Origin of the sequence: Bacillus altitudinis 41KF2b, from assembly GCF_000691145.1 — a bacterium.
Classification (GTDB): domain Bacteria; phylum Bacillota; class Bacilli; order Bacillales; family Bacillaceae; genus Bacillus; species Bacillus altitudinis.
This window is the reverse complement of record NZ_ASJC01000009.1, coordinates 1-115,343: the sequence shown is the minus strand read 5'-3', so window position 1 is coordinate 115,343 and position 115,343 is coordinate 1. Positions and strand designations below refer to the sequence as shown.

Genomic DNA, 115,343 nt, shown 5'->3' with positions numbered 1-115,343 from the left:
ACATTACAAAAAACAGACCGAAAAGACGGAAAAACAGTCAAGCTGACCATTGATGCATCTTTACAGAAAAAAGCCTATCAACAGCTGAAAGGTGAAAAAGGGGCTGTCACCATTATGAACCCATCATCAGGTGATTTATTAGCGCTTGTTAGCACCCCTTCTTACGATGTCAATTTAATGACCAACGGGATCACGCCTAAACAATATCAAGCATACAGTGAAAATCCCGATCTTCCATTCCAAGCTCGATATGCGAGCAGATATGCACCAGGATCTACTTTCAAAACCATTACAGCAGCCATTGGACTGGAAACAGGTGTCACAAAACCTAATAAAGTACGCACCATTCATGGACTGAAATGGCAGAAGGATCAATCATGGGGAAATTATCGCATTACACGGGTTCATGACAAAGAACAAGTCAATATGGTCGATGCCCTCGTGTACTCAGATAATATTTATTTTGGACAGGAAGCCCTTGAAATCGGCAAAGATACTTACGAGAAAAAAGTGAAAACATTTGGATTTGGTGATGATTTAAACATGCCGTTTACAATGAAACCGGCACAAGTGTCTAACGACGGAATCAAATCAGACATCTTACTTGCCGACTCAGCATATGGCCAAGGAGAATTACTTATGTCTCCAATTGAACAAGTACATGCTTATTCTCCATTTGCAACAGGAGGAAAGCTTGTGTACCCTCGAGTCATTCAGGATGAAAAAACAGCATCACCAAAACAGATCATCAAAGAAGATACAGCAAATACGGTGAAGGACGCACTCACTCAAGTCGTCACCAATTCAAACGGAACCGCTCACTCGTTGCAAATAAAAGGGGCTGATATAGCCGCTAAAACGGGAACAGCGGAACTAAAGAGCAAACAAGGTGCGACAGACGGTACTGAAAATGGATTTTTACTTGCGTTTAATCCTAAAAAAGAAGATTACGTCCTCGTCGGCATGATTGAAGGTGTGAAAAACCGTGGAGGCAGTGGACTTGTCATTCAAAAAATGAAGCCTGTCATCGCTTCTTTCTATAAATAACCCTTTAGAGACACACGCTCCAGCAAGCGCATGTGTCTCTTTTTTTCTAAATCATGACAATTTGCTATTGTTTTATAGTTCACCTTATGAATAAAATGAGGAGAATGAAAAAAGAAACAAGTTGAATGAAAGGAGGAAGTCTCATTGGCTATTGCTGCTCAAACAAAGGATAAACCTCAAAAAGCGATCACCGGTTCAACGGTTTATCCTATTTTATTGATTATTGGTATTTGCCATATGCTCAACGACACATTGCAAGCCGTGATTCCTGCCATGTTCCCTATTTTAGAACGCTCAATGGGGCTGACCTTTACTCAATTAGGGCTAATCGCCTTTACATTAAATATGGTCTCCTCCGTCATGCAGCCTGCGATCGGGTGGTACACAGATAAACGGCCGATGCCCTATGCACTGCCTATCGCATTATTTTCAAGTGCTGTCGGCATTTTCGGCCTTGCGTTTGCGCCGTCATTTGCGACCATCCTACTGTGCGTCGTCTTTATTGGACTTGGCTCTGCGATTTTCCATCCAGAAGGCTCACGGGTTGCCAACATGGCAGCTGGTCCTAGACGGGGTCTTGCTCAATCCATCTATCAAGTCGGTGGAAATACAGGTCAAGCCTTTGCTCCGCTAATCGCTGCATTCATGCTCGTCCCTCTCGGTCAGCCAGGTGTGGCTTGGTTTACGATTGTTGGAATGATTGCTGTCGGTTTCCTTCTTTATATTTCGAGATGGTACGCAGGAAGACTTCAAACCATTCGAGCACAAGCGAAAAAAGCGCCTGCAAAAGCAGCAAGATCTGAACTTCACCGCAAGTCAGCGCTCACAGCACTTGGCATTATCGTCTTTCTTATTTTCGCGCGTTCTTGGTATGGAAATGCGATCTCGAATTTCTATGCGTTTTATGCGATTGAGCAATATGGTTTGACGATTAAAGAATCACAAACTTATATTTTCTTATTTCTTATATTGGGTGCGATTGGGACATTTTTAGGCGGGCCGCTTGCAGACCGCTTCGGCAAGAAAACCGTCATTTTAATTTCTTTATTGGCATCCTTTCCGCTTGCCCTACTTCTCCCATTTGCCGGACCGGTTGTTGCTTATGTTTTACTTGGACTCATTGGGATCATTCTGACCTCAAGCTTCTCTGTCACCGTGGTCTATGCCCAAGAACTATTTCCCGGGAAAATTGGCACAATGTCTGGTTTAACTGTTGGACTTGCGTTTGGTATGGGAGCGATTGGATCCGTTGCCCTCGGCTCATTAATTGATGCAGTCGGTTTAACGCCTACCATGATCGGTGTCGCCTTTTTACCGATATTAGGCATCCTAGCCTTCTTACTGCCAAGCGATCAGACCATAGCGAAATGGAATGAATCATAAAAGGTAAAAACCGCTCAATAAATGAGCGGTTTTTTCATAACTTATAAAAATGCGTGTCCGGAACATGCTTCTTTGCAATAAACCCCTGCTGAAAGTCTGGAAAGACCTTTTGCACCTGTTTAATTTTCAGATGAATCAAATCCGCATACGGAATATACAAATGATCCACAAGAGTGTGTTCTGTCATATAGTAATACCAGTTCAGATTAAAGGTATTTTCATCAATGATCGTAAAGGCAGAAAAATGATAGAACAGCAGTGGACATTCGTCGAGATACATATCTCCTTTCACAACGGAGAGCTTATAGTTTTCAATATTCCAAATCGCTGCATTGGCACCTTTAGATGCCACCACATGGACACCCTCAAAATCATCGACCCACCTTTCAACATACCGCTGATCACCATATGTCTTTTTTTCTGTATCCATTTCTACTGTACAGTGCGCAATGCAGTTCTCTTTCCACTGCGTCACAGCCCGTTTGGCCACATCTGTGTTTCGACAGCCTACAAACCCAGTATTAAAACGGCCGGATAATTCATAAAAGTGATAGAATCGCTTGGAATTCATATGATCTGTCAAAAATACATGAGCGAGTGGATTTTCTGCAAATATCGCCTCTGGATCATGATAAAAATACAAATCCGTATCCAAATGAGCGAGATAATCTGCATCAGAGGACTCAAGAATTTTGAGTAGAAACGCAGGCTTAAGCGTCCAGCAATACTCGTGGAACGTACGATCCGCCTTTGCTTTTCGCAGCGAATCATCTTCCACATCTTCAAGCTCTTCATATTGGACATGTGGATGAGGAAATTGACTTAACACCTTGTAAGCCAAAGGATCAGCACATAAGACAGAAAGTTTGTATGATTGAGCCGTCTGCTCAAGTGAATGAATCAGCGCCAGCAGTTTAAATACATGGGTATTCGACACAATGGTTGTGAAATGATAGGATGCCATCTACAACACATCCACTTGGAACAAGTCAACATGCAGCAGCTCTTTTGTGAGCCCTTGAATGGCTTCTGCCAGCACCGTGCATCCATGTTCCTGCTTGGCACGCTGGACCGCCTCTGACAGCTTTTTCAAAGGGAAATGCTTTGCCGTCAGCACGTCCTTTTGATCACGTTTAATGCCCACATTCCGCTCTGTGATCATATGAAGCAGCTCCAAAAAATAAGCGAGCAGATCATCATATGCTTCATTCTTACGCAGCTGGCGAATGTCTTTCACGATATCATTTGTCACGGTATGAGAAAATGGTCCAGAGAAAGCCAGATGGACATCAATCGAATCAATATTGTTGTACTTCTCGCACATATACAAAATGTTATATTTGATGTCATCGAATGATGTTAAATTACTTGGATGTTCCTGATGCACACTTAAAATATCCTCACGCAGCTCAAATGAGAGGCCAAGCTGATGCAGACGAATGCCTAAATCATAATCCTCAAACCCGTATCGAACGATTTTTTCATCAAACATCCCTAGTTCCATGACATGCTTTCGCTTGACGGAAGAGTTATTTGTGATAAAAAATCGCCACGGCAATTGATAAGAACTTAAATCATAGTCGTACGTGTTTAAAATGTCTTTCAGGATATCAATAAATTCGGACTGCAAGTCGAAGCTTCTCTCTAGAAATGCGCCGCTTTTCACTTCCTCCATCGACACAAGAGACGTTTTGTCTTTCATTTTCCGCTGATACAGCCCTTGTTTTTTTAATCGTTTCACATGATCTTTATCAAAACCGGTGTAAAAATAACGGTAGATTCGCTTCCAGCATACACCGCAAATGACACGGTCCTCATGATCAGCATGTGCCTCTGCGTGCTTTTGAATAAATTGCGGCTCTGCCAGCATATCGCTGTCATGGAATATTAAGAGGTCTCCCTCTGCCTCACGAATGGCATGATTGCGCCCCTTGGCAATTCCTTGATTGACAGGAATACGCACTTTTTTGAATGGAAAGTTCACCTCAATGTGTTCGAGCATTTCCATCGTGCCGTCCGTTGACCCATTATCAGCGACAATGACCTCAAATGGAATATCGGTTTCCTGAAGCGTTAAGGAAAAAAGGCTCCCTTCTAAACGCTCTTTCGCATTATAACTCGGAATAATGACGCTGACCTTCGGCTTTTCATTCATGCGCCATCCTCCTCCAGTTTGGCATAGCCGTTAAACATCGGATTGACTTGTTCTACCGATTCAATCACATGACGCAGCACTTCCCGATAGGCTTCTTGGAAAAATGGCAAGTCATCTCTTCCTTTTTCATGGATTTGCTGCATATCATCTTTGCTTAAGATCCTAAAACCACTGAAATGATAGCAAATGAGTGGGCTTCCATCCTCAAGCAAAATACGTCCATTCTCTTCCTGATAAGAATGCTGGCCATAATTCCAGTGACCAATATTCACACCCTTTGTTTGAATATCTTCTACTTTTTCAAACAGCACCGGCATATGATCCAAATACCCTTGATCCCCAAATTTCCCTTCTCCAGGCGCATTTTTGCATTCCATTAGACATTCTTCTTGCCACCAGCTCAGGCACTTTCGGCCGGCTTCATCTCCTTTAAAATGGAGGAAGCCTGAATTGTAGCGCCCTAAAAGTTTTTGAAGCATCTTCACTTCCTCTGGATCAAAGCTTGGAATGACAATATCCCCTCTTGATAGAAGCACAGACGCATCAGGCTGGTTTTGAAAAATCACTTGCGGACTCTCATAAAAGAACAAATCCGCATCAAGATACGTCACTTCCTCCGCCTGGTCCTGCTTAAATAGCCACTCAATCCAAATCGGTTTTAATGTCCAGCAATATTCCGAATCATTTCGTTCCTTTTTGATCTCTAGAAGCTCCGGCGTTTCAAGCTCACGCACATGAACAAGATCGACATGCGGGAAATTCATTTGATGAAGCAAATCAAATGCAGCATCATCCATACATAACGTCTTGATGACAGCATCATCTTCTACTTGCTTCAACGATAAGAAAAACGCAATAGCTTGATAAAGTCTTCCACTTGATAGAACCGTACAATATATGCTGTTCATCTGTATACACCTCTATTTTTGAAAGAATTCACGATACCATTCAATTGTCTTTTCTAACCCTTCATCAATGGAGTAATCAGGCTTCCAATCAAGCAGCTTTCTCGCCTTTTCTGCTGATAAATATTGATGCTTAATCTCATGCGTTCCTTGATTCAAAATACGAGGTTTTAGTTCACTGCCCATCGCCTTTAAGATTTTATCAACGAGCTCAAGCACGGTCAGCTGAATTTCATTACTAAAGTTAAATGCTTCTCCTGCAAGCCCTTTTTCCTCCATTTTTTCAGCTAGCAGTAAATAAGCCTTGACCGCATCTTCAATATAGAAATAATCACGGATAAAGGTACCGTCACTTCTAATTTCTGGCGCCTTTCCCTCTAATACCAGCTGGATGGTTTGCGGAATGATTCGGTTAAAATTCAAATCCCCGCCTCCATATAAATTACCGCAGCGCGTAATACAAACCGGAAGACCATATGTGTTGTAGTACGTGTGAGAAATTAAATCTGCACAGCTTTTTGACACATCATATGGGTGCTTGCCGTTAAGCGGCATGTCTTCATCATAAGGAAGCTGCTCTTGATCCCCGTATGCTTTATCACTCGATGCCACAATCACTCGTTTGATAAGCGGCTGTCTTCTGCATGCCTCCAGCACATTCCATGTTCCTAAAATATTGGCTTCAAATGTAGAGACCGGGTGACGATTTGCGACTCCAACAATCGCTTGGGCGGCCAAATGAAAGACTGTATCAATCTCATATTCTCCTAACGCACGTTCTATCGTTTGCATGTCCTCAAGTGCGCCTTGGACGACATTCATCTTTTCAAATTGACTGCCTTGATATAAGTTCGATCTTGGCACCTGATCACGTACAAGCCCTGTTACGTTTGCTCCTTGATCTATCAATTCCTTGACGAGGTAACTCCCTAACAATCCCGTACACCCAGTCACAAATACGTTTTTCCCATTCCAAAATCCGCTCATGCTGTCACCAAACCTTCCATGGTTGTTTTCCATCTGCCCACATGCCGTTGATTTCTTTCAAGTTTTTATACGTATCAATTGCTGTCCAAAATCCGTGGTGCTCATAGACTGCTAGCTCTCCATCATTCGCCAAGTTCTGAAGAGGCTCTGCTTCGAACACACATTGATCATCATCTGTTAAATAATCAAAAACCTTTGGAGACAACACAAAAAATCCTCCATTGATCATCCCGATACTGTCTGTCTTCTCAGAGAAGGATTGTGCCATCCCGTTATACACCTTCAGCGTGCCGTACTGTGATTTCTTTTCAATTCCTGTGACAGTGGCAGCTGCTCCAAGCTCTTGATGGCGCTTGAGCAAATGAAACATATTGATATTGGCAAGTCCGTCACCGTACGTCATCATAAATGTCTCATCACCAATATAATCCTGTACCTGCTTTAACCGCCCGCCTGTCATCGTATTCTCACCCGTATCTAAAAAAGTGATTTTCCAATTCTCCGAATTCCCTAAAAGCTTCATTTCCCCTGTCGACATATCCAGCTGCATGCTGTGATGCCGCCAGTCGTAGTTGAGAAAATACTCTTTGATTTTCTCTCCTTTATATCCAAGCAATAAGATAAACTCGTCTACACCGTAATACTGATAGATTTTCATAATATGCCATAGAATAGGCCGATCTCCGATCATAGCAAGTGGTTTAGGAAGCGCTTGTGTGACCTCACTCATTCTCGTTCCCTTTCCTCCGCAGAGAATGACTGCTTTCATCTTCTCCCCTCATCTCTCTATGAAAATTTTTGATTGAAAACCCTATCTTCATGCGGAAAATCAGTACATGTACCCTTATACTTTGTCCGACATCAGGTTTTGAATCTACTCTATTCATATGTTGGATTAAGAGAGGGTGCCACCTAGCATTTAACTATTTTTACAAACAAAAAAGAGCGAGATTTGCATTCTCGCTCTTTCAAAGTTTAAATTGTATATTTTCAGGGTAGATGGTATGATAAACATGTGCATAAACAGCACAAACAGCCTCTTTCGATAAAGAGACTACTAGATTGGATGAACTCAAGTGGCAGCTTGCTTCATTCTTAATATGAATCACGGAGGTGAATTCCCATGGCACAAAATGTACTTTGTGAAGTGAACTCTTGCCGTTTTTGGGCTGACAACAGCTGTACAGCCTCTACCATTAAAATTGGTAAAAGCACAATGACTGACGTGACTCGCAATGCTGAAACGGATTGCGAAACATTTGAAACAAAATAATACATGATTTTCTGAGATGAAGGAACTGGCAGGTTCCTTCTTTTCTTTTATCATTCTATCAAGAATGATAATTATTATCAAGCGTTTTTCACTAAACATTTCTCGGGAAATAATGACACGAAATTTCTCCATTCGTTGACGATTTTCACTCCTTTTTCTATACTCAACATATCCGAAGAAGAAAAAGTGGTGACCAATCAGTGGATTTTACGATACGATTTCTATCATTCTATGTCGTTGAAATAGAAGGCAAAGAGGAACAAGCAAATAAACGGTTTAAACATTACCAAACATTAGACCAAGAAGAATTTGAACAAAGTGAACTGAAGGACTTTCTAGACGGTGAGCTTAAAAAAATCGTCAAACGAAAAGTGGACAGACACCCTAAGTCTGAGCAAGTACCAACTAAAATTGGCCGATTTATTGTCGAACCTGGGCATGAACTCGATTCAAATCCAAACTACAATTTATTTCATCAGACGAGATTTGCAGATACAAAAGAAGTATTTAACGAATGCAGTGAACAATTTGTTCGCACCTATTTAGATACAAGTGCTGTCAGAGGCGGCGTGTTTTTGGTTGCATCTGCGGTTCCTAAAAAGTATTTCGATGACTCTTTTGTCTTTATCATGAAATGCGATTTTGAACAGAAAGTCGCTTCTATTGCTGATACATCTACCTTGATCAAAAAAGTAGAAATGGCGATTACAACAAAAAACATGAAATCGATTCAATACCCGTTTATGCCAGAAGAGGGCATGACAGAGGAAGCCGAAGTGAAAATTCATCAATCCTCACACGCTCGTTATTTTGAAGACTTTCTGAAATTCGTCGAATACGGAGAATCGATGCCTGAAATCATGAAATCACAGGTCATGAATATGGTGCAGGAACATGTATTTGAAACATTTCAGGATGAAAGTGAAGAATTAAAACAATTTGAAGAGGACCTTGAAATATGGGAAGCAAGTGAAAAGCGAGAGATTAGGGAGCGCCTCGATACAGAGCAGGTCACATTAGCGGCCTCACACATTGTGGAACAAACCCCTGATATCACGATGAAGATGCGTCTAGGCGAAACAGAAATTAAAGGACTTTTAGCCGACTTCGGCCACTCGATTCATATCGCAAAGGTCAACAATCGATATGTCGTGCTCGTTGAAGCAGATCAAATTGTATTTGAAAAAGGAAGCACACCTGTTGAATTCCATAAACCCAATGGATTGAAAGAGGTCGTCAGCCAACTCACGCAAAAAGCCTATGATTCAGACTTAGAATAAGAGAATATGACTGCCTCCTGCGATCAGCTGCATGAGGCAGTTTTTTATATAACGCTTTATTTTTTACACTGCACTAGAAGAAACATGCTGCCCGCTTCTTATCCACATGCTGACGAGCATTAAGCTTATGATAAGCATCAGCCAAAAGACGCTGTTTGTTCCGAAAAACTGGATCAACGTATACCCACACAAAGGTCCTAAAGCAGCCCCCATATCTTGAACAAAAGAATAGCTGGCGAGAAAGCGGTTCTTATCTGTTTGAGCAGAAGCTTTTTGAAAGGCAAGTGTATCGGTGAACGTTGTGACTATTGTTGCCATCAGTTGCATCAAAAGCAGCATCAATAGGAACCAGCCGCTTACCTTCAGCATGATCACAAGAAAACTGAGCCCTCCAAATGAAAGAAACATCCAGCATAACATTCGTTCCTTCATCACAAGACGATCAAACCATTTACCCGTTCTCGGTGCGAGAAATGGTTCCCATCCCCACCTGAGCGCTTGAATAACACCGCTTAAAGCCGAAGCTCCGATGACAAAGCCAAACAAAGTCAATTCATCTTGGTCAATCTTTGCTTCAATGACATGACTCAGCGTGGATGCGAATAAACCTTGGATGATCAGTGCGATCAGCATGCCTGTTATCAGTACTTTTACCACATCTCGTGTCAACCACTTCTGTTTGATGCCGTGATACACCTGCGTGCCTTCTCTCTTTTCAATTTCATCCAACGATACATAAAAAATGCAGCCCATTAATGTGAGTAAGCCAAAGACAAGCGTCATGGACTGAAAACCGATCAAGCTGGCAAGGATTCCACCAAATAACATGCCAAATAAACTGCCAAGCCGGTAAAGCCCATTATAAAGACCCGTCAAATGTCCTTGTGAGCCTTCGTCCATTTCAGCCAAGACCCTCATCCCACTCATACGGAGTAACGTCCAAGCGAGACCCCATGCACAGCGGCAAATCAATAGCAGCCAAAATCCACTCATACCATATAATATTGTGGTCACTGACGCGATCATAATTGCGATCAGTACACCGGTCTTCATTGGAATATATCGATAAAGCCACCATACGACAGGTGCTAGCGGGATACGAATGAATCGGTTGATAGACAGCAGTAACCCCACCTCCCAAATGGATGATAAACCAATCTCTTTCCAATAGACCGGGAGAACAATATAGAGCATTGAATCCCCAATAAGGGCAAATGCTGTGATGAGCGCAATTGACACCACTTGCTTTTGACGACGATCCATTTTTTTCTTCCCCCTTCGCTACCTTTACGATAAGGGATACCTTATAATAAATCTAATGAATGTTTTTGATTGAATCATCAAAATAATTGATAGGCGGTGCAAAAATGAATTTACATGCCCTCCGTATTTTTGCAAAGGTAGCCGAAACAAAAAGTGTCACACAAACGGCAGACGTGCTGTCTTTGACGCAGCCGGCTGTGACGGCACAATTACGAAGCATTGAACGAGAGATCGGCTTTCGTCTTTTCAAACGAAACGGCCGGGGGATTACACTGACTGAGATGGGAAAGATCCTGTATCCATATGCCCGGCAAGTATTCGAGGCGGAAAAAGAAGTAGAATATCAGATTACCCTTCTGCAAAACGGAAAAAAAGGAAGACTCAGAATTGCTTCTACCTACGTACCACTTAACTTTTTGCTGCCTGATTGGCTTGCCTCTTTTAAAACATCATCGCCACAGACAGACATTGAATTAAAAAGTGGAAACTCCGCTCAAGTGATCGAAAGCCTGCTTCAATATCAATCAGATGTGGCGATCGCCGTAATAGAGGATCTGCACCACGAAGATCTTCACACCTCTCACTTAACTGATTTAAGTTATGACTTTATCGTGCCTATGGATCACCCGTTAAATGGACAAACCGTCCCCCTAGAACGCCTAAGCCATGAACCTTTTTTAATGCGAGAAGAAGGCAGTTCGACGAGAGACAAGCTTTTTTCCCTTTTTACCGCTAAAGGAATTAAAAAACCGACCGTTGATTTGCAATTCAGTGGTGTCCACGAAGCCATTCAAATGATCAAAGCTGGCTATGGCATTACCCTTGTTCCTCGTGACGCCGTTCAGCGAAGCTTAGAACGCGGAGAACTTGGGCGCGTGTATATCGAAGGAATAGACATTATCAGACCTGTTGTGGTCTGCAAACGGGCGAATGACCTTGAGGAAAATAGGACGGTGAATGCTTTTTTGCAAATGAAAGACATCGGACCCTTTACACCACCTGCCTCCAATTAAAAAAGTGCCTGCTTCAGCAACAGGCACTTTTTCTATTCGGTTGGCTGAACAAGATCAAATGGGACCGCTTTTGAGGCTATCACTAATTGTTCTGGTGTGATGAGGATTTCATTTCCCCATTCTCCTGCTCCAACGCCTAATATCTCTTCTTCTAATAGCGATGCTTCGATAATCGTGCGGAACCCTTCAGGCTGCCAGCAAAATGGCGGAATCGAGCCAATCCGATAGCCCGTCACTTCAAGCACCGTGTCAGGTGAAGCCATTTTAATATTACGAGAGCCTGCGGCTTTCTTTAGTTTCCCTGATTTGATGTGCTGGTCAGCACCCACCATTACAAGCAGCTGCTCCCCTTCCCCTGTTTCAAAGATCAATGTTTTGATCATTTGTCTTTCTCTAAAACCAAGAGCAGCCGCTACATTTGCTGCGCCTTTCTCTGTTTCAGCAGAAAATGTTTTGATGTCATACGGGATGCCATGCTTGTCCAAAAAGTCATGTGCTGGTAATTTTTTCAATGAATTGAACCCCTTTCCTTACAATGTCCTTTCATTTAGCTTATCACAATCCTCTCATCCTTAAGATGTATTTTTCAATGGAAAACCTCTGCACACTTCGCCAACATGCTATACTGAACTTGTTTTTGAAAAGGAGTCGGTTGGATATGGGAAATAAGTTTTGGTGTTATACAGGCAGTAAAAGCCTTCTCATGCTAAGTGATATTCTATTTTTGATGACAGTCACATTGGTTATTTATCAAGATACACAATCTGTCGCCTATGCGGCTGTATTTCCGCTCATAAGAACACTATGTCAGCTATTGGCTGGGCTCCTCTCTCCTGTTTTGACAGAACTCTTTCAAGCCAAGCGTCTATTGAAATGGGTCCCTCTTTTACGTATTGGAATGCTCGTCGTATTCACGACCCAATTTGATTTCTTTCAGCAGCACCTGATCTGGCTGTTTAGTGCGTTCGTTTTGATTTCCATCACAGGCGGGTTCATTAGTCCTTTATTGCAAGCCATCATGCCGATGATTGTGCCTGAAAATCAGCTTGTGAAAGCGAACAGTACAGCCTCCGTTTTTTATCAATCTGTTCAAATCGCCGGCTATTCGTTTACTGGAATGCTCGTCCTGTTGATTGGTCCATCTTATTTAATGTGGGCCTCTTGTTTCATGATTGTGTTGTCCTATCTATTGATCATCCCTGTTTTTTCTCTACTCAAGCAAGAAGACACGGTTCAAAAAGAAAATAAGATGAACGGGTTCAAGGATGGCTGGAAGATCATTTGGACAAACAAAACGGTTCGCATCCTGACTTTCATGGATGTTTGTGAAAATATTGCAGGTGCTTTGTGGGTCGGACCGGTTACGCTTGCCTTTGTCACACTTGTTTTAAAGGAAGGTGCGGAATGGTGGGGATATATCAATGCCGCATATTATATAGGTGCCATTATAGGCGGACTCATGGCCGCATGGCTAAGTCAGTTTATTCAAAAACAACTTCTCCTCTTTATGGCAACGGGCTCTTTTATTTATGCAGTGCTGACGATCCTATTTTCGCTAAACAGCCTGCCATGGCTTGCATTGCTGCTTTGTATTTTAATGGGGCCTGCCTATCAAATTCGAGATGTCTCGCAGCAAACCATTCTCCAAACAGAAACCCCAGTCCATGAGTTATCAAAGGTGTATTCGGCTCAATACGTTCTCTCTTCTATGTCTGTCAGTTTATCTATTTTCTTTGTTGGATTAATTGCGGATACATTCGGAGCGAGATTTGTGTATTTGTTAGGCGGACTGTTTGTACTCATCTGCTCAAGCATTGCCATCACCGCTTTCATGATGCAGAAAAAAAGAGCAGCTGTTTGAGGCAGCGGCTCTTTTACTTTTCTTTTAACATCGCAAACATGTCACGCGCCATTGCCTCTAGGATATACACAACGGGTGTCTGTGTGGTGATGTTGGCTCTATGGACTCGTTCGTCTGTGACGTAATAAGCAATATTTAAGTCAGAAATACGAGAAATTGTACAGTGCTGATTGTTTGTAATACTAATGATCGTGCTGCCTTCTCTTTTTAGTTTGGAAATATGATCAATCGTAATGCGGTTCTCTCCTGATACCGACAGCACAATGGTGACACTATTGTCTAAATACTGCATATTCATCGGGAAAAACGGATCATTGATGTAGAATGAAAATTTCTCAAGACTTGAAAAGTACCTTGCCCCATACTGCGCCAAAATACCAGAACTGCCCGTCCCAATAAACAGCACATTCTTTGCACCCGCAATCAGCTTTGCTGCCTCTTTGATCTTCCCCTCAAAATCTCCTTTAAGTGTCCGTTCGATAAATTCATACAAGAAATGCTGCGTGCTTTTCAAAGAAGGTGTTTGTTCTGCTTCTAAATACATTTTGAGCTTCACCTTAAATTCTGAAAAGCCTTCACAATTCACTTTTCGACAAAAGCGAAGGACAGATGAGGTCGATATATGTGCGGCATCTGCCAAATCACGAATTCTCATATAGACGACTTTTTCACTGTTTTCCATAATGTATCGGTATAAAGCGCTTTCTAGTTCATTAAAGCTGGAAATGACCTCACTTGAAAACATCTGACTTCCCCTTTCTCCAACAACATGGCACAACACGTTTCTTTTATGTAACAAATCTCTAAATAGGGCACCCTTGCCTAAAGACGCTGAAACCGTTTACGCACAAGGTACTCTCACGATAAGCTATAGATGTACAAACAAATGATAAAAGATTGATTCACTCTATTATAACATTGTGCGTTACATTATTCGGAGGTGCAGAACATGGCAAAAGGATTAAAGGTTGTCACAATCGGCGGAGGATCAAGCTATACACCGGAGCTAGTCGAAGGATTCATTAAACGGTACGATGAATTTCCAATTAGCGAACTTTGGCTCGTCGATATCGAAGCAGGTAAAGAAAAGCTTGAGATCGTCGGTAATCTTGCAAAACGCATGGTAAAAAAAGCGGGACTTCCAATCGAGGTTCATTTAACTTTAGATCGCCGGAAAGCACTGGTAGACGCTGATTTCGTCACAACACAATTCCGCGTCGGATTACTGGAAGCACGTATGAAGGATGAACGCATTCCTTTAAAATATGATGTCATTGGTCAAGAAACAAACGGTCCAGGCGGTCTATTCAAGGGTCTGCGTACCATCCCTGTCATTCTTGAGATTGTGAAAGATATTGAAGAATTATGCCCAGATGCTTGGCTTGTGAATTTCACCAATCCTGCTGGTATGGTCACAGAAGCCGTACTTCGCTATTCAAACCATCGCAAAGTCGTTGGCTTATGTAACGTACCAATCGGTATTCGCATGGGCATCGCCAAAGGGCTTGATGTCGATGCAAGCAGAGTCGAAGTCAGCTTTGCTGGATTAAACCATATGGTCTTTGGACTGAACGTGTTCTTAGATGGCAAAAGCATCATGGATCAAGTGATCGAAGACATGGCAGATCCAAACTCCACCATGTCCATGAACAACATTCAAGCGATTCCGTGGGATGCAGATTTCTTAAAAGGGCTTGGTGTGATTCCTTGTCCGTACCACCGCTATTATTACAAGACAAGTGATATGTTGGCTGAAGAGAAGAAAGCAGCAGAAAATGAAGGAACTCGTGCAGAAGTCGTTCGTGCACTAGAAAATGACCTGTTCGAGCTTTACAAAGATCCTGATCTTGATATTAAGCCGCCACAGCTTGAAAAACGAGGCGGTGCTTATTACAGTGATGCAGCATGTAACTTGATCGCATCCATTTATAACGACAAGCATGACATTCAGCCTGTAAACACAATCAACAATGGCGCCATCAGTGACATTCCAAATGATTCTGCCGTTGAACTGAACTGTGTCATCACAAAAGACGGCCCAAAACCAATCGCTGTTGGTGAAATGCCGGTCGCTGTCAAAGGACTTATTTCTCAAATTAAATCCTTTGAACGTGTAGCCGCTGAAGCAGCCGTGACAGGCGACTACAACACAGCACTTGTCGCCATGACCATCAATCCGCTCGTCCCATCAGATGCCATTGCAAAAAGCATCCTAGATGAAATGCTAGAAGCACACAAAGAATATCTGCCACAGTTTTTCAATAAAGTAGAAGCATAAAAAGAAGCCGCACTTGTCAAAAGTGCGGTTTTCTTATTTCCCGGCAAACAACTGATCCATCTGAGCACGGTCATAGTCTAAGAGCCAGTGCTGTAAACCTTCATAAACTGGACGCAGATGTTCTGGATCTGCCGCAATAAGATCACAGCCTCGATCATCATATAAGTGGAAAATCATCTGTTTTGAAAGATTGATAAGATAAATGTCATAACCAAACTTTCCTTTCAAGATTTGATTCGGTTTGTAGAAATCCTCTTGGCATATAGCTTGTAATAGCGTGCGCAATCGAATATCTTGCAGCTGACACTTGAGTGTAAATCTCTCTATTTTCATTGTTTCTTCTAGTTTTGATTGTACATAAGTCAAACGCTCGTGACGCAATCGGTGACACACTTGTCGGTCGGCATATTTTTGATAAACAAGGAGCTTTTGCTTCATTAATTCATGTTCATGCTGCGTATAGACATCTGTGACAAATAGAATATCGTCTTCTGAATCAAAAGCATATCTGACGATTTTCAAAGCACGATCTCCTGCTTTTTCTAATACAACCGATTCTTCTCCTAATGACCAATCTGCCACTTCAAAGCGAAGACCAAAAGGCCACCCATAAAAAAGAGGCGGCGTGAGGACAAGATCAGGAAAATGACTTTTTAAAAAACGATTGGTTTGATCGCTCATGTCATGTCCTTCCAGTGGTTTTATTTCTTATTTTACCGTTGAAACTGATGGAAATTCAATTGGAAATAAACTGTCATTTCTTATATGATAGAAAGAGATGGAGGTGTGACCAATTGAAAAAATGGTTTTTACAGGTGTTCCTCACCGCATTGATCACGATGTGGATACAGACTGGACTTGATCAGGCGAACATCATTCATATCACCAATGTATGGGTCGATGTCAGCAGCTGGATCCTAATCTTCTTTGTCATCTACGCACTTTTTGAATGGACTGCTCACGTCTTAGCAAAACGGAAAATCGCTCATCGCTGAACATCTCTTTTTACAGAGATGTTTTTTGTTGAAACTCTTCCTGCACAAGTTCATGAATCACGCCCATTCCTGCCTGACTTCCAGCTGCTGCTGCAAGAACAAGCTGAGCAGGTCCGCCTAAATTATCACCACATGCAAAAATACCGCTGACGGTTGTACGCCCAAGAATATCTGTTTCAATGCCCCCATTTTTCGTCATTTGACAGCCTAGTTTTTCAGCAAAAGGGGTTGACTGCTTGAAATCACTTGCGACAAATCCGCCTTCTCTTTTCACCGTTTCCCCATTCGCAAGGTGAAGAGAGTGAAGCTGCCCATTGTCATGATTGATCGCTACAATTGGTACATCAATGACTTGAATAGAATGCGCTGATAGCAGTGCTTTCTCCTCTTCAGCTAACACTTGCTGTCCATTTGTAAACACAATCAAATCCTTTGTCCAATTGGAAAGAAGTTTCGCCATATGCAAAGCGCGCTGGTTCTCTGCAATCAGAGCCAGCGGCTTGTCCTTTAGCTCCCAGCCATCACAGAAAGGACAGCTAAACAACGTCTTTCCATACACTTCATGAATCCCCTTCATTTCTGGCAGTATATCCTGAAGTCCTGTTGCCAATATGATTTTCTTCGCTTCGAATCTTTCTCCCTCTTGTGTCAGTAACGCGAAGTTGTCCTCATGATTTTGTATCTCCACAATTCTGCTTCGTTTGATTTGGATATTGGGGTAGTTTTGGAGATCCGCTTCTCCTGCTTGTCTGATCTCAAACGGTGTCATTCCATCGTTTGTAATAAATCCATGTGATTCCTGAGTCACTCGATTTCTTGGCATCTCATCATCGAATACCATGACCTGTTTTCTGCCCCGCCCCACAACAAGAGCTGCATTTAATCCGGCTGGCCCGCCTCCAATAATGGCACAATCTAATAACATATAAATCTCTCCTTTTTATCCAAGACTTTAAAGACTCTTAATATCTATAATTTACTCAAAAAAAATCACATCTTGAAAAATGGATTTTTTTCTGTCTGCTCTATTTGGCTTGCAATATCAACTAACCGCTTTTGACTTAACGTCTCCTGCATTTTCATTTCAACATCCTGCATGACTTGTTCAATCAAACAGCCATCGTGAGGCATGAAAGAATCATGTGCTAAGGAACAACGAAATAAATGGGTTTGTCCTTCTACCGCCTGAATGACGTCTAAAAACGAAATGTCCTCTTTCTTTTTCAGAATGGTGTAACCGCCTTTTGCGCCAGGTGTTGATTCAATCAATCCCGCCTTCACAAGCTTTGTTAAAATTTTGGATAAATAGGTAGGTGAAAGATCCTGCATCTTGGCGAGAGGCTCAACGCCTATTGCTTTCCCCTTTGGTGCAAGGGTTAAAAATACCATCGTATGCAGCGCATAGTTGGTCGCTTTAGAATATTTCATCAAAACATTCCTTTCTATCTATTGTAGACCTTTTATATCTGTAATTGATCATAAAAGATTCAAGAAGAAAAAGCAAGTATTGTCAATCTGCTTCTTTTTTCATTCCACATTTCGCATTTCCTTCCGATAATAGAAGTAAGCACGAATAAAAGCTTGATGAAGACTAGAAGGAGTGAAAAAAATGTCAGATCAACAGCACAATGCAGCACACGAAGAAGAAGAGGAATTTAACGTATACGACATGCTTCCACCCGCAGGAACAATCATTGGCGAAGCAACAGAAGAAGAAATGGAAGCTGCGGCAGCATTAGAAGTGAGACATTACGCCTTTATGCGTCTGCAAGACTCGTACATTCAATTTGATGGATCTTCTTATAAAGAATTGCTTAAAGACTTTCAAGAACTAGAATTTGATTCTGCAAAGTTTTGGAGAGCCATCGCACGACGCCTGCAAGTCCCATACGAATGGCCAATCCGAATCGACCATGCAAACGGTCCTATTTATATTGGTGAAACAGAAGATAGCCGTGATGTTGAGGAGAGTGCGGAGTAAAGGAATTGGTGACCCCCCTTTTGGTGAGGGGGTCTTTTTAATAATTTAAAAGATTTCTATTTCAGATATTTTTCACATGAAATAGATATTCTTATTGCTCTTCTAAATCAAATTCCAACCATAATGATATATTAAAAGCGATTTCATGCATTTCTTCTATTTTTGATTGATTCAATTGCTCCGCAAAACGACGTGCCCTTTGAAAAATATCGTCATTCTGCTTAACCACCACATCATTCAGTGTAAGGATTGTGCTGAGCGCCCAGCCAGCAGTTACTAACATATTTTCGTCTTGAATGGAGTTCATAAAAGTTTCTACTTCTGAAAAAAACCACTTGATATCATCAATTTGGTCTAAATGAAAAAATACAATTTTATGAAGTGCCTCAGGGTCTCGAGTCTTCAATATGTCTTTCACTTCTTCTTTTGATAATGGCGGATGCTGCTTTTCATATTCAGCCTGCCACTCTTCATCTGACATCTCATCTTCTTCGCTATCTTCTGCGGTATAATGCCCCGCAATCAATTCATCAAACGAATCCGCTAATTTAAAATTCGTCTCATATTCTAGATCAAAGTAATGAACTGGCGGATGTTCCTTTGTTTCTCTATAATCCAATGCGATCCACGTATGACCATCCCCACAAATAGGCACAATTCCCTCAGGCAATTCCCATTCTTCTATTAAATAATCACTATCCATAATACCTTCGCCTTTGGCAATTCCTCTTAAATGATCAAATGACACATGATCCTCTGCCCATCCATTCGGCTGGTCTGTTGGAAAAGCATTATGCAAGGTATAACCGCCATTTTGTTCGAGGATAAGCTTCTTATATGTATCAGGCAAGATGACGCCTAGTTTCTTTTCTGCTTTTGCAATGCCTTTTTCATTGATTTTCTTAAATGTCTCTTCACTTTCTCTGTCTGTATCCCAAAATGGTTTCAAATAAAATACCTCCAATTGTTATTTCTATCTCATTTTACCATTCGAGAGAACTAGTTTAATAGTCCTATTCATAAAAAAAGAGAAGGGTTACCCCTCCTCTTTTTGATTATGATTGTTCCTGATTTCTCGCCTCAAATTCATCCAACATCTCACGCACTTCATCTGTTGACGATGTATTCATTAATTGATTTCTTAAGAAACTCGCTCCTCTGAACCCTTTCACATAAATCTTAAAGAAACGATGCAACGCCTTAAATGGACGCAAGCCTAATGAGGAATATTGATCATGAAGATCAAGATGCAATCTTAAAAGACCAAGCAATTCATCACTCGTATGCTCCTTCGGCTCTTTTTCAAAAGCAAATGGGTTATGAAAAATCCCACGTCCAATCATCACTCCGTCCACTCCATACTGCTCAGCGAGCTTTAAGCCCGTTTGACGATCAGGAATATCACCATTGATCGTCAAAAGCGTATCAGGTGCTATTTCATCACGTAGTTTTTTAATTTCAGGAATGAGCTCCCAATGCGCATCTACTTGGCTCATTTCCTTTCTTGTACGAAGATGAATCGATAAATTCACAATGTCTTGCTCCAAAATGTGTCTGAGCCAACTACGCCATTCATCGACCTCTGTAAACCCTAGTCTTGTTTTCACACTAACAGGTAATCCCCCTGCTTTTGCCGCTTGAATCAGCTCTGCCGCAACGTCTGGGCGAAGAATCAATCCACTACCCTTCCCGTTTTGCGTGACATTTGGGACAGGACAGCCCATATTAATATCAAGCCCCTGAAATCCTAACTCCGCCATTCCAATACTCATTTGTCTGAAGTTCTCAGGCTTATCTCCCCAAATATGAGCAACAATCGGCTGCTCATCCTCTGTAAATGTTAAACGGCCTTTCACACTTTGAATGCCATCAGGGTGGCAGTAGCTCTCACTGTTCGTAAACTCTGTGAAAAACACATCCGGTCTCGCCGCCTCACTCACAACATGACGAAACACAACATCTGTCACTTCTTCCATTGGTGCTAATATAAAGAATGGCCGTGGTAAATCACGCCAGAAATTTTTACTCATCTTTCATCCAATTCCTCTCATGACATAGCACCTAAAGGGCATGTCCTTCTATAAAATATCATTATATACTTTAGTAAGAAGCCAACGCAAACGTTCATTCTTGGTGTTAAAAACCTTATTATAACAGGCCTTGATCATAATCAACTATGACCAATAATTGCAAATCATTTTGCAGTTAAAAGTATTCTTTTGGGTAATATTATGTTTTTTTTATAAGCGACAATGCAAAAGAAGCGTAAAACAAACGTTAACAAAATACGATCAGCACTATATAAAATATCAAAAATTTCAGAAGGCGTAAACGTTGTTCAAAAAGGAAACTTTCGGGAATCGTGTTATACAACGTGCTGTCAATAAAGCACATGGCAAGCTTGTGAGAACGTACACCTTTTCAAACTGTTCCACTTGTTATTTGAACAACTAGTCTTTATCACCTAAGCAAATCGGTTCAACTTCATGAAATTAAGTATTTATTCCCCAATCATTCTCCGTATAATGGTAAAATCTCTATTGATTGCGACCAAGCATTAAAGGAGAATACCATGAAAACGTTAGATGTTAAAACTTTGCACCATGCAATTGATCAAACACTGACACAGTTAAAACAACAATCACTACATATCAAATCCCTTGAAAGCCAAATCAATCGAATCATTTCATTGGATGGCGCACTAAAGGGGGAAGCTGGAGAAGCGATTCGAGCGTTTTACTCAGAGTGCCATATCCCTTTCTTGCAATTCTTTCAAGTCACGATTGGAGAATACACCTCCGTACTCCAAAAGGTACAGAATGCACTTCATGCATTTGAATCAAATGAAAATGGCTTTATCTCACAAGCATTTCTCGAGCATGAGCTTGATCAAGGTTTAAAAAATGCCGAAACAGCTGTATCTGATATCATGTCAGATGTGAGCAGTGCCATCGGCAAAGTCAGCCATATTATTCATTTACCAATTGTGGACGAGTCTGCTTTTCAAGTCAGTTACCAAAAAGCCTGGATGAACATCTCAAAAACCATCGGTACGCTCCATGCCTTTGACAGAGAACAAGCCAGTGCTTTGAATGAAACCAAGAACTCCATACAAACAATGAAAGAATACATAGACACTCTAGGCACAATGTTCACTGGTGCAAAAATCGGGATCACCACCTATCAAAAAGGGTCCATTCTCAAAGATAAGGAAGACAAAAAGATCAGCAGTAACCTAAACGAATTGAATAAAAAAATAGACAATCCCGATGGAAATCCAATGGCGATCATGCTGAATAAGCTGAATGATAAAGAGCGATCGAATGTGGATACGGTTGTAAATAGGAAACCCTCTAATAAAATTAATCAAGACGCCGTGTTCGTAAATGGAAAAGTATATAATACAGATGAAAAGATTGACTTCGCAAATGCCAAAATAGTTGACGTTATTCGAGATGGAATGCTCTATCGGTTACGAATAACGGACCAAAACAAAGTGAATATTGAGAGCATCACAAAGATTTCCGACTTAAAACAAACCCCAAAAATCTTAAATACAGCGGTTGAATTTACAGGAATAAATGATGCAATTCGAATCATAACAGGGAGAGACCCTGTATCAGGTGACAAAGTCGCTGACATGGACCGTCTAGTATCAAGCTTGTACATGATACCCGTAGCTAAAATCGCTAAAGTTGGAAAATACGTATTTAAAATCATGAAAGGAGAGAAAGTAGCCAAGAAGATTGTCAAAACACCTTCCTTCGGCAAACACTCCGTACCAAAAGGTCCGTATCGTGAAGTAAATGGGTTCCCGGCAAAAGTAAAACCAGGCGCTCAAGAGAAACATATTCCTGATGCACCTAACTATAAGCAAGAAGTTGCGAATGGTAAAACCAAGAGTATATTCTATGGAGACAATAAAAAGGCACAAGAATTACTAGATAAATTTGCAGGAAAAGGTGATATGTTCACTAAAAATAGAGAAAGAATAAATTTTGGTCAAGTAATAGGAAAATACTATGATCACAAATCCAAAACGTATCTAGAAACTACTAACGGATTGATACATTACGGAAAAGATGGAGCTCACATAGTACCAGCGAGACCATAAAAATCATTATCAGAAGGGGATATACATGGGATACGATTCATTAATTAGAACATTAATAGATTTTGAAAAAAGTGATATGATACTAGAATGGGAAAATGGTTTTAGAATTATCGGTAAACTAGATACTGTTTATGAAACAGACAATGGATTAGAAGATGACGATGTAAATTACACGGAATACCATGCTGCTGGATTTAAAGCGAATAAAATATTAGCTAATCCTACCAATAATTGTGGTATTGTTTATGAATGGCTGAAAGAAGGTAATGCTTTTACTGAAATTTCCCTTTATAACGATCCACCAACAGCAGTATATTTACCGGATGGTCAAAAAATATGGGATTTGGACAATGATAAATAACAGACGGATAACAAAAGAAAGCCCCTCTAATAAAGAAGAGCTTTCTTTTGTTTTAACTGAACATATTTCGTAAACTTTGTTTTATTTGAAGATACCTTTTTAAATCCAACGGCTATTTATCGTAATTCCTTTCGCATGCCCCTCGGCCAACAAATCAAGGAAATATTCTTATTTGATCAGCGCATCATCTCTTTTCGATCAATAAAAAGGTTTTCTGTCAAAATTTCTTGCATTTCCCGCGGTCTGCTGTTTTTTCTTTAATTTTGTTATAAATCGTAACTTGTACACTCTTAAACCCTTATTTATATAAAGACGCCACACACTCCACATGACTCGTATGCGGAAACATATCCACAGGCTGCACTTCCTCCGTCACATACCCACCATCTTCAAGAATACGCAAATCACGAGCAAGCGTCCCTGGATTACAGGACACATACACAACACGGTTCGGTTTCATCTTTAAAATCGTATCAAGCAGTGCTTCGTCACAGCCTTTTCTTGGTGGATCAACGACAAGAGTGTCTGCTTTAATGCCTTCTTTGTACCAGTTTGGGATAACGGTTTCTGCTTCGCCGACTGCGAATTCAACGTTGTTGATTCCGTTTAAGGCAGCGTTGCGTTTTGCATCTTCAATTGCTTCTGGCACAATTTCTACGCCATAGACTCTACCTGCTTTTTGTGCGAGAAATAAGGAAATCGTACCGATTCCGCAATACGCATCGATCACGGTTTCTTCTCCTTGCAGCTCGGCATATTCAAGGGCTTTGTCGTAAAGCACCTTTGTTTGAGTTGGATTCACTTGATAAAACGAGCGGGCTGAAATAGCAAATTTGATGTCGCCAATCGTGTCATAAATGTATTCTTCTCCCCATAAAACGGTCGTTTCGTCTCCGAAAATGACATTTGTCTTCTTTGAATTCACGTTTTGCACAATTGACCGAACGTGTGGGAAGCGTGCTATAATCTGCTCAATCACCTGTTGCTTTTGCGGAAAATCAGACGTTCTTGTGACAAACACAACCATCATTTCACCTGTTGCAATACCGTAGCGAACCATGACATGACGCAACCAGCCTTTATGACGTTCTTCGTTATATGCTTTGATACCGAACGCTTGGCATATTTCTTTGACAGCTTGAACGACTTCGTCATTTTCTGATTGCTGGATCAAACATTTTTCCATATCAATGATTTCATGGGTACGCTGCTGATAAAATCCTGCAACAAGTCCGCCTTCCAGTTCGCCAACTGGTACTTGTGCTTTGTTTCGGTAATTCCAAGGGTCTTCCATGCCGAGTACAGGATGAACTTTTACACGGCTCATATCAAGCTTGCCGATCCGCTCCAATACGTCCTTTACTTGTTTCTGTTTAAAAAGCAGCTGGCCTTCATAGCTCATGTGCTGAATTTGACAGCCTCCGCACTGCTTATAGATAGGACATGGCGCATCTTGCCTGTGCTGACTTTCCTTTGTCAGCTCCATGAGTCGTCCAAAAGCAAATCCTTTTTTGACACGTGTGACTTTGATTTTCCCTTGTTCGTCAGGAAGGGCATTCGGTACAAACACAGGAAAACCCTCGATTTTCGCTACTCCTGCACCTTCGTGCGTTAAATCTTCGAAGGTTACATTGTAGTATTCATTTTTTTGAACAGGCGGTTTCATTTTCACCAATTTTATCACCTCATTTGCAAAGAAAAACTTGGTCGCCATAAGGAACCAAGTTCAATCTTCACCCTATTTTTTCAGCTGTTGCTTTTGGCACAATAAATTCAATATGGCGATACAGGTTTTCAAATTCACCTGGCAGCATGCCGCCGTATTCACCATCTAAATTCAATTGCATTTTATCTTTTACATCTACCTTTACGCGATTCGCTTTTGCGTAGATGACATTGTTATCATGAATATGCTCGCCTCGAAGTGCAAGGCTGACCACTCGAATGGCTTCTGCTAGGTTGACCTTCTTTAAAATTATCAGATCAAACATACCGTCATCTAAAATAGAATCTGGTGCCAGCTTTTCAAAGCCGCCTACTGAGTTTGTTAGTGAAACAAGAAACAGCATGATTTCTCCATGAAACAATTTGCCGTCATATTCAATTTCGACTTCTGTCGGGCGAATGGAAGGAAGCATCTCCATACCTTTCAAATAATACGCAAGTTGTCCTAGCATGGTTTTCAGCTTACTAGGCACTTCATAGGTCAGCTCTGTTAATCGGCCGCCTCCCGCAATATTAATGAAATACTGTCCATTCACTTTACCAATATCAAGCGGCTTTGCTACACCATCAATGATGGCATCTGTCGCTTTTAAAATATCTTCTCTTGGAATGCCAAGTGCTCTTGCGAAGTCATTGGTCGTTCCAACTGGAATGATTCCTAATTTTGGTCTTTTTTCAAGCGGTGCTAATCCATTGACGACTTCATTAATCGTGCCGTCTCCACCAGCTGCTACAATTAAATCAAAATCTCTCTGTGCGGCTTTTTCGGCTGCTTGTGTTGCATCTCCTGCACATGTCGTCGCATGACAAGATGTTTCATAGCCAGCCTGTTCAAATTTTTGCAAAACCTGCGGTAAATTCTTCTTAAAGAGTTCACGTCCAGATGTCGGATTGTATATAATTCGAGCACGTTTCATTCATCATCATCCTATTATCATTATGCAATCTATTTTCACCACTAACAACCTTTAATTATACTATGAGATTTGAAAATGGCAACAGAACAACCCCCTAATATTTGAAATCTCACGGTACGTTTCCCTCAGCAGATCAGCATTCTGATAAGATAAAAGAAAACGATGAAAAGGATGGTATGCCATGAAAAAGCCTGTCTATTTCAACCATGACGGCGGTGTTGATGATCTTGTGTCCTTATTTCTACTTCTTCAAATGGAACACCTGAAAGTGATCGGGATGTCTGTGATTCCTGCTGATTGTTATTTAGAGCCTGCGCTGAGCGCTTCTCAGAAAATTATTGATCGTTTTAGCCCATATGAGATTGAAGTCGCCGCTTCCAATTCTAGAGGTGTCAATCCATTTCCAAAGGAATGGCGTATGCATGCTTTTTATGTAGATGCCCTGCCGATTTTAAATGAAAAAGGCGCTATTGATACAAAAGTATCTAAGCTTCCTGCACATCTTCACCTGATTGAAATGGTGAAAAAGTCAACCGAACCTGTTACGCTGCTCTTTACAGGACCGCTCACAGACCTTGCACGGGCCTTAGAAGAATATCCTTCCATCTCAAATAAAATTGAGAAACTGGTGTGGATGGGCGGCACATTCCTTGAAAAAGGCAATGTCGAAGAACCAGAGCATGATGGAACAGCAGAATGGAATGCTTTTTGGGACCCTTATGCTGTGAGCACCGTATTTCAAGAGCGTTTTCCAATTGAAATGGTCGCACTGGAAAGCACGAATCAAGTCCCGCTCACACTCGATGTCCGTCAACGATGGGCTTCCCTTCGCTCTCACATCGGGATTGACTTTATTGGACAATGTTATGCCTTTTGTCCGCCTCTCATTCATCACGAAACAAACTCGACTTACTACTTATGGGATGTGCTGACAACCATCACTCTTGCTTCTACCTCATTTACCCGTTCAAAAGAAATGAATGCAATTGTTTATACTGAAACACCAAGACAAGGACGTACCGAAGAACATCCAGATGGAAAGACGATTCATGTCATTGACCACGTCGATCGGGAGGCCTTTTTCGAGGCCTTTGAAGAGCTTATGAGAAAAGCGGTTTGTCAGATTTCATCATAAAAAAGCCCCGCTTATTAGCGGGGCTCAGATTGTTGACAAAGGACTAAAATGTACTTTTTTAGCCCTGTGTCTTCTTTTCAGCGTGATAGAAAACCTTTGCATTCTAGGAAGGACGAGTACCGGCGCGGAGCGAATTTGACATTCGTGAGCACCGTCACGCAGGACTGACACCGCATGCGAGGGTTTGTCTACACGCTGAAAGCCCCGCTCATGAGCGGGGCTTCCTCTTACTCTTCTTCAGCGTACTTTTTCTTACGTCTAAACTTGCTTAAGATTTCATACACGATTGGCACGATGACCAATGTGAGAAGTGTAGAACTTGTTAAACCGCCAATAACGGTGACGCCAAGTCCTTTTGATACGATCTGACTTCCGCCTTCAAAACCTAATGCGAGTGGCAGCAATGCACCAATTGTCGCAAGTGCCGTCATTAAGATTGGGCGTAATCTTGTTGTACCTGCTTCAAGTAAAGCTTCTCTTGTTGAAAGACCTTCTTTTTCTTTATGAATCACTCGGTCAATCAAGACAATGGCATTTGTTACAACGATTCCGATTAGCATCAGCAATCCAATCATGGCATTTAAACTGATGGTTTCTTTCGCTACAAACAATCCAACGAGTGCCCCAATAACCGTAAATGGAAGTGAGAACAGAATCGCAAATGGTGCAAGACCTCCGCCAAATGTAATGACGAGAACGAGGTATACAATCGCAATCGCTGCAAGCATTGCGAGTCCTAGCTGTGTAAAGGATTCCTCAATATCCGCACTTACACCGCCTGTATCAATCGTAACGCCAGATTTCAAATCAAGCTTGTCAACTTTCTTCTGAACATCTTGTGTCACACTTGATACGTCGTCTGTTGTCATGTCACCAGATACTTCAGCGTAAATCTTCCCATCACGCTTTGTCACAGTGTTTGCTGTTGTGCCATCTTTCACTTTCACCACATCGCCAATTCGGACTTGTTGTCCTGTTGGTGTTGTGATCTTTTTATTCTCTAGATCTTTTTTACTCTTGTATTCATCTTTTTCCGTTTGAAGCTTCACATCTAGTTCTTTGCCGTCCTCTGTTACTTTCGTCAACGTTGTTTCATTACTTTGAGGAGCGATCGCCTGTGCGATTTGTGAAGCGGTTAAGCCTAGTTTCGCCAGTTTTTCTTGATCTGCATTAAACGTATATTCGTCATATTTCTCAGATAAGCTTGTGCTGACGTTTTTCAAGTTCTTTTCATCTTTTAAAATGTTCTCGACATCTTTGACTGTGCCTTCAATATCACTTGCTTTGTCACCGTACACATAGTACGTCACTGTGTTGCTTGCGCCAGCAGATGAGAAGTCTTGTGATTTCCATTCTCCTTTAGACGTTTTGTCTTGAAGGGCTTTAACCATACGATCTTTTTCTTTATCAAAGTTCGGTGTGTCCTCGTCGTATTGTACGAAGAATAATGCACCGTTAGAGTTTCCGCCAACACTTGCTGTCATTGCATTTGAAGAGCCTAATGAATATTGAACCGTATTGACATGATCACGTTTCATTAAGTAATCTTCTGCCTTTTTCGTTTCAGCAATGGCTTGTTCTCTTGTTTGTCCAGGCTCTGGCGTGTATGTCACCATTGCCGTTTTTTCTGCTTCCTGTGGTAAGAAGCTGACACCGACAAGTGGTGCGAGGAATAAGCTTCCGACCAGCATCAGAATCGCAATTCCTGACGTGATCCATTTATGGTTCAATGTCCAATTGAGTACACGTCTATAACCACCAGCAAGTTTGCTTGGTTTGTGTTCTTTCACCTTTTTCGCTTTGCCATACAGGTTCTTTTTAAATAGGCTGTGAGCCATCATTGGAACGATTGTAATGGCGACAAGTAGTGAAGCCATTAGAGCAAACACAATGGTTAATGCAAATGGGATGAATAGTTCACCAATCATTCCACCCACTAGCGCTAATGGCAAGAATACCGCAATTGTGACAATCGTCGAAGACATAATCGGAATAAACATTTCTTTTGTGGCTTCTCTAACGAGTGCTTTGCCTTTTAACGGTTCATCTTTTAACGCCATTCGTCGATAGATGTTTTCTATGACAACAATCGAGTCATCGACAACACGTCCAATGGCGACTGTCATGGCACCGAGTGTCATGATATTTAATGTGATATCCAGCTGATTTAATAATAAAACAGCAATCAACAGGGATAACGGAATGGAGATGACCGAAATTAATGTTGATTTGATATCTCGAAGGAACAACATGATGATAATGATCGCAAAGATTGCTCCGATGATCGCCTTGTTCAGCATTGTGCTGACAGATTCTTTAATCGGCTCTGCTTGATCATATGTCGTGCTGACTTTGATTCCTTTATTGTCTTTTTTGAATGTTTCAAGTTCTTTTGTGACTGCTTCTGCTACACTCACTGTGTTGGCATCAGAGCCTTTGACAATTTGCAAACCGATACTGTCTTTTCCGTTCGTTCTAGAAATTGATTCTGCATCTTTCACGACTTTAATATCTGCTATCTCAGAAAGTTTGATCGTCGGCAGTTCTACCGATTGACCGCTTGCTGCACCTGCACCTGTTTGTTGCTGAGCTGCTGCTGCTTGCTGCTGACTTGCACTTCCAGCCTGCTGATCGGTACCTTGAGCACCTGCATTTTCTGAGCCGCTAGCAGATGCACCAGCTCCTGCGCTTGCACTTGGTGTGACAGGAATTCGCATGTTTTTCAAATCTTTAACACTTAAAATATTGCCATCCACTACGACTGATTTTTGCTTGTTGCCAAATGTGTATAACCCTAAAGGTACATTGACATCAGAGCCTTTGATCATGTTTTGGACAGTTTCTTCATCTAAACCATATTCCTTCAATTTCTTTTGTTTAAAAGAAAATTCTACTTCTTTGATTTGTTGTCCAGAAGCTTCGACAGACGAGACACCCTCTAAGCTTTGAAGAGAAGGAATAAGGTCATTTTCCACTTTTTGTGTCAGGTCTTGTAATGATTCTTTATCACCGGAGACACTTAGAGCTAAGATTGGAATCGCATTGATGCTAAAACGTGTGATTTTTGGTTTTTCTGCATTTTCTGGAAAATTGATATTGCTAATGGCATCTTCAATTTCCTTCTTTGCTTCATCCATGTCTTTATTGTAATCGTACTCGATTTGAATCGATGAGGCATTTTCAAAAGAATTAGAAGTGACCACATTCACCCCATTGAGATTTTGTATCGACTTCTCAATTGGATCTGTCACCTTATCTGATACTTCGTCCGGCGTTGCGCCAGGATACGTTGTAGAAACCGTAATGACTGGAGTGTTGATATTCGGGATTGATTCTTGTTTCATATTCAACCCGGCATATAGACCAGCAACTGTTACGATAATCGTCATGAGCCATACAGCGAACTTGTTCTTTAATACAAAATTGATGATCGAATTCATTATGTCCTCCATTTTCCTTTATGTATTGACTGACTGGTCATTCTATATCATAATAAACGGTGATATACAATGCCGTCAACCATTTCACTTGCGTTTGACGTAACATTCTAAAGCTGAAGGGGCCTTATTTCATGAACGAAAAAAAAGAAAAAATCATTAAAGCAAGCATTCAGTTGTTTGCGAAAAAAGGTTTTTCTTCTACGACCATTCAGGAAATTGCAGATGAATGCGGAATTTCTAAAGGTGCATTTTATTTGCATTTCAAATCAAAAGAACAGCTTTTCAACAGAGCGTTTGAATATTATATCGACACGTCTATGCAAAGTATTGAAAAGATTCGAAAAGAAAATCAGCATCTTGCGCCTAGAGATATCTTTCAGAAACAAATCGCTGAACAGTTCCAGCACTTTGCTGAGAACAAGGATTTTATCATTTTGATCCTCAGCGAGAACATTATTCCGGAAAACCAGCAAATTAAAAAGTATTCCAAAACGGTTAAAAAGCAGATGAATGATGAAATCCAAATTTCTATTTTGACCACGTATGGACAGGAGATCGAACCATATATAACTGACCTGTCAGTCATGATTCAAGGAATCATCCAATCTTATGTGCAGGTACTGCTTTTACAAGATCAGATGGAATTATCATGTGATGAGCTCTCATCCTTTATTCTCGACCGATTTGATGATTTGGTGCATGGGCTTCTCCGTTCTCATGCGAAGCCGATTCTAAAGCAAAACATTTGGGATGATGAAGCGCCAAATGCCGCTACTCTTCAAGAAGAGCTTCGATTGTTAAAATCTGAGCATCTGCTTTCGGATGATACCCTTGTATCCATTGAAGTTATTGAAGAAGAATTGGCCAAAGATGAGCCTCGCAAGCCGGTCATTCAAGGGATGCTGACAAATTTAGAAACGTGTGAGGACTCCGCTGTCCAAAGAGCTGTGGAACAATTGAAGCTATTCCTCCAATAACAATACGTGGCAATGTTCACTTTAGTTCACCTTTATCCCCTTCGAATATGTGCTAAAGCTTATGCTTCATTATAAAAAAAGAACCAATGAATTGATATACGGCGGTGGTCTGAATCTGTGATAAGACCCTGTCATATCCATCAACAAAAAAACCGCCTCTTCCATGAGGCGGTTTTTGCAATTTATCGTTTTTTGATTTCTTCGAGAAGAATCTTGTTGACCATCGGTGGGTTTGCTTGGCCCTTCGATGCTTTCATAATTTGTCCGACTAAGAAACCAATTGCGCGGTCTTTTCCATTTTTGAAGTCTTCAATGGATTGCGGGTTGTTATCAAGAGCTTCTGTGACAAGTTTGAGCAGTGCACCTTCGTCAGAAATTTGGACAAGTCCTTTTTCTTTGACGATTTTTTCTGCGTCGCCCCCATTTTCGATAAGTTCTTTGAATACCTTTTTGGCAATCTTAGAAGAAATCGTTCCTTTTTCGATAAGTTTGATCATACCAGCCAGTCCTTGCGGCGTTAGCTTCGTATCTTCCAGCTCTTTTTGAGCCGAGTTTAAGTACGCAGATACTTCACCCATGAGCCAGTTTGATGCTTGCTTCGCTTCAGCACCTTCTGAAATGGTCGCTTCAAAGAAATCAGACATTTCTTTTGTCAGCGTCAGTACCATTGCGTCATAGGCTGGAAGTCCAAGTTCATCAATGTAGCGTTTGCGGCGCTCGTCTGGAAGCTCTGGAATCGATGCTCTTACACGTTCTTTCCACTCGTCATCAATATACAGCTCCACCAAATCTGGTTCTGGGAAGTAACGATAATCATCAGAACCTTCTTTGACACGCATGAGGATCGTCTTTTTAGACGCTTCGTCATAGCGGCGAGTTTCTTGTTCGATCAAGCCGCCAGAAAGCAATACTTGCTCTTGACGTTTTTCTTCAAACTCAAGACCTTTTTGGACGAAAGCAAATGAGTTTAAGTTCTTGAGCTCTGTTTTCGTTCCAAACTCTTCACGGCCGATCGGACGAAGAGAAATGTTGGCATCACAGCGCAGTGAGCCTTCTTCCATCTTACAGTCAGAGACGCCTGTATATTGAATAATAGATTTTAATTTTTCTAAGTAAGCATACGCTTCTTCTGGCGTACGAATGTCAGGCTCAGATACGATTTCAACAAGTGGTGTACCTTGACGGTTGAAATCGACGAGTGAATAACCGTCGCCTGTGTGCGTCAGTTTTCCTGCATCCTCTTCCAAATGAAGACGTGTAATACCAATTCGTTTTGTTTTGCCGTCTACTTCAATTTCAATCCAGCCGTTTTCACCGATCGGTTTATCAAATTGAGAAATTTGATACGCCTTTGGGTTATCAGGATAGAAATAGTTTTTACGGTCAAATTTTGTATCAGTTGCAATCTCACAGTTCAGTGCCATTGCTGCTTTCATCGCAAAGTTCACCGCTTCTTTGTTCAGCACAGGCAGTACGCCAGGATAACCAAGATCGATGACACTTGTTTGCGTATTGGCAGCCGCACCAAAAGGCGTCGGTGAGCTTGAGAAAATTTTTGATTGTGTTTTGAGCTCTACGTGGACTTCAAGTCCAATTACCGTTTCAAAGTTCATTCTGATTCACCCCTTACAGTTCAGGTTTTGCTTTATGATGATCTGTTGCTTGTTCGAAAGCGTGAGCCACGCGGTAAACGGTTCCTTCATCAAAGTGTTTACCGATGATTTGCAGTCCTAACGGAAGACCATTTGCAAATCCACAAGGCACACTGATTCCTGGGACGCCTGCAAGGTTAACAGGGATCGTTAAAATGTCGTTTGCATACATCGTCAGTGGATCGCTTGTCTTTTCACCAATGTTAAATGCCGGAGTTGGTGTTGTTGGTCCTACAATGACATCATACTTTTCAAAAACATCTTCAAAGTCTTTTTTGATCAGCGTACGGACTTTTTGTGCCTTTTTATAGTATGCATCGTAATATCCTGAGCTTAGAGCGAATGTGCCCAGCATGATGCGGCGTTTGACTTCGTCTCCAAAGCCTTCAGAACGGGTATTTTTATATAAATCAATCAGGTTGTCTGCATTGTCTGTACGGTAGCCATAGCGAATACCGTCAAAACGAGCAAGGTTTGCAGATGCTTCTGAAGATGAAAGCAAGTAGTAAGTCGCAAGCGCATATTTAGAATGCGGAAGAGACACTTCTTCCCATGTGGCACCAAGTCCTTCTAATACTTTCAACGCTTGAAGAACAGACTCTTTTGCTTCTTCGCCAACACCTTCGCCAAGATATTCTTTTGGCACAGCGATTTTCAAGCCTTTGATGTCGCCAGTTAATGAAGAAAGAAAATCTGGGACATCGACATTTGCACTCGTTGCGTCCATTTGATCAACACCAGAAATCGCTTGAAGAACATATGCGTTGTCCTCAACATTACGCGTAATCGGCCCAATTTGATCTAATGATGAAGCAAATGCGATTAAACCGTATCTGGATACACGGCCATATGTTGGTTTAAGACCAACAACACCACAGAATGACGCCGGCTGGCGAATGGAGCCGCCTGTATCTGATCCAAGAGAGAATGGTACTTCTCCAGCTGCAACAGATGCTGCTGATCCACCACTTGACCCACCTGGAACGGTGTTTAAATTCCACGGGTTTTTCGTTGGTTTGAAGCCCGAGTTCTCCGTAGAAGATCCCATCGCAAATTCGTCCATGTTTAATTTGCCGATTGTGACAGCTTCCGCTTCTCTTAAGCGGTTCACAACGGTTGCATCGTAAATAGGATCGAAGTTTTGCAAGATTTTACTTGACGCCGTTGTACGTAAATCTTTCGTCACGATGTTATCTTTGACACCGATCGGCATACCGAACAATAGACCAAGCTCGTCCTTTTCACCAACGGCCTCGTCCAATTCCTTTGCGTACGCACGTGCTTTCTCTTCGTCCAGCGCTAGGAATGCTTGTACTTTCCCGTCTACTTCATGGATTCGTTTATAAGACTCGTCCACTAAATCAGAAACAGACAGTTCCTTTTTATGTAAAAGCTCTTTTAATTCAGAAATTTTGTGGTCAAACAGTGACATGCCTCAGGCCTCCTTTAGTCCAAAATTGATGGCACACGAATATAGCCGTCTTTATGATCAGGCGCGTTTTTGATGACTGCCTCAATGGAAAGACCTTTATTCGGAACATCTTCTCTCATGACGTTTTTCATTTTTAATACGTGTGTTGTTGGTTCAACGTTTTCCGTATCTACCTCGTTTAACTGCTCTGCAAATGAAATGATGCTATCAAGCTGTTCTGTAAACATCTCAGCTTCTTCTTCTGTAATTGCAAGCCGTGCCAAATGCGCAACATGCTTTACTTCTTCTATTGAAATTCTTGACATGCAGGTTCACCTCCAAAAATGATACGTGTTCGTGGTCATGATCATAAGTCATATACACTTTATCATATCAAATTTTACTGTTCTAAAGCAACTTTACGAGGACGCCTAGAAAGGCTTTGTCCACTCATATGTCATTGTGGTGTAGCCAGTGTCTAAAATATTCATCAAGTTGACTTTTTATTTTTCAGAAAATTTTTTCTTTTACTTAATTTAGTAAGCGCTTACATATAGACGCTTATCACGCATACACGTATTTTTTTTGTCTGATGGGGATGTTTAAGAAGGTTGATCACTTGGGAATACTCTGATAGGTTAAGTAACCATAGCAGTGAGCAGACAATCAATAGGCTGTTCTTTGTATATTTTGATTGAGGTGATGTCAAATTAATACGAAAAAGGTGATATGGAAACATGAGTATTGAAATTGGAATTTCTTTATCTATTTATTTTATTGGAATGCTGGCTATTGGCTGGTATGCATTTAGAAAAACAAATGACTTGAATGACTATATGTTAGGCGGACGCGGATTAGGTCCTTATGTCACCGCACTCTCTGCTGGTGCATCCGATATGAGTGGATGGATGCTGATGGGGCTTCCAGGCGCTATGTATACAACTGGTCTTTCATCTGGATGGCTTGCTGTTGGTTTAATTAGTGGGGCTTACTTAAACTATTTATTCCTTGCGCCACGATTGAGATCGTATACAGAAGTTGCTGATGATGCGATTACCATTCCAGACTTTTTTGACAAACGGTTTAAAGACTCATCTACTTTATTGAAAGCTGTCTCAGCTGTCATCATTATGATTTTCTTTACACTTTACACCTCATCAGGTATGGTATCAGGCGGACGCTTATTTGAATCAGCGTTTGGTGCTGATTATATGTTTGGTTTAATCTTAACTTCTAGTATCGTGATTTTGTACACACTATTCGGCGGCTTTTTGGCAGTTAGTTTAACTGATTTTGTTCAAGGAGCTATTATGTTTTTAGCATTAGTGCTCGTGCCGATCGTTGCCTTTACTCAATTAGGTGGACCTGTTGCCACATTCAATGATATTCAACAGATTGACCCTAAATTGCTTGATATTTTTAGAGGAACGAGCGTCATTGGCATTATTTCCTTCCTCGCTTGGGGACTCGGTTACTTTGGACAGCCGCACATTATTGTTCGCTTTATGGCGATTACGACTGTAAAAGATTTAAAGCCAGCACGTCGTATCGGTATGAGCTGGATGATTGTGTCTGTCATTGGTTCACTATCTGTCGGTTTAGTCGGCGTGGCGTACGTTCATGAAACAAGCACCACTTTGGCAGACCCAGAAACCATCTTTATTGTGTTTTCTAAAGTGTTATTCCATCCATATATTACTGGATTTTTACTTTCTGCCATTTTAGCTGCGATTATGAGTTCAATTTCTTCTCAGCTGCTTGTTACTGCAAGTGCGATGACAGAGGATTTATACCGTACGTTCTTTAGAAGAAAAGCCTCTGACAAAGAGCTTGTCATGATTGGACGTATGTCTGTACTAGTCGTTGCCATTATTGCTCTTTGTCTCTCGCTAAACCCAAGTGATACGATTCTTGACCTTGTCGGATATGCTTGGGCTGGATTTGGATCTTCATTCGGTCCAGTCATCTTGTTATGTCTATACTGGAAGCGAATGAATCATCACGGTGCTTTAGCTGGAATGGTTGTTGGGGCTGTTGTCGTTCTCGTTTGGATTTCAACAGGCTTAAATAACACGACTGGATTGTACGAAATGGTTCCTGGATTTATTTTAAGTGGTTTGACTGCTATTATTGTCAGCCTCTTAACAAATAAACCGTCTAAAGCTTCTAAAAAGCTGTTTAGCAAAATGGAAGACCATCTCGAAGAAGAAACAAAATAACTAGACATGAGGAGTCATCTGCATTATGCGGATGACTCTCTTTATTTTTCAATAAAATGCTTTTCTTTCTCCCGTTTCTGAATAAAATAGAAGTTGTGCAGCCATATGGGCTGTGAGAAGATCATATACATGATGTGAAACGTACATGAAGTGAAAGGAGCGATACGCATGTTTTGGACAATTGAATGGGATACGGTCTTAAAATTAGCCGTTGCCACCTTAATCGGTTTGATCATCGGTCTTGAACGCGAACTTAAGAAAAAGCCGCTTGGGCTGAAAACGTGTATTGTCATTGCTGTCAGCTCCTGCGTATTAACCATCATCAGCATTGATGCAGCCTACAATTTCCCTCGAGTCTCTAAGCTTCAAATGGACCCACTCAGGTTACCGGCGCAAATTATATCTGGTGTTGGTTTTATTGGAGCAGGTGTGATTCTTCGCAAAAGCAATGACGTCATCTCAGGTCTTACGACATCTGCGATGATTTGGGGAGCAGCAGGACTTGGGGTTGCAACAGGTGCAGGTTTTTATAAAGAAGCCTTCCTCAGTCTTTTCTTTATTCTTGTCAGTGTGGAATTTTTACCTTGGCTCTTCCAGCGGATTGGACCCATTCGCTTACAGGAAAAAGAAATCCGCATCAGAATGTCACTTTCTGACCGAAACCGCATGACAGAGATTTTAAAAGAAATGAAAGCACTCAATATTCGGATTCATTCTGTACGTATTGATGATTTAAAGGAAAAAGACTATCCGATCATGGAAGTACGTGTTCGCGTACATAAAGACCGCTATACAACCGATGTGTACTTTGATATTAAAGATTTAGAAGGCGTTGTTGGTGTGAAGTGTGATACGGTGTAGGATAAAAAGCCCCTTGCTATGTCAAACAGCAAGGGGCTTTTTATTTATGTTGTTAGCTGATGAAAGTCAAAAGGCGTAATTGGGGTTTTGTCCTCAATCTCCTTTCGAAAACGCGCCAGCATGGCACTTTCGTCAGCGCTTAGTGTTCGGAGATCAAATGCTTGATGTAAAAGCCCATAAATAAGCATATGACGCAGCATAAGGAAATCTGGTATTGTCGCCAGCCATGCGTCATCAAGCTCATTCTCCTGTCGATAGCCTTTGAGGAAATGGCTCATAAATTCACCCGTAAATTCAGCTTTATCCTCATACGGAATCACCGGATACCAAAGAACGTTGTATAGCAAAATGCTCATATCGTTGATAAACCAGTGATACCCACAATCATCAAAATCAAATGCAATGATTTCTCCCTGATGATAGTGGAAGTTCCCGTGATGTAAATCCGCATGCACCAGTCCATAGACATCCTTGGATATTCGGAGCTGGTGAAGCTTTTGCATCAGTTCATCTTTTCGCTGCAACACAACCGTTTGATCAGAAGGAATATACGTTTCAAGCTTTAATTGCTCCTCCTCATACCACTCTTGACGCTTATAGCGAGGATCTTTCACTTGATATTGTTTAGTCGTTTGATGCATACGCCCAGTATAGGCTCCTAACGCTTGAAACAACTGTCCATTCCAATCTGCTTCGGTCACTTTTCTGCCGGGCGCCTTTTCGTACACTCTCAGCAAAAAAGCGCCTCCTGCTTGATCGGGAATCGCTTCAACATCTTTTCCTCTTGCGGATAAAACCGGTTTAGCTACTGAGCTTCCATGTTGAGATAAATACCGAATCCAGTCCATTTCTCCTAAAATATATGTGCGGGAGCGGCGAATGGTATGGGTAATTTTCAATATATAACTCGACCCTTTTTCATCCGTATATTCATACACATAATTTTCTGCATCGGCTAGAAATGTGACCTGTTCTGGCTGAAAATGATAGAGTAGAGCCGCTTTCTTTAAGACCATTTGTTCATCGTATCGTGCTTTTACTTCTTTATGCATGCTGATTCTCCTTTTATCGTCTTTTTACTTATACATGACGGTAATCAGCATTTATACGAGCATCAACATACCTGCCTTTCCTTTTGATTTCCTCACATACTTTGACAAAAGTTGAAAGATTCCTCTAATTAGAAATAAAAAACCGCCAAAAGGCGGTTTTTATTTAGTCATATATATGGACCGTTGGTTCTTTATCTTCAGCATTTTTTGTGATGAGGGCTTCTTGCTGATCAGAAGAGGTGATGTTGATTTCTATATTGGTGCTCTTATAGTAATCCATGACTTCACCTGTTAAGTATTGCGTGAATGCCACGACTTCTGTTTTTCCGTAGAATTGCATTGGAATTTCTACTTTCATTTTTTGCAAGTTCCCGTTTTTATAGAAACCTTTGCCTACCACACCTGTGTAATTCGGGAAGTAGTCTTCTACCTTTGTCTTGAAGCGGTCAAATCGCTCTGAATCATCTTTGTAGCTGCTCTTGGCATTATCTGAAGGGAAGAAGACATTCTCTTCTTTAATCGTATCCCAACTACCAATATCAGCTGATCCTGCTTTTACATCGGTTTTAGCGATGAAGTTTCCTGGAACAATAGATGATTTTGGTGCTTGTTTATAAAGAGCAATCATGACTGGGACTTTTTGCAGTCCGTCCATTTGACGAAGTCGTTTAATGACTTGTTCCGCAATTTTTTCGCCCTCTGCTAAAAGTTTCTTTGAATTTTTCGATGAATCGATGGTCACCTCTTGCTGAGGATCTCCGATATTTTCGCGATAATAATAGACAGAGTTAAGCGCAAGACCGATGACAACCCCGCCAAGCTGTAAGCTATTTTTATCTTTTCTGATTAAGTAATTATGTTCTAGCATGGAAGCTAAGTAGATTGGACTATTTTCATTTTTTGACTTTGTTGAACCTGAGTTTGGAAGAGCAGGGTTTAAGCCCAAGTTCTTAAAGTCTTTGTCTTCTTTTTCAGCTTTTTTCAGATCACTGCCTGTTTTTTTGCGGGCAAGCCAGCTGAGAACAGTATCTTCATCTAAATGTTGTCCTTCTTGGAACAGATAATCGTTTGTATTGAATGATTCTGTTGCCAGGCGCATGAGTCCTGTTTCAAATTCATCAATGTCTAAGCGTGTATTGAGACGCTCTGCAGTTAGTCCCCTTGCCGCTCCTTGTTTAAACGGCAGCACCATTTTGTAATAGGAATCAGAGATGTTGTACATTGGGATGATCGCTGTTTCTTTCGTTTCATCCGTCTTTTGTGTGACCTCTTCCTCATCCTTTCCCCCAAAAGGTGCACACGCTGACAATACCAGTGTGAGCATTGTCAGCAGCAATAGCAACTTTTTCAATAGAAAACACTCCTCTTATTTCTTTAGCTCCTCGAGCATTTTGGCTTCGTCCCAAATTTCAATATTGAGTTCTTCTGCCTTTGTCAGCTTACTTCCAGCTGCTTCGCCGGCAATGACTAAGTCTGTTTTTTTACTTACGCTACCTGCTAACTTGCCGCCTAATGCTTCGATCGCTGCCTTTGCATCATTTCGCGACATTTCTTCTAATTTTCCCGTCAGCACAATCGTTTTTCCTGCAAAATAGGAATCACTTTCTTCTACTTTCACCGGTTTTGGCCCTGTGTAGGTCATATTGACCCCAAGTTCTTTTAGTTCATTTAGCAGATCTAGTATTTCTTCTTTCTCAAAGTACGTGACGACTGCATCGGCCATTTTTTCACCAATTTCATCTACTTCAAGTAATTGTTCTTTCGTTGCTTGTTTTAACTGATCGATATCCTCAAAGTGCATGGCCAACGTCTTCGCTGCTTTAGAACCAATAAATCGAATACCGAGTCCAAATAATAAACGTTCAAGAGAGTTTTCTTTCGATTGCTCGATCGAGCGCAGTAAATTATCGACTGATTTTTCGCCCATTCGTTCTAGCTGAATCAGCTCTTCTTTAGTTAAACGATAAAGGTCTGATACACGAGAGACAAGCTGTTCTTTGAAAAGTTGTGTAATGACTCGCTCGCCTAGCCCATCAATATTCATCGCATTACGAGACACAAAGTGAATGAGTCCTTCACGTATTTGAGCGGGGCATTGTGGATTGATGCACCGAAGCGCCACTTCTCCTTCAATTCTGACCAGCTCACTATGACACTCTGGACATTCAGTCGGCATGTGAAACGGCTCTTCTTCTCCTGTTCGCTGATCAACAAGAACCCCTGCAACCTCTGGGATAATATCGCCCGCTTTTTTGACAATCACTTGATCAAAAAGGCGGATATCCTTCTCTTTGATCAAATCTTCATTATGAAGAGAAGCACGCTGTACTGTCGTCCCTGCCACTTTTACAGGCTCAAGAATCGCTGTTGGGGTGATGACGCCAGTACGCCCCACACTTAGTTCAATATCAATCAGCTTCGTCACGACTTCTTCGGCCGGAAATTTGTACGCAACAGCCCAGCGTGGACTTTTTGCTGTGAAGCCTAGTTCTTCTTGCTGTGCCAATGAATTGACTTTAATGACAATGCCATCGATTTCGTATGAGAAATCAGCACGCTTTGTTTTCAGTGTTTCAATGAGGTCGATCACTTCTTCAATGGTTTGGCACATCCGTCTTTCTTTGTTCGTTTTAAAGCCAAGCTCATCGAGAAGATCAAGTCCTGCGCTTTGCGTATTAACACCAATTTCATCAAGCTCCGCTATACTGTAGACGAAGATATCAAGGTTTCGTTTCGCTGCAATTTTCGTATCGAGCTGACGAAGTGAGCCAGCAGCCGCATTACGCGGGTTCGCAAACGGCTCTTCTTCGTTTTGTAATCTTTTTTCGTTAAGGGCTTCAAAAGAAGGTTTTGGCATAAATGCCTCTCCTCTCACTTCAATCGACAGAGGCCGATTGATTTTGAGCGGGATGGAACGAATGGTTTTGAGGTTCTCGGTTATATCCTCACCTGTTGTCCCATCACCCCGCGTGGCACCCCGGACAAACACGCCATTTTCATAACGGAGAGAAACAGCGAGTCCGTCAATTTTCAGCTCGACATTGTAAGCGACGTCGTCACCGACTGCTTGACGAACCCGGCGGTCAAAATCAAGAAGGTCCTGTTCATGAAACGCATTGCCGAGACTGAGCATCGGTGTGCCGTGACGTACTTTTTGGAAGGCGTCTAAAACAGCACCTCCTACTCTTTGCGAGGGTGAATCCGCTGCTTTTAAATCAGGGTATTCTTCCTCCAGAGAGATCAGCTCACGCATCCGCGCATCATATTCAGCGTCAGGAACACTTGGACGATCCAGTGTGTGATATTCGTAGTTGTATTGATTCAAAATCTGGTGTAGTTCCTCGATCCGGCGTTTCGCTGCTTCTTTATCCATCTGCTTCTTCCTTTCACTTCATCCGTTTTGTCAGTCCTATCAGTTTATTGCTTTTCGATTGGCGCAAATGCGGCAAGGAGACGCTTAATGCCTGTAGGGCTTGGGAAGGCAATATCAAGCTCTGTACTATCTCCACTACCTTTTACACTCACAACCGTGCCAACGCCCCATTTTTTATGAGCGGCTTTATCACCGACAGCCCAGCCAATGCTGCCGCCGCCTGTGTTTTGAATGGTTTGCGTTTGTGGACGTGAGACAGGCCCTCGTCTTTGCGGTCTTTCTCTCGTTTGGCCAAACGGTGTTTTCGTTTCTTTTTTCTCATTTAGGTTGTCCAATAAATCAGCTGGTATTTCTCTGATAAATCGTGATTCCAGATTCATGTTCGTCCGGCCGAAGAGTGTTCTCATCTTCGCACTTGATAAATAAAGCTCTTCTTCGGCCCGTGTGATCCCCACGTAAGCGAGACGGCGCTCTTCTTCCATCTCGGCATCTTCCATTAATGAACGACTGTGCGGGAAGACACCTTCCTCCATGCCCATTAAGAACACAACGGGGAATTCAAGTCCTTTTGCTGCGTGAAGCGTCATTAAAATGACCGCATCCTGATCTTCTTCCTCAGCCTCATCCAGCTTATCAATGTCTGCGACGAGGGCGAGGTCTGTCAGGAAGGTGACAAGTGATTTATCTTCATTTTGTTCTTCAAAGTTTTTAGTGACCGATAGAAACTCGTCAATATTTTCTAAACGGCTTTGTGCTTCAATCGTTTTTTCGATCTTCAGTGCTTCACGATAGCCTGTTTTCTCTAGGATCTCTTCCGTTAATTCTGTGACAGATAAATAATCCTGCATATTTGTCATTTGATCAATGAGCTGTTTGAACTCATCAAGTGCATTGGCTGCTCTTGCACTGAGTCCAATGAAATCCACCTGACCAAGTGCTTCAAACATAGAGAGATCATTCATTTCTGCGTATGCGGCAATTTTATCAACAGAAGTCGCCCCAATTCCTCGTTTTGGTACGTTGACAATGCGTGCAAAACTAATATCGTCATCTGGATTTGCCACAAGGCGTAAGTATGCCAAAATGTCCTTGATCTCTTTTCTGTCATAGAACTTCGTGCCACCGACGATGTTGTATTGAATGTTCGCCTTCATTAACGTTTCCTCTATGACACGTGACTGAGCGTTCGTTCGATAGAGGATCGCAAAATCAGATAATTTACGCTTGCCGCTCTGATGAAGCTGACGAATCTTTCCAGCGACAAATTGACCTTCACCGAATTCATTATCCGCACGGTAATAGGCAATCTTCGCTCCTTCGTCATTTTCTGTCCAAAGGTTTTTTGGCTTGCGGTTTGAATTGTTTTGAATGACCGTGTTTGCGGCATTCAGAATACGTTTAGTCGATCTGTAATTTTGCTCAAGCAAAATCACTTCACTGGACGGATAATCTTTTTCAAAGGAAAGAATGTTTGTAATATCCGCTCCACGCCAGCGGTAGATGGACTGATCCGAGTCACCGACCACACATATATTTTGAAAACGCTGCGCGAGCAATTTCACAAGCATGTACTGCGCTCTGTTCGTATCCTGATACTCATCGACATGAATGTATTGGAATTTTCGCTGATAGTGTTCTAATACTTCAGGAATTCGCTCAAACAGACGAATCGTCATCATAATAAGATCATCAAAATCGAGTGATTGGTTTTTGAGTAATCGTTTTTGATAATCTGTGTAGACATCGCTGACGACTTGATCGTAAAAGTCACCGGCTGTTTTTGCGTATTCCTCTGCGTCAATGAGTTCGTTTTTTGCACTACTGATTGACCCTAAAATGCTACGTGGATCAAACTTTTTAGGATCGATATTTCGTTCTTTTAAAATGTTTTTAATGACTGAAAGCTGATCAGATGTGTCTAATATAGAAAAGTTGCGATTCACACCAATACGGTCAATATCGCGTCGTAAAATGCGTACACACATGCTGTGGAACGTAGAAATCCAAATGTCATCCGCACCAGGCCCTAAAATGGCTTGTACACGCTCACGCATTTCTCTTGCTGCTTTATTTGTAAAAGTAATCGCTAAAATGTTCCACGGCGCCACATGCTTTTCTGCCATTAAATACGCAATTCGATGCGTGAGCACTCGTGTTTTTCCACTACCTGCTCCTGCCATCAGTAGCAGCGGCCCGTCTGTTGCTTTGACCGCTTCTTTCTGCGCGTCATTCAGCCCTTCTAATAGATGATTCGATATTTCATTCATTTCATTCACCGCCAATTCGAACTTATGTTCTATTTTAACCCGTTTCGTCTTGTTTGACTATGATGACTTTTTCACTGCGTCGACTGTCTTTAACGCTTCTTTAAAATTGTCATAAATGACGTTTCCCACGACGACAACGTCTGCGTGCTGTGCAAAGTCTTTCGCCTGCTCTTCGCTTTCAATACCGCCGCCATAAAATAGAACCGTTTCATGTAGCACTGCTTTTGTTTCTTTCACAAGCTCTATATCTCCAAGCGTTCCGCTGTATTCTAAATAGAAGATGGGCAGTTTCATCAAGTGCTCTGCCACTCTCGCATAAGCCCTTACGTCATCTATATCCAGTGCCGTATTTGCCTCTGTCAGCTTAGCCGCTTTACACTCTTCGTTTAAGATGACATATCCTTCCGGTACAATCTCTTCCATTGACATCAAATCACCGTATTCCTTCATCGCATCCTTATGCAGACCAACAATCCAATCTGGATGAGCACTGTTTAACACAGTGGGGATAAAATACAGGTCAAAGCCAGGCACAATCATCTCATGTGTCGAGATTTCAAGGACACATGGCACAAGAAAGCGGCGCACCTTTGACATCAGTTGCAGCACGTTGTCTTCTGTCACGTTGTCACTGCCGCCAATTAAAATGGCATCCGTACCAGATTCACAAATCGCTTCAAGTTGTTCATCGGAAATCTCTTTATTTGGATCGAGTTTAAAGACATGCTTCCACTCGGTAACATCATACATGAAAAACGTTCCTCCATTCGTTTCATTCCATTTAAATATTATAACAAAATCAGACACCGCAAAAAATGGGTAACCTCCTTCAGCTAAAAGTTTCATTCTTTTGAAAATAGTCGATTTCACTTTAGGCGAAGTGAATGGAGATTATATGAAAAACGCCACTTCAAGAGGAACTGAGGGAGATCAATAGATGGATACTGTACTGAAATGAGAGCTACTTCATCTCATCACATGATATTATACATGAAAGGAACATTTTACTATCGACCAAGCAGGTGAATGATTTGAAAAGAACCATCACATATGATCAAACGATCGACATCGGATACATCTATCTCATCCCGCCTCGAATCGGGACAATTAAAGAAACCATTGAATTAGACGTGAATGAATGTGTGAACGTAGACATCGACAAAGAGGGCCGAGTGGCTGGGCTGGAGTTATTTGCAGAAGAAGCCAAGGTGTTGAAACACACACCCGTTTATGAAGACGAGCTTTCGTTACGTTTTACGGATCAGGAAGTTCTCTCAACCTATCATTTATCGGGCATTGAATTTCTTTTCTCGACGCCTGATCACGAAGGGTTGATCGGTTTTACGATTGTCGATCCTCTTCGATATCACATCAAAAAAAAGACAAGAAAAAACCGTTTTGAATGGTCAAAACGGTTTTTCTAAACTATTGTCTCACTTCATTAAAATAATGAACAGATGTCATGGCCCCTTCATCGACCATCTTGTTGTCTTGAATATCTAACGGATCAGGGTGACCAGCTTTTTCAGGAACCTTTTCATCTGATCGGAACATGCTTGCCCATTTTTTGAGATGCTGTTTATTTTTCACTGCTAATAACACTGCACCACCAACCCCTAATCCTGCAAGTACATACGCATTCGGACGCTTATTCATGTATGTTCCCTCCCCTTATGATCTTATTTGTAAGTTACCCCGCCTTTTCATTTCTAAACGTCACAAGCTGTTGAAGTGGTTTCTCTTTCAATGAAAAGTGGAATAACAACAGTAATGATAGAGAAAAGAGGGGATTTTCGTGACAACAACTTTCATTGTCATTGGCGCATTATTAGTGATTTTTTTCATCATACCAATCATTTTATTCATCTGGATTTGGATGCGAGATGAAAAACAGGAAGAGCATTCTGTCCTACGAAATTATCCGGTCATTGGAAAGCTACGGTTTATTTTTGAAAAAATAGGACCTGAGCTTCGTCAATATCTGTTTCTAAATGATCGAGAGGAGCTTCCTTTCTCAAGAAGAGAATACGAGCAAGCTGTCATGTCTGGGAAGTACAAAAGCCGGACAATGGGCTTTGGATCAAAACGTGATTTTGACAAGCCTGGTTACTATATTCGCAACGTCCTATTTCCAAAGCAGCGAGATGAGTTACGCATCGATCAATCTGAAAAAATCCAAACAAAAGTGTATCAGATCGATCAAGACAATTTACTGAGAAGAAGTGAACATACAAAAGAGGTAGAAGCAAAACCTTACTACCTCCATCAAGACGATGTACAAGTGATAGGCGAGCACACATGTCAAAAGCCTTTCCGTGTAAAAGGCCTGATTGGTCAGTCAGCCATGAGCTACGGATCTTTAGGCGACAGGGCCATTACAGCATTATCCTCAGGATTAAAGATGGCTGGCGGTACGTGGATGAACACAGGTGAAGGCGGGCTTTCTCCCTATCACCTCAAAGGCGGAGCCGATATTATATGCCAGATTGGGCCTGGTCTATTTGGCGTGAGAACAGAGGATGGCGCTTTTTCCTTTGAAGAGTTTAAGAAAAAAAGCGAGCACGAGGAAGTCAAAGCCTTTGAGCTGAAGCTGGCTCAAGGAGCTAAAACACGAGGCGGACATATTGACGGTGAAAAGGTAACCGAAGAAATTGCAAGCATCCGTAAATTGCCACCCCACCAATCCATTGACAGTCCAAATCGATTTGAGATGTTCCACTCCATTCCTGATATGTTTGATTTCATTGAACAGTTGCGAAGTATAGGCGGAAAGCCTGTCGGCATCAAGCTTGTGGTCGGACATAAAGAAAACATTGAGGAACTTGCAGCGTACATGAAAAAAAGCGGAAAGCATCCTGATTTCATTACAGTAGATGGCGGAGAAGGCGGCACTGGTGCATCCTTTCATGAATTGGCAGATTCCGCAGGGCTGCCGATTTTCACGGCACTCCCAATGGTTCATCAAATATTGAAAGAATACGGTGTCAGAGATCAGGTAAAACTCTTTGCTTCTGGCAAACTTCTCTCACCTGATAAAATTGCGATTGCCCTTTCCATGGGTGCTGACTTTGTCAATATCGCACGGGGACTCATGTTTTCAGTCGGATGCATTCGCGCACAAGTGTGCCATACGAATAAATGCCCAGTTGGGGTTGCCACGACAGATCCAAAGCTGCAAAAAGGTTTATCCATTGAAGAAAAGAAATACCGCGTCTGCAATTATATCCTGTCCCTTAGAGAAGGTTTGTTTAACTTATCCGCAGCCGCAGGAATTGAATCTCCCATTCATTTTAATGAGAAACATATTGTCTACAGACAAGAAAATGGTCAGACAAGTGAAATCCCTATTTTTTCAGGGACACAGCCGTCTGTCTAGTGTAAAATTTTAGAGTCTTAGAGAAACAGAATGACACCAACACAGTACATTAACAAATAAATGAAAAATTGAATATACACAGAATAAAAAAGCAGGGAGGCTCCCTGCTTTTTTATTGGACTTTATTAACATTGGTACATCACCATTTTTAAAAAAACTCTCTTCTAATTTCTTAACTGCCAATTTGCTCTACAACCTAGAGCATTCAATTGCATGCATTCTGCTTGGATGTTATTAAAAAACTTTCATTAAGTTGAAATCAAATACATGGTGCAAACGAACCTTCTCAATGTTGACTGGATATTGTACCATTCTTGTTAGATATCCATCATATTAACCGTACTATCAAAACCCATAGCTAAAGTATCTAGTTAAATTAAGCTTTTGCAACCAATAGTTGCATAGTGGTTGGTAGTGTGCAACTTATAAAACCATTACAATGACAATCAACATAATATAAAGGGGAGTTGCAAGATGTCATTAGGTTCCAATATTGCTGATAAAAGAAGAGCTTTAAAGTTATCGCAAGAATATGTAGCTGAGCAGTTAGGAGTGAGTCGGCAAGCAGTATCAAAATGGGAAACATATCAATCAGAACCATCGATGAAACATTTAATAAAATTAGCTGAATTATTTGATAGCGACATAAAAGAATTAGTATCTCCAGAACAACCTTCTTGGAAAAAAGACCAAGAAAATCGCATTAAACCAAATCAAAAAGATATAAGGATGCAACTCTCAGCAGTATTTGGTCGAATTCTAATGTTGATCAGTTTTTTAGGTTACACAGGCGCCTATTTTGACCCAGCTGCATATCAACTACCTATTTGGTATTTACACATTTGGTGGGGAGTTCTGTTTTTGACTGGATTTATTTTAACATTTATTGGGGCCAGTGATTACTTTAATAGAAAATCTGGTTCAAAAAAAATAATAGGGCTTGATTGTTTATTAGTGACATCCTATTTTCTATATGAAATATTGCCTTTTGAAAGAAATATAAATACATTGGTTTCATTACTTTTTGGTATTTCCATTCTGATTATAATAAACATTTACTTTTTCATCCCTACATGGAGGAAATCAAATCATTAAACAAAATTTTAGAATAGAGTTCCACAACACAGTCTATTAGAAGCAGTTAATGTACTGATTTTTTGGGTTCCTAATAGGGAATAAGACAAATCTATTGCACAAAATAGTCAAGAAATACGAAAGAGAAAGAAAATAAAAAACAGGACCGCTTCATTTAGCCAGTCCTTGTTTGTTTTTTCAGCGCTCTTCATAAAAAAACTGTAAACAACGCCATTCTTGTTGAAAAGGATTGTTTACAGTGAAAGCTGTTTTATTTTGTTTCGTCATTTGCCTGCTGTTCTGCTACGCGGTCAAGTGCCATTGTATAGGCATCGTTTCCGTAGTTCAAGCAGCGTTTGACTCGTGAGATGGTTGCAGTGCTTGCACCTGTCTCCGTCTCAATTTTATGATACGTGTTTCCCTCGCGAAGCATACGTGCTACTTCAAGACGCTGTGATAAAGATTGAATTTCATTGATGGTGCACAAATCATCAAAAAATCGATAACATTCTTCCAGGTCTTTAAGGGATAAGATGGAGTTGAATAACTGATCTAAGCTTTTGCCCCTTAATTTATCAATTTGCATCTTTATACATCTTCTCCTTTACTATTGGCACCGCTTCGCACTGACTTTTCCGAGAAAGCGGTATCTTTCCTGACTCATTTTTTTCAACCTCAGCAATGAGCTTTGAACGAATCATGACAGGTTTGGTTCTACGCTGAAAATGCCATCAGGTTCTTTCGTAAGCCGAAGCTTCTTTATCGTAAACAAATTCGACAAGTTTTGTCATATTCCTTGTGCGACAATCTGACAAACTTGTTTGCCTCCGATATCTAGAACACTTCTGCTCTGTTAAGTCTTTCCCTAAAAAAACAGTATGTGTAGAAAGCTTGGCGAGACGACAAACCTGCGCCCCGCCTTGCTTAATTATTCAAAATATGTTGGTCGGCCAGCGTAACCGACAGATTCATTTTACAATTGGGCACTTCATTCGTCATGTCAAAGCCCTATGCTTTGTCACCATATCTAGCAGTGAAGAGATCCATTGCTCACTCCTGCCCTATAACAGCGGTCAGAAATCTAGCAAATATGATACAGCTCCACTCTGTTATATTTTAACGCATTATAGACGGAAAGAGTACAGTTTTTTTCATGACATCAAATATTCCTCTTGGTGTCACTCGAATATACGGCAAGTGTGTGCTTTGGAAAAAGACAAGTGTATCAATTGGGCAGTCAAATGGATACCCGCGCTCAATGAGTAACTCGCGTAACGTTTGCTCCTGCTGAAGAACCGTTTCAAACGATTCAGCTGATGCACAGCCTGATAATTGCAACGGGATTTCATGCAAAATCTTTCCGTTTTCTGCGAGCACAATTCCCCCGCCAATTTCTTTCATTCGCTTATGAGCAAGCATCATATCATCTTTATTTTTCCCAATCACTAAAATGTCACCAGTGGTTGAAAATGAGCTGACAAATCCTTGCACCTTGTTTGCAAATCCTTTTAACATTGTGTTCACGCGCCACTCGCCTTTTCGATCAATCAGGCTGAAGAAGCTTTGATCATGGTCACAGGACAGCTGATTGACAGAGTTATCAATCTCCACTGTATAGGGCTCCATGATGACAGAATTTCGCATTTTGACACCAAGAGGCATTGAGAATTGCAAGTCACTCATTGTCAGGTCATAGCTTAAATCTAATGGTTCAAGCCCACCATTTTCCCATTTTGTCTCTTGGAATTGATGCTGGTTCTCCCCCTCTAATTTAAGGATCACCCCTTTCGAAATAACCGTTTCTGGATTTGGATTCATCCGATCATCTAAAATATTCAAAGAAGCCAATCGACCAGGACCGACCACGCCTAATAAGTCATCAATTTGATAGTATTTCGCAATGTTAAAGGTCGCCATATTGTACGCATCAATAGTAGGCACGCCTTCTTCAAGGGCAATGGAAATGAGACGATTGATCATGCCTTCTTCATAAAAATGAGGTGCTGATCCATCTGTTGTATAGAAAAAGTGATCGTAGTGCCTAAAGTCACGCTCATGCAACTCTCTTAAAATGTTCACTAAATCTGGGCGGATGGAAGAATGACGCAAGGACACATGATAGCCAAGAGACAAGCGTTTGAGCACATCGTCTGCATTCATTGCTTCATGATCACTGTCCGCTCCAAACAGCTTCATTTTTGTTAGCGTTTTCTCAGAAGCCCCAGGGAAATGCCCTTCAATTCGTTTTCTCTGCTTCTTCGTTTCTTGCATGCAATATAAAATGAGATCATCACCGTCCATTAATCTTGGCCAGCTCGTTAATTCGCCGCCTTGAAGGACGTCGGGATGATCAATCCATTCTTTCCGATAGTTAATAGGAAGCATCTCATCTTCATACCTGACCTCGGTTTGAAGATCGTATCTAGACCACCAGAAGTACTGAAATGGCTGCTTTTTTAATTCGCATAGAGTGGAAAGCGCTTTCTTTTCGTTGCTTTGCAAAAGAAGAAATAAGTTATCGCTGACCATTGTTGTTGTGCCAAATTGAGACACATATTCTGCAAGTGATTGGGGATTATAAATATGGAACGGATGCGCGTGAGGTTCAATATACCCCGGCACAATGTATTTACCTTCACAATCAATCACACGTTTAGCTGATTTATTTTGAGGAAGCTCTGCTCCGACATAAACAATTCGATCATCATGTATCCAAATATTTGCCTTCACCCATTGCTTCAAAAACGGGTTTAGCACGAGTCCATTCGTTAAAAGGAGTGTTGGAACTATTTTTGAGTCGACTACATCGATTTGTGTGCGGATGTCATTGTTTCTCCAATTAAAAGTACGTTCGGACATTCACATACTCTCCTTCATTTGTATTAGCCCTATCGTAACATAACGAACCACGTTACGCATTAATGAAACGTTACAATTTCTTGAAATCACACTTAAAATAATTTAAAAAAGGAGAATCACTTGCAATGAAACCTAATCTTGGCTTAATGGAAGCGCTCATGAGAATTGCCTGCGGAATGACGATTTGTACTGTAGCTGGTTCCTTATATGCTCGAAAACCATGGAGTAAAATGCTGCTTTTTGGCATCATGCTCGGCGGATTAAAATTGGGATCTGGTATTCTTCGTTTTTGTCCAGTGACCTATATGTGTGAGCAGCAGAATACACATAAAGAGAAGGCTGAGTAGACAGCCTTCTTTTTTTGTGTGTGAATCATTCCTCTGCTTCGCACCATTTGACCAACGTACCAGCAATGATTTCTGCTGCTTCAATCACATGTTTGATCTCAATGGATTCATTCGGGAAATGGGCAAGCTCTGTCGTTCCAGGTCCAAACACAATGATTGGGATATCCGCTGCTTGTGACAGTAATCCGCCGTCTGTCCCCCAAGGGGCGGCTTCTACCTTTGGCGGGTGCTGCATGACCTCTTCATATTGTTCCTTCAATAGACCTAAAAGCGGGTGATCAGAGTCGATTGACCCCGGAAGCCATCTAGCACCAAACCACTCCACTTCCACAGGATGTTCTTGAAACCAATCATCCTTTTCAGCGAGTCCATTCATCCAATTTTCTAATTCCTTCTCTGCCTGCTCAACTGTCTCACCTGGCATCACACCAAGCCTACCTTCCATTGTGACAAGATCTGCGACAGAGGACGGCCAATCACCGCCTTGAATTTTCCCAATGTTGATTGGAATTGGAATCGGGATATGCTGAAACAGAGGCTCCGTCACTCGCTGATTTCTTTCTTTTTCTAGTGCCGCTAAATGAGAAAGGACCACCGTGCTCTTTTCAATAGCAGAAACACCGTGATACCTTGTTCCGCCATGAGCTGCCCTTCCTTTAATATGCAGCCTGAACCACTTTGATCCTTGCTGAATCGGAAAAATGTTCATATGACTTGGCTCTGGAATGATGGCAGCATCCGCTGTGTACCCTTTCATTATTGCTGCAAGTGTGCCTGCTCCGCCGCTTTCCTCTTCGACGACACTATGAAACACCACATCTCCTTTCAGGGGAATCTGAAGCGCATGCAGTGCCTCAAGCGCAAAGAGTAAAGAAACGTTTCCACCTTTCATATCTGTTGCCCCGCGTCCATAAAGTCTCCCGTTTATGATATGCCCGCTGTAAGGCGGATATGTCCATTGATTCTTATCTCCTGCCGGAACCACATCTACGTGCCCGTTTAATAAAATTGATTTGCCGCCACCTTTTCCTTTCAATCGCCCAGCAACATTGGGACTCCCTTGAAAAGATCGGCGCGGGGAATAAAAATAAGGATGCTCTAGTAATTCATCGCCGCCAATTTCCCAAACGTCTACATCAAAGCCAATGGCGGACAGTTTATTGGCCACGATCTGCTGCACGTCTTCTTCATTTCCTTGGGTGCTGTCACATTGCACCATTTGCTGAAGAAGCGTAATGGCTTCATCCTGATGCTCTTTCATCCAGTTTCTAATACGTGTCATTGGCTGCAAGTCGTTCATCCTTTCTACACAACAGATTTGACATCAGGCGCTAAAATTAATGGCGCTTCAGTCGCCCTGATGACATCTTCCGGCTGAAATGGCGGCATGACTTCACGTAAAATGAGCAGCTGAGACTTGACCTCAATGACCGCCATATCCGTAATAATCAAATCGACACACGCTTTAGCGGTTAACGGCAATGTACAAGCCGATTTCACTTTAGATCGACCGTGTTTATCAAGATGGCTCATCACCACCACCACTTTTTTCGCTTTTTGCGCCAGCTCAATCGCTCCGCCCATACCCGGTACTCTTTTCCCCGGTACAATCCAATTGGCAAGATCCCCTTGGCTGCTTACTTCAAGTGCACCCAAAATCGTCATATCCAGCATGCCTTTTCGGATGATGCCAAAAGCAGTCGTACTGTCCATGTACGAGCCGCCCTTTGTCAACGTAATGGGAAAACCACCGGCATTGCACAAATTCGGATCTTCTTCCCCTTGCAGAGGCGAGGCTCCTGCCCCCATAATGCCGTTTTCTGCATGCAGCCACACCTCGTAATGTGATGGAATGTAATCTGCTGCTAGGGTCGGAATGCCGATCCCAAGATTCACAATCATGCCATCTTCAATTTCTTGTGCTGCTCTTTTAGCAATGCGGTGTCTTAAATCGATGTCTCCCATGCCCATGTCCAGTTCACTCCTTTTGATTGCACGATTTGATTCACAAATACGCCTGGCGTCACGATTTCTTCTGGATCGAGCTGCCCCGCTCCCACAATTTCTTCTGCCTCCGCAATGGTCCAGTCTCCTGCCATCGCCACAATCGGGTTTGTATTCCGTGCGCTTTTATCAAAAATCAGGTTTCCCACTTCATCTGCTTTGTAGGCATTGACGATGGCAATATCCGCTGTGAGCGCAGGCTCTAACATATAATTCTTCCCATTCAATTGAACCAATTGTTTCTCATCGAGATTCAGGCTATCCATCCCAACATCTGTCACAATGCCCGCCAGCCCCATTCCGCCTGCTCTGATTTTTTCTGCAAGAATGCCCTGCGGATAAAAATGAACGTCTAATGTACCAGCCTGCATTTTCTGTCCGGCAATGGGATTTGAGCCGATATGGGAGGCGATGATTTTTTTCACTCTTCCTTCTGTGATGAGCCGGCCCACACCAATTTGCGGGAAACCTGCATCATTTCCGATCAATGTCAGATCTTGAATATTTGCTTCCAAAATGGCATCAATCAACGATGGTGGTGAACCCACGCCGCCAAATCCGCCAAACATGATGGTCATGCCATCTTTTAATCGCGTCATCACTTCATCCAAACCCACAGTTTTGTTCATGTTCGTTCCTCCTTACATAGCAGATGGGAAAAACCCTCGATTGATCACTTCTTGTTCGACTTGTGTGATGGTCTGCCCGAATAAATCAATGAGTTCATCCATTTCCTGCTGTGTGATGGAAAGCGGCGGTGCGATCATAACCGCTGCGCCTCCAACCCCATCCTCTCCAGCGCTTGCTGGATACACCAGCAGTCCATTTTGTTTTGCCGTTTCAACGACGAGATTGGTTATCTGAGCATGTGCAGGAAATGGCGTTTTGGATAAACGATCTGCGACAAACTCAATGCCAATAAGCAATCCCTTCCCTCTCACATCTCCTATGATGGAATGATTTACTTGCAGATCTTTTAAAGCATTCATCAGATATCGCCCAGAAAGGTCAGCCCGGTCGGGAAGCTGATGTTTTTTCATATATCGAATGACCGCTAATGAAACGGCTGCTGAAAGCGGATTGGCACTATATGTGTGCCCTGCCATGACAGAGCCGGAGCCGCTGATAATCGGTGCCATCACACGATCCGTTGAGACAACTGCTGCGATTGGAGAATAACCTGCGCTCATGCCCTTTCCGAGAACCATGATATCTGGTACCGTGCCCCAGTGTTCCATCGCAAACATTTTCCCAGTTCGTCCAAAGCCCGTCATGACTTCATCTGCGATCATTAAAATGTCGTTTTCTTCACAGACACGCTTCATCGCTTCGAAATATCCGTCTGGCGGCAGGAGCGCCGCTCCCGCTGCGCCAACAATCGGTTCAGCAATCAACGCGGCGATCCTCTCTTTTCCTATACGCTGGATGACGGTCTTAAATTCCTGAACATACCACTCGACCTGCTTGCTGTCTTCCTTTGGCAGCCATGACCGGTAGCTATAGGGCGGTGACAGCACTGGGTGTTTTTCAAGCAGTGGTTCAAAGCGCTCCCTCCTTGCAATATGACCTGACATTGACAGCGCCCCTAATGTAATGCCATGGTAACTCATCCATCTTGAGATGATATGATTTTTTTCCGTCTTCCCCTGCTCCTGCCAATGCTGAATCGCCATTTTCATAGCAGTTTCCGTTGCCTCTGAACCGCTCCCTACAAAAAAAGACCAGTTCAGATCACCTGGGCAAAGTGTACTCAATTCATACGCTAGTTCTTCCGCTGGTTCATTCGTAAATTGTGATCTGTACGTAAAGCTCACCTTTTTCGCTTGCTCCGTCATCGCATCAATAATGTCTTGTATGCCATGTCCAATACTTGCCGTGACTGCCCCTGATGAGCCATCTATATATTTTTTTCCGTCCCGATCATATAAATAAATCCCCTCTCCTCTCACAGCCACAGGATATTGCTGATTTAACATCGGTTTGATTAAGTAATCCCGGGTCTCCACTTTGTCATTCCTCCCTCTCTTGTCAGCAGCTGCACTTTTCTTTTTACATGAATCGCAAGAAAATTTTGTATACTTGGTATAAGATTAGCTTAATCAAGAGGGCAGTCATCCTCCATTCGCCATATGCCCGAATTTCACATGTGTTTTTTATACATGGTGTATAAGAGTGTTCAAAAGGAGGTCATGAGTCTATGGCGATTCTCGTCAAAGATGCACTCTCGCTCGATATGATGAAAGAAACCAAACTGCTTGCTGGAGAAAATGGACTGGATCGTCTTATCCAGTGGGTGACCATTGTGGAAATTATTGAAGACACATCTAGACTTTCCGAAGGAGAATTACTTGTTACAACTGGATTTGGGCTGACAGAAAATAAAGAAAGACGCATCCGGCTTGAAAAATTGATTCAATCTCATCGTCTTTCAGCCATTGCCATTTATAAAGGCGTGTACTTAACGGAAATTCCCGCATCACTCATTGAAGCCGCCGAAAATAGCGGTATTCCGCTCATCGAGATTCCGCCCCATGTCAATTTTTCAGACATCACAAAAGCCGTTCTAGAACAAATCGTCAGCAGTCAGCTCCATCAGCTCAAATATTCTTCCGCGATTCATCAAAGACTGACCCATTTAAATGTGAGCAATAAAAATGTCACGCAAATTACAGATGAACTGGCACATCTCACAGCGGCAAATATCGTCGTACTGGATGTGTTTTTGCACCAAACAGCAGCTCATCTCGAAACAGACGAAGTGACCTATTCTCCTGCTTTTGGCTTTCTAACAGATGACGAACCGATTGAAACCTCTTCTCTACTCAAGCAGGCAGAGGAAAAAGGCCGGCTCGTCTATGACACATATGGTGCGTTTGTTCTAGCTGCATGCCCTGTGATTGCAATGGGGGATATTTTCGGGTTCATTGTGGCGTTAAAGAAAAAAGAGACGTGGCACCATCTCGATGCCATCGCCATTGAGCATGCCGGTGCGGTGTATGCGATTGAATGGTTGAAACAAAAAGCCATTCAAGATACAGAAAACCAAATGCAGGGGCATTTATTGGATGATATGCTGCAACAGCAATACACAGAAGAAAGTTATGTCATCGAACAAGCAAGAAAGCTGCAATATGATATGAGCGAAGAACAAGTCGTCATCTACTTTCAATTTCAGCATCAGCACACACAGCTCGATCATCAAATGGTGCAGCGCCTATCCCAATTGCTCACATCCATTTTTGAACGCAGACAAATTCCTTTTTTATTAAAAGCAAGGCTTGATTCCATTTTCGTTCTGACGCCTGCAGGGAAAAGCACGTATCAAGAAACAAATTGGTATCGCGCATCAGAAGAATGCCGCAGTACTTGGTCTTATTTTTTCCCCGTCCATCCCATTGTGATTGGCATTGGAAGAGCCTACGACCAGATCAGTCTCTTTTCCAAAAGTGCAAAAGAAGCCCAGTATGCAGCAAGGCTTCTTCCTCTTTTGAAAACAGATGACAGCATCATTCATTATCAGAAGCTCGGTCTATATGGGATGCTGCTTGAAATGAACGAAGCCGGAATGAATTTGCATGACTTTTATGTGGAGCTGTTAAGCCCGCTGCTTTATACAAAAAAACAAGGGGCTGACCTCATTCATACACTCGAAGTGTATTTGGCACACAATGAAAATATTCAAAAGTCAGCGGGGGAATTGTTTATTCACCGACATACGTTAAGCTACCGGTTGAAACAAATTGAAACGAGAACAGGCTGCAGCCTCAAATCCACTGATGATCGGATGAAGCTGCAGCTCAGTATCATGGCGTACCGCCTATCTGGTCTGCTTGATCAGATGAGAACCATTTCATGATTCATTTGGCGTTTTGACCCATAGATTCATATCTTCAATTTTGTCAAAAATATAGCAGTTGTTTTGAAAGCGGCCGGTGTATGTATACTCGAGCTGATAAAATACTTGATTCATTCCATAGGACAGTGCACGGGCGAGAGAATAAAAGACATAAATGTGCATGGATTGAAGCTCTTGTTCGAGGGCTAGAATCAAATGATGCATGAATCCTAGTTTTCTATAGGTGGGAAGGGTTGCACAATCTGTTAATTCTGCATGACCATACGGTACATTGATTTCAGCGGATGCGGCACTTACAAGTTGACCGTCATGTTCAACGGCATAAAAAACCGTCCCTTCCTCCATTACCTTGTGGATGTAATCTGGCTCATTCATTGGCGTGGGGTACGTTTCAAAGACCGTATCATAGAGCACTGCCAGCTTGTGTACATCCTCTGGACCGGCTTTCCTCATCACATACTCATCCTGCCACACGCCTTGATCTTTTTTAATCGGCTTTTCTTGAATAGACGTAACGATTTCATCTTCCTTCAGCCAAAACGGGCTGTTCATTCGATCTTCGGTCAGAAAGAGCGACATGCCGTATGCATCACTTCCGAGAAAATAATGAGAAAACACCCCTTCAAGCCGAAAGCCTTTTTCTAAAAAAAGAGGCATATGCTCACGCCTTACTTTTACAATGACCTTAGACGCCTTGCATTCCGCCGCTTCCTGAAGCACGGACTGAATCACATCCTGCACCCTGCCACTATAGTCATCCAAACGAATTCGCTCATTGAATGGATCCATACAGATCAAAGCAGAAAAACGCTCGTTTGCAAGTTTCTTCAATTGCACCATACACTCATTCCCCTCTTAGCTAATGAAAAACTTCCAAATTAAAAATGAAGAAATAGCAATGCCAGAAAAAATGGATAGGATCATATAACTAATGGCTACGCCTTTTTTCAATTTATTCTGCTTAATGGCAGTCACCATGATGTTATTTATAGTTATGAGATATAAAACAAGCATGACGTTTGCAAAGATGATAAATGCTTTGATTTCCATGTTGCCTCCCCAAATCTATTCGTGATCCCATACTACTTCTTCATCATCTGCCCGCATCCCTCCTATGAACAGAAGAAGAAAAAACACCTTTCCATCTCGTCAGATAGAAAGGTGTTTTGATTAAACGTTTTTCCCCGCTGCCTTCAGCGCACGGGCGCCAATGTCACGGCGATAAAATAAACCTGGCTGAATGATTTCTTCAACCGCTTCATACACTCTTGATCTTGCTGCTTCAAATGTGTCGTCAAATGCGGTCACATTTGCTACACGGCCGCCATTTGTGACGAATTGATCGTTTTCCTTTTTTGTTCCTGCGTGGAAGGTGACGACATCAGAGACCGTTGTTTGCAAAGCACCGATTGGCGTGCCTTTTGCATAGTCTTCCGGGTATCCTTCTGATGCAAGAACCACACTGACAGCGGCTGTGTCTTTCCACTGCAAATCCACATCTTTTCCATCTAGAATATCTAGGAAGACTTGGACTAGATCTGATTCAAGGCGAGGGAGCACTACTTGCGTTTCAGGGTCGCCAAAGCGTGCATTGAACTCAATGACTTTTGAGCCTTCTGGTGTTAGCATTAAGCCCGCATATAAAATGCCTGTAAACGAACGCTCTTCCTGCACCATCGCGCGAGCTGCTGGTTTGACGACGTCTTCCACCGCTTTTTGTACCACTTCATCAGAAATTTGCGGAACCGGTGAATAAGCGCCCATCCCGCCGGTGTTTGGTCCTTTGTCATCTTCAAATGCCCGTTTATGATCCTGTGCGATCACCATCGGATACACTTTTTCTCCATTGACAAAGGCCATCAGAGAAAACTCTTCACCCGTTAAAAATTCTTCAATGACAACCGATGCACTCGCATCGCCAAACTTTTCATCCTCTAAAAAGTCATGTAGGCAGTTGATTGCCTCTTCAAGCGTCATTGCAACTGTCACGCCTTTTCCTGCGGCAAGCCCATCTGCTTTAATGACAATTGGGGCACCCTTTTCTTCCACATATGCCTTCGCTTCTTCAAATGATGTAAAAGTGGCGTAAGCGGCTGTCGGGATATCATAATTTTTCATTAAGTCTTTTGCAAATTCTTTTGAGCCTTCAATGACTGCGGCTTTTGCATTCGGTCCAAATACCTTTAGACCTGCTTCTTCAAATGCATCGACGACACCTGCAATTAAAGGAACCTCTGGACCGACAATTGTTAAACCGATGTTATTGTCTTTTGCAAAACGAATTAACGCCTCATGATCTCCCTCGTCGATCGGTACAAGCTTTGCTGCGTCTGTCATTCCATCATTGCCGGGTGCGACAAATACTTGGCTGACAAGTTCGCTTTGATTCACTTTCCATGCGATGGTATGCTCTCTTCCACCTCTGCCGATAATTAATACGTTCACACTGTCATCCCCTTAATGTTTGAAATGTCTAACGCCAGTGAAGACCATGGCGATGCCGTATTCATCTGCCTTTTGAATCGATTCTTCATCACGAATAGATCCACCTGGCTGGATGATCGCTGTAACGCCTGCCTTTGCAGCAGCTTCCACTGTATCGCCCATTGGGAAAAATGCATCAGAACCTAGTGCACTGCCTTTTGCCTTTTCACCTGCTTGCTCAATCGCAATATTAGCCGAGCCAACACGGTTCATTTGACCAGCGCCGATACCTGCTGTCATTTGATCCTTCGCTAGAACGATGGCATTTGATTTCACATGTTTGACGACTTTCCAAGCGAGCTTTAAGTCTTTCCATTCGTCTTCAGTCGGCTCTCTTTTCGTTGGAATAGAGATCGTTGCTTCCTCTAAGCCGTATGTGTCGATATCCTGAACGAGTAATCCACCATGAACACTTGTGAGCTGCTTTTCTTTTTTCCCAAGATCTGCTTCTACATCTAATGTTAGTAAACGAAGGTTCTTTTTCGCTGTTAGCACATCAAGTGCTTCTTGGCTGAACGATGGTGCGATGACGATTTCTAAGAAAATCGTATGGAGCACCTCAGCCGTTTGCTTGTCTACTTCACGATTAAGCGCCACAATGCCGCCGAAAATAGATGTTTCATCTGCTTTAAATGCACGATCAAATGCTTCTGCAATCGTTTCTCCTGTCCCAACACCACATGGGTTCATATGCTTTACAGCCACAGCCGCTGGCTCCGTAAATTCACGTACAATTTGAAGAGCTGCATCTGCATCTTTAATGTTGTTGTAGGAAAGTTCTTTTCCATGTAATTGCGTTGCAGTAGCTAAAGAGCCTTTGCTTGGAAGCGCATTTTCATAGAACGTCGCCGCTTGGTGCGGGTTTTCTCCATAACGAAGAGATTGTTTTTTCTCAAATGTGACTGTGAACTGTTCTGGCTCTGTTTCGCCAACAAAGTTCGTTAAATAATCCGCAATCAGGGCATCGTAAGCAGCTGTATGACGGAATACTTTTGCTGCAAGCTCACGTTTTTTCTCTAGTGAAACGCCGCCTTCTTTGATTTGTTGAACGACAGAATCATAATCACGCGGGTCTACAATCACAGTGACGTCCTGATGGTTTTTAGAAGCAGCACGAAGCATACCCGGTCCGCCAATATCAATGTTTTCAATCGCTTCTTCATAAGTGACATCGTCTTTGGAAATGGTCTCTTTGAATGGATATAGATTCACAACGACAAGATCAATCGGCTGAATGCCGTGCTTTTCAATCTGTGCCATATGCTCCTCGTTTTCTCTCACTGCTAACAGTCCACCGTGAATGTTCGGATGAAGCGTTTTGAGTCGTCCGTCCATGATTTCTGGGAAGCCAGTCACTTCAGAAATACCAATGACATCAATTCCGTTCTCTTGAAGAAGTTTGTGTGTACCACCAGTTGAAATCACTTCAACGCCAAGTTCTGTTAGTTCTTTCACAAAAGGTACAAGATTTGTTTTATCGGAAACACTGATTAATGCGCGTTTGATCGTCATGCCTTTGTCACCTCATTAAGATAATTCTAAAAGTGATTTGATCACTTTTGGATATAGTGTGTGTTCTAATTCATGCATTCTTTTTTCAATGGATTCAAGGTCTTCCCCTTGTTCAATATGAATGGCTGCTTGATCAATAATCGGGCCGGTATCCATGCCTTCGTCGACATAATGAACCGTGATACCAGCCACTTTGACTCCTGCTTGATAGGCTTGTCCAATCGCATCGAGTCCAGGAAATGCTGGCAGTAAAGAAGGGTGGATATTCACGATTTTCCCTCTAAATGCATCAAGCAATGTCGGACCGATCAGTCGCATATACCCAGCGAGGAAAATCCATTCCACTTCATGCAGCTTCAGCTGTTCAATGATGGTTTGCTCAAAAGCGGCTTTACTCGGGAAAGCCTTCGGCGTAAAAGAAAAGGACGGAATGCCCTCTTTCTCTGCCCGCTCCAGCACCTTCGCACCCGGTTTATCACAGATCACAATGGCGGCTTTTGCCGGCCACTGTTCTTCTTTTAACGTATCAATAATGGCTTGAAAATTTGTCCCGCTTCCAGAGGCGAAGATCGCAAACTTTTTCATGAGAGGCTTCCACCACCGAAAGTGACGCCTTCTCCTTTTTGAACTCGTCCGATAAGAAAGGCTTTCTCTCCGTCTTGTTCAAGTCCACTGATCACATCCACAAGATCATCCTCTTTGACGGCTAGGACAAAGCCGATGCCCATATTAAATACATTGAACATGTCTTCTGCTTTCAATTGCCCTTTTTCTTGAATAAAGGAGAAAATAGGCGGGACCGGCCATGAGCCATTATCAATCTCAACACCAAGTCCTTCAGGTAGCATACGTGGTAAGTTCTCAATAAAGCCACCGCCTGTCACATGTGCCATACCGTCAACCTTGCCAGCTTTCACTTGTTTAAGAACAGGCTTGACATAAATCTTCGTCGGTTCCAGCAGCTCTTCTCCAAGCGGTCTTGTAAAAGGTTCATACGTTTGGTGAAGGTCTAGACCTGCGTCTTCCAGCAATACTTTTCGTACAAGAGAATAGCCATTGCTATGAATTCCGCTAGAGCTGAGTCCAATCAGCAAATGCCCTTCCTGGATGTTCTCTCCTGTGACGATTTCATCCTTTTCAACGACACCTACAGAAAATCCGGCAATATCATATTCTTCTTCTGTGTAAAGACCCGGCATTTCTGCTGTCTCTCCGCCGACAAGCGCTGAACCAGACTGCTCGCATCCGTCAGCTACACCTTTGACGATGGATTCAATTTTCAAAGGATCTGCTTTTCCAACTGCTAAGTAATCTAAGAAAAAGAGCGGCTCTGCCCCTTGTGCAAGTACATCGTTCACACACATAGCAACAGCATCTACACCGATCGTATCGTGTTGATCCATTAAAAAAGCGAGTTTTAATTTCGTACCAACACCATCTGTTCCTGAGACAAGAACGGGCTTTTTGTATGGCAGTTCAGATAAATCAAACATACCGCCAAATCCGCCTAGAGCCCCCATGACACCTGCTCTTTTTGTACGTTCTACGTGTGTTTTCATTCGTTTAACGGCTTCGTATCCTGCTTCGATGTCGACACCGGCGTTTTTATATGCTTCTGACATCCCATTCACTCCTTTTATCTGCTTGTCTTTCATGTATTTTCGGCAGAATGAAAGAGCAGCATATCAAATCACGTTGACTGCTGCTCCATTATTCGATTATTTCGTCAGGACTGTTTCCTTCACATGAGGAAGGACAGTATCTTCATAAATTTCGGTCGGGTATTTTCCAGTAAAGCATGCTAAACACTGACCGCGCTGCGGATCATCATACTTTCTGCCAATCCCGTCCATTAAACCGTCTACAGATAAAAATGCAATGGAGTCTGCACCGATTTCCTGTCTAATTTCTTCCACTGAATGAGATGACGCAATCAGCTCTTCGTGTGTAGACGTATCAATTCCATAAAAACACGGATGAGCAATTGGCGGTGAACTGATGCGTACATGCACTTCCGTCGCACCCGCTTCTCTTAGCATCGTTACAATTCGGCGGCTTGTTGTTCCTCGTACGATGGAATCATCCACCATGACGACACGTTTGCCTTCGACCACCCCGCGCACGGCAGACAGCTTCATTCGCACGCCCTGCTCACGCAATGCTTGAGAAGGCTGAATAAATGTCCGGCCGACATAACGGTTTTTAATTAAACCTAGCTCATATGGAATACCTGTTGCTTCGGCATAACCAATCGCTGCAGAAATACTGGAGTCTGGCACACCTGTCACGACATCTGCTTCGACATGTGCTTCTTCTGCAAGCTTCTTGCCAAGATTCTTTCTCGCACTATGCACGTTGATGCCATTGATATTGCTGTCCGGTCTTGAGAAATAAATGTATTCCATGCTGCACATGCTGCGGTTAATGTTCATCGAAAAGCGCTCAGATTTTAAGCCTTCATCATTAATGATCAGCATTTCGCCAGGCTCTACATCTCGTAAATAGGTAGCACCGACGACATCAAATGCACATGTTTCAGAAGCGACAACATAAGCATCCCCAAGCATACCAAGTGAAAGTGGGCGTAATCCGTTCGGATCAAGCGCTACGATCATTTCTGTTTCCGTCATGATTAAGAAAGCATAAGCTCCTTTTAACATAGACAGAGCATTTTTGATTTGATCCTTCAAATCCATATATCCGCTGCGCTTAATTAAGTGAGCAAGCACTTCGGTATCAGAAGACGTTTGAAAAATACTTCCTTGGTTCTCTAGCTGTTGCTTTAATTGCGTTGCATTGACCAAGTTTCCATTATGAGCAAGGGCAAGACTGCCATTGTTTTGCGAGCGGAAGAAGAGAGGCTGCACATTCTCAAAGCCGCCTCCACCTGCTGTCGCATACCGAACGTGTCCGATCGCACCTTTTCCCTTTAAATCCTTAAGCTCACCGTTTTGGAACACTTCCGTAATCAGTCCAAGGCCTTTGTGTGACGTCAGGTTTTCACCGTCTGTTGCAATAATTCCCGCACCTTCTTGTCCTCGGTGCTGAAGGCTATGCAATCCGTAATAGGTGATTTGCGGGGCTTCTTCGTGTCCCCAAACCCCAAAGACGCCACATTCTTCGTTTAAGCCTCTGATTTCAGCAAGCATGGGATCGCTCCTTTCCATGCGCGTTCAAGCTCGTTGACTGCCGCATGAATCCATTGTTGTCCTTCTTGATTTTTGACAGTGAATACACCATCATTTGTGACCGTTCCGACTTCTTTTGCATCTTGCACAGCCGCAGCAAACGCTTCGCGATTTTCTGGTTTCACTGTGACGACAAAACGTGACTGTGATTCACTGAATAGTGATGCTGCGCTGTTTAGATCGATCTGGATATCAGCGCCAAGACCATCTGTTCCAAATGTACTTTCAGCTAGTGCTACACCAAGACCGCCTTCAGACACATCATGTGCTGACTGAACAAGTCCGTTTTGAATCGCTGCTAAAAGGGCTTCTTGACGCGCCAGTTCTACATCCAAATCAATTTCTGGTGCTTTTCCGTAGATACGGCCTTCTGTCATTTTTTGAAGCTCACTGCCTGCAAATTCTTCCTTCGTTTCACCAATGACGAAAATCACATCGCCTGCCTGTTGGAACGATTGAGTCGTAATATGAGCTGTATCTTCAATCAAACCAACCATGCCAATAACTGGCGTTGGGTAAATGGCTGTTCCATTTGACTCGTTATATAAAGAGACGTTACCGCCGATGACCGGTGTACTTAATGTACGGCAAGCTTCGCTAATGCCGTCAGCAGACTTTTCAATCTGCCAGAAGATTTCTGGTTTCTCCGGGTTACCGAAGTTCAAGTTATCTGTTACTGCAAGCGGACGAGCGCCTGAGCAGACAATGTTACGTGCGGCTTCTGCGACGGCGATTTTCCCGCCGACCTCTGGATCAAGGTAAAGATAACGTGCATTACAATCTGTTGTCATCGCAAGAGCTTTTTTCGTCCCACGGATTCTAAGCACGCCCGCATCAGAGCCAGGTGCAACGACAGTGTTTGTACGAACCATATAGTCGTATTGATCGTAAACCCATTCTTTACTCGCAATCGTTGGCTGTTTTAACAGCTGTTTCAACGTATCTGCTGCATCTGTGATCGCTGGAGCTTCCACTTTTGTTTCTAAAAACTCACGATAGTATGCAGGCTCACTTGACGGCTTGTGATAAACCGGTGCTTCTTCTGCAAGTGCATCAACTGGAAGCTCACACACTACTTCTCCTTGATGGAGTAAACGAAGCATTTTATCGTCTGTCACATGACCGACTGAGACTGCTTCAAGATCGTATTTTTCAAAAATATCAATGATTTCTTGCTCACGGCCTTTTTCAATGACCAACAGCATTCTCTCTTGGGATTCAGACAGCATCATTTCATACGCTGACATGCCTGTTTCACGCTGAGGGATCAGGTCTAGGTTCATTTCGATACCTGAACCGGCTTTACTTGCCATCTCTGCACTTGAGCTAGTTAAGCCAGCCGCTCCCATATCTTGAATGCCCACAAGCGCATCATTTTTGATGACTTCAAGGCATGCTTCAAGCAAAAGCTTTTCCATGAACGGATCGCCGACTTGAACCGCTGAACGTTTTTCTTCTGATTCATCAGAAAATTCTTCAGACGCAAATGTTGCACCGTGAATCCCGTCACGTCCCGTTTTAGCACCAACGTACATGACCGTATTGCCAACACCTTTTGCCTGCCCTTTCTTGATGTCTTCATGGTTGATTAACCCTACACACATCGCGTTAACGAGCGGGTTGCCTTCATAGCTTTGATCAAAATGAACTTCTCCGCCGACTGTTGGAATACCGATACAGTTTCCATAGCCTGCAATCCCTGCCACTACTTCTTCAAACAAGTACTTCACGCGCGGTGAAGTCAGTTCACCAAAACGAAGAGAGTTTAATACCGCAATTGGACGAGCACCCATGGAGAATACATCACGGATGATTCCGCCGACACCTGTTGCCGCTCCTTGATACGGTTCAATTGCAGATGGATGGTTATGTGATTCGATTTTAAATACAACCGCTTGGTTGTCTCCAATATCAACGATTCCAGCGCCTTCCCCAGGACCTTGCAGAACATGCTCTCCTTTTGTCGGGAATTTGCTTAAAACAGGCTTTGAGTTTTTATAACTACAATGCTCTGACCACATGACAGAAAAGATACCCGTTTCTGTGTAGTTTGGCAGCCTGCCAATAATGGATTCGATTAAAGCGAATTCTTCATCACTCAATCCCATTTGCTGATACAATTTCTCTTCTTTAATTTGCTTGTGACTTGGTTCAAGCAGTAGTGACATGAGTGTCCCTCCAATTTTTCACGATAGATTGAAACAATTTAAGTCCGTCTGCGCTGCCTAGTAATGAGTCAACCGCGCGCTCAGGGTGCGGCATCATGCCGAGTACATTGCCCTGTTCATTCGTTACACCTGCAATTCGATTGACACTGCCGTTAATATCGTCACCGTAAGTGAAAGCGATTTGGCCTCGTTCAATCAGCTTCGCTAACGTGTCTTCGTCACAGTAGAAGTTGCCTTCACCGTGTGCTACAGGAATCGTAATCGATTCACCTTTTTGATAACCGCTTGTAAATTGCGTTTCGTTGTTCTCTACAATGAGTTCAACTGGACGACAGATAAATTTTAGATCTTTATTCCGTCTCATTGCACCTGGCAAAATGCCAAGCTCCTGAAGAATTTGGAACCCGTTACAAACACCAAGAACAGGTTTTCCTTCCGCAGCTGCTTTTTTCACAGCCGGCATGATGTTAGAAAAACGAGCAATCGCACCGCATCTTAAGTAATCCCCATAAGAGAAACCGCCTGGTACGAGTACACCGTCAAAACCATCAAGACTCGTTTCGTCGTGCCATACATATTCAACTTGTTCACCTAACTCATCTTGAATCGCATGGTACATATCGATATCACAGTTAGAGCCAGGCAAGACGATCACTGCAAACTTCACTGTGCGACAACCTCCTCCACCTCATAGCGGTAATCTTCAATCACCGTGTTGGCAAGCAATTTTTCACACATTTCTTTGACCACTGTATCTAAGTCACGATCTGATTTCTCAATGACTAGCTCCATATATTTCCCGATACGGACATCCTTTACTTCCTGATAAGACATGCTGTGCAAAGCGTGCTGCACGGCACTTCCTTGTGGATCAAGAACGCTCTCTTTTAAGCTGACAAAAATTTTCACTTTATACATGTTTATGGCCTCCAAGTCTTTTGAAAATTTCTTCGTATGCATTTGTTAAGCCGCCCAGGTTTCGTCTGAACACGTCTTTATCAAGCTTTTCGTTTGTGTCTTTGTCCCAAAGCCTGCACGTATCAGGTGAAATCTCATCAGCTAGCAAAATACGATTCTCGTGATCTATTCCGAATTCAAGCTTGAAATCAATTAAATTCACATGGCAATCTGAGAAGATTTGCTTCAATTCTTCATTCACTTGTCTTGTGATTTGTTTCATTTCCTCCACCTGTTCAGGTGTCGCTGCATGTAAAATGCGAATATGATCTTCTGTAATGAGCGGATCGCCGAGTGCATCATCTTTGTAGTAAAACTCGATCAAAGGTGTGTCCAGTTTCGTTCCCTCTGGAATCCCAAGACGTTTTGACATACTGCCTGCCACCACGTTTCGCACAACGACTTCAAGCGGTACGATGTCTACCTTTTGAATGAGCTGTTCTGTTTCAGATAGGCGTTTCACAAAGTGATTGTTGATCCCTTTCTCATGTAGCATTTGAAAAATCAAGCTAGAAATTTCATTATTCAGTCTGCCTTTGCCTTCAATTTCCGCTTTCTTTTCACCGTTAAATGCTGTAGCTGAGTCTTTATATTCAACATATAAAATATGCTCGTCATCGGTCTGATAGATTCTTTTCGCTTTGCCTTCGTAGAGAAGTTCTTGTTTCACAGTCATTCAGATTGGCCTCCTAATTTGAATGTTGGCAATTTTCAGGATTAGGCGCCTGACTAGCAGGCGGCCCATTTCTTACGCAAGACCTAGACGTTCGAAAATCATATCGACATTTTTCAAGTGATAGTTGTAATCGAAGCAGTCAGCGATTTGTTCAGGTGTTAAGCGTGAGGTGATTTTCTCTTCTGCTTCTACTAATGAACGGAATGGTACTTGTTTTTCCCAAGCTTCCATCGCCTTTGGCTGAACCGTGTCATATGCTTCTTCACGTGCCATACCTGTATCAATAAGTGCAAGAAGAACGCGCTGAGAGTAGATCAAGCCAAGTGTGCGGTCCATGTTGCGTTTCATATTCTCAGGGAAGACCGTCAAGTTCTTCACAATATTAGAGAAACGGTTCAGCATATAGTTCAGTGCAATCGTTGCATCTGGTAAAATGATGCGTTCAGCAGATGAATGAGAAATATCACGCTCATGCCAAAGTGGTACATTTTCATAAGCAGTCAGCATATAACCACGGATGACGCGGGCAATTCCCGTCATATTTTCAGAACCGATTGGGTTTCGTTTATGCGGCATCGCTGATGATCCCTTTTGTCCTTTTGCAAAGAATTCTTCTACTTCACGTGTTTCACTCTTTTGAAGACCACGAATTTCAACAGCAAATTTCTCAATGCTTGTTGCCACTAAAGCAAGGGTTGCCATGTAATCTGCATGACGATCACGCTGCAAGGTTTGGGTTGAAATTGGTGCAGCTTTGATGCCAAGTTTCTCACATACATATTGCTCAACAAACGGGTCGATGTTCGCATATGTGCCAACAGCTCCAGAGATTTTACCGTATTCAATGCCGGCTTTTGCTTGTTTAAAACGTTCTAAGTTACGCTTCATTTCTTCGTACCAAAGACCAAGCTTCAGGCCAAATGTTGTCGGTTCAGCGTGTACACCATGTGTACGACCCATCATGACGGTATATTTGTGCTCTTTTGCTTTTTCTTTTAGTATGTCAACAAATCTCTCAATGTCCTTGAGCAAAATATCGTTCGCCTGTTTTAATAGATATGAAAGCGCCGTATCCACTACGTCTGTAGATGTTAACCCGTAATGAACCCACTTTCTTTCTTCTCCTAGAGATTCAGATACAGCACGCGTAAAGGCAACCACGTCGTGGCGCGTGTCTTGTTCAATCTCCAAAATACGTCCAATATCAAAGCTTGCATTCTTGCGCATTGTCACAACGTCTTCTTTCGGAATGATGCCAAGTTCTGCCCAAGCTTCACAAGCGAGAATTTCTACTTCAAGCCATGCATTAAATTTGTTTTCCTCTGTCCAGATTGCTGACATTTCTGGTCGTGCGTAACGTTCGATCATTTCCCGTTTCCTCCATCTCTTTCAGTCCATATCTTTGTGATGTTTGCCATCCATTCATCATCAAGCTGTTTCATAAATGTCATATGCCCCATTTTGCGGCCGGCTTTTACTTCATGTTTGCCATATAGATAAAGCTTCGCTTCCTTTAAAAGCTCAGGATGTTCTTTTGGGATGTCCACTTCATCGCCCAGCAAATTCACCATCATACCCTCCGATAAAAGAGCTGTTCCGCCAAGCGGCAAACCGCATATGGCGCGAATGTGCTGTTCAAACTGACTCGTCTCACATAAATCCAATGTGTAATGTCCAGAGTTATGCGGGCGCGGTGCTAGTTCATTGACGAGCAGCTTTCCTTCATTTGTCAGGAACAGTTCAACAGCAAGCGTACCGACCAGCCCTAGCTTTTCAGCAAGCGTTGTTGCCAGCTCTTTTGCTTTCTCCTGAATGCTGCCATCTACCCGTGCAGGCACGATGCTTTGGAATAAAATATTGTGCTTATGAATGTTCTCAGCGACTGGGAATGTCGCAATTTCTCCATGAACAGACCGCGTCACAATCACGGACAGTTCCATTTGGAAAGGAACCCAGCTTTCTAAAATACATGTCCCATGAGTGAGAAGTGCAACAGCTTCATGAAGCTGATCCTTCTCTTTAATGACGTACTGCCCTTTACCGTCGTAACCACCTCTGCATGTTTTCAGCACAGCTGGCAAACCAAGCGCATTTACTGCGTCTTCCAGCTCCTTCTCATCATGAACGATGCGATAAGGGGCGACTTCACAGCCTGCATCTACAATCCCTTTTTTCTCCGTTTCACGGTTTTGGGTTAAAAGAAGGAGTTCGCTTCCTTGCGGTAAATACGCCTCTTCCTTCAGTTGATTGAGTGCATCATAATCAATGTTTTCAAATTCATATGTGACCACATCACTGATGTCCGCCAGCTGCCTGATCGCTTTAAGGTCACTGTATGCGGCTGTGATTTCTGTATCAGCAACCTGTCCACAAGGAGAAAGTGTGACAGGGTCAAGGACTGCTGCCCGGTAGCCCATTTGCTTTGCACTGACGGCCATGTATCTACCAAGCTGTCCGCCGCCAATGATACCGATGGTTGCGTTTGGAAAAATGGTCTGCTTAGCCAAGCTGATCACTGCTTTCTAATACAGTTTGTTTTGTTTGCTCTCTTCTTTCTTCAAGGCGTGCTGCAACGGCTTCATCAAATGCTGAAATCATTTGTGCAGCTAAAAGGCCTGCATTTGTTGCACCAGCTTTGCCGATTGCCACTGTGGCAACAGGTACACCGCCTGGCATTTGAACGATGGATAATAAGGAATCTAGCCCGTTTAATGCTTTTGATTGTACGGGCACACCAATGACCGGCAGTGTCGTTTTTGCTGCGACCATCCCCGGTAAATGTGCTGCGCCTCCAGCACCGGCAATAATGACCTTGAGTCCTTTACCTCTTGCTTCAGTCGCATATTCAAACATCAAATCAGGTGTCCGATGTGCAGATACAACCTGTTTTTCATACGGAATGTTTAATTCCTCTAAGATATCGCACGCATGTTTCATTGTTTCCCAATCAGATGTACTTCCCATGATGACACCTACAAGCGGCTTCATTTTGTCCCCACCTTTAAGCTATTATTCGATTTTGTACCGTTTGACACGCTTCCCAAACCTAAGTAGCTTGTCAAACGCCGAACAAAAAGGCCCGGTTTGTATTGCATTGTTAGGAAGCAACACAAACCGGGCCATGGTAAGCGCTGTTCGCTTTTAAAACGCCATGTCAGTTTTGTTCACTATCCTGCATAGTCCAGTCATTTACGGTAACTGGGTAGAAACTTATGGGCCATATTCCCAAGATTATATGAGGCTCGTGTTTTGATTTCATGTTTATCTTAACAACGGATGTTCATGATGTCAACGGATTTATCGAACAATCTATGAAGTCGTCGTTTTAATGTTCGGATTTAGAGTATTTTTCCCTCAAATACGATTTTTTTCCCAATCGGAATGATCTGAATCGACCCATTTTCCTTCTTTTCCTGAAAGATGGGCTCCTCCATTCGTCGGACAGGTGAGTAGCCTTCCTCTGCCATCTGGGACAACACTTGTTCAATCGTCATGTTGTCTTCCACGTAGAATTTCTTTTTCTTTGGTTTTGCGGTCATTCTTTAATTCTCCTTTTCTTCACAGCCTTCACCCAGAAGCCGCCATGAATCGTTTTGGGCTCATACGAAATGATAAACGCCTTTGAATCAAGCGTTTTAATCGTTTCATATAATTGCAGTTCATATTTTCTCGGTGTTAAAATTTGCATCGCTGACCGGTCTCCTTCAAGACCTCCTACTACCCAGTTGGTGACGCCATATCCTTTTTCTCTCAATTGTTTTGGGAGATCTAGATCGATTTCTTTTGTAATCACGTTCACAGTAATGTAGCCAAGTGCCAGCTTCTCTTCAATTTTCATCCCGACAATGATTCCAATTCCATAACCTAGCGCATACGCAATGACATTTTGTACTTGATCTAAGTTATCTAATACGATACTCAAACCAATGACATAAATCAGCATCTCGACAGTACCAGCAAAAGCGGCTGCATACCTTCTGCCTTTCATTGTTAAAATTAAACGCATAGTGGAAAAAGAGACATAGACAATGTTAATCACTAAAATAATCAAAACCATGGTGAACGCATTGGATAAAAGTTGTTGAAGCACGATTCGAACCCCCTGCACTAAAAATCAAATAAAGCACCCCATATTCTACTAGAGAACAAACCTTGATACAATCAAATTTGCGCGAGAAAAACACATATATCTTTCGACAACAAGGGGTGGTCTTTGTTACCAAGAGTTTACCCGTTTTTTCCTCTTCTCAACATGAAAAACCTCCTTTTTCAAAAGGAGGCTTTAGATGGTTGATAAAGGGCTAAAATATACTTTATTTTAACCCTTTGTCTTCTTTTCAGCGTGATAGAAAACCTTTGAATTTTAAAAAGACCGAGTACACGCTGAAACGTGTTTTATCCAAACCGAACTGGAACAAGTGATGGGATCAAATACTCTCCGACAATGCCCCATAAAAGGGCAATGATGACGAGCTCAATCAACAAAAAGACCCAGCCGGCATACATCAAGTCTCCCCGCACAGCTTCTTGATCTGATTGAACGGAGCGGAAGAGCACAATGGCAATCAGCTGAAGACCGAAAAACATCATGACGGATAAAATCACCGTTACATATGGAATATTCAGCATGGCAAATACAAGCCAAAGGATAGATAAAACCAAAACCGGCACAAGCACAGCACCGAACTTCATGATCACTTCTTTCAGCGATATGTTTCCTTTCAGCATGTACTTACCGAGCACCCAAACCGTCAGCATCATCAGTGTCAACAAAATGAGTGTAAAGACCGCTACCTTTAAAAAGGCGTCACCAAAAGAATAATGAATACCAAAACCTAATAAACGGGTCTTTGACGCCTTTAATTGAACGTAGTTGCCTAAAGCAAAAAACACACTGAATAACACAATTGAAATCCAGGCGTACTTCATGCGTAAAGTGTCCGCTTGATGGATCGCACGACTCGGTGATTTTAACATCGCAAACCCATATGAGCCATAGCGCTTAAACGCACCGCCTACACCTCTTGCGATGCGCTGAATGGCTGAACCCTCTTCATCAGCTGGCTTAGCCGTTCTTCCTCGTTTTGCAGCACTGCGGCTGAGGCGGGACTGCCTCGTTTCTTGATCTATTGATGGCTCTTCGTTTTCGTTTTTTGTTTCGGATGTGACCTGCTCTTGATCTTTCTCTAACATCCCATATCAACTCCTATCTCAGACAATCCGCACAGGCTCAGGTGACCTGTCCGGATGACTCCTATTAAAGTAGCGGAGTCTCTCTATTCAGTCAAGATTCCTTGACGTTCATACGAATAGACGGATAAAAGAATGAAGAGGTTTTAAATGGAGAGAAAATAAGACAAAACAAAAAAGCTGATGAGTGGATCAGCTTTTCATCATCTTTCATCACTTTTCATGAACGATAGCGCGCCTGCTTTGCTTTCTGAATCCGAAGATTCTCTTGGTGTGCGGGGAAACGAGTCTTTTCTGTCGTATCGACTTGTGTAATTTGTCCATTATGAATGGTGATCACCACCGACCCGTATTCAATCCCTTTTAAGGCAGATAAAATAAAATTCAGCTTTTGTTCATCCATTGCTCATCCCCCATCCCACTAATTTTGCTTGCGCTCTTTTAAATAGAGAACCTCATTTTCCAGCTCATGAATCGTATAATGCATGAGCGCTTCATGTTTTTCTTCATGCCCCCATAATAGGAGCTGCTCAATCAATACCTGCTTTTTCCGCTCAATCACCTGCCTAAGCCAGCGTGACAAGTCATCCCCTCCCGTTATGATGAATGCAAGAAAAAAGGCACTCTGAACCCTTCTATAGAAAAAAGGAAATCAAAGCGCCTTTGGTGATCCAATCAGCGAATTATGTCTTTTTATCATAAACATATAATTCCTATAAGTCAACTGTGTTTTTGAAATTTCCCTACAAAAAACAGCAGCCTCCATGAGCTGCTGTTTCAGACAAACGATTAATGATTTAAGAAAGCAAAATATAGAATAAAGATGACAAACAGTCCGTACATAATTGGATGCACTTCTTTTGCTTTTCCTTTAAAAATCATGGTGATCGGGTAGAAAATGAAACCAATTGCAATCCCTGTCGCAATACTATATGTGAGTGGCATCATAATCATGGTTAAGAAAGCCGGTACCGCAATTTCAAAACGATCCCATGCGATCTTCGCAAGAGGTGCTACCATCAGTGCACCGACAATGATTAAAGCAGGTGCTGTTACATTCGGTGTCACGACAGATAAAAGCGGCGAGAAGAACATCGCAAGTAAGAAGAAAATACCTGTCACGACAGCTGCAAAACCAGAGCGAGCACCCGCAGCAACACCTGAACTTGATTCAACATAAGACGTCGTCGTTGATGTACCAAGAACAGAACCGACGACGATAGAAGAAGAATCCGCCAGAAGCGCTTTTCCTGCACGCGGCAGCTCATTATTTTTCATTAAACCAGCCTGCGTTGCCACAGCCACGAGTGTACCAGCTGTATCAAAGAATCCAACGAATAGGAACGTTAAAATAACCACAAGCATTTGAATGGAGAAGATGTCTGGCAAGTGAATCAAGGCTTGACCAAAAGTTGGAGACAAGCTTGGAATGCTGTCTACAATTTGAGATGGAACTGGCACAAGACCAAGGATCATCCCAGCAATGGCTGTCACAAGCATCCCAATGAAGACACCTGCATTCACTCGAAGAACCATTAAAATGACAGTCACAACGATTCCAAATACCGTCAACAATACAGGACCACTATGAATGTTTCCAATCGAAACGAGCGTATTATCGTTATTGGCAATAATACCAGAGCCTTGAAGACCCACAAATGTAATGAACAAACCAATCCCTGCACCAACCGCCAGCTTCAGCTCAGATGGAATGGCATTAATGATTTTTTCACGAAAACCTGTTAAAGAAAGAGCAACGAAAATCAATCCTGACACAAACACACCGGAAAGTGCTGCCTGCCAGGAGATTCCCATACCAAGAACAACTGAGAAAGCGAAGAACGCATTCAGTCCCATACCTGGTGCAATTGCAATCGGGTACCTGGCGATCAATCCCATCAGGAAACAACCTGCCGCAGAAGCTAACGCTGTAGCTGTAAAGACAGCCCCCTGATCAATTCGTAATTTATCTGGAAAATCCGGTACTGCTACTAAAGCAAGTGTGATCGGATTGACAAACAAGATGTAAGCCATCGACAAAAATGTCGTTAAACCGCCGATGATCTCTCTGCGATAATTCGTACCTAACTCATCAAACTGAAAAAACTGTTTCAAAGCCAACTGACTCCCTTCATGTCCTTTTGCTTTAGTCTGCCCCATTCACAAGTCAAATAAAAAACGCCCCAACAGTTTTTGGGACGCTTGACTACAATGTGAATTCAGACCGTGACATCAAACAAGAACAATGCATGATTTATATCAAACGAGTGTGAATTGACGTAGTCAAGCCATTTACGGTAGCTTGGTAGAAACTTGCGGGCCATATCCCCGCCATTATACGACTTCTATCTATTTGATTTCTGTGTCTATTGTACCAACTTCATTTTTAAAACACAATACAAAAAGCGAACATTTTTCAAAGAAATGTCCGCTTCATTCGTCTTATTACACGAATTTGGAAAATCACATCTAGTTCTTTATACACCCATCACTGAATTCTGGCAAAAACCGTTTCTGCTACATCGAAAAATGCCTTCACAGCAGGAGAAGCTTGCGCGAGCGATGGACAGGCAAGCGCCACCTCACGATGATGCGATACATTCAGATGACTGATCTGCACAAGTTGCTGCGTTTTTAGGAATAACTCAGGACCTATCGTCACACCAAGTCCTTCCCCAACCATGCGGGCAATGGTCGTACAATCATGCACTTCAAATAAAATAGACGGCTTGATTTGCGCCTCTGCAAAAATATCCTCTACATGGGACTGATACATGCCAGTTGGCATAATAAATGGTTCATCTGCTAATTCTTCCATGTCTACAATTGGCTGCTGCTTAAAACGATGATTTTCGTGATAGGCGACCACCATTTTATCTTTCATAAGTGGCAATAGATCAAACGCTTCATCCGCTTTACCTTTTACAACAAACCCAACATCAATAATGCCAGAATCGAGCCACTCCAATATTTCTTCATATGTCCCCTCATAGAATTTAAATTCAATCTTTGGATGCTTTTTCTGATAGCTCACAAGTAGCTTTGGCAATAAACAAGCGGATGCACTGGCAAAAGTTCCAATCCGAATCAAGCCAGATTCAATATTTTTGGTGAGCGCAATTTCCTGCTGAATTTTCTCTACTCGATTTAGCACTTCTCTTATATGCGGAAGAAGGGTTTCACCGGTATCTGTCAGCGTGATGCCCTTTTTTCGGTCACGCACGAATAAAGACACGCCCCACTCCGTCTCTAAACTTGCCACCGCATGACTCACGGCAGACTGTGTCATATTTAATGCTTCAGCTGCAGCAGTAAAACTGCCTAGCTCGACCACCTTAGCCATTGTCTCGAATCGAACAAAGCTCATGAGTATTCACTCATCCCTTTCATGAAAAACATCAATTTTACTTATGTTAGCACGGAATTTAAAATGAATACAACGTTTCAACATAAAGGAAGGGTTCAAAATGAAAAGTACATCTTATCCATTGCTCATATTTCTTTTAGCCGTCGGTTCTTTCGTCACAGGCACTTCAGAATTCGTCGTATCAGGCATACTGGACATCATTTCTGACGATCTGCGCATCTCCATCCCGGTTGCGGGACAGCTCATCACCATCTATTCTCTTTTTTATGCGGTGGGTGCCCTCTTTTTAGTCATGGCCACATCGAAATTGAATCGAAAAAAGGTTCTTTTATCGGCGATTTCCATGTTTATAGCAGGGAATGTGCTCGCCTTTTTTAGCCATCACTTTATGCTGCTCATGCTCTCGCGAGTCATCATGGCCATGAGTGGCGGCTTATATATTGTGCTCGCAACAAATTACGCAGCGCAGCTCGCCCCGCCAGAAAAAAAGGGGAGTGCGATGGCAACGGTGATCACTGGATTTACAGTTTCACTAGTACTCGGTGTACCGATTGGAACATTTTTAGCAGGATATGTAGATTGGCATGCCATTTTTCTCATCATTGCAATAGGGACCGCTTGTCTCTTGTTTCTTCTGTATCGATTATTACCGCCTATGGCGGGACATTCCCATGTGCCATTTAAGCAGCAAATTCAAATTCTTCAAGACCGTAGGGTGTTAAGCGGATTAGCCACGACTGCCTTTTGGATTTTAGGGTACACGATGGTATTTGCTTACATTTCGCCATTATTGCGGCAAACATCCGGATTTACGCTTGAACTGACAAGCATTGCCTTGCTTGTCTTAGGCATCTCCGCTTTTATTGGCTCGCGCTTTGGTGGATACGCTGTCGATCAATGGGGACCAAACCGAACCATTTCAATCAGCATCACGGTTCAGATGCTCATGCTCTTTGCATTATCCTTTACACAATTTTCGGTAGTTGGCGTCTTCATCACGCTCGCCATTTGGGGCACCGCCACATGGACAACAACACCAGCGAAGCAATTTTATCTCATCTCCCTAAAACCCGAAACATCTGAAACCGTGCTGAGCTTTAATACAGCGATTATGAATATCGGCATGATGCTCGGATCATCAATGGGCGGTCTAATTATTCAATATACAAATGTAACGAATTTAAGTTGGATTGGCGGGCTAGCCAGTTTTGTTGCGTTGATGTTGATTCGGTACTCGTTCAATCGCAATCGGCGGATGCATCAACAGATAAAAAGCGAACATGTGTAATCATGTTCGCTCATTTATTTATCGATTAGCTTTTGATGTTTCTTTTTTGACTGGAATGGTTACGGGTATATCTTCCTGTGGTGCCAATCGGTTCAGATCTGACAAATTAAGATACAGCCCATAATCCTTAATTGAAAATGTGTCTAACTTCTTCACATCAAATTCAAAGGTAGATTGCATAGAGGCTGTCTTGAAATTGGTCACCTTCGCATCGTTTCTCTCCAAGTAATATCCGTTTTCATCAAGTACTTCAGGGTCTGACCACGATTTAAGCTTTTTAACATCACCTAATCCTATCCACTCACCTACATTCTCCATAAAATCCTCATCTAATTCTTTCTGATCTACTCCAGTAAATTGATAATAAACTGTCACAGAATGCCCCTTTTGCTCTATTTTATTGATTTTGATCCCTATTCCATGATGCTTTGTTTTGAACTGAACAGGTAGCTTTGTCTGAAGAGGAATGATTTTGCTTTCTTCTTGTTCGTCTGTCACACCCGTGTAAAATGTTAATTCAGTTGCCTCTGGATCAATCGACTGATCTAAAATGGTCAAATGATTTTTTCTAGTTTTGTCAGAAGTCAGTTGTTTTTCTCCTAAAACTGTTCCAATTTCGAGCTGATAATCATTTCCTAGATTATCCTTCATTCTATCTATACTAACTATATCGTCTTTAGCAAAACCATTGTAATCAATGGTATATTGAATAACAGAGCTTTTCACTCCATTTTCTACCTTTACATTTCTTAAGTGATAACGTCCATTTAAAATAGACACGTCTTTTTGTCCAGCTAATAAAGTGGTTTTTTGCTTGACCACTGGTACCTTGAAGCGCCAATTCCCTACAATATCTCCAATTTTCGAAATGACAAGTGGCACTTGTTGACCTCGTTTGATCGTTTGACCATTTGTATAGACTGTCACCTGCCCTACATAACGGCCGTCTTTTATTTTTTTCAATTCATGATTGTAGGAGCTCGATTGGGAAGCTTGATTTACTGGATCTAAGTCGACTATGAAAGGGACAACATCTTTTTTTGTATTCAAACGATTCACAGTAAACGTATAAACAAGCCGCCCGGCATCATAATACACACTGTTCACTTTCACAGTAACCCCTCTTGATTCAGCTCCCTCATTGACATGCTTCACCAACTCACTCTGAAAAAGAGACATTCCTACTTTATCATGAAACATCATATATAACTGTCCAACCAATGGCACTCGAGCCATCGCTGTATTAAGAGAAGGAAAAAGGAAACCTGATGAAAAATAAAGAACGATTAGTACGATGGCAGAATATATTGGCGTTCTCCAATTCCATGTGAACCACCGTCTTTTCTTTTCCGCTTTCACATCTCCTATTGCTTGACGAATTGCAGAGGTCAATTCAACTTTTGGTACATCAATCTCTTCATAAAGCTTTTTCATTTCTTTTCGTTCCATCGACACTCTCCTCCTTCTCCAACGTTTGCTTTAATAACTTTCTTGCTCGATACAAATGAGTTTTGACCGTTCCTTCGGGCACACCCATCTGTTCAGAAATCATTGAAATCGAATAATCTTGAAAATAAAATAACTGAATCACGAGCTGATATTGCTCATCTAAAACATCTAGTGCGTTTTTTAAATCGAGCTTGTCTTCCAAAAAATCATGACGCTCAACGCTCTCATGATGCTGTTCAAACGGAACAATGTCTTGCTGCTTTTTCTTCATCTCAAAAATTGTATGAATCAAAATCCGCGTCAGCCATGTAGAAAAATAGGCTGGTTCTTTTAAGCCCGATAGATGCTTAAATGCTTTAATGACCGTCTCCTGAACAGCATCTAACGAATCCTCCTTATTTCTTGTGTAGAGAAAAGCCGTTTTATATAAACGCTCTTGATACATCAGCATTAATGTCTCAAATGCCGGGACATTCCCTTTTTGTGCTTTTTTAATTAGACGCACTTGCTTCATCTCATCCACACCTCCTACACCTGTTAGAGCACACTTTCTCACAAACGGTTTCAACAAACGGAAATTTCTTTTACTTAGCATATGTCGGACAAAAATAGAGAAAGTGAAGAATAGGCCGCAAAGATCGTATTGAACTTTTGATATAATGGAAGAAATATCTACAAAAAGGAGGATATTGATTGTTTCTATTTGAAGAACCTGCTTGTGCTAGCTGCCAAAAGAAGATAGAAGGTAACGAAGAAGTGTACGTTAAGCTGGTCTATCCAAAGAGAAAAGGAATGACAGAGGTGAAGGCTTGGCTGAGGAATGAAGGGGTTTTTTATTGTAAGGCATGTACAGAACAAAAGACATCATAAGGGGGATAAATGCATGAACAAAATTACTTTTCCACAATCATTTCCAACGATACATACCGAAAGACTGATCTTAAAACAAGCAACGATCACAGATGCTGAGGATATGCACATCTATTTATCCAATGAAACCGTGTGCCGCTATATGGGCATTGATGCACATGAAACCATCGAAGACACAAAAGGAGAAATCAAGTGGTATGACAATATCTTCAAAGAACAAACAGGCATCCGCTGGGGCATTTCTTTAAAAAACAACCCCACCATCATCGGCAGCTGCGGATTTCTTAACTTGGAAAAACAGCACTACCGCACCGAAATTGGCTATGAATTACACCATGATCATTGGAGAAAAGGCATCATGAAGGAAGCGATTACTGCGGTATTGCGATATGGATTTCAGGAGATGAACCTGAACCGGATTGAAGCGATCATTGATCCAGCAAATACGTCTTCTGTTCAATTATTGGAGAAAATTAATTTTGTACGAGAGGGTTTATTGAGGGAGTATGATCTTGGTCAGAATGGGTTTGATGATGTGTATATGTATGCGATTTTGAAGAGGGATTACGAGAAAAAAAGACTCTTACATTTCTAAATTAAAAATTAACGAACCTAAACAAGTTATTGTTTTCCTTCAAAAGAAATTTATGTTAAAATTATATTGCTAGTACTATTGTCATTTATTAGAGTGCTAGGTATGTTGTATAACAATGTCAAGAGATATTACTGTGAAAGCTGAAACTTGTATACCGTATGCTAATCTTAAGATCAGCATACTAGATAAGTAGCAAGCCAAAGTCATATCTATCATCATAGAACACTTCACCACCAGAACTTGTCTTCTTGTTATATTATACATTATTTGTATTTGTGAGTATTAAACTCACCCCGCCATACCATATAATATGCCGCGTGGTATAGTAGAGCCTAAGGATAGCGGCGCTTTAGGCAGAGTGCAAGTCAGAAGAAATATAGTAGCGGGACTAAGTCTGTACTTGCTCCAACAATAAAAAAAGGGATGTGAGTTTTAAATGGTATATAAATATCCATCTAAACCTTACTTGCATTTTGATAAAATTGCGTCTTTTAATAAAAAGGTAGAAAACTACGTCCTTGGTTTTAAACAAAACCCATCACATAGTTTTCTACCTTTAATTTTTAGTGAGTTAACCTTTGAGAAATTTAGCGATATTAATGATGGAACCACTATGAAGAGAAACGGTCAATTAATACCTATTAAAGTTAAAAAACGACCGATTATGTATGCTGCTCATATTGATAACTTTATATACAAACATTACAGTTTAGAGTTAAATGACTTTTATAATAGCTATGCTAAAGTTCAACAAATTGATGAATCTGTTACTGCCTATAGAAACAACAAAAAAAGACAAAACAATATACATTTCGCAGCTGAAGTAATTAACTTCATTGCAAAGAATCCAAATTGCTATATATACATAGGAGATTACCAAAATTTTTTCGACACTTTAGATCATAAATTACTTAAAGAAATGATTAACTTGATTTACGGAAGTGAAATGCCAATTCATCAATATAAAATCTTCAAGAGTCTCACTAAATATTCATACATTAATAAAAAAGATATCAATATAAGAGTAGGCGAAGATAAAGAAATATTTAGAACTAATCAAACCTGTTATTTCACTTCATTTAAAGAGTTTAGAAGGTTCAAAAATGAGAGAAGTTTAATTACAAATGATAACAGCAAAGTCCTAAAAGTAAATACGGATACCAAAGGTATTCCTCAAGGAACTGCTATGAGTGCTATTTACTCTAATATATATATGATAAAGATCGATGAATATATTACTAATTTATTAGCTAGCACAGGAGGTTTATATAGGAGATATTCTGATGATTTCATCTTGGTTTTTACTAATATAAATGAAGAAAAATTTTACACTATTAAAAATCAAATAGAGAATCAAATCAAAAAAAACAAATTATTAATTCATCCCCAGAAAACGCAAACCTTAATATTTGATGGGAGAAAAATTTTCGATATTAAATCTCAAAGACTTTCTAAAATTGATTATCTAGGATTCATTTTTAATGGTAATGAAGTTAGAATAAGAGAAAAAAGCATTTATAAATACTATAGAACTGTTTATAAGTTAATAAAGAAAGGTGAAATTGTTTCAAGAAAAAAGGGCTTTACTAAAGATCGAATACGCTTAACTTATAAAAGAAAATTATATCAACATTATCATCAGTTAGGAGAAAGAACTGACATAAAATATAACTATAAGAAAAGAGAATTCGGAACATTTATCACATACGCAAATAAGTGCAATAAAATATTTAATGAGATTTCGCCGCTTACTACAAATTTAATGAAAGAACAAATTAAAAACCACCGAAAGAAAATCAACAAAAAAATCCAGAAGTCTTTAAATACTCTAATGGATTAATGTTAATAGATTCATTACCTAAAAAAAGTATCCTTAACTTTTCACCTAAAGCAGTTCACACACGTCGTGGCACGTATACAACGTTCAAGAAAAAAACCGTAACATTTCCTTATACTTTTTATGAAACGGTGAAATTAATTATTCAATAGAATCTAATCAAGAGCATTTAAAAACATTATAATAGGCGTTCACACAACAAAAAGGAAAGGAAGAAGCTTTTAGGTGGTTGCATATGAATGAACAAACAAAAAAGTTTGCTTATTTCCCAGTTCAAGATAGACAAATACATGTATTGGAAGCACTTTGGCTGAGAAATCAAGGTATAATTGAAATGAATCGAGAAAATCCTGCTTTTTTTGACTTCAAGAACCCCTCTATTCGAAGCGGAGTATTACCAGTTTCTCCCACTTTCAGTGGAGAAAAAAAGATTAAAGACGCATTTTACCGATATTATCATAAAGAAGACATGAAACAGATTCTTTATTCAAAAAAAATGACAACTGCTCATTCCCTTTTTCAAATGATGTTTTCACAACTTAATCAATTCAAAATTGAAGACAAAGAAAAAAAGGAAATTAGAGTAGCTATTGAATCAGCAGAAATAGAATCTTATATTAAATATAATGATAAAAAAGGTATATTAATTGATATCTTATTGCGCATCAAACAAACGTATCCATACTCTTATAAGTATCTATGGAATAAAAAGTTGGCAATTGAAGTTAAAGTAACCCATGCTGTTGATCCAAAGAAAAAGCGCATATTACTCGATAATAATATTTCAACTTACGAAGCACCTGTTCCTAATGTTATTAAAAAATTGATTCCAAAAGCTCACGAAATATTAAAAAATAAAAAGCTTAGACAAAAAGAAATTGACAAACTAACTAAAATTTATAGCAAAAACAATTGGACTTTATTTGGAGACTTTATTGTAAACTCTAAAGTAGAAGATGAAAATAAGGAGAATTATCTATTGTTATCCCAAGCTGAAATTGAACTAGATAAATACAAAAAAAGAAAAAAAGAATTATCTGAAGAAATACAAAAATCTGAAGAATATAAGCTACATTTATCTGAAATTATTCATAAGCTAAACAAAGATTTATACACTCTCAAAGAAAAAGTTGAAGTTAATCAAGAATTACTATTGGCTTCTCAAAGAAATAATGAATTAGTATTAAAATTGAAACAAAAAGACCAACAAATTGAAAATTTTAAAAAAGAAAATGATATCCTCAAGAACAATGTAAATAAACTTCATGACGAATCCTTTTTGAAATGGATCAAGAGGAAAATTTTAAAATAACCTTTAAATCCAAAATCATAATTCTTTACTAATTTATAAATTATAAAATCAAAGAAATTTGAAATGAGCATAGAAATGTAAAAAAAGAATCCGAACTATTGGAAACACTTTGAAGTGGTTCCTAAATAGTTCGGTTTTCTTATTGGTGAAGAGTTTTTTATCCTTATTAAAAATTATTCCCACTCAATCGTAGCAGGCGGCTTACTCGTAATATCATACACCACGCGGTTAATATGCTTCACTTCATTCACGATACGAGTCGAGATCTTCTCAAGTACATCCCAAGGGATTCTTGCCCAGTCACTCGTCATACCATCAATAGACGTAACAGCACGGATACCGATAGTGTAATCGTATGTTCTTGCGTCGCCCATGACACCTACGCTGCGGATGTCTGGGAGGACTGTGAAGTATTGCCAGATGTCGCGCTCAAGGCCGAAGTTGGCAATTTCTTCTCGTAGAATCGCATCAGATTCACGGACGATTTCTAGTTTTTCTTCAGAAATTTCACCTAGTACACGGATTCCTAGTCCTGGACCTGGGAATGGCTGTCTCCATACGATGTCGTCTGGAATACCTAGCTCTGACCCTAGAGCACGGACTTCATCCTTGAATAGTGTATTGAGTGGCTCAATCAATTCAAACTGCATGTCTTCTGGAAGACCGCCTACGTTGTGGTGAGATTTGATTGTTTGTGCCGTTGCTGTACCACTCTCAATGATGTCTGTGTAAAGAGTTCCTTGTGCTAAGTAGTCGATTCCTTTTAGCTTGTCCGCCTCGTCATCGAATACATAGATGAATTCGTTACCGATGATTTTACGTTTTTGCTCAGGATCAGACACACCTTTTAGCTTGTTTAAGAAGCGATCTTTCGCATCTACTTTAATCACGTTCATGTTGAAACCTTCGCTAAATGTTTTCATTACCCCTTCTGCTTCGCCTTTGCGAAGAAGACCGTGGTCAACGAAAATACATGTCAGCTGATCACCGATGGCTTTGTGGATCAATACAGCCACAACAGATGAATCTACACCGCCGCTTAGTGCGCACAATACTTGTTTGTCGCCTACTGTTTGACGGATTTTCTGCATTTCGATTTCAATGAAGTTCTCCATTGACCATTTGCCATCGCAGTCACATACGCCGAAGACAAAGTTCTTCAATAGATCATTTCCGTACTCAGAGTGACGTACCTCTGGGTGGAACTGAACGCCATAGAAATTCTTCTCAGCTAAGCTCATCGCTGAGTTTGGACAATGTGCACTTGTTGCATCAACTGTAAAGCCTTCTGGTACTTCAACGACAAGGTCACCATGGCTCATCCAAACGACTTGATCCGTTGGAAGGTCTTTGAATAGAGCAGGTGTTCCGTTAATATGAATGTCTGCTTTTCCATATTCACGCTGGCTTGCCGCTTCTACTTTCCCACCTAAATAGTGAGTCATCAGCTGCATGCCGTAGCAAATGCCTAGAACTGGAATGCCTAGATCAAAAATCTTTTCGTCACAGCGGAAAGATCCTTCATCATATACACTGTTTGGTCCACCAGAAAGGATGATTCCTTTCGGCGCCATTTCTTTAATTTCTTCAGCAGTTAAAGTGTGCGGATGAAGCTCACTGTACACACCAAATTCACGAATACGGCGAGTGATCAGCTGATTGTACTGACTACCGAAATCGAGAACCAAAATCATTTCATTTACTAAATTTGTCATGGTGTCACCTCTATGTCCAATATAGTTTTTATAAACGCACAGAAAAAATGAGAGGAGAAAACCTCTCTCAGTGTAAATCACGCTTTTGAAGCGCCCAGACTCACATCCGAACGCTTCAATTTCATGTATTTTAGAAGGTTTTAATATTCACCTATTCTAACAACAGGAAGGTACGGGGTCAAGACTATCTCCTGTTTATTAAATTTTCCCATAACTTCACCGACTGCCGCCAAAGCGCCGACGCATCTTCTTGTCTATAGAGCGCCCGCTCATAGAACTGCGTTAGCTCAGACATGTGATGATTCCCTTCCTTGTCATCGATCAAAGAAGCAAATTCTCTTAGCGTCATGCCTGGCTTTTTCTCGATCCCTCTGCGCCTTAGCTGTTTTAATAGAGCAGCATATGCGTAGAAAAAAGCTTCCTCATCTGGCAGACGTTTTACTTTTCTCACAATAAAGATTGGCAGCCATCTTGCTCTGAACCGGTAAAGCATCCAGCCTATAAATCCAAGAAAGACAATTACACCTGCTGCGTAGCCCAAGATTGAACCAACATGAACCATACTTGGCTTTGCTTTAGCTGCTTTTTCCTCTTGTTTGGCCGGCTGTTCTGGTTCTTGTTGCTGCGGCTGTTGTGTCTGCTCGTTTTCTTGTTGATCAGATGCGGGCTGATCTTTTTCATCCTGTTGATCATCTGTTTGGTCGTTGTTAGCCGTGGTTTCATTCGTAAATGTCTCTGGGTTCGTGAACCCTTTTGTCGGTTCAAAAGTCACCCAGCCACGGTTTGGAAAATACACCTCTACCCATGAATGCGCATTGTTATTGGTCACTTCATACACATTGCTTCCATCCATCTGTGTTTCATATAACTGACCAGACGTATATCCTTTCACCCATCTCGCCGGAATTCCAATCGAGCGAAGCATGACAATCATAGAGGTTGAAAAGTTATCACAATAGCCAATCATCGTATCAAATAAGAACTGATCCACATAGTCTTCGTCACGCCCAGGCACAGCGACATTTTGGGTTTCATATGAAAACTTCGCAGATCCTAAATAATCCTCAATCGCTTTTGCTTTATCATACATATTATCCTTCGTTTCCGTTAAGCTGTTCGCCAATGTTTTCACACGCTCTGGCAGCGAGGATGGGAGCTGCAAGTATTCACGTCCGACCTGCTGGTTCACTTGCTGCTTGGTCGGTACTTTGATCCGCTGTAAGTCCTCTAGGATAAATGTAGGTGATAAGAAGCTGACTCGATAGTTCCCTAAATTTTTGGGCGGGTTTTGAGTAGACGGGACAATTTTCTCCGTTTTGCCCATCATTTGTAGTGGAATGTTTTCCATTGGCGTCAGCATAACCGTACCAATCGGATAAACAGCATGATTAAATCGATAATTTGATTCCATATCGACTCTCGTTTCATGCTCCTCTGTTTTCACGCGATTGGTAAACCACTGGTTCGGCACTTCATTCCCTTTTAACCGAGTAGGTTTCGTATCATTTGAAGCATCCTCCCAGCCTTTCCCCGTGTAAATACTTTTTGTTTCTACACGAAAATAAGACGGCTCTTTTCCGCTCCATTTAAATACCGGTGTACGGTCCTCACTAAACGGTCCCCCAAGCGACGAATCATCCGTACTATATCCCACCTTATTCTGCCCGGCAGAACCATCTTGATTCGTGACCGCTTTAAAAAACGGGACAGGGTCAGGCCATTTCGGATCAGATTTTGGCAAAGACGCACCGAGTGATGCTGATACAAGAACAAGCGCCAGCATGGGTAAGAACCAATTGAGACGCGCTTTCTGTGACACCCGCACACCTTCAGCCGAACGAAGCCTGTCGAAATAGAGCAGGCCAAGTAAACAAAAGCCAAATACCATAATTCGAACGATCGCAAAAGTCGCATCATAAGGCGTAAACGTATCAAGAATCGTGACATATACAATCGTCATCAGTAAAAAGAAAAAGATACGTTGCTGATACACAACCCAATAATGAAGTAAATAAACAAGTAGCCAAAGCAAAATATAAAACAACAATGTGCGGAAAGACGGATACATGTCACTCCACATGCCCATGCTCATCAAAGAAATATTATCTTGAATATCAGCAAACAGCGCAGGCAGATAACTTGGCTCTGATTGATAAAAAATCAAATATAATGCGAGCAAGATCAATCCAGCACAAATAGGAAACGTCACATACCACTTCAATCGAAAGAACGTAAACAAACACGTAAGCCCTATAAAAATGATGAAATAAGACGTATGACTCGTCTCTGTAAAATCTTGAAGCGGACGAAGCCACTCCCAAAGCAGCAGAAATGCGACAGCATAATAGATGAACAACTCAAAACGGCTTTGCCGCTGATGCATATGCAGCATAAATGTTTGTCACCTCACAGTTCTTTCATGCAGCCGGTCCTCAAATAAAAGGGTCGTGTGTATCCCAGAAGCTTTAAGCCGGTCCACAAGCTGTTTTTCTTTTGCCGTCAATCGATCAACGGCTCTCTTCACTAAAAGAACGGTGATGTTCTTTCTGTTTCGATTCCCAAGTAAAATGGCAGCAAGCTCTTCTTGCAGATGACCTGTCACCACATACTTTCCAGTCTGCTGGTGCTCACTCGCTGTTAATGATTGATAATCAGGTGCACGAGAAGGCAGATACTGCACCTTTGTTAAATAGTAGAGCATGTCATGTAAGTGCCACTCTCCTTGATCCACTCGAAATAAGTGCTGATCGCCAAGCGGGACAAGGCCTACCGGCACCCCTTTTTTCACAGCCGTTTGCAAAACCGATGCGGCCATAGACACAATCGTTTCAAAAGCGGCTTCATCTGTAAAATCAGCAAACACTACAAGATCTTTTGTCTGATTCTGTTCAAACTCTTTCGTCATAAGCTGACCTCTTCTAGCTGTTGTCTTCCAGTCCACCCAAGCGAAACGGTCTCCTTGCTTGTATTCACGCACACCTGTCGTCACATTTGTCGGTTCATTTAACCAAGAGTGCACCGCTTTGCCTCCATTTTCATTCACCGATGCAGCAGATTCAACCGGAATATCCAACATTTTCGGATACACAAGCAATTTTTTCTCTAGTGGAAGAATCACTTCTTTTTCAACAAACCCAAACATATCACCCGTTTTGATTCTAATCGCCGTCAATTGATGCTCTCCCCGCATGATGTCATTGAATTGATACGAAAATCGCCACGTTTTCCGAAACCATGGAAAGATCATTCGCTTCATTTCAATCTGTTCCTGTAAATGGAAGGTATCCGGCGGTTCATCCTCAAGTATGGCGTACACGTACGGAAATAAATTCGTCCGCTTGATTTCAAGGTCAACAGACAGCACTTCCCCTGCCTTTAACCGGGTATGCTGTAATGTCCTTTTGGCTGTTGCACGAAGTGGAACAAGGGCAAACAGCAAAGCATACAAAGCATATGGTGAAAATGCATAAAAAAGGAACCAGCTCACAAAGCCGCCCTGAAACATGGCATAGCAAAAGGCTGCTGCCGTGAGGAGAAAGAGCATAAACACCCGTAACCATAGTGAAAAAGCGAAACGGTCACGTGACTTCATTGAGTCATCGACTTTTGAACTGGTACGCCAATATGCTCAATCATCTGTCGCAACAGTGTCTCCGCCTTCTTCCCTTCATACGTTGCTTCTGATGTCAAAATCATGCGATGCGGCAATGTGTAAGGCGCCAAATACTGTACATCATCAGGAATCACATAATCCCGCCTGTTCAACAGCGCATACGCCTGAGCCGCTTTCATCAATGCAATTGAACCCCTTGGGCTCACGCCTAAATAGACAGACGGATGATTTCGCGTCGCTTGGGCGATTTCGACAATATATTCTTTAATCGATGCATCCACATGTACGGTCTGAACCGCTTGCTGTAAAGCATGGATATGATCTTTTGTCATGACTGCCTGAAGCGTGTCAATTGGCGATTGTTTCTCCTGCAAATTCAGCACCTCAAGCTCCTCCAGCATGGTTGGATACCCCATCTGTAGCTTAAATAAGAAGCGGTCCATTTGCGCTTCTGGAAGTGGATAGGTTCCCTCATACTCCACTGGATTTTGCGTAGCCATCACAAAGAAAGGATCTGCCAGCGGCATCGTTTCTCCGTCCACTGTGACACTGCCTTCTTCCATCGCTTCAAGAAGGGCTGATTGTGTTTTAGGAGAGGTTCGGTTGATTTCATCAGCCAAAATAATCTGCCCCATAATCGGTCCTTGTCTAAATTCAAACTCGTTTGTCTTTTTATTATAAATCGACACACCTGTTACATCTGAAGGCAAAAGGTCAGGCGTAAATTGGATTCGCTTAAACTCACAGCCAATGGATTTTGCCAGAGCACGAACCATCATGGTCTTCCCAACGCCAGGCACATCCTCTAATAACACATGCCCCTTCGCCAAAATCGCAACAAGGCTTAATATCGCAATATCTTTTTTCCCCACCATCACTTTATTGATGTTATCTACGATTTTTTGTAAATCTGAATGCATCGGTTCATCAAATGCCATCCTGATCCTCCTATCACGTTTCCGTCAATTTTCATATAGTCTAACTTTACCATACAACACGCATTTGCATGAAACATCAACACGTAGAAAAAAGAAGCCTTCTCACGATGGAAAAGACTTCTGCTCCTCTTTAGGTTCACTTGCTGGTTCCATATGAACATGAGAGTGTAGAATATCATGTTCCTGCTTCATTCTGCGTTCAATTTCATCTGCAATATCATGGCTTTCTGCGATGTTTAAATGCGGTTCTACTTCAACGACCACATCCACATGGACGGTGCTTCCAAGATAACGAGCTTTAATGTCTTTCAAATCGCCCACTCCTGGTGTCGCTTCAATCGTCTCTTTATATTTAGACATATCTTTTATATGAAAACCGTCCGTTAACGAATGAGACGCATCTCTGAAAATCTCCCACGCCGTTTTACAGATAATTAAGCCAATCACAAACGCAGCAAGCGTATCAACCCACGCCAGCTGAAATTGAGAGGCGATAATTCCGACAAACGTCCCGATACTCACATAAGCATCTGATTTATTATCAGCCGCTGCCGCATATAGCGCCTGGCTATTAATTCGTTTAGACAGTTTACGGTTATACATATACACGCCATACATCACAACAGCACTTCCTGCTGCCGTCCAAGCTGCAATCATATCAGGCGTTTGATGCTCTGATGAGAAAAGCGACTGGCCTGCACTCAGCAAAACCTGAAGCCCGACAAGCATCATAATAAAGGAAGCCACAAGTGACGCAATATTTTCAGCTCTAAAATGACCGTATGGATGATCCTCATCAGGTGGCTTCTGAGAAATACGCAGCCCAATTAATACGGCAAGCGAAGCAATGATATCTGTCGTATTATTCAAGCCATCTGCGGAAAGGGCTTCTGAATGAAACACATACCCAATGATCAGTTTGACAGCAGATAAGATCACATAGGCTATAATGCTGACCCAAGCACCTGTTTCACCTTGTCTTAATTCGTTGTAGCGCTCCATACCGAACAGCGCCTCCTCACACATTACTTTTCTATATTTATCTTACAAAGCCAAGCCCGTGTGGGTCTACAGCAACATGATTCGCTTGAATCAGCAAAATAGGATACATAGAAATGTGTTGACCTAAGCAAACTTATTTTTATAAGGTCAATTGACCTCAAGACCTACTCCCATCAACGTTTTTCAAAACCACCCCGAAAAATGAAAAAGAACAAAATCACTCTACCATACAATTGTCAGAATAGTTTTATTTTAAAACACAACTTTTCTTTCTTCCTTCTTATGCTATTTTTAAGAATGGGCAGAGGAAAATGAGGGAACATAATCTCTCAAATCCTTTATACTTTTTAACATCATGTTAAGAGGTTTGAAATGTCAGTTTGATAACCTGTCCAATGCTGAATGACAATTCAGTATGATAAAATTTAAAATATTCTAAAAACAAACTCTCGAATAAAAGAGAAATGTTTGGAGGTAAAGAAATGTCCAACATGACAAACGGTCTTCAAAAAAACCTTAAGACAAGACATATTTCAATGATCTCCATTGCCGGGGTCATTGGGGCAGGGCTATTTGTTGGTAGTGGTGCCGTCATTCATTCGGCAGGGCCTGGATCGATTCTTTCCTATTCATTTGCCGGACTTCTGGTCATCTTTATTATGAGAATGCTTGGAGAAATGGCATGTGCCTATCCGACAAGCGGCTCTTTCTCACAATATGCGAGCGACGCCATCGGCCCGTGGGCTGGCTTTACAATCGGCTGGCTTTACTGGTTCTTCTGGGTCATCGTCATCGCCATTGAAGCCATTGCCGGTGCTGCCATTATTCAATATTGGTATGGAGATGCACCTGTTTGGCTCACAAGTCTTATCCTCACAATCCTCTTAACTTTGACAAATATCTTTTCTGTTAAATCTTTTGGCGAATTTGAATATTGGTTTTCATTGATTAAAGTCGTCAGCATTATTCTATTCCTACTCATTGGTTTTGCATTTATCTTTGGTTTTGGCGGTCATCATACTGCAGGTCTTGCCAATTTAACGGGGAATGGCGGTTTCCTTCCAAACGGGTTCGGCTCTGTGCTCCTCGGGATTGTCGTTGTCATCTTTTCATTCATGGGAACCGAGATTGTGGCAATTGCCGCAGGTGAATCAGCAGACCCTGTCAAATCTGTGACAACAGCTACCCGTTCAGTTGTATGGCGTATTATTGTGTTCTACGTCGGGTCGATCGCCGTCGTTGTCACGTTACTCCCATGGAATTCAGCGAATATTTTAACAAGCCCGTTCGTAGCAGTATTAGAATACATCGGTGTCCCATCAGCCGCTCAAGTCATGAACGTCATTGTTTTAACAGCCGTTCTTTCTTGTTTAAACTCCGGCCTATACACAACGTCCAGAATGCTTTATTCATTAGCTGAAAGAGGCGAAGCACCAAAACGTTTTATGAAAATCAGCAAACGCGGTGTCCCTGTAGCAGCGACAGTCGCAGGTACCTTCTTTTCCTATATTGCCGTCATGATGAACTACTTTTACCCTGAAACCATCTTTCTATTTCTAGTCAATGCCTCTGGTGCCATTGCACTTCTTGTCTACTTGGTCATTGCCGTTTCACAATTAAGAATGCGTCGTAAAATTGAAAAAGAAAATCCAGAACAACTCAAAATCAAAATGTGGCTGTTCCCATACCTTACGTACTTTACCATTTTGGTCATCTGCGCCATCTTGGCCTCTATGCTGTTTATCGAATCAATGAGACCTCAGCTCATACTGACAAGCATCATTACCATCAGTGTACTAGCCGCCTACTTCATCTTTAAACCGAACAAAAAAGTGCCTGCAAGTGCAGCGCTTGAAAATAAACACCCTTAATTCTCCCGCTGAAAAGCGGGTTTTTTTATTTTATTCACCTATTTGGATGTCCGCACTTATAATGTATCAAATTGATTTTAAGTGAGGATTAGTCAACATGAACCTAGAAAAGTTTGTTGACGAGCTGCCAATTCCAGAAGTCGCAGAGCCCGTCAAAAAAAACCCAAAACAAACGTATTATGAAATCGCTATGGAGGAGGTGTTCCTAAAAGTTCATAGAGATCTGCCCCCAACCAAGCTATGGACCTATAATGGCAGTTTGCCTGGTCCAACCATTAAAGCGAATCGAAATGAAAAGGTCAAAGTGAAATGGATGAACAAATTGCCGCTGAAACACTTCCTGCCTGTCGATCATACCATTCACGCTGGACACCATGATGAACCCGAAGTCAAAACAGTCGTTCACTTGCATGGGGGCGTGACACCTGCAAGCAGCGATGGTTATCCAGAGGCTTGGTTTTCGCGAGACTTTGAAGCGACCGGCCCCTTCTTTGAACGAGAGGTTTACGAATACCCTAATCACCAGCAAGCATGCACATTGTGGTATCACGATCATGCCATGGCATTGACACGATTAAATGTATACGCCGGATTAGCTGGCTTTTATTTGATCTCAGATGCATTTGAAAAATCGCTCGAATTACCAAAAGATGAATATGATATCCCTTTAATGATCATGGACCGGACGTTTCAGGAGGATGGCGCACTGTTTTACCCAAGTAGACCAAATAACACACCAGAAGATAGTGACCTTCCAGATCCCTCCATCGTGCCATTTTTTTGCGGGGAAACGATTTTAGTCAATGGAAAAGTATGGCCATATTTAGAAGTAGAGCCGCGAAAATATCGTTTTCGTATCTTAAACGCGTCCAATACAAGAACTTACGAGCTTCATCTAGATAACGACGCCACAATCTTACAAATTGGATCTGATGGCGGCTTTTTGCCAAGACCTGTTCATCACCAATCTTTTAGCATTGCACCTGCTGAACGTTTTGATGTCATCATCGACTTCTCAGCTTACGAAAACAAAACGATTGTTTTAAAAAATACGGCAGGCTGCGGTCAGGAAGTCAATCCAGAAACAGATGCGAACATTATGCAATTTAAAGTCACTCGTCCGCTCAAAGGAAGAGCAGCTAAAACATTACGTCCGATCTTCAAACCACTGCCACCGCTCCGGCCGAGCCGAGCTGATAACGAGCGAACGCTGACCCTTACTGGCACACAAGATAAATATGGGCGCCCGATTTTATTACTAGATAACCAGTTTTGGAATGATCCTGTCACAGAAAATCCTCGACTTGGCAGTGTAGAGGTGTGGAACATCGTCAATCCAACAAGAGGTACACACCCTATTCATTTACATCTTGTTCAATTTCGAGTGATTGATAGAAGACCATTCGATACAGACATCTATCAATCGACAGGTGAAATCGTGTACACGGGACCAAATGAAGCGCCTCCTTTGCATGAACAAGGCTACAAGGATACAATTCAGGCGCATGCCGGTGAAGTCATTCGCATCATCGCTCGGTTTGTCCCATATAGCGGACGATATGTGTGGCATTGTCACATTTTAGAACACGAGGATTATGACATGATGCGGCCGATGGATATCATTTAGTAAATATGAAACCTCCTCTCTGTTAATTGCGTAATATGAAAAAGGGCTAACAGCTTTTATTTATTAGCCCTCTATTTTCTTTTCAATCTCCATGAGAAAAAACGAACAATGTATCACATGAATGGCATTTATTTGAACATTCCACACTTAAAAAGTTGACGAAGTAAACCGATAATACTACTATATACCCATTACCTCTATCAAAAGGCACTTAAGAAACCATGCACAAACAAATAGAAAATCGTCATAAAAAACGGAGGAGTTCAATTTGAATGAAGAAAAAGAGACTTGCCAGGTCAAGCAAGAAACAGTGGCAGGTAACAGGGAGAAGCTTTCAATTCATGAAAACGAGAGCATTCGATCAAACATTGAACAACTAACAATTGAACTCGGTGAACAAAAAGAATTCAATCACTTCATATTAGATGAAAAACAGAAGGCCATCAGCACATTATCGGCTCTCATTGCAAAAGGTGATTGTGATGAAGAGTTAAAAGCTCATTTTGTACAAGCATTACATATCGGGCTCTCTGTTATAGAGATTATGGAGATCATTAAGCACTGTACAAAGGTTGCGGGATTCCCTCATTCCATTAATGCCTTGTTTATTTTTCAAAACTTACTAGATGAAAACAATAAATAAGAGAAAACGAGAAGTCTTCTGTCCTCTCGTTTTTTTATTTCCACTTACTTTACTCTCTTACGCTGATTCTGTCACAGTAGCAAAATATCAAAATACCACTCATTTCCTTGCTTAAAAAGTGATGTTGATTTCACAAATCCGCATTTTTCACCAACACATCCCATGACAAAATAAAAAAACGTCCAGTTATATGAAATAACTGAACGCGCACCTTTTACCGATTGACAGTGAAATTGTTAACAATCCCGCCTGCTTTCTCCCAAGCGGTTTCTACTGTTTTCTTCTTAATATCATATTCAAAAATGGTTCTGACCTTCGCCTTTCGTCCTGTGTCATCCTTTAATTCCTTTGCGTTCTTTGCAACACCTAAGAAATAAACAGATGTACCATCCGCAGAAAATTGCGGCTGGGCAGCACTTAAAATACGTACATCCTGACTGTTTTTAACAAGTGTCTTCGTTTTTCCTGTATCTACATCCATCACCTTAATAGATGATACTTCTTTTTCATTTCGAACCTTCACTTCTGTATAAATGAGTTTTTTATGATCTGGTGAAAAAGAAATATCATTGATGGTTTGAGAAATACGTGCAATTCGCTTTCCCTTCTCACCTGTTTGTAGGGTAATCTTCATGGTCGTTGGTTCAGGATCCATTCCTTTTTCATTTGCCTCATCCGTCTTTTTATAATCCTCTTTTAACGAATAATGCTGAATGGCCAACAGATTTGATGCTGGATCATAAGCAAAAGAACTCACCGTATCATCATCACTTTTTTCTGGATATAACACTTTCACTTTCTGTGTTTTCAAATCAAAAGACGCTACATAAAATTGCTCACCTGAATCCTTGTTATACCTTAAATATAACTGTTTTCCGTCACCAGAAAGTCTCATACTGTCGATTGAATCGTCACTTGTAAAGAGCGTTTTTTCTTTATCCGTTTTCACATTCAATTCCCGTATACTTACTTTTTGTGTGTCTTCATCTGTATACGTGTAGTATAAAAGCTGTTTCGCCTGATCATAAGCAATTGAAGGATATGCTGTCAGTTTCTCTGTATGAAGCGCCTTGTCATGCAAGTAATAAGTATTGTTTAACTTTTGATCCGTAAATGAAACAAGCAATTCGTCTTTTGCATCTTGATTTGTTTTCACTTTTCCTGCCTGTTTTGCCTCTTGCCCCGGCTTCATCATGAAGAAGATGACGGCCGCAATCACTGCGACTCCAATCACTGTGATGATCCACCATGTTGATTTTTTCATTGACTTTCAGACCCTCTCCACAAGAAAAGAAGCCAGAAAATGAACTTTTCCCGCTTCTTTGCATGCCTATGTATTAATAAGTGTAATGCCCTTTGACGACACCTTTACTTGTTGAATATCCAAGTGCTTTGAATGCTTTCGGACTTACGTCTAATACTGCGTTTGGCATTCTACCTACATCATATTTATATACTGTAATCACTTTATGTGGTTTCGCTTTTGTTGTCACTCTTAGTTTTGTACCTTTTTTCGGTACGTCAAATCCCATTTTTGTTGCTGCATCCCAATGACCGAGTTTTTTTCCATCTGCGCCTTTTTTACCGACACCATTATACCAAGTAATATTGCCGCTTACTTTTTTTGCACTTGCTCCATGTGAGAAACTAAACGCTAAAAATAAACTAGCTACTGTTACGATTGTCGCGATAAGCTTTTTATTCATTAAAAAATCCTCCGTATTTGGTTTCTGACCCTATTATACATGAAGATGCACCCAGTTATTTTACAGTCACATTACAATTCGAATACAAGTTGACCACTTAATGACCGATTTTGTTCATAAATTTCACCAAAAACAGCCAGAACATCGTAAGTAGACCTCCCCTTTCGTTTTATATAATAGAAATGAATCAAAGATAAGGAGGAATTTTCATGAAAAAGTGGTTCATCGTTTTGAGTGTAAGTTTGACCTTCGTTTTGATGCTTTCAAGTATTCCCGCCTCTGCGGCTGGTCCTCGTCACGGCGCCATCGTGACACAAACGGATGAAGCCAAATGGTCAGGTATCTCGGCTGATATTGTGCTGCCAAAAACAGCCACCATTAAAAATGGTTATGCTGACTGGTATCTTGGTCTCGGTTCTGCCGTTGTTGAGAGCGGAATTTCAAAAACATCTTCTGGCTATAAGGTCTTTTTAGGCAGCGGCTCCCAAGGCGGCAGTCAATATTGGAACAGCGAATACGATTCAAGTATTAAAGATGGTGCACGTGTCAACTTAAAGCTCATCAACAACGGTGATGGCACAGTGTCACTATACGTCAACGGAAAACTGCGTTATAAACAGCCTGTTTTCAATCCTAGTCGTCTGAAAGACCTCGATGTCGTCAAAATGGTACATGGCGTACAAGATAATGGAACAAACAGCTACTCGCAAGCAAGTTTCTCTAATGTACAGCTTCGTGCAAATACATCTGGAAGTGTCTATAAAAAATGGGACAGCACCATCAAATCATCCCTTTTACGCAAAAATCTAGAATCAGGTGCTCCGACTCCAAAATTCACGGTCATTTCGTCTATCCCACTTAGTACAACCCTTTCAGCACAATAAAACATGAGCACCCACCTTTGGGTGCTTCAACATTGCTGACAAAGAGCTAAAATGATTTTATTTTAGCTCTTTGTCTTCTTTTCAGCGTGCAAGAAAACCTTTGCAGTCTAGGAAGGGCGAGCACCGGCGCGGAGCGAATTTGACATTCGTGAGCACCGGCGCGCAGGCCTGACACCGAATGCGAGGGTTTGTCTACACGCTGGAGCACCCAACTTTGGGTGCTTTTGATTGTTCACAGCTTATCAACACTTCTCTTTTAATCAAAACATCGATTCGTGGTAACATAAGCATACATACTTTGAAGAACAAAGGAGAAAGAACGTGAGAAAAAGTCTACTTGTTTTCATGAGTCTTGTTGCAACCTTCTCTATCCTAGCAGCTTGCTCAAATACGGCAAAAGAAGAAAAAACAGAATCTACGGCACTTCCAACGATTAATCAACGCATTCAAAATGAAACGAAAGAGGTCATGGAGCAGTCTAAGCTCGTAAAAGACACAACAATCACCGTTGATCAAAAGAAAAAAGTCATTTCCTTAAACGTGACAGCTTCATCTGAGACCAATAGTGATTACGCTGAAGTCATTGGTTTGAACTTTGCCAAAACACTAGCTATTGGTGCATCCACTGAAAAGGAAAACAACCTGCATAAACCGGAAAATGACAGCCTCGGCGCCCTCTACTCCTTTTATGACCTAAACATTACCGTGAAACAGGAAAACGGAAAAGTACTGGCAAAAGGAAAGAAAACAACAAATGAAACAAAGATTACCTGGGAGAGAACCCAGTAATTGGACAAGAAAATTCTTTATGGATTTTCTTGTTTTTTTTAACAAAACTATTAACATTGTGAAAAGAATGCCGATGAGTAAGATTGTGTTGGTTCTTAAGTACCAATAATTCTTATTTACATATCGGAGGAAAGTATCATGAAAAGAACAACGGAATTTGTTTTAGGCTTAATTGGAGGAATTTTTGGATTTTTCGGTGCAATGTTTGCCATTGCCTTTGGAGGACTCGATGCCGCATTTAGTGAATCAGGTACGAGTCAAATCACAGGATTAGGCTGGGCAGCGATGCTTTTCTCTATTCTTGCGATTGTGGCATCTGTTATCGTGAAGAAAAAAGCAAAGCTTGGCGGGATTTTATTATTAGTATCTGCTGTTGGTGGTATTATTTCTATTTCTATGTTCTTTATCCTTCCAGCTGTATTAATCCTCATCGCAGGATGCATGGGTGTGTTTAGAAAAGAGCCTGTCAAAACAGTTCCTGCTGAATAACGTGGATATATAAAAGCTTGTAGAGGGTCGCTCTACAAGCTTCTTTTATTGTATATTTTCGTTTAAATCTTCTCTTATGATATCAATCAGTGTGTCAATATCCGAGTGAGTTCTAGATGCTAATCGTACCAGCAAATGATCGATATACTCATACAAATGACGATCTTTCAACATATACTTCCCATAATACGGAATGACAAAGAAATAGAGCAAATCAGCTACTTCTAGTGCAACGTCATCACCAACTTCATTCTTTAGCGCCTCCCCAACACATTGGATCAGCCAATTCAAATCTTCTTTCTTTTCAATCGGAACGTACATCAGCTGATGAATACGGTCCGTATCTCCCGTTTGTAAAATCTGCTCCGCTACTCCCTTTGATAGAGCACCAATCTCTTTAGAAGATATATTAAGAACCGCGAATTCATTCTCTGATCTGTCTTGATCCATTTGCAGCACGTTTTGGTCCATCTCGACTCACTCCCCGTTCTCAGATACTTTTATTATAAGGAATTCATCTGATTTTTTATGGAAATAGTGGATTTTTTTATGTAATTTTAAACAAAAAAAGAACCAAATGATATGATTCAAGCTCAATTGACATAAAAAAACCATTGCACTTTATTTCAATCTATCTCAATATATGTATGTTAGTAGATTGAAAGGGATGAGAGAAATGAAGATGAAGCACCCGTGGATCAAAGGAATTATTGTCAGTGTGGTTCTCGTACTTGGGCTTGGAATCTTTCCTGTCCAGCTGCCCTTTTTACACATGACTCATGCGACACCAGTCGCAAAAGCAGCCGCACCGAAATACGTGACAACAGCGAATGTTCATCTTCGCAAGGGACCTGGAACAACATATTCAGTGATATTGACCATTCCAAAAGGGAAAAGGATTCCTTATCTTAAAAAGAATGGTTCATGGATTCAAACAAAGTATAAAGGAAAGACGGGTTACGTCAGCTCTCAATATATCAAAAAAGCAGGCAAAAGCTCACCAGCTTCATATGCTGCTCCTTCCACTAAAACGCCAGGTACGTATGTAAAAGGGATATTGGTTGTGAATAAGAAACATAGACTCCCATCTTCATACAATCCCGGAGAAAACAAACAAGCGAGAAAAGCAGTAAACGCTATGATCGCGAAAGCAAAAAAAGCAAACATCCGACTCACCGCTTTTAGCACCTTCCGTTCATACGACCGTCAGCGTGTCTTGTACAACAATTACGTCGCCTCTCATGGCAAAAAACAAGCAGATCGATTTAGCGCAAGACCAGGCTATTCCGAACATCAAACCGGCCTTGCTTTTGATATCGGCGGTGCCAATTCAAAACATTGGGCTGAAGATTCTTTTGCCAATACAAAAGAAGCGAAATGGCTGGCCAAACATGCCCATGAATTTGGTTTTATCATCCGTTATCCGAAAGGTAAAGAAAAAGTGACAGGCTATCAATATGAACCATGGCACCTCAGATACCTCGGATCAACCAATGCGAAAAAAGTAAATAAGAGCGGTAAAACCCTTGAAGAATATTTAAACATAAAAGGATAACAACAAAAGCACTCTTTTTCTTCAGAGTGCTTTTTTCATATATTCTCTTCTCTCTTTTTCATCGCAGCCGCCATTTCCACTTCACCCTCTGCTTCCAGCTGTTCAATAATGCGAGCATAATCTCTTTCATGGCGATTTTGACTTAACTTAAAAGCAGCTTGAACTTCATCAATGATGATTTTGAAGCCCACAATCCCTTTCATTTGTTTCTCTAGCATTTCCTCAGACAACGTATCCCATAACACTGGCTGATCTCTATGACTTTCATATGTCTCCAGCATCGCTGTTAATTCCTTGACCAGTTCTGATTTTTCGAGCAGTGCAGCCTTTCCATATACATGTACAGCTTGATAATTCCACGTCGGTACGGCTTCTTTCTCATACCATGAAGAGGATATGTAGGCATGCGGCCCTTGAAAAATGACGAGCACCTTCTCGTTCTCTTCAAACGTTTTCCACTGAGGATTTCCAATCGCCATATGCCCTGAGATCACATACGAATCGCCAATTTGATGAAAACTCACTGGAATATGTGTCGCAATGGGCTTTTCATTCGTTGTCGTCACAACTGTAGCAAATGAATGAGATTGAATAAATGATTTGATTTTCTCCATATCTTTCACTTGAAAAAATGATGGTACATGCATGTTCCCTTCCCCCTTATTTAATTAGTAGCTTCTCTTTTTGCCTTTTTTCACATCTTCCCAATCTTTTTCGATATTCTTTCGCACCCTTAGAAGATACTCATAAATCTGTTCCGCTTCCTCTTCAGAAAATCCATCCAGCGCTACCCGATTTGAATGATCATGTTCTCGTTTGATCATTGGATAGACGACTTTCCCTTTCTCAGTTGGAAACAGCTTCTTGATTTTTTTATTCACTGAGTCATCTTTCTTCTGAATAAAACCATGCAGCTCTAATTTTTGAATAGCCCGGGCAGCCGTTGTTCGATCTACCTTGATCATCTCCGCTAGTTTCTCCTGAATGATGCCAGGCTCCTCACAAATACGCACAAGATACAAATACTGCCCCTTCGTTAAATCATACTCTTTAAATTCAATATTACTAATTGAATCAAGCGCCCGAGCAATCACGCCAATCTCCCGCAAAATTTCTTTCATTTATCACGCCTCTTTTTTATTGTATTTACATAAATTTTAAAAATTAGTATAGCTCATGAATATTGTATATGCAATAAAAAGCCCACTTCCTCTCTGGAAGTGGGTTCAACCTCTTATTTATCACGCCTCTTCGATCCAAACAATCCAAACACGACAGCCAGTGCAACAATAATCGCCACCCAAGTCGTAAAGCCCATATGATCACCGCTTTTCTTTTAAAATCATCTCATCTCTTTATGTTAGATAAAACCAAAAAAATCACTGTCTCTTTAGTTAACGGATGTAAAGCGGTGAAAGTTTCAATTCATTTAACGCTCTTAACCAAAAAATAGACAAAACAAAAACCCCTATATTTCAAGGGGTTTTCGAGGGGTGTTACATCATTCCACCCATGCCACCCATTCCGCCCATATCCGGCATTCCGCCGCCTGAGCCGCCTTCTTCTGGTTTGTCAGCTACGACTGCTTCAGTTGTAAGAAGCATAGCTGCTACAGAAGCTGCGTTTTGAAGTGCAGAGCGAGTGACTTTTGTTGGGTCAACGATTCCTTTTTCGATCATGTTTACCCATTCGTTTGTTGCTGCGTTGAAGCCTACGCCAATTTCTTCGTTTTTCAAGCGCTCAACGATGACTGATCCTTCAAGACCTGCGTTGTGAGCGATTTGACGAATTGGCTCTTCAAGAGAACGTAGAACGATGTTGACACCTGTTTGAACGTCACCATCAGCTTCGATGGAAGCGACTTTGTTGTATACATTCACAAGTGCTGTACCACCACCGGATACGATACCTTCTTCAACTGCTGCACGAGTTGAGTTCAGTGCATCCTCGATGCGTAGTTTACGTTCTTTTAGTTCTGTTTCAGTTGCAGCACCAACTTTGATGACAGCAACGCCGCCAGCTAGTTTTGCAAGACGTTCTTGTAATTTTTCTTTATCGAATTCAGAAGTGGTTTCTTCTACTTGCGCACGGATTTGGTTCACACGTGCTGCGATTTGAGCAGAATCTCCTGAGCCTTCTACGATGGTTGTGTTTTCTTTTGTAACAACCACTTTAGACGCACGGCCAAGCTGACCAATTTCAGTTGATTTCAGGTCAAGTCCTAGGTCTTCAGTGATGAGTTCTCCGCCAGTTAGAACAGAGATGTCTTCAAGCATTGCTTTACGACGATCACCGAATCCAGGTGCTTTTACTGCCACTGCGTTGAATGTTCCACGAAGTTTGTTCACAACAAGTGTTGCAAGTGCTTCGCCTTCTACATCTTCAGCAATGATCAATAATGGTTTTCCTTGTTGTACGACTTGCTCAAGTACAGGAAGGATTTCTTGAATGTTTGTGATCTTTTTATCAGTGATTAAGATGTAAGGATTTTCAAGAACCGCTTCCATCTTATCAGAATCAGTTACCATGTATGGTGAAGCGTATCCACGGTCAAACTGCATTCCTTCAACCACTTCAAGCTCAGTTGTGAAACCTTTAGATTCTTCAATTGTGATTACGCCGTCGTTTCCTACACGCTCCATCGCTTCCGCAATGAGGCTGCCGACTTCTTCATCTGCTGCAGAAATAGACGCAACTTGAGCAATTGATTCTTTACCTTCGATTGGTTTAGAAATCTCATGCAAGCCTTCAAGTGCTACTTTCACTGCTTCTTCGATCCCTTTACGCACGCCAACAGGGTTTGCACCAGCTGTTACGTTTTTAAGACCTTCACGGATCATCGCTTGAGCTAGAACCGTTGCAGTAGTAGTACCGTCACCAGCTACATCGTTTGTTTTGCTTGCAACTTCTGCCACAAGTTTTGCACCCATGTTTTCAAATGCATCTTCTAATTCGATTTCTTTTGCAATCGTTACACCATCATTTGTGATAAGTGGAGAACCGAATTTTTTCTCAAGAACCACGTTACGTCCTTTAGGTCCTAAAGTTACTTTTACAGCATCTGCAAGTGCATCTACACCACGTAACATCGCACGACGTGCTTCTTCACTGAACTTAATATCTTTTGCCATAATAACGAAACCTCCTCAGTCTTTTTAGAAATATATCTCAATCTTTGTTTATGTGATTAACCAATAACAGCTAAAATGTCGCTTTCACGAAGGATTAAATATTCTTTTCCTTCATATTTCACTTCAGTGCCTGCATATTTTGAGAAGATAATGCGGTCGCCTGTGTTTACTTCTAACGCAACGCGCTCACCACTTTCAAGTACACGACCTGAACCTGCTGCAACAATTTTACCTTCTTGCGGTTTTTCTTTTGCAGAATCCGGTAAGACAATACCGCTAGCGGTTTTTTCCTCAGATTCAACGAGTTCAATGATTACGCGATCGCCTAATGGCTTTAACATAAGAAACAACCTCCTCAATTTTTATATGTAGTCTTTTTTAGCACTCATCATCAACGAGTGCTAACACATTTATTATAATAAAGAATGTCTTCTGTAATTTCAAGTAAAAACCTTTAAAATTTTTTACGCTTTCATGATCTTTTTTTATCACCGATTCTTTCCTTTTCAACGAAAAAGAAGACTTGTGTTACAATAAATCTAGTTCTTTTAGTAAAGGGGTTTTCGTTACTTGAAAAAACAATATTGGTACATCATCTTAACGTATATATTGGTGCAATTTTCTGCGTTTCCGTATGTGTTCATCATGAAGTGGTTAGGTTACATTCAGACACCGATGACACAAGCAGAGCTCTCCAAATTGTCAGGAACCTGGACAATCATCAGCTTCTGTATTGGACTAATCATTATTCTGCTCATCCTTCGGACTGTACCAAAAGCTTCACTCCGAAATGAAGCACCGGCATCAGTCGGCGCGGCAATCGCTTGGATCATTGGCGGTTTCTTTCTTTCCCTCTTTGCACAATCCATTGCGGGGGCGATTGAACAATATGCATTTGGCATTAGCCGAGAATCCGAAAATACTCAAAACATTTTAGCCATTATGGATGCAGTTCCATGGCTTGTCATCGTCATCGCTCTGATTGGACCGATATTAGAAGAAATCATTTTCCGAAAAATCATTTTTGGTGTGGTTTATGAAAAAACGAATTTTTTCATTGGCGCACTTGTCAGTTCAGTGGTTTTTGCTGCTGTACACAATGATTTCCCACATATCTTGCTCTATACCGCAATGGGCTTTACCTTTGCCTTTTTATATGCGAAAACAAAACGAATCATTGTGCCAATCGGCGCACACATGCTGATGAACTCGCTCGTCATTCTTGTGCAGATTGAGCCAGTAAGAAAAATGATTGAAGAACAATCTCAAACAATGCAAATGATTATTGGAGGCTTTTTCTCATGAGAAACCCTGTCGTATGGGGCATTATTTATTTTGCCGTAGGTGTGGCGTTCACCTATATGGCCATTCAAAATCCAGGTGACATGTGGTCATTTTACAGCATTTTGCTGATGGTGTTTGCGGCCTATAATATTAATATCGCGTTAAAAATGTTTGCTTTTTCTGTCAAAATGAAAAAACAGCAGCAAAAATAAACAAAAAACCATTTTCCGCCGTTTGGAAAATGGTTTTTTTATGGAGGTCATGTTTTCATGGAACACGAAAAACTGAACATCATGAACAATCAGCATGAAACGATTGGTACAGCCGCTCGATCTGATATCCATGCTGAGGGCCTTTGGCATGAAACCTTTCATTTCTGGCTTTTAAAAAAGGAAGATGACACAGTGTTTCTCTATTTTCAGCTGAGGAGTTCCTCCAAAAAGGATTTCCCTTCTCTATTTGATATCACAGCAGCAGGCCACCTTCTCGCAGATGAACAGCCTTCTGATGGCATCAGAGAAGTCGAAGAAGAGCTTGGTCTCTCCATCTCGTTTGAGAACCTTACCTTTGCTGGTGTCATTAAAGATGAAATCCATCTGCCTTCGTTTACCGATCGTGAGTTTTGCCATGTGTATCTTTATATGGATCAAAAAGAGCACATGGATGTCCATCTACAGAAAGAAGAAGTTGCTGGACTTTATAGAGCAAGGCTGATGGATGCACAGCAGCTTTTAAATAGAGAATGCGAAAAAATGAATATCGAGGGCTTTGAAGTGGATGCAGACGGCAAGCGACGTGAGGAAAAGAGAGAGGTCCATGTACATGATTTTGTCCCGCATGAACCTGCCTATTATGAGCATCTCTTTCAAGCAATCAATCAATTTCTTTCACAATAGAAAAAGCATCGTGACCCCTATTAGGATCACGATGCTTTTTTATGAGACAACATCATTTTCTTTCTCCTCTGTCTCTGTTTGCTGCATTTTGCGATAGGTCACTCTTGAAATGACAATACTCACTTCATACAAAACGAGCATTGGCAAGGTAACCATGAGGTGAGAAACGAGCTCTGGCGGTGTAATCAGTGCGGCAATGACAAGGAGGACAAAATAGGCATACTTCCGTATTTTTGATAAAAACATCGGTGTAATGATACCCAGTCTAGTGAGAAACATCAACACGACAGGCATCTGAAACAAAAAGCCAAATGGAAGTGTTAACTGCATCAGAAATGTAAAATACTCATGAATCCCGATCACTTGCTCCACATGTAAATCATTTGACATCCGTATCATAAAATCGACGACAAATGGAAACAAAATAAAATAAGAGAAAGCCACACCGCTCAAAAATAAAAGCAGTGCAATTGGAATATAAGCAAGTGTCACCTTTCTTTCTTTTTCATATAAGCCAGGACTCACAAACGCCCAGAGCTGATATAAGATCACGGGACACGTCAAAACAAGAGCAATGACAAAAGCGAACTGCATAAACACGTACAGTGGATCTGTGAGCTTAAATGCGTTCAATGTCAGTGTGGCCGCTTCATCGGTATTTTGTAAATACACAATGACCGGCTTAGCGAGAAAAAAACCTGCCACCATAAAGGTGACAAAAAACATCGCAATGATCACTAAACGTTTTCGCAGTTCCACAATATGCTCCATAAGCGGCATATCTTTGACATTCATGAAGCTCATCCTATTCTACTGATCTTCTTTTTTCTTTTTTTCTTCCTGATCATCAGCTAAACCTTTTGTGGCATTTTTAAATTCACGTAATGTATCTCCTGCTGCTCTTCCTAATTCAGGAAGCTTTTTCGGCCCAAAAATAATGAGCGCAACAACCGCAATCAGAACCAAACTTCCAGGACCGATCGGACCCATTTGCTCCACCCCCTTTACCCCTTTTCGTCAATCCTCCTGTGTAACAGAGTAATGCTTTAAGAAATACACAAGAGACTGAAGTTCAACCGCCAAATCTATATGATGAATTCGAATGTGTTCCGGCACATTCAATCGAGCCGGCGTAAAGTTAAGGATTCCTTTGATGCCAAGGGCAATCAAACGATCTGTAATGGATTGAGCTGCTACGGCAGGCACTGTCAAAATCGCAACAGGAATATCTCCTACCTCTTGCACATGCTCTTCAAGCTTATCCAAATCATAGACAGGCACGCCGCCTATCTCACTTCCTATTTTACTCTCATTGACGTCAAAAGCCATTGAAATTTTTGTATTATTATTTTTAATGAAATTATAGTGTAAAAAAGCAGTCCCTAAATTCCCGACACCGATGAGCATGACATTCGTCATTTCATCTTGGTCAAGGGTCTTTCTAAAGAAGGTCAAGAGGTAATCGACATTATAGCCATACCCTTTCTTCCCAAGTGCACCAAAGTAAGAAAAATCTCGGCGAATGGTGGCAGAATCCACTTTGACTGCATCACTAAGCTCTGCCGATGACACCCTTTGTTTTCCTGATGCATGCAGATTTTTTAAAAAACGGTAGTAAAGCGGCAAACGTTTGGCTGTCGCTTGTGGAATTTTTGACTGGTCTATATTCATATAAGATCCTCCAACTTAAATATCAGATGCTCTGTGAAAATCACCGTTTTTCCCGCCTGTTTTTTCTACTAGATAGGTCGGGCCGATGATCATCCCTTTGTCTATTGCTTTGCACATGTCATAAACGGTCAGTGCACATACTGAGGCAGAAGTGAGCGCTTCCATCTCCACACCCGTACTTCCTTTTGTTTTCACTTGTACTTGTATGTTCAGAATGTACGCATTTCCGTCTTCCTCCCAATCAAAGGAGATATCGACACCTTTTAATGCAAGCGGATGGCACATTGGAATGATAGTAGATGTTTGCTTTGCTGCCATGATGCCAGCTACCTGTGCGACAGATAGTACATCCCCTTTTCCAATACCATGCTTTTGTATTTGATGAAATACATCTTTTATCATACGAACGCTTGAAACAGCAACGGCAGTTCTCACTGTAGACGATTTGTCACTAATGTCGACCATCTTTGCTCTTCCTTGTTCGTTAAAGTGGCTAAATTGACTCATCTTTCAACGCTCCCTCACTCAAATCATACACTATTTTTTCCTATCTGTCTTTCATTTGACCATGGCAGCCGTATGTAAGATTTGCCGGTTTACTGCTGATAAGCTACACTTAACATATTATAGCAGAGGTGAAGTTACATGATGATTCTACAAGTGAATCAGCTGTCCAAATCGTTTGGCGCTGATACCGTTTTAACGAATATAAAATTGGAAGTCAAAGCGAGGGATCGTATTGCCATTGTCGGTCGTAACGGTGCAGGAAAATCCACGCTTTTAAAAATCATTGCCGGTCAAATGTCTTACGAACAAGGTGAGATCATCAAACCGAAAGACCTATCCATTGGATATCTAGCACAGCATACAGATGTGACGTCTACACGTACGCTAAAAGACGAACTACTATCCGTTTTCGATCATTTAAAAGAAATGGAACAAGAGATGAGAACCATAGAAGAGAAAATGGCTTCTTCCACAGGAACAGAATTAGATTCTCTAATGAAAACCTATGACAGACTGCAGCAAGCATTTAAAGATCAAGGCGGCTACCAATATGAAGCAGATGTCCGCTCCATTTTACACGGACTCGGCTTTAGTCATTTTGAAGATCATACAACCGTCCAATCCTTAAGCGGCGGTCAGAAAACTCGTCTAGCGCTTGGAAAGCTATTATTGATGAAACCAGAACTCTTGATTTTGGATGAGCCAACCAACCATCTAGATATTGATACCTTATCATGGCTTGAGCAGTATTTGCAAAATTATACAGGAGCCATTCTCATCGTTTCCCATGACCGATACTTCTTAGACAAAGTCGTGAACCATGTATATGAAGTGTCAAGAACAGCGATGAAAAAGTTCGCTGGGAACTATAGTAAGTATCTTGATCAAAAAGCTGAGCAGCTAGAGCGTGATATGAAGCTGTATGAAAAACAGCAAGAAGAAATTTCGAAGCTTCAAGATTTCGTGGATCGGAACTTAGCAAGAGCCTCCACCACAAAGCGTGCTCAAAGCAGGCGGAAACAGCTGGAACGGATGGATCGTTTAGATAAGCCGTTAGGAGATGAAAAATCCGCAAACTTCCATTTCGATATTATGAGGCAAAGCGGAAATGACGTGCTGAAGGTGCATGATCTCGATATTAGTTACGATGAAAAAACGCCGCTCCTCTCCTCCCTCTCTTTTCATATTAAACGGGAGGATAGCGTGGCACTCATCGGTCCTAACGGTATCGGGAAATCAACTCTTTTAAAAACCTTAACGGATACGTTAAAACCAGTAAAAGGCGATATCAGCTTTGGTTCTCATGTGACGATTGGCTACTATGATCAGGAACAAGCCAAGCTGACATCCTCCAAGAAAGTGTTAAATGAACTTTGGGATGATTATCCCCATATGACTGAAAAAGACATTCGGACTTGTTTAGGAAACTTCCTTTTTTCAGGTGATGACGTCTTAAAGCCTGTACATGCTTTAAGTGGTGGAGAAAAAGCACGACTTGCACTGGCAAAGCTGATGCTCCAAAAAGCCAATTTCCTCATTCTCGATGAGCCGACGAACCATCTTGATTTGGACAGTAAGGAAATATTAGAGAATGCACTAATAGATTATCCAGGCACCATCTTGTTTGTTTCACATGACCGTTACTTTATCAATCGCTTGGCAACAAAAGTACTTGAGCTTTCGCCAGATGAAACAAAAGAATACCTCGGTGACTACGACTACTATCTTGAAAAGAAAAACGAACAATTAGAGCTTGAAGCACTCCAAACTCAGGAGACGCATAAAAAACAAGCAGAAAAACCATTAGAAACAGCAAAACTTTCCTATGCAGAAGAGAAAGAACTCAAAAAGAAAGAAAGACAAAAGCAGCGCCGAATTGAAGAAATTGAAGAGCGTATCGCTGTCATCGAAGACAAGCTCGGTGAAAACGAAGAGCTTCTATGTGATCCTGCTATTTTCCAAGATCACGAGAAGGTACAAGCCATTCAAACAGAAAATGATGCGCTCAATCAAGAGATGGAATCACTTTTTGCGGAATGGGAAGATCTATCAGATGCATAAAGAGTGCCCTAACGGGTGCTCTTTTTTAAGGTGAGAATCTTTATCCACAATGATACCCACAATAACATCTTGATTATTCTTAAATATTTTGAAGTTATCCACTTTATCCACAGTATTTTAATCACATATCCACATAAAAGATCACATTTATACACATTCTCTTCATTTTAAAACGAATTTTCTAACAATTGTGGATATATAACGTTTACATGTGAATAAATCGCTTTCATTTCAATAGAAAAAACTCCTGTGTATCCACAGGAGTTCCAAATTGTTGACAAAGGGATAAAATGAACTTTATTTTAGCCCTTTGTCTTCTTTTCAGCTCAGCGTGATAGAAAACCTTTGAAGTCTAGGAAGGACGAGTACTGGCGCGGAGCGAATTTGATATTCGTGAGCACCAGCACGCAGGACTGACACCGAATGTGAGGGTTTGTCTACACGCTGAAACCCCTGTATATCCACAGAAGTTCTTATTCATAGGAAACAAGCGGCAGTCCAGGTTGACCGTTCATTGCCATGTCGCCTCTTATTCCCTTTTCAAATGCAATGGTTCCCGCAGCAGCAATCATGGCTGCATTGTCTGTACAAAGAGACAATGGCGGAATCATGACATTCACTTCAGGTAGCTTCGCAAATGCTGAAGTAAGGGCTTCTCTAAGACCTTTATTGGCAGCAACCCCGCCAGCTAGAACGACTTGTTTCACACCATACGCTTCAGCCGCTTTTAATGTCTTTCCGACTAGCACCTCAATCACGCTTTCTTGGAAACTTGCAGCCAAATCCTCAGGCGCAATGGTTTCGCCCTTTTGAGACGCATTGTGTAATGTGTTGATGACCGCTGATTTTAAACCGCTGAAACTAAAATGATAGGATCCTTCTTCAAGCCATGCACGAGGAAGCTTAATCGTTGGCTCCCCTTCATGTGCCAATCGATCAATGTGAGGTCCCCCTGGATATGGCAGACCCATTGTCCGAGCTACTTTGTCATACGCTTCTCCAGCCGCATCATCCAACGTTTCACCAATAACCTCAAAAGACCCATGCTCTTTCATCAAAACAAGCTCAGTATGCCCACCAGAGACGACTAGAGCTAAACAAGGAAACACCAGTTCACCAACGAGCTGGTTCGCATAAATGTGTCCAGCAATATGATGAACACCAACAAGCGGAATTTGATGTGCAAAACTCAATGCTTTGGCTGCATTAACACCTATCAAAAGTGCACCAACTAAGCCCGGTCCTTCTGTCACAGCAATGGCATCTAAATCCTGAAAGGTCATATTGGCCTGCGTCATGACTTCTTCTAATACGATCGTCATTTGTTCCACATGATGCCTTGAAGCGATTTCTGGTACCACGCCGCCAAATCGTTTATGGCTTTCTATTTGTGAGGCGACAACATTCGCTACGATCTCTTTCCCATTTTTCACAATGGACGCAGCTGTTTCGTCACAGCTTGTTTCTATACCTAATATGAATCGATCTTTTTTTTCACTCATTTATCTTCACCCACATGACTAATGCATCTTCCCCGTTATCCGTATAATAATTCTTTCGAATAGAAGCTGGTTTAAACCCGAGCTTTTCATAAAGGGATTGTGCTGGCGTATTTGATACCCGCACTTCTAGTGAAAGATGATCTGTCTTTTTTTCTTTGCAAAATTCCATGACATATCGAAGCAGCGCTTCCCCGTATCCTTTTCCCCGGTGCTCAGGGAGAATCGCAATATTCGTAATTTGTGCATCATCCATGACAATCCAAACGCCGCAATACCCAACAGGCTGACCATCTTCTTCAATGAGGAAATAATGGCTGTATTGGTTATGGAGAATTTCATAGACAAACGACTCTTTTTTCCAAGGCGCTGTAAACGAATGCACTTCAATCGTATATACCTCTGGGATGTCCTCTACTGTCATTCTTCGCATCTCTACTGTGTTGAGATTATTTTTGTCCTTCAAGCCATTTCACTTCCGCTTCTGCCAAACGAATATAATTAGGAACAAGCTGATGGACATCTTCAGCAGGGCGGTCTGCCCCCAAAAATGCGAGCACTGAAGGTCTTGGGTTGTGAAATGCCTCGTCTGCTAAAACGGCGGTTTCTCCAAGTATGGAGAGTATATTCTCTTGATGAAGATGCACATCATGTCCAAGAAATAAAACAGGGTTCCCTTCCTTTTTCAGCTCTTGAAGCCAATCAGTGAGCAGGATATTTTGATCAGGTTTCACTTCTTTTATCTTTCCACCTTCAAATGTATATAACCCTGTATAAACTTGTCCTCTTCTTGCATCAAATATAGGAGAAATCATTCCATTAAAATATCGAGCATTTGCCGCCAGCGTTTCTAAACTTGAAACAGCAGCTATCGGAATAGACAGCGTCCAAGCAAGTGTTTTTGCAATGGTCACACCGATTCTAACGCCAGTGTAAGAACCGGGTCCTTTGGCTACAACAATTTTGCTTAATTCGTTCGGTGCTACGCCGCATTCTTTCATCAGTGCTTCAACTGTCGGCATTGCACGGACTGAATGATTCTTCTTTAAGTACGTAATACTTTCCCCAACCACAGTGTCATCACGGACAAGAGCTATTCCGAGTGTATGGTTTGACGTATCAATTGCCAGTATGGTCAATGTCTTTCATCTCCTTACAAAGGGCCTCATAGCGCTCCCCTTTTGCATAAAACGTAAGATGACGTTCTTCTTCACGTTCTGTTCTCAGCATTTCAATTTTTAAATACGATGAAGGCAATTGAGGTTCAATGAGATGCGCCCATTCAACCAAACACACACCTTCCCCCTCAAAATATTCGCCCAGTCCAATATCTTCTTCCGCATCTTCCATACGATACACATCCATATGATAAAGTGGCAGTCTGCCATCCGTATATTCTTTAATAATTGTAAAAGTAGGGCTGTTGACGATACGGGTAATACCTAAGCCTTCTGCAAAACCTTTTGAAAAAGTCGTTTTACCTGCGCCTAAGTCTCCTTCTAATGTTAAGACATCGCCGGGCATCACAAGTGTAGCCAAGGCAGCAGCAATTCGTTTCGTCTCATCCGCACCTTTTGTTGTCCACGTTAACTTCATGGTGGAGTCACCTCATTTCTTAAAATGATTATATCCTTTTTTCATTAAAATTGTTTGTTGATCATGGTCTTTTAAAATAACGCTGGACGCTCGATCATCTTTGACTTGTCCAATACGCGTGACCTGAATGTGTTCTTTTTTACATTGCGTCTCAAATCGCTTCCAATCCGTTTCAGGGATCGTACCAGTTAAGACAAAATCCTCTCCACCGAACAAGACCCATTCAAGCCATTCTTTATGTAACAACGGTAGATGTGGATGTTTTGGGAGCTGATCAGCTTCAATTTCAATCGTCACACGACTCGCTTCCGCTATTTCGTTTAACTCACTCGCTAATCCGTCACTTACATCATTCAAGGTCACCCGGGGGAAGCTTGAACAAATAAGGCCAGCAGCAATATGCGGCTGCGGCATTTTGTGTCGCTCTAGAAAAAAAGCAGTGTCAATCGAATGTGCAGCATTTACTTCATTCATTAAAAGGGATAGCCCAGCAGCTGATGAACCTAGTTCACCTGTGACAAAGACAACGTCTCCTGTCTGAGCACTATGACGGTAACAGGCTGTTCCCTTTGGAATCTCACCAATGACCGTTACTGTGATGACAAAGTCACTGCGGGTGGCTACTGTATCTCCACCGATTAAATCCATATGATATCTGTCAGCCAATGCTTTCATTCCCTCGTAAAAAGCTGCAACAATTGCTTCATCCCCATGAGGCGGGATCGCAATTGATACAAGATAATACTTAGGGGTTCCTCCCATGGCTGCAATATCACTGATATTCACTGCCAGCGCTTTAAATCCAACCTCAAAGGGTGTGGAAAAATCAAATCGAAAATGGACATGCTCTACCATTGTATCAACACAAACGACCTCTTCACAATGTGAATGAGGTTGATAAACACTAGCATCATCACCGATGCCCATGACCAAAGAACGCTGATGCGTTTCTTTTGGTGTAATTCGGCGAATAAGATCAAATTCATCCATAAAAGACAGCCCCTTCATACAATCAACTGATTGAGCAAACATGATGTCAGACACAGTTAGTATTAGTGTAGCGAATATGAGCCTCGGTTCCAACTAAAAACGATATAAAGAAAGCCTGGTATAAAAAAACCAGGCGTTGTTTATTGAAGTCATGATCTTTTCTTATCACATTTAGTGTAGCCAAACACAAGGAGTTTCATTGCATCTAGGATACTTATTGAAAGAAAAAGACATAAAAAAAAACGAAACTATACGTTTTCGTTTACAAGTCATACACCGGCAAATAGTGGTGGCTCGGGACGGAATCGAACCGCCGACACACGGATTTTCAGTCCGTTGCTCTACCAACTGAGCTACCGAGCCATCATCAAAAGATGAATATGTATAAATGGCGGTCCGGACGGGACTCGAACCCGCGACCTCCTGCGTGACAGGCAGGCATTCTAACCAACTGAACTACCGGACCATTTTGGCTGTACTCAATGAGCACTCGCTACTTAATAGGTAAAATAATTTGGTTGCGGGGGCAGGATTTGAACCTG

The 115,343-nt window shown here is 41.6% G+C and carries 111 protein-coding genes, 2 tRNA genes and 2 riboswitches (1 of these 115 running past the window's edge); of the genes, 36 read left to right on the top strand and 77 right to left on the bottom strand.

Annotation, left to right across the window (positions count from 1 at the left end):
• Both pbp4 and BA79_RS14875 read left to right on the top strand, forming a co-directional pair.
• A protein-coding gene (pbp4, locus tag BA79_RS14880) for a penicillin-binding protein PBP4(5) (RefSeq protein WP_035703613.1) crosses the window boundary here: on the top strand, nucleotides 1–1,047 show its 3' portion. Its footprint begins 993 nt before the window's first position; the window shows 1,047 of its 2,040 coding nt (coding positions 994–2,040); the start codon falls outside the window, past its left edge; it ends in the stop codon at nucleotides 1,045–1,047.
• A gap of 144 nt (nucleotides 1,048–1,191) precedes the next feature.
• Complete coding sequence (locus tag BA79_RS14875; protein ID WP_035703611.1) at nucleotides 1,192–2,430, top strand: MFS transporter; 1,239 nt, start codon at nucleotides 1,192–1,194, stop codon at nucleotides 2,428–2,430.
• 34 nt (nucleotides 2,431–2,464) lie between these two features.
• Here the strand turns inward: BA79_RS14875 and BA79_RS14870 are convergent, their stop codons facing one another.
• The 5 genes from BA79_RS14870 to rfbF are packed head-to-tail and all read right to left on the bottom strand — an operon-like array spanning nucleotide 2,465 to nucleotide 7,246.
• Entirely contained in the window at nucleotides 2,465–3,394 is a 930-nt protein-coding gene (locus BA79_RS14870; protein ID WP_035703609.1) for a putative nucleotide-diphospho-sugar transferase, read from the bottom strand.
• Entirely contained in the window at nucleotides 3,395–4,585 is a 1,191-nt protein-coding gene (locus BA79_RS14865) for a glycosyltransferase family 2 protein (protein WP_035703607.1), read from the bottom strand.
• Nucleotides 4,582–5,493 (bottom strand): putative nucleotide-diphospho-sugar transferase, encoded by a 912-nt coding sequence (locus BA79_RS14860; RefSeq protein WP_035703604.1) that lies wholly within the window; start codon nucleotides 5,491–5,493, stop codon nucleotides 4,582–4,584. Before BA79_RS14860 ends, BA79_RS14865 begins: the two co-directional genes overlap by 4 nt.
• 12 nt (nucleotides 5,494–5,505) lie before the next feature.
• Nucleotides 5,506–6,477, bottom strand: coding sequence for a GDP-mannose 4,6-dehydratase (locus BA79_RS14855; RefSeq protein ID WP_025092661.1), 972 nt, complete (start codon nucleotides 6,475–6,477; stop codon nucleotides 5,506–5,508).
• A gap of 4 nt (nucleotides 6,478–6,481) precedes the next feature.
• Nucleotides 6,482–7,246, bottom strand: a complete 765-nt coding sequence (gene rfbF, locus BA79_RS14850) for a glucose-1-phosphate cytidylyltransferase (RefSeq protein ID WP_008344198.1) — start codon at nucleotides 7,244–7,246, stop codon at nucleotides 6,482–6,484.
• 354 nt (nucleotides 7,247–7,600) lie between these two features.
• Here rfbF and BA79_RS19210 point away from each other — a divergent pair, with 354 nt between their 5' ends.
• Both BA79_RS19210 and BA79_RS14845 read left to right on the top strand, forming a co-directional pair.
• A complete protein-coding gene (locus BA79_RS19210) occupies nucleotides 7,601–7,750 on the top strand; it encodes a DUF1540 domain-containing protein (protein ID WP_008344201.1) in 150 nt (49 codons plus the stop codon).
• Between the two features lie 200 nt (nucleotides 7,751–7,950).
• Nucleotides 7,951–9,030 carry a DUF3900 domain-containing protein gene (locus tag BA79_RS14845; RefSeq protein WP_035703601.1) on the top strand — a complete coding sequence of 360 codons (1,080 nt, stop codon included), beginning with the start codon at nucleotides 7,951–7,953 and terminating at the stop codon, nucleotides 9,028–9,030.
• A 63-nt stretch (nucleotides 9,031–9,093) separates the two neighbouring features.
• Here BA79_RS14845 and BA79_RS14840 read toward each other — a convergent pair whose 3' ends face one another.
• A complete protein-coding gene (locus BA79_RS14840; protein ID WP_035703599.1) occupies nucleotides 9,094–10,293 on the bottom strand; it encodes an MFS transporter in 1,200 nt (399 codons plus the stop codon).
• A 104-nt stretch (nucleotides 10,294–10,397) separates the two neighbouring features.
• On the opposite strand from BA79_RS14840, the gene BA79_RS14835 reads away from it, so the two are divergent.
• Nucleotides 10,398–11,306 (top strand): LysR family transcriptional regulator, encoded by a 909-nt coding sequence (locus BA79_RS14835; RefSeq protein WP_035703596.1) that lies wholly within the window; start codon nucleotides 10,398–10,400, stop codon nucleotides 11,304–11,306.
• Between the two features lie 32 nt (nucleotides 11,307–11,338).
• Here BA79_RS14835 and BA79_RS14830 read toward each other — a convergent pair whose 3' ends face one another.
• Nucleotides 11,339–11,818, bottom strand: a complete 480-nt coding sequence (locus tag BA79_RS14830; protein ID WP_035703594.1) for an aminoacyl-tRNA deacylase — start codon at nucleotides 11,816–11,818, stop codon at nucleotides 11,339–11,341.
• 146 nt (nucleotides 11,819–11,964) lie between these two features.
• On the opposite strand from BA79_RS14830, the gene BA79_RS14825 reads away from it, so the two are divergent.
• On the top strand, nucleotides 11,965–13,167 hold the full coding sequence (locus BA79_RS14825; protein ID WP_035703593.1) for an MFS transporter: 1,203 nt from the start codon (nucleotides 11,965–11,967) through the stop codon (nucleotides 13,165–13,167).
• Nucleotides 13,168–13,180: 13 nt separating this feature from the next.
• Here BA79_RS14825 and BA79_RS14820 read toward each other — a convergent pair whose 3' ends face one another.
• Entirely contained in the window at nucleotides 13,181–13,912 is a 732-nt protein-coding gene (locus BA79_RS14820; protein ID WP_019743940.1) for a MurR/RpiR family transcriptional regulator, read from the bottom strand.
• A 204-nt stretch (nucleotides 13,913–14,116) separates the two neighbouring features.
• Between BA79_RS14820 and BA79_RS14815 the strand changes: the two genes are divergently transcribed.
• Nucleotides 14,117–15,445 carry a 6-phospho-beta-glucosidase gene (locus BA79_RS14815; protein ID WP_035703591.1) on the top strand — a complete coding sequence of 443 codons (1,329 nt, stop codon included), beginning with the start codon at nucleotides 14,117–14,119 and terminating at the stop codon, nucleotides 15,443–15,445.
• Between the two features lie 33 nt (nucleotides 15,446–15,478).
• On the opposite strand, the gene BA79_RS14810 is transcribed toward BA79_RS14815, so the two are convergent.
• Entirely contained in the window at nucleotides 15,479–16,126 is a 648-nt protein-coding gene (locus BA79_RS14810; protein ID WP_035703589.1) for a DUF3885 domain-containing protein, read from the bottom strand.
• Between the two features lie 113 nt (nucleotides 16,127–16,239).
• Between BA79_RS14810 and BA79_RS14805 the strand changes: the two genes are divergently transcribed.
• Nucleotides 16,240–16,440, top strand: coding sequence for a hypothetical protein (locus tag BA79_RS14805; protein WP_025206887.1), 201 nt, complete (start codon nucleotides 16,240–16,242; stop codon nucleotides 16,438–16,440).
• 10 nt (nucleotides 16,441–16,450) lie between these two features.
• Here the strand turns inward: BA79_RS14805 and BA79_RS14800 are convergent, their stop codons facing one another.
• Both BA79_RS14800 and BA79_RS14795 read right to left on the bottom strand, forming a co-directional pair.
• Entirely contained in the window at nucleotides 16,451–17,365 is a 915-nt protein-coding gene (locus tag BA79_RS14800) for an NAD(P)/FAD-dependent oxidoreductase (protein ID WP_035703587.1), read from the bottom strand.
• 65 nt (nucleotides 17,366–17,430) lie between these two features.
• Nucleotides 17,431–17,868, bottom strand: coding sequence for an Rrf2 family transcriptional regulator (locus BA79_RS14795; protein WP_035703585.1), 438 nt, complete (start codon nucleotides 17,866–17,868; stop codon nucleotides 17,431–17,433).
• A gap of 181 nt (nucleotides 17,869–18,049) precedes the next feature.
• Here BA79_RS14795 and BA79_RS14790 point away from each other — a divergent pair, with 181 nt between their 5' ends.
• Nucleotides 18,050–18,421, top strand: coding sequence for a hypothetical protein (locus tag BA79_RS14790; protein ID WP_007496834.1), 372 nt, complete (start codon nucleotides 18,050–18,052; stop codon nucleotides 18,419–18,421).
• Nucleotides 18,422–18,512: 91 nt separating this feature from the next.
• On the opposite strand, the gene BA79_RS14785 is transcribed toward BA79_RS14790, so the two are convergent.
• Complete coding sequence (locus tag BA79_RS14785; protein WP_035703583.1) at nucleotides 18,513–19,370, bottom strand: SMI1/KNR4 family protein; 858 nt, start codon at nucleotides 19,368–19,370, stop codon at nucleotides 18,513–18,515.
• 106 nt (nucleotides 19,371–19,476) lie between these two features.
• Entirely contained in the window at nucleotides 19,477–20,451 is a 975-nt protein-coding gene (locus BA79_RS14780; RefSeq protein ID WP_035703581.1) for a tRNA dihydrouridine synthase, read from the bottom strand.
• Between the two features lie 542 nt (nucleotides 20,452–20,993).
• Here BA79_RS14780 and BA79_RS14775 point away from each other — a divergent pair.
• The gene (locus BA79_RS14775; RefSeq protein ID WP_035703579.1) at nucleotides 20,994–22,535 is read left to right on the top strand and encodes a T7SS effector LXG polymorphic toxin; all 1,542 of its coding nucleotides are present in this window, start codon (nucleotides 20,994–20,996) and stop codon (nucleotides 22,533–22,535) included.
• A gap of 25 nt (nucleotides 22,536–22,560) precedes the next feature.
• A complete protein-coding gene (locus tag BA79_RS14770; RefSeq protein WP_035703576.1) occupies nucleotides 22,561–22,896 on the top strand; it encodes a hypothetical protein in 336 nt (111 codons plus the stop codon).
• Between the two features lie 298 nt (nucleotides 22,897–23,194).
• Here the strand turns inward: BA79_RS14770 and rlmD are convergent, their stop codons facing one another.
• Nucleotides 23,195–24,568: a 23S rRNA (uracil(1939)-C(5))-methyltransferase RlmD gene (gene rlmD / locus BA79_RS14765; RefSeq protein ID WP_035703626.1), complete on the bottom strand. Its 1,374-nt coding sequence runs from the start codon at nucleotides 24,566–24,568 to the stop codon at nucleotides 23,195–23,197.
• 61 nt (nucleotides 24,569–24,629) lie between these two features.
• Entirely contained in the window at nucleotides 24,630–25,538 is a 909-nt protein-coding gene (locus BA79_RS14760; RefSeq protein WP_007496845.1) for a diacylglycerol kinase, read from the bottom strand.
• Nucleotides 25,539–25,719: 181 nt separating this feature from the next.
• Between BA79_RS14760 and BA79_RS14755 the strand changes: the two genes are divergently transcribed.
• The gene (locus tag BA79_RS14755) at nucleotides 25,720–26,673 is read left to right on the top strand and encodes a nucleoside hydrolase (protein WP_035703572.1); all 954 of its coding nucleotides are present in this window, start codon (nucleotides 25,720–25,722) and stop codon (nucleotides 26,671–26,673) included.
• Nucleotides 26,674–26,900: 227 nt separating this feature from the next.
• Here BA79_RS14755 and BA79_RS14750 read toward each other — a convergent pair whose 3' ends face one another.
• Nucleotides 26,901–30,113 (bottom strand): efflux RND transporter permease subunit, encoded by a 3,213-nt coding sequence (locus tag BA79_RS14750; protein ID WP_035703570.1) that lies wholly within the window; start codon nucleotides 30,111–30,113, stop codon nucleotides 26,901–26,903.
• Nucleotides 30,114–30,244: 131 nt separating this feature from the next.
• Between BA79_RS14750 and BA79_RS14745 the strand changes: the two genes are divergently transcribed.
• Complete coding sequence (locus BA79_RS14745) at nucleotides 30,245–31,090, top strand: TetR/AcrR family transcriptional regulator (protein ID WP_035703567.1); 846 nt, start codon at nucleotides 30,245–30,247, stop codon at nucleotides 31,088–31,090.
• Nucleotides 31,091–31,272: 182 nt separating this feature from the next.
• Here BA79_RS14745 and gatB read toward each other — a convergent pair whose 3' ends face one another.
• Genes gatB through gatC form a run of 3 tightly spaced genes read right to left on the bottom strand, consistent with a single transcriptional unit; the run spans nucleotide 31,273 to nucleotide 34,479 of the window.
• Nucleotides 31,273–32,703: an Asp-tRNA(Asn)/Glu-tRNA(Gln) amidotransferase subunit GatB gene (gene gatB, locus BA79_RS14740; RefSeq protein WP_035703565.1), complete on the bottom strand. Its 1,431-nt coding sequence runs from the start codon at nucleotides 32,701–32,703 to the stop codon at nucleotides 31,273–31,275.
• A 13-nt stretch (nucleotides 32,704–32,716) separates the two neighbouring features.
• Nucleotides 32,717–34,174, bottom strand: a complete 1,458-nt coding sequence (gene gatA, locus BA79_RS14735; RefSeq protein WP_035703563.1) for an Asp-tRNA(Asn)/Glu-tRNA(Gln) amidotransferase subunit GatA — start codon at nucleotides 34,172–34,174, stop codon at nucleotides 32,717–32,719.
• A 14-nt stretch (nucleotides 34,175–34,188) separates the two neighbouring features.
• Complete coding sequence (gene gatC / locus BA79_RS14730) at nucleotides 34,189–34,479, bottom strand: Asp-tRNA(Asn)/Glu-tRNA(Gln) amidotransferase subunit GatC (protein ID WP_003213898.1); 291 nt, start codon at nucleotides 34,477–34,479, stop codon at nucleotides 34,189–34,191.
• 411 nt (nucleotides 34,480–34,890) lie between these two features.
• Here gatC and putP point away from each other — a divergent pair, with 411 nt between their 5' ends.
• On the top strand, nucleotides 34,891–36,372 hold the full coding sequence (gene putP, locus BA79_RS14725; protein WP_035703561.1) for a sodium/proline symporter PutP: 1,482 nt from the start codon (nucleotides 34,891–34,893) through the stop codon (nucleotides 36,370–36,372).
• Nucleotides 36,373–36,540: 168 nt separating this feature from the next.
• A complete protein-coding gene (locus BA79_RS14720; RefSeq protein ID WP_008344247.1) occupies nucleotides 36,541–37,233 on the top strand; it encodes an MgtC/SapB family protein in 693 nt (230 codons plus the stop codon).
• 44 nt (nucleotides 37,234–37,277) lie between these two features.
• Here BA79_RS14720 and BA79_RS14715 read toward each other — a convergent pair whose 3' ends face one another.
• The 5 genes from BA79_RS14715 to pcrB form a co-directional block, all read right to left on the bottom strand.
• Entirely contained in the window at nucleotides 37,278–38,285 is a 1,008-nt protein-coding gene (locus BA79_RS14715) for a phosphotransferase enzyme family protein (RefSeq protein ID WP_035703559.1), read from the bottom strand.
• 163 nt (nucleotides 38,286–38,448) lie between these two features.
• The gene (locus tag BA79_RS14710; protein WP_008344253.1) at nucleotides 38,449–39,636 is read right to left on the bottom strand and encodes a CamS family sex pheromone protein; all 1,188 of its coding nucleotides are present in this window, start codon (nucleotides 39,634–39,636) and stop codon (nucleotides 38,449–38,451) included.
• 15 nt (nucleotides 39,637–39,651) lie between these two features.
• A complete protein-coding gene (gene ligA / locus BA79_RS14705; RefSeq protein ID WP_017366765.1) occupies nucleotides 39,652–41,658 on the bottom strand; it encodes an NAD-dependent DNA ligase LigA in 2,007 nt (668 codons plus the stop codon).
• 44 nt (nucleotides 41,659–41,702) lie between these two features.
• Entirely contained in the window at nucleotides 41,703–43,925 is a 2,223-nt protein-coding gene (gene pcrA, locus BA79_RS14700) for a DNA helicase PcrA (protein WP_017366764.1), read from the bottom strand.
• A gap of 57 nt (nucleotides 43,926–43,982) precedes the next feature.
• Nucleotides 43,983–44,675, bottom strand: a complete 693-nt coding sequence (pcrB, locus tag BA79_RS14695; protein ID WP_008344257.1) for a heptaprenylglyceryl phosphate synthase — start codon at nucleotides 44,673–44,675, stop codon at nucleotides 43,983–43,985.
• Nucleotides 44,676–44,947: 272 nt separating this feature from the next.
• Here pcrB and BA79_RS14690 point away from each other — a divergent pair, with 272 nt between their 5' ends.
• The gene (locus BA79_RS14690; RefSeq protein WP_234833540.1) at nucleotides 44,948–45,349 is read left to right on the top strand and encodes a DUF2283 domain-containing protein; all 402 of its coding nucleotides are present in this window, start codon (nucleotides 44,948–44,950) and stop codon (nucleotides 45,347–45,349) included.
• 1 nt (nucleotide 45,350) lies between these two features.
• Here BA79_RS14690 and BA79_RS14685 read toward each other — a convergent pair whose 3' ends face one another.
• Nucleotides 45,351–45,581, bottom strand: coding sequence for a hypothetical protein (locus BA79_RS14685; protein WP_017366762.1), 231 nt, complete (start codon nucleotides 45,579–45,581; stop codon nucleotides 45,351–45,353).
• A 139-nt stretch (nucleotides 45,582–45,720) separates the two neighbouring features.
• Here BA79_RS14685 and BA79_RS14680 point away from each other — a divergent pair, with 139 nt between their 5' ends.
• On the top strand, nucleotides 45,721–47,301 hold the full coding sequence (locus tag BA79_RS14680) for an FMN-binding glutamate synthase family protein (RefSeq protein ID WP_035703555.1): 1,581 nt from the start codon (nucleotides 45,721–45,723) through the stop codon (nucleotides 47,299–47,301).
• 474 nt (nucleotides 47,302–47,775) lie between these two features.
• On the top strand, nucleotides 47,776–48,396 hold the full coding sequence (locus BA79_RS14675) for a helix-turn-helix domain-containing protein (protein WP_008344268.1): 621 nt from the start codon (nucleotides 47,776–47,778) through the stop codon (nucleotides 48,394–48,396).
• Between the two features lie 250 nt (nucleotides 48,397–48,646).
• On the opposite strand, the gene BA79_RS14670 is transcribed toward BA79_RS14675, so the two are convergent.
• The gene (locus tag BA79_RS14670) at nucleotides 48,647–48,961 is read right to left on the bottom strand and encodes a YerC/YecD family TrpR-related protein (protein WP_003214053.1); all 315 of its coding nucleotides are present in this window, start codon (nucleotides 48,959–48,961) and stop codon (nucleotides 48,647–48,649) included.
• A gap of 530 nt (nucleotides 48,962–49,491) precedes the next feature.
• The gene (locus tag BA79_RS14665) at nucleotides 49,492–51,234 is read right to left on the bottom strand and encodes an adenine deaminase C-terminal domain-containing protein (RefSeq protein WP_035703553.1); all 1,743 of its coding nucleotides are present in this window, start codon (nucleotides 51,232–51,234) and stop codon (nucleotides 49,492–49,494) included.
• Nucleotides 51,235–51,359: 125 nt separating this feature from the next.
• Between BA79_RS14665 and BA79_RS14660 the strand changes: the two genes are divergently transcribed.
• Nucleotides 51,360–51,581, top strand: coding sequence for a YgaP family membrane protein (locus tag BA79_RS14660; protein ID WP_008344274.1), 222 nt, complete (start codon nucleotides 51,360–51,362; stop codon nucleotides 51,579–51,581).
• A 25-nt stretch (nucleotides 51,582–51,606) separates the two neighbouring features.
• On the opposite strand, the gene BA79_RS14655 is transcribed toward BA79_RS14660, so the two are convergent.
• From BA79_RS14655 to BA79_RS14640, 4 genes are read right to left on the bottom strand one after another with little or no spacing between them, the layout of a single operon-like run.
• Nucleotides 51,607–52,872 carry a peptidase gene (locus BA79_RS14655; protein WP_035703551.1) on the bottom strand — a complete coding sequence of 422 codons (1,266 nt, stop codon included), beginning with the start codon at nucleotides 52,870–52,872 and terminating at the stop codon, nucleotides 51,607–51,609.
• 14 nt (nucleotides 52,873–52,886) lie between these two features.
• Nucleotides 52,887–53,552, bottom strand: coding sequence for a 3-oxoacid CoA-transferase subunit B (locus BA79_RS14650; protein WP_008344276.1), 666 nt, complete (start codon nucleotides 53,550–53,552; stop codon nucleotides 52,887–52,889).
• On the bottom strand, nucleotides 53,528–54,214 hold the full coding sequence (locus BA79_RS14645; RefSeq protein ID WP_035703549.1) for a CoA transferase subunit A: 687 nt from the start codon (nucleotides 54,212–54,214) through the stop codon (nucleotides 53,528–53,530). Before BA79_RS14645 ends, BA79_RS14650 begins: the two co-directional genes overlap by 25 nt.
• 12 nt (nucleotides 54,215–54,226) lie before the next feature.
• Nucleotides 54,227–55,591: an aspartate aminotransferase family protein gene (locus BA79_RS14640; RefSeq protein ID WP_035703546.1), complete on the bottom strand. Its 1,365-nt coding sequence runs from the start codon at nucleotides 55,589–55,591 to the stop codon at nucleotides 54,227–54,229.
• A gap of 191 nt (nucleotides 55,592–55,782) precedes the next feature.
• On the opposite strand from BA79_RS14640, the gene BA79_RS14635 reads away from it, so the two are divergent.
• Nucleotides 55,783–57,441, top strand: a complete 1,659-nt coding sequence (locus BA79_RS14635; RefSeq protein ID WP_035703544.1) for a PucR family transcriptional regulator — start codon at nucleotides 55,783–55,785, stop codon at nucleotides 57,439–57,441.
• On the opposite strand, the gene ablB is transcribed toward BA79_RS14635, so the two are convergent.
• The 21 genes from ablB to BA79_RS14535 form a co-directional block, all read right to left on the bottom strand.
• Nucleotides 57,436–58,281 carry a putative beta-lysine N-acetyltransferase gene (ablB, locus tag BA79_RS14630; protein ID WP_035703542.1) on the bottom strand — a complete coding sequence of 282 codons (846 nt, stop codon included), beginning with the start codon at nucleotides 58,279–58,281 and terminating at the stop codon, nucleotides 57,436–57,438. The two genes, BA79_RS14635 and ablB, sit on opposite strands and share 6 nt — an antisense overlap.
• A 15-nt stretch (nucleotides 58,282–58,296) precedes the next feature.
• Nucleotides 58,297–58,491: a hypothetical protein gene (locus BA79_RS14625; protein ID WP_035703540.1), complete on the bottom strand. Its 195-nt coding sequence runs from the start codon at nucleotides 58,489–58,491 to the stop codon at nucleotides 58,297–58,299.
• A gap of 120 nt (nucleotides 58,492–58,611) precedes the next feature.
• Nucleotides 58,612–59,886 (bottom strand): phosphoribosylamine--glycine ligase, encoded by a 1,275-nt coding sequence (purD, locus tag BA79_RS14620; protein WP_019743755.1) that lies wholly within the window; start codon nucleotides 59,884–59,886, stop codon nucleotides 58,612–58,614.
• 12 nt (nucleotides 59,887–59,898) lie between these two features.
• The gene (gene purH, locus BA79_RS14615) at nucleotides 59,899–61,437 is read right to left on the bottom strand and encodes a bifunctional phosphoribosylaminoimidazolecarboxamide formyltransferase/IMP cyclohydrolase (protein ID WP_035703537.1); all 1,539 of its coding nucleotides are present in this window, start codon (nucleotides 61,435–61,437) and stop codon (nucleotides 59,899–59,901) included.
• A gap of 15 nt (nucleotides 61,438–61,452) precedes the next feature.
• Complete coding sequence (purN, locus tag BA79_RS14610; RefSeq protein ID WP_008344288.1) at nucleotides 61,453–62,022, bottom strand: phosphoribosylglycinamide formyltransferase; 570 nt, start codon at nucleotides 62,020–62,022, stop codon at nucleotides 61,453–61,455.
• Nucleotides 62,019–63,059: a phosphoribosylformylglycinamidine cyclo-ligase gene (purM, locus tag BA79_RS14605; protein ID WP_035703535.1), complete on the bottom strand. Its 1,041-nt coding sequence runs from the start codon at nucleotides 63,057–63,059 to the stop codon at nucleotides 62,019–62,021. The genes purN and purM overlap by 4 nt, the downstream gene beginning before the upstream one ends.
• A 96-nt stretch (nucleotides 63,060–63,155) precedes the next feature.
• The gene (gene purF, locus BA79_RS14600; RefSeq protein ID WP_008344290.1) at nucleotides 63,156–64,586 is read right to left on the bottom strand and encodes an amidophosphoribosyltransferase; all 1,431 of its coding nucleotides are present in this window, start codon (nucleotides 64,584–64,586) and stop codon (nucleotides 63,156–63,158) included.
• On the bottom strand, nucleotides 64,562–66,793 hold the full coding sequence (purL, locus tag BA79_RS14595) for a phosphoribosylformylglycinamidine synthase subunit PurL (RefSeq protein ID WP_008344291.1): 2,232 nt from the start codon (nucleotides 66,791–66,793) through the stop codon (nucleotides 64,562–64,564). Before purL ends, purF begins: the two co-directional genes overlap by 25 nt.
• Nucleotides 66,777–67,460, bottom strand: coding sequence for a phosphoribosylformylglycinamidine synthase subunit PurQ (gene purQ, locus BA79_RS14590; RefSeq protein ID WP_008344292.1), 684 nt, complete (start codon nucleotides 67,458–67,460; stop codon nucleotides 66,777–66,779). Before purQ ends, purL begins: the two co-directional genes overlap by 17 nt.
• Nucleotides 67,457–67,711: a phosphoribosylformylglycinamidine synthase subunit PurS gene (purS, locus tag BA79_RS14585; RefSeq protein WP_003214349.1), complete on the bottom strand. Its 255-nt coding sequence runs from the start codon at nucleotides 67,709–67,711 to the stop codon at nucleotides 67,457–67,459. The genes purQ and purS overlap by 4 nt, the downstream gene beginning before the upstream one ends.
• Complete coding sequence (purC, locus tag BA79_RS14580) at nucleotides 67,704–68,426, bottom strand: phosphoribosylaminoimidazolesuccinocarboxamide synthase (RefSeq protein ID WP_007496901.1); 723 nt, start codon at nucleotides 68,424–68,426, stop codon at nucleotides 67,704–67,706. Before purC ends, purS begins: the two co-directional genes overlap by 8 nt.
• A gap of 72 nt (nucleotides 68,427–68,498) precedes the next feature.
• A complete protein-coding gene (gene purB / locus BA79_RS14575; RefSeq protein ID WP_035703533.1) occupies nucleotides 68,499–69,794 on the bottom strand; it encodes an adenylosuccinate lyase in 1,296 nt (431 codons plus the stop codon).
• Complete coding sequence (gene purK / locus BA79_RS14570) at nucleotides 69,791–70,933, bottom strand: 5-(carboxyamino)imidazole ribonucleotide synthase (RefSeq protein ID WP_035703531.1); 1,143 nt, start codon at nucleotides 70,931–70,933, stop codon at nucleotides 69,791–69,793. Before purK ends, purB begins: the two co-directional genes overlap by 4 nt.
• Complete coding sequence (purE, locus tag BA79_RS14565) at nucleotides 70,926–71,414, bottom strand: 5-(carboxyamino)imidazole ribonucleotide mutase (RefSeq protein ID WP_017359824.1); 489 nt, start codon at nucleotides 71,412–71,414, stop codon at nucleotides 70,926–70,928. Before purE ends, purK begins: the two co-directional genes overlap by 8 nt.
• Before the next feature lie 169 nt (nucleotides 71,415–71,583).
• Nucleotides 71,584–71,685: riboswitch (purine riboswitch) on the bottom strand.
• Between the two features lie 79 nt (nucleotides 71,686–71,764).
• Nucleotides 71,765–71,965 carry an NETI motif-containing protein gene (locus BA79_RS14560; protein ID WP_017359825.1) on the bottom strand — a complete coding sequence of 67 codons (201 nt, stop codon included), beginning with the start codon at nucleotides 71,963–71,965 and terminating at the stop codon, nucleotides 71,765–71,767.
• Entirely contained in the window at nucleotides 71,962–72,516 is a 555-nt protein-coding gene (locus BA79_RS14555; RefSeq protein WP_008344300.1) for a DUF2179 domain-containing protein, read from the bottom strand. The genes BA79_RS14560 and BA79_RS14555 overlap by 4 nt, the downstream gene beginning before the upstream one ends.
• 305 nt (nucleotides 72,517–72,821) lie before the next feature.
• The gene (locus BA79_RS14550) at nucleotides 72,822–73,619 is read right to left on the bottom strand and encodes a hypothetical protein (protein WP_035703528.1); all 798 of its coding nucleotides are present in this window, start codon (nucleotides 73,617–73,619) and stop codon (nucleotides 72,822–72,824) included.
• A gap of 217 nt (nucleotides 73,620–73,836) precedes the next feature.
• Nucleotides 73,837–74,019 carry a YezD family protein gene (locus BA79_RS14545; RefSeq protein WP_025206857.1) on the bottom strand — a complete coding sequence of 61 codons (183 nt, stop codon included), beginning with the start codon at nucleotides 74,017–74,019 and terminating at the stop codon, nucleotides 73,837–73,839.
• An 18-nt stretch (nucleotides 74,020–74,037) separates the two neighbouring features.
• A complete protein-coding gene (locus BA79_RS19620) occupies nucleotides 74,038–74,199 on the bottom strand; it encodes a hypothetical protein (RefSeq protein ID WP_008344307.1) in 162 nt (53 codons plus the stop codon).
• 206 nt (nucleotides 74,200–74,405) lie between these two features.
• Entirely contained in the window at nucleotides 74,406–75,731 is a 1,326-nt protein-coding gene (locus tag BA79_RS14540; protein WP_035703624.1) for an NCS2 family permease, read from the bottom strand.
• A gap of 145 nt (nucleotides 75,732–75,876) precedes the next feature.
• Nucleotides 75,877–75,978, bottom strand: a riboswitch (purine riboswitch).
• A 126-nt stretch (nucleotides 75,979–76,104) separates the two neighbouring features.
• Nucleotides 76,105–76,983: a LysR family transcriptional regulator gene (locus BA79_RS14535; RefSeq protein ID WP_035703525.1), complete on the bottom strand. Its 879-nt coding sequence runs from the start codon at nucleotides 76,981–76,983 to the stop codon at nucleotides 76,105–76,107.
• A 100-nt stretch (nucleotides 76,984–77,083) separates the two neighbouring features.
• On the opposite strand from BA79_RS14535, the gene BA79_RS14530 reads away from it, so the two are divergent.
• Nucleotides 77,084–78,271, top strand: a complete 1,188-nt coding sequence (locus tag BA79_RS14530; protein WP_035703522.1) for an MFS transporter — start codon at nucleotides 77,084–77,086, stop codon at nucleotides 78,269–78,271.
• Between the two features lie 18 nt (nucleotides 78,272–78,289).
• Here the strand turns inward: BA79_RS14530 and BA79_RS14525 are convergent, their stop codons facing one another.
• A complete protein-coding gene (locus BA79_RS14525; protein WP_017359829.1) occupies nucleotides 78,290–79,720 on the bottom strand; it encodes a DUF4179 domain-containing protein in 1,431 nt (476 codons plus the stop codon).
• Nucleotides 79,689–80,234 carry a sigma-70 family RNA polymerase sigma factor gene (locus BA79_RS14520; RefSeq protein WP_017359830.1) on the bottom strand — a complete coding sequence of 182 codons (546 nt, stop codon included), beginning with the start codon at nucleotides 80,232–80,234 and terminating at the stop codon, nucleotides 79,689–79,691. Before BA79_RS14520 ends, BA79_RS14525 begins: the two co-directional genes overlap by 32 nt.
• A gap of 179 nt (nucleotides 80,235–80,413) precedes the next feature.
• On the opposite strand from BA79_RS14520, the gene BA79_RS14515 reads away from it, so the two are divergent.
• The 4 genes from BA79_RS14515 (at nucleotide 80,414) to BA79_RS14500 (ending at nucleotide 84,334) form a co-directional block, all read left to right on the top strand.
• Nucleotides 80,414–80,590: a hypothetical protein gene (locus tag BA79_RS14515; RefSeq protein ID WP_019743763.1), complete on the top strand. Its 177-nt coding sequence runs from the start codon at nucleotides 80,414–80,416 to the stop codon at nucleotides 80,588–80,590.
• Nucleotides 80,591–80,603: 13 nt separating this feature from the next.
• Nucleotides 80,604–81,185, top strand: a complete 582-nt coding sequence (locus BA79_RS14510) for a GNAT family N-acetyltransferase (RefSeq protein WP_035703520.1) — start codon at nucleotides 80,604–80,606, stop codon at nucleotides 81,183–81,185.
• A 436-nt stretch (nucleotides 81,186–81,621) separates the two neighbouring features.
• A complete protein-coding gene (locus BA79_RS14505; protein ID WP_035703517.1) occupies nucleotides 81,622–83,025 on the top strand; it encodes a reverse transcriptase domain-containing protein in 1,404 nt (467 codons plus the stop codon).
• Between the two features lie 232 nt (nucleotides 83,026–83,257).
• Nucleotides 83,258–84,334 (top strand): hypothetical protein, encoded by a 1,077-nt coding sequence (locus tag BA79_RS14500; protein ID WP_035703515.1) that lies wholly within the window; start codon nucleotides 83,258–83,260, stop codon nucleotides 84,332–84,334.
• A 173-nt stretch (nucleotides 84,335–84,507) separates the two neighbouring features.
• Here the strand turns inward: BA79_RS14500 and guaA are convergent, their stop codons facing one another.
• The 5 genes from guaA to BA79_RS14475 all read right to left on the bottom strand — a co-directional run bounded on the left by guaA (nucleotide 84,508) and on the right by BA79_RS14475 (nucleotide 91,602).
• A complete protein-coding gene (guaA, locus tag BA79_RS14495) occupies nucleotides 84,508–86,049 on the bottom strand; it encodes a glutamine-hydrolyzing GMP synthase (RefSeq protein ID WP_008344342.1) in 1,542 nt (513 codons plus the stop codon).
• 184 nt (nucleotides 86,050–86,233) lie between these two features.
• Nucleotides 86,234–88,441, bottom strand: a complete 2,208-nt coding sequence (locus tag BA79_RS14490; protein WP_035703513.1) for a transglutaminase TgpA family protein — start codon at nucleotides 88,439–88,441, stop codon at nucleotides 86,234–86,236.
• Nucleotides 88,442–88,450: 9 nt separating this feature from the next.
• Nucleotides 88,451–89,641: a DUF58 domain-containing protein gene (locus BA79_RS14485; RefSeq protein WP_035703511.1), complete on the bottom strand. Its 1,191-nt coding sequence runs from the start codon at nucleotides 89,639–89,641 to the stop codon at nucleotides 88,451–88,453.
• Nucleotides 89,638–90,600 carry an AAA family ATPase gene (locus tag BA79_RS14480; protein WP_017366721.1) on the bottom strand — a complete coding sequence of 321 codons (963 nt, stop codon included), beginning with the start codon at nucleotides 90,598–90,600 and terminating at the stop codon, nucleotides 89,638–89,640. The genes BA79_RS14485 and BA79_RS14480 overlap by 4 nt, the downstream gene beginning before the upstream one ends.
• A gap of 102 nt (nucleotides 90,601–90,702) precedes the next feature.
• Nucleotides 90,703–91,602, bottom strand: coding sequence for a cation diffusion facilitator family transporter (locus BA79_RS14475; RefSeq protein WP_008344349.1), 900 nt, complete (start codon nucleotides 91,600–91,602; stop codon nucleotides 90,703–90,705).
• Nucleotides 91,603–92,084: 482 nt separating this feature from the next.
• Here BA79_RS14475 and gabP point away from each other — a divergent pair, with 482 nt between their 5' ends.
• The 3 genes from gabP (at nucleotide 92,085) to BA79_RS14460 (ending at nucleotide 95,743) form a co-directional block, all read left to right on the top strand.
• Nucleotides 92,085–93,473: a GABA permease gene (gene gabP, locus BA79_RS14470; RefSeq protein ID WP_017359846.1), complete on the top strand. Its 1,389-nt coding sequence runs from the start codon at nucleotides 92,085–92,087 to the stop codon at nucleotides 93,471–93,473.
• A gap of 97 nt (nucleotides 93,474–93,570) precedes the next feature.
• On the top strand, nucleotides 93,571–95,100 hold the full coding sequence (locus BA79_RS14465) for a multicopper oxidase family protein (protein ID WP_035703508.1): 1,530 nt from the start codon (nucleotides 93,571–93,573) through the stop codon (nucleotides 95,098–95,100).
• A 268-nt stretch (nucleotides 95,101–95,368) separates the two neighbouring features.
• Nucleotides 95,369–95,743, top strand: a complete 375-nt coding sequence (locus BA79_RS14460; RefSeq protein WP_007496965.1) for a carboxymuconolactone decarboxylase family protein — start codon at nucleotides 95,369–95,371, stop codon at nucleotides 95,741–95,743.
• A gap of 214 nt (nucleotides 95,744–95,957) precedes the next feature.
• Here BA79_RS14460 and BA79_RS14455 read toward each other — a convergent pair whose 3' ends face one another.
• Together BA79_RS14455 and BA79_RS14450 are read right to left on the bottom strand one after the other, a co-directional pair.
• Nucleotides 95,958–97,007 (bottom strand): hypothetical protein, encoded by a 1,050-nt coding sequence (locus BA79_RS14455; RefSeq protein WP_035703506.1) that lies wholly within the window; start codon nucleotides 97,005–97,007, stop codon nucleotides 95,958–95,960.
• A gap of 73 nt (nucleotides 97,008–97,080) precedes the next feature.
• On the bottom strand, nucleotides 97,081–97,449 hold the full coding sequence (locus BA79_RS14450; protein WP_008344356.1) for an RlpA-like double-psi beta-barrel domain-containing protein: 369 nt from the start codon (nucleotides 97,447–97,449) through the stop codon (nucleotides 97,081–97,083).
• A 209-nt stretch (nucleotides 97,450–97,658) separates the two neighbouring features.
• Between BA79_RS14450 and BA79_RS14445 the strand changes: the two genes are divergently transcribed.
• From BA79_RS14445 to BA79_RS14435, 3 genes are all read left to right on the top strand, one after another.
• Complete coding sequence (locus BA79_RS14445; protein WP_035703504.1) at nucleotides 97,659–98,333, top strand: hypothetical protein; 675 nt, start codon at nucleotides 97,659–97,661, stop codon at nucleotides 98,331–98,333.
• Nucleotides 98,334–98,654: 321 nt separating this feature from the next.
• A complete protein-coding gene (locus BA79_RS14440) occupies nucleotides 98,655–99,122 on the top strand; it encodes a hypothetical protein (RefSeq protein ID WP_035703502.1) in 468 nt (155 codons plus the stop codon).
• A 138-nt stretch (nucleotides 99,123–99,260) separates the two neighbouring features.
• Nucleotides 99,261–99,611, top strand: coding sequence for a DUF4064 domain-containing protein (locus BA79_RS14435; protein WP_008344359.1), 351 nt, complete (start codon nucleotides 99,261–99,263; stop codon nucleotides 99,609–99,611).
• Between the two features lie 45 nt (nucleotides 99,612–99,656).
• On the opposite strand, the gene BA79_RS14430 is transcribed toward BA79_RS14435, so the two are convergent.
• On the bottom strand, nucleotides 99,657–100,082 hold the full coding sequence (locus BA79_RS14430; RefSeq protein ID WP_019743783.1) for a hypothetical protein: 426 nt from the start codon (nucleotides 100,080–100,082) through the stop codon (nucleotides 99,657–99,659).
• Between the two features lie 205 nt (nucleotides 100,083–100,287).
• Between BA79_RS14430 and BA79_RS14425 the strand changes: the two genes are divergently transcribed.
• Nucleotides 100,288–101,166: a D-alanyl-D-alanine carboxypeptidase family protein gene (locus tag BA79_RS14425; RefSeq protein ID WP_035703499.1), complete on the top strand. Its 879-nt coding sequence runs from the start codon at nucleotides 100,288–100,290 to the stop codon at nucleotides 101,164–101,166.
• Nucleotides 101,167–101,201: 35 nt separating this feature from the next.
• On the opposite strand, the gene BA79_RS14420 is transcribed toward BA79_RS14425, so the two are convergent.
• The 4 genes from BA79_RS14420 to groES form a co-directional block, all read right to left on the bottom strand.
• The gene (locus BA79_RS14420) at nucleotides 101,202–101,813 is read right to left on the bottom strand and encodes an FMN-binding negative transcriptional regulator (protein ID WP_035703496.1); all 612 of its coding nucleotides are present in this window, start codon (nucleotides 101,811–101,813) and stop codon (nucleotides 101,202–101,204) included.
• Nucleotides 101,814–101,834: 21 nt separating this feature from the next.
• On the bottom strand, nucleotides 101,835–102,287 hold the full coding sequence (locus tag BA79_RS14415; protein WP_035703494.1) for a MarR family winged helix-turn-helix transcriptional regulator: 453 nt from the start codon (nucleotides 102,285–102,287) through the stop codon (nucleotides 101,835–101,837).
• A 375-nt stretch (nucleotides 102,288–102,662) separates the two neighbouring features.
• Complete coding sequence (groL, locus tag BA79_RS14410; protein WP_007496015.1) at nucleotides 102,663–104,297, bottom strand: chaperonin GroEL; 1,635 nt, start codon at nucleotides 104,295–104,297, stop codon at nucleotides 102,663–102,665.
• A gap of 56 nt (nucleotides 104,298–104,353) precedes the next feature.
• A complete protein-coding gene (gene groES, locus BA79_RS14405; RefSeq protein WP_003214120.1) occupies nucleotides 104,354–104,638 on the bottom strand; it encodes a co-chaperone GroES in 285 nt (94 codons plus the stop codon).
• Between the two features lie 229 nt (nucleotides 104,639–104,867).
• Here groES and BA79_RS14400 point away from each other — a divergent pair, with 229 nt between their 5' ends.
• The 3 genes from BA79_RS14400 to BA79_RS14390 are packed head-to-tail and all read left to right on the top strand — an operon-like array spanning nucleotide 104,868 to nucleotide 106,477.
• A complete protein-coding gene (locus BA79_RS14400; RefSeq protein WP_035703490.1) occupies nucleotides 104,868–105,602 on the top strand; it encodes a CPBP family intramembrane glutamic endopeptidase in 735 nt (244 codons plus the stop codon).
• Nucleotides 105,599–105,793: a YdiK family protein gene (locus BA79_RS14395; RefSeq protein WP_017366710.1), complete on the top strand. Its 195-nt coding sequence runs from the start codon at nucleotides 105,599–105,601 to the stop codon at nucleotides 105,791–105,793. The genes BA79_RS14400 and BA79_RS14395 overlap by 4 nt, the downstream gene beginning before the upstream one ends.
• 57 nt (nucleotides 105,794–105,850) lie before the next feature.
• Entirely contained in the window at nucleotides 105,851–106,477 is a 627-nt protein-coding gene (locus BA79_RS14390; protein ID WP_035703488.1) for an NUDIX hydrolase, read from the top strand.
• A 39-nt stretch (nucleotides 106,478–106,516) separates the two neighbouring features.
• On the opposite strand, the gene tatC is transcribed toward BA79_RS14390, so the two are convergent.
• Genes tatC through moaC form a run of 4 tightly spaced genes read right to left on the bottom strand, consistent with a single transcriptional unit; the run spans nucleotide 106,517 to nucleotide 108,655 of the window.
• Nucleotides 106,517–107,281, bottom strand: coding sequence for a twin-arginine translocase subunit TatC (tatC, locus tag BA79_RS14385; protein WP_096881072.1), 765 nt, complete (start codon nucleotides 107,279–107,281; stop codon nucleotides 106,517–106,519).
• Between the two features lie 6 nt (nucleotides 107,282–107,287).
• Nucleotides 107,288–107,467 (bottom strand): twin-arginine translocase TatA/TatE family subunit, encoded by a 180-nt coding sequence (locus BA79_RS14380; RefSeq protein ID WP_008344374.1) that lies wholly within the window; start codon nucleotides 107,465–107,467, stop codon nucleotides 107,288–107,290.
• A gap of 27 nt (nucleotides 107,468–107,494) precedes the next feature.
• Nucleotides 107,495–108,148: a redox-sensing transcriptional repressor Rex gene (locus tag BA79_RS14375; RefSeq protein ID WP_008355687.1), complete on the bottom strand. Its 654-nt coding sequence runs from the start codon at nucleotides 108,146–108,148 to the stop codon at nucleotides 107,495–107,497.
• A gap of 15 nt (nucleotides 108,149–108,163) precedes the next feature.
• A complete protein-coding gene (gene moaC / locus BA79_RS14370) occupies nucleotides 108,164–108,655 on the bottom strand; it encodes a cyclic pyranopterin monophosphate synthase MoaC (protein ID WP_008344376.1) in 492 nt (163 codons plus the stop codon).
• A gap of 138 nt (nucleotides 108,656–108,793) precedes the next feature.
• Here moaC and BA79_RS14365 point away from each other — a divergent pair, with 138 nt between their 5' ends.
• Nucleotides 108,794–110,716, top strand: a complete 1,923-nt coding sequence (locus BA79_RS14365; protein ID WP_035703485.1) for an ABC-F family ATP-binding cassette domain-containing protein — start codon at nucleotides 108,794–108,796, stop codon at nucleotides 110,714–110,716.
• A 473-nt stretch (nucleotides 110,717–111,189) separates the two neighbouring features.
• Here the strand turns inward: BA79_RS14365 and tsaD are convergent, their stop codons facing one another.
• The 7 genes from tsaD to BA79_RS14330 form a co-directional block, all read right to left on the bottom strand.
• On the bottom strand, nucleotides 111,190–112,218 hold the full coding sequence (tsaD, locus tag BA79_RS14360; RefSeq protein WP_017359857.1) for a tRNA (adenosine(37)-N6)-threonylcarbamoyltransferase complex transferase subunit TsaD: 1,029 nt from the start codon (nucleotides 112,216–112,218) through the stop codon (nucleotides 111,190–111,192).
• A complete protein-coding gene (gene rimI / locus BA79_RS14355; protein ID WP_008344382.1) occupies nucleotides 112,211–112,639 on the bottom strand; it encodes a ribosomal protein S18-alanine N-acetyltransferase in 429 nt (142 codons plus the stop codon). The genes tsaD and rimI overlap by 8 nt, the downstream gene beginning before the upstream one ends.
• A 25-nt stretch (nucleotides 112,640–112,664) precedes the next feature.
• The gene (gene tsaB / locus BA79_RS14350) at nucleotides 112,665–113,354 is read right to left on the bottom strand and encodes a tRNA (adenosine(37)-N6)-threonylcarbamoyltransferase complex dimerization subunit type 1 TsaB (protein ID WP_035703483.1); all 690 of its coding nucleotides are present in this window, start codon (nucleotides 113,352–113,354) and stop codon (nucleotides 112,665–112,667) included.
• Nucleotides 113,335–113,811 (bottom strand): tRNA (adenosine(37)-N6)-threonylcarbamoyltransferase complex ATPase subunit type 1 TsaE, encoded by a 477-nt coding sequence (gene tsaE, locus BA79_RS14345; protein WP_007496038.1) that lies wholly within the window; start codon nucleotides 113,809–113,811, stop codon nucleotides 113,335–113,337. Before tsaE ends, tsaB begins: the two co-directional genes overlap by 20 nt.
• 12 nt (nucleotides 113,812–113,823) lie before the next feature.
• A complete protein-coding gene (thiL, locus tag BA79_RS14340) occupies nucleotides 113,824–114,801 on the bottom strand; it encodes a thiamine-phosphate kinase (protein WP_035703481.1) in 978 nt (325 codons plus the stop codon).
• A 287-nt stretch (nucleotides 114,802–115,088) separates the two neighbouring features.
• A tRNA-Phe gene (locus tag BA79_RS14335) sits at nucleotides 115,089–115,164 on the bottom strand.
• 26 nt (nucleotides 115,165–115,190) lie between these two features.
• Nucleotides 115,191–115,267: transfer RNA gene (locus BA79_RS14330), tRNA-Asp, on the bottom strand.
• Nucleotides 115,268–115,343 lie beyond the last annotated feature (76 nt).

Coding starts and splice junctions, on each gene's coding strand:
- BA79_RS14870 (WP_035703609.1), bottom strand. CDS start 3,394: ATGGCATCCTATCATTTCACAACCATTGTGTCGAATACCCATGTATTT.
- BA79_RS14865 (WP_035703607.1), bottom strand. CDS start 4,585: ATGAATGAAAAGCCGAAGGTCAGCGTCATTATTCCGAGTTATAATGCG.
- BA79_RS14860 (WP_035703604.1), bottom strand. CDS start 5,493: ATGAACAGCATATATTGTACGGTTCTATCAAGTGGAAGACTTTATCAA.
- BA79_RS14855 (WP_025092661.1), bottom strand. CDS start 6,477: ATGAGCGGATTTTGGAATGGGAAAAACGTATTTGTGACTGGGTGTACG.
- rfbF (WP_008344198.1), bottom strand. CDS start 7,246: ATGAAAGCAGTCATTCTCTGCGGAGGAAAGGGAACGAGAATGAGTGAG.
- BA79_RS19210 (WP_008344201.1), top strand. CDS start 7,601: ATGGCACAAAATGTACTTTGTGAAGTGAACTCTTGCCGTTTTTGGGCT.
- BA79_RS14840 (WP_035703599.1), bottom strand. CDS start 10,293: ATGGATCGTCGTCAAAAGCAAGTGGTGTCAATTGCGCTCATCACAGCA.
- BA79_RS14835 (WP_035703596.1), top strand. CDS start 10,398: ATGAATTTACATGCCCTCCGTATTTTTGCAAAGGTAGCCGAAACAAAA.
- BA79_RS14825 (WP_035703593.1), top strand. CDS start 11,965: ATGGGAAATAAGTTTTGGTGTTATACAGGCAGTAAAAGCCTTCTCATG.
- BA79_RS14820 (WP_019743940.1), bottom strand. CDS start 13,912: ATGTTTTCAAGTGAGGTCATTTCCAGCTTTAATGAACTAGAAAGCGCT.
- BA79_RS14815 (WP_035703591.1), top strand. CDS start 14,117: ATGGCAAAAGGATTAAAGGTTGTCACAATCGGCGGAGGATCAAGCTAT.
- BA79_RS14810 (WP_035703589.1), bottom strand. CDS start 16,126: ATGAGCGATCAAACCAATCGTTTTTTAAAAAGTCATTTTCCTGATCTT.
- BA79_RS14800 (WP_035703587.1), bottom strand. CDS start 17,365: ATGTTATTAGATTGTGCCATTATTGGAGGCGGGCCAGCCGGATTAAAT.
- BA79_RS14795 (WP_035703585.1), bottom strand. CDS start 17,868: ATGAAATATTCTAAAGCGACCAACTATGCGCTGCATACGATGGTATTT.
- BA79_RS14790 (WP_007496834.1), top strand. CDS start 18,050: ATGTCAGATCAACAGCACAATGCAGCACACGAAGAAGAAGAGGAATTT.
- BA79_RS14780 (WP_035703581.1), bottom strand. CDS start 20,451: ATGAGTAAAAATTTCTGGCGTGATTTACCACGGCCATTCTTTATATTA.
- BA79_RS14775 (WP_035703579.1), top strand. CDS start 20,994: ATGAAAACGTTAGATGTTAAAACTTTGCACCATGCAATTGATCAAACA.
- BA79_RS14770 (WP_035703576.1), top strand. CDS start 22,561: ATGGGATACGATTCATTAATTAGAACATTAATAGATTTTGAAAAAAGT.
- BA79_RS14760 (WP_007496845.1), bottom strand. CDS start 25,538: ATGAAACGTGCTCGAATTATATACAATCCGACATCTGGACGTGAACTC.
- BA79_RS14755 (WP_035703572.1), top strand. CDS start 25,720: ATGAAAAAGCCTGTCTATTTCAACCATGACGGCGGTGTTGATGATCTT.
- BA79_RS14750 (WP_035703570.1), bottom strand. CDS start 30,113: ATGAATTCGATCATCAATTTTGTATTAAAGAACAAGTTCGCTGTATGG.
- BA79_RS14745 (WP_035703567.1), top strand. CDS start 30,245: ATGAACGAAAAAAAAGAAAAAATCATTAAAGCAAGCATTCAGTTGTTT.
- gatB (WP_035703565.1), bottom strand. CDS start 32,703: ATGAACTTTGAAACGGTAATTGGACTTGAAGTCCACGTAGAGCTCAAA.
- gatA (WP_035703563.1), bottom strand. CDS start 34,174: ATGTCACTGTTTGACCACAAAATTTCTGAATTAAAAGAGCTTTTACAT.
- gatC (WP_003213898.1), bottom strand. CDS start 34,479: ATGTCAAGAATTTCAATAGAAGAAGTAAAGCATGTTGCGCATTTGGCA.
- putP (WP_035703561.1), top strand. CDS start 34,891: ATGAGTATTGAAATTGGAATTTCTTTATCTATTTATTTTATTGGAATG.
- BA79_RS14720 (WP_008344247.1), top strand. CDS start 36,541: ATGTTTTGGACAATTGAATGGGATACGGTCTTAAAATTAGCCGTTGCC.
- BA79_RS14715 (WP_035703559.1), bottom strand. CDS start 38,285: ATGCATAAAGAAGTAAAAGCACGATACGATGAACAAATGGTCTTAAAG.
- ligA (WP_017366765.1), bottom strand. CDS start 41,658: ATGGATAAAGAAGCAGCGAAACGCCGGATCGAGGAACTACACCAGATT.
- pcrA (WP_017366764.1), bottom strand. CDS start 43,925: ATGAATGAAATATCGAATCATCTATTAGAAGGGCTGAATGACGCGCAG.
- pcrB (WP_008344257.1), bottom strand. CDS start 44,675: ATGTATGATGTTACCGAGTGGAAGCATGTCTTTAAACTCGATCCAAAT.
- BA79_RS14685 (WP_017366762.1), bottom strand. CDS start 45,581: ATGAATAAGCGTCCGAATGCGTATGTACTTGCAGGATTAGGGGTTGGT.
- BA79_RS14675 (WP_008344268.1), top strand. CDS start 47,776: ATGTCATTAGGTTCCAATATTGCTGATAAAAGAAGAGCTTTAAAGTTA.
- BA79_RS14670 (WP_003214053.1), bottom strand. CDS start 48,961: ATGCAAATTGATAAATTAAGGGGCAAAAGCTTAGATCAGTTATTCAAC.
- BA79_RS14665 (WP_035703553.1), bottom strand. CDS start 51,234: ATGTCCGAACGTACTTTTAATTGGAGAAACAATGACATCCGCACACAA.
- BA79_RS14660 (WP_008344274.1), top strand. CDS start 51,360: ATGAAACCTAATCTTGGCTTAATGGAAGCGCTCATGAGAATTGCCTGC.
- BA79_RS14650 (WP_008344276.1), bottom strand. CDS start 53,552: ATGGGCATGGGAGACATCGATTTAAGACACCGCATTGCTAAAAGAGCA.
- BA79_RS14645 (WP_035703549.1), bottom strand. CDS start 54,214: ATGAACAAAACTGTGGGTTTGGATGAAGTGATGACGCGATTAAAAGAT.
- BA79_RS14635 (WP_035703544.1), top strand. CDS start 55,783: ATGGCGATTCTCGTCAAAGATGCACTCTCGCTCGATATGATGAAAGAA.
- ablB (WP_035703542.1), bottom strand. CDS start 58,281: ATGGTGCAATTGAAGAAACTTGCAAACGAGCGTTTTTCTGCTTTGATC.
- BA79_RS14625 (WP_035703540.1), bottom strand. CDS start 58,491: ATGGAAATCAAAGCATTTATCATCTTTGCAAACGTCATGCTTGTTTTA.
- purH (WP_035703537.1), bottom strand. CDS start 61,437: ATGACGATCAAACGCGCATTAATCAGTGTTTCCGATAAAACAAATCTT.
- purN (WP_008344288.1), bottom strand. CDS start 62,022: ATGAAAAAGTTTGCGATCTTCGCCTCTGGAAGCGGGACAAATTTTCAA.
- purM (WP_035703535.1), bottom strand. CDS start 63,059: ATGTCAGAAGCATATAAAAACGCCGGTGTCGACATCGAAGCAGGATAC.
- purF (WP_008344290.1), bottom strand. CDS start 64,586: ATGCTTGCTGAAATCAGAGGCTTAAACGAAGAATGTGGCGTCTTTGGG.
- purL (WP_008344291.1), bottom strand. CDS start 66,793: ATGTCACTACTGCTTGAACCAAGTCACAAGCAAATTAAAGAAGAGAAA.
- purS (WP_003214349.1), bottom strand. CDS start 67,711: ATGTATAAAGTGAAAATTTTTGTCAGCTTAAAAGAGAGCGTTCTTGAT.
- purC (WP_007496901.1), bottom strand. CDS start 68,426: ATGACTGTGAAACAAGAACTTCTCTACGAAGGCAAAGCGAAAAGAATC.
- purB (WP_035703533.1), bottom strand. CDS start 69,794: ATGATCGAACGTTACGCACGACCAGAAATGTCAGCAATCTGGACAGAG.
- purE (WP_017359824.1), bottom strand. CDS start 71,414: ATGAAGCCGCTTGTAGGTGTCATCATGGGAAGTACATCTGATTGGGAA.
- BA79_RS14560 (WP_017359825.1), bottom strand. CDS start 71,965: ATGACCGCAAAACCAAAGAAAAAGAAATTCTACGTGGAAGACAACATG.
- BA79_RS14550 (WP_035703528.1), bottom strand. CDS start 73,619: ATGTTAGAGAAAGATCAAGAGCAGGTCACATCCGAAACAAAAAACGAA.
- BA79_RS14545 (WP_025206857.1), bottom strand. CDS start 74,019: ATGGATGAACAAAAGCTGAATTTTATTTTATCTGCCTTAAAAGGGATT.
- BA79_RS14535 (WP_035703525.1), bottom strand. CDS start 76,983: ATGAGCTTTGTTCGATTCGAGACAATGGCTAAGGTGGTCGAGCTAGGC.
- BA79_RS14530 (WP_035703522.1), top strand. CDS start 77,084: ATGAAAAGTACATCTTATCCATTGCTCATATTTCTTTTAGCCGTCGGT.
- BA79_RS14525 (WP_017359829.1), bottom strand. CDS start 79,720: ATGGAACGAAAAGAAATGAAAAAGCTTTATGAAGAGATTGATGTACCA.
- BA79_RS14520 (WP_017359830.1), bottom strand. CDS start 80,234: ATGAAGCAAGTGCGTCTAATTAAAAAAGCACAAAAAGGGAATGTCCCG.
- BA79_RS14510 (WP_035703520.1), top strand. CDS start 80,604: ATGAACAAAATTACTTTTCCACAATCATTTCCAACGATACATACCGAA.
- BA79_RS14505 (WP_035703517.1), top strand. CDS start 81,622: ATGGTATATAAATATCCATCTAAACCTTACTTGCATTTTGATAAAATT.
- BA79_RS14500 (WP_035703515.1), top strand. CDS start 83,258: ATGAATGAACAAACAAAAAAGTTTGCTTATTTCCCAGTTCAAGATAGA.
- guaA (WP_008344342.1), bottom strand. CDS start 86,049: ATGACAAATTTAGTAAATGAAATGATTTTGGTTCTCGATTTCGGTAGT.
- BA79_RS14490 (WP_035703513.1), bottom strand. CDS start 88,441: ATGCTGCATATGCATCAGCGGCAAAGCCGTTTTGAGTTGTTCATCTAT.
- BA79_RS14485 (WP_035703511.1), bottom strand. CDS start 89,641: ATGAAGTCACGTGACCGTTTCGCTTTTTCACTATGGTTACGGGTGTTT.
- BA79_RS14480 (WP_017366721.1), bottom strand. CDS start 90,600: ATGGCATTTGATGAACCGATGCATTCAGATTTACAAAAAATCGTAGAT.
- BA79_RS14475 (WP_008344349.1), bottom strand. CDS start 91,602: ATGGAGCGCTACAACGAATTAAGACAAGGTGAAACAGGTGCTTGGGTC.
- gabP (WP_017359846.1), top strand. CDS start 92,085: ATGTCCAACATGACAAACGGTCTTCAAAAAAACCTTAAGACAAGACAT.
- BA79_RS14465 (WP_035703508.1), top strand. CDS start 93,571: ATGAACCTAGAAAAGTTTGTTGACGAGCTGCCAATTCCAGAAGTCGCA.
- BA79_RS14455 (WP_035703506.1), bottom strand. CDS start 97,007: ATGAAAAAATCAACATGGTGGATCATCACAGTGATTGGAGTCGCAGTG.
- BA79_RS14450 (WP_008344356.1), bottom strand. CDS start 97,449: ATGAATAAAAAGCTTATCGCGACAATCGTAACAGTAGCTAGTTTATTT.
- BA79_RS14445 (WP_035703504.1), top strand. CDS start 97,659: ATGAAAAAGTGGTTCATCGTTTTGAGTGTAAGTTTGACCTTCGTTTTG.
- BA79_RS14435 (WP_008344359.1), top strand. CDS start 99,261: ATGAAAAGAACAACGGAATTTGTTTTAGGCTTAATTGGAGGAATTTTT.
- BA79_RS14430 (WP_019743783.1), bottom strand. CDS start 100,082: ATGGACCAAAACGTGCTGCAAATGGATCAAGACAGATCAGAGAATGAA.
- BA79_RS14425 (WP_035703499.1), top strand. CDS start 100,288: ATGAAGATGAAGCACCCGTGGATCAAAGGAATTATTGTCAGTGTGGTT.
- BA79_RS14420 (WP_035703496.1), bottom strand. CDS start 101,813: ATGCATGTACCATCATTTTTTCAAGTGAAAGATATGGAGAAAATCAAA.
- BA79_RS14415 (WP_035703494.1), bottom strand. CDS start 102,287: ATGAAAGAAATTTTGCGGGAGATTGGCGTGATTGCTCGGGCGCTTGAT.
- groL (WP_007496015.1), bottom strand. CDS start 104,297: ATGGCAAAAGATATTAAGTTCAGTGAAGAAGCACGTCGTGCGATGTTA.
- groES (WP_003214120.1), bottom strand. CDS start 104,638: ATGTTAAAGCCATTAGGCGATCGCGTAATCATTGAACTCGTTGAATCT.
- BA79_RS14395 (WP_017366710.1), top strand. CDS start 105,599: ATGAGAAACCCTGTCGTATGGGGCATTATTTATTTTGCCGTAGGTGTG.
- BA79_RS14390 (WP_035703488.1), top strand. CDS start 105,851: ATGGAACACGAAAAACTGAACATCATGAACAATCAGCATGAAACGATT.
- tatC (WP_096881072.1), bottom strand. CDS start 107,281: ATGAGCTTCATGAATGTCAAAGATATGCCGCTTATGGAGCATATTGTG.
- BA79_RS14380 (WP_008344374.1), bottom strand. CDS start 107,467: ATGGGTCCGATCGGTCCTGGAAGTTTGGTTCTGATTGCGGTTGTTGCG.
- BA79_RS14375 (WP_008355687.1), bottom strand. CDS start 108,148: ATGAATATAGACCAGTCAAAAATTCCACAAGCGACAGCCAAACGTTTG.
- moaC (WP_008344376.1), bottom strand. CDS start 108,655: ATGAGTCAATTTAGCCACTTTAACGAACAAGGAAGAGCAAAGATGGTC.
- BA79_RS14365 (WP_035703485.1), top strand. CDS start 108,794: ATGATGATTCTACAAGTGAATCAGCTGTCCAAATCGTTTGGCGCTGAT.
- tsaD (WP_017359857.1), bottom strand. CDS start 112,218: ATGAGTGAAAAAAAAGATCGATTCATATTAGGTATAGAAACAAGCTGT.
- rimI (WP_008344382.1), bottom strand. CDS start 112,639: ATGACAGTAGAGGACATCCCAGAGGTATATACGATTGAAGTGCATTCG.
- tsaE (WP_007496038.1), bottom strand. CDS start 113,811: ATGAAGTTAACGTGGACAACAAAAGGTGCGGATGAGACGAAACGAATT.
- thiL (WP_035703481.1), bottom strand. CDS start 114,801: ATGGATGAATTTGATCTTATTCGCCGAATTACACCAAAAGAAACGCAT.